The sequence below is a fragment of the Streptomyces sp. 63XJN7_1_ISO-PGPR-S23-121 genome (genome assembly GCF_056173025.1).
Window position 1 is genome coordinate 4,424,805 of the sequence record NZ_CM149653.1, and the last position, 112,432, is coordinate 4,537,236.

The 112,432-nt window shown below is 73.2% G+C and carries 103 protein-coding genes and 3 pseudogenes (2 of these 106 only partly in view); 61 read left to right on the plus strand and 45 right to left on the minus strand.

What is annotated here, in order from left to right; genetic code table 11:
- The 5 genes from AC0VYN_RS19910 to AC0VYN_RS19930 all read left to right on the plus strand — a co-directional run.
- Positions 1-647 carry the end of an alpha-1,4-glucan--maltose-1-phosphate maltosyltransferase gene (locus AC0VYN_RS19910; protein ID WP_475532034.1) on the plus strand. Its footprint begins 1,354 nt before the window's first position, so only the last 647 of its 2,001 coding nucleotides appear in the window; the start codon falls outside the window, past its left edge; the stop codon is at positions 645-647.
- On the plus strand, positions 644-2,362 hold the full coding sequence (gene treS / locus AC0VYN_RS19915; RefSeq protein ID WP_475532035.1) for a maltose alpha-D-glucosyltransferase: 1,719 nt from the start codon (positions 644-646) through the stop codon (positions 2,360-2,362). Before AC0VYN_RS19910 ends, treS begins: the two co-directional genes overlap by 4 nt.
- 28 nt (positions 2,363-2,390) lie before the next feature.
- Entirely contained in the window at positions 2,391-3,752 is a 1,362-nt protein-coding gene (locus AC0VYN_RS19920; RefSeq protein WP_475532036.1) for a maltokinase N-terminal cap-like domain-containing protein, read from the plus strand.
- 3 nt (positions 3,753-3,755) lie between these two features.
- Complete coding sequence (gene glgB, locus AC0VYN_RS19925; protein WP_475532037.1) at positions 3,756-5,978, plus strand: 1,4-alpha-glucan branching enzyme; 2,223 nt, start codon at positions 3,756-3,758, stop codon at positions 5,976-5,978.
- Positions 5,979-6,086: 108 nt separating this feature from the next.
- Entirely contained in the window at positions 6,087-7,178 is a 1,092-nt protein-coding gene (locus AC0VYN_RS19930; protein WP_475532038.1) for a glutamate--cysteine ligase 2, read from the plus strand.
- Between the two features lie 19 nt (positions 7,179-7,197).
- Here AC0VYN_RS19930 and AC0VYN_RS19935 read toward each other — a convergent pair whose 3' ends face one another.
- Positions 7,198-7,431, minus strand: a complete 234-nt coding sequence (locus AC0VYN_RS19935) for a DUF6480 family protein (RefSeq protein WP_475532039.1) — start codon at positions 7,429-7,431, stop codon at positions 7,198-7,200.
- A gap of 149 nt (positions 7,432-7,580) precedes the next feature.
- Here AC0VYN_RS19935 and AC0VYN_RS19940 point away from each other — a divergent pair, with 149 nt between their 5' ends.
- Both AC0VYN_RS19940 and AC0VYN_RS19945 read left to right on the plus strand, forming a co-directional pair.
- Entirely contained in the window at positions 7,581-9,491 is a 1,911-nt protein-coding gene (locus AC0VYN_RS19940) for an AMP-dependent synthetase/ligase (protein ID WP_475532040.1), read from the plus strand.
- 137 nt (positions 9,492-9,628) lie between these two features.
- Positions 9,629-10,063: an ATP-binding protein gene (locus tag AC0VYN_RS19945; RefSeq protein ID WP_475532041.1), complete on the plus strand. Its 435-nt coding sequence runs from the start codon at positions 9,629-9,631 to the stop codon at positions 10,061-10,063.
- Positions 10,064-10,074: 11 nt separating this feature from the next.
- On the opposite strand, the gene AC0VYN_RS19950 is transcribed toward AC0VYN_RS19945, so the two are convergent.
- The 4 genes from AC0VYN_RS19950 to AC0VYN_RS19965 form a co-directional block, all read right to left on the minus strand.
- Positions 10,075-10,527 (minus strand): ATP-binding protein, encoded by a 453-nt coding sequence (locus tag AC0VYN_RS19950; protein WP_475532042.1) that lies wholly within the window; start codon positions 10,525-10,527, stop codon positions 10,075-10,077.
- Positions 10,528-10,593: 66 nt separating this feature from the next.
- Entirely contained in the window at positions 10,594-10,965 is a 372-nt protein-coding gene (locus AC0VYN_RS19955) for a PRC-barrel domain containing protein (RefSeq protein WP_475532043.1), read from the minus strand.
- Between the two features lie 294 nt (positions 10,966-11,259).
- Positions 11,260-12,207 (minus strand): sigma-70 family RNA polymerase sigma factor, encoded by a 948-nt coding sequence (locus AC0VYN_RS19960; RefSeq protein WP_475532044.1) that lies wholly within the window; start codon positions 12,205-12,207, stop codon positions 11,260-11,262.
- A 21-nt stretch (positions 12,208-12,228) separates the two neighbouring features.
- Entirely contained in the window at positions 12,229-13,452 is a 1,224-nt protein-coding gene (locus AC0VYN_RS19965; protein ID WP_475532045.1) for an NAD(P)/FAD-dependent oxidoreductase, read from the minus strand.
- Positions 13,453-14,082: 630 nt separating this feature from the next.
- On the opposite strand from AC0VYN_RS19965, the gene AC0VYN_RS19970 reads away from it, so the two are divergent.
- The 10 genes from AC0VYN_RS19970 (at position 14,083) to AC0VYN_RS20015 (ending at position 29,878) form a co-directional block, all read left to right on the plus strand.
- Entirely contained in the window at positions 14,083-18,078 is a 3,996-nt protein-coding gene (locus AC0VYN_RS19970; RefSeq protein WP_475532046.1) for a HAMP domain-containing protein, read from the plus strand.
- 97 nt (positions 18,079-18,175) lie between these two features.
- Positions 18,176-20,659 (plus strand): SpoIIE family protein phosphatase, encoded by a 2,484-nt coding sequence (locus AC0VYN_RS19975; protein ID WP_475532047.1) that lies wholly within the window; start codon positions 18,176-18,178, stop codon positions 20,657-20,659.
- A gap of 173 nt (positions 20,660-20,832) precedes the next feature.
- On the plus strand, positions 20,833-21,225 hold the full coding sequence (locus AC0VYN_RS19980) for an STAS domain-containing protein (RefSeq protein ID WP_451690009.1): 393 nt from the start codon (positions 20,833-20,835) through the stop codon (positions 21,223-21,225).
- A 154-nt stretch (positions 21,226-21,379) separates the two neighbouring features.
- Positions 21,380-22,276, plus strand: a complete 897-nt coding sequence (locus tag AC0VYN_RS19985) for an STAS domain-containing protein (RefSeq protein ID WP_475532048.1) — start codon at positions 21,380-21,382, stop codon at positions 22,274-22,276.
- Positions 22,273-22,704: an STAS domain-containing protein gene (locus AC0VYN_RS19990; protein ID WP_475532049.1), complete on the plus strand. Its 432-nt coding sequence runs from the start codon at positions 22,273-22,275 to the stop codon at positions 22,702-22,704. The genes AC0VYN_RS19985 and AC0VYN_RS19990 overlap by 4 nt, the downstream gene beginning before the upstream one ends.
- Positions 22,704-23,144, plus strand: a complete 441-nt coding sequence (locus AC0VYN_RS19995) for an anti-sigma regulatory factor (protein ID WP_451690033.1) — start codon at positions 22,704-22,706, stop codon at positions 23,142-23,144. The genes AC0VYN_RS19990 and AC0VYN_RS19995 overlap by 1 nt, the downstream gene beginning before the upstream one ends.
- The gene (locus tag AC0VYN_RS20000) at positions 23,144-24,208 is read left to right on the plus strand and encodes an anti-sigma regulatory factor (protein WP_475532050.1); all 1,065 of its coding nucleotides are present in this window, start codon (positions 23,144-23,146) and stop codon (positions 24,206-24,208) included. The genes AC0VYN_RS19995 and AC0VYN_RS20000 overlap by 1 nt, the downstream gene beginning before the upstream one ends.
- Positions 24,205-25,941, plus strand: a complete 1,737-nt coding sequence (locus tag AC0VYN_RS20005; RefSeq protein WP_475532051.1) for a PP2C family protein-serine/threonine phosphatase — start codon at positions 24,205-24,207, stop codon at positions 25,939-25,941. The genes AC0VYN_RS20000 and AC0VYN_RS20005 overlap by 4 nt, the downstream gene beginning before the upstream one ends.
- A gap of 225 nt (positions 25,942-26,166) precedes the next feature.
- Positions 26,167-27,543, plus strand: a complete 1,377-nt coding sequence (locus AC0VYN_RS20010; RefSeq protein WP_475532052.1) for an NAD(P)/FAD-dependent oxidoreductase — start codon at positions 26,167-26,169, stop codon at positions 27,541-27,543.
- 88 nt (positions 27,544-27,631) lie between these two features.
- The gene (locus AC0VYN_RS20015) at positions 27,632-29,878 is read left to right on the plus strand and encodes an FUSC family protein (protein WP_475532053.1); all 2,247 of its coding nucleotides are present in this window, start codon (positions 27,632-27,634) and stop codon (positions 29,876-29,878) included.
- Between the two features lie 4 nt (positions 29,879-29,882).
- Here AC0VYN_RS20015 and AC0VYN_RS20020 read toward each other — a convergent pair whose 3' ends face one another.
- The 5 genes from AC0VYN_RS20020 to AC0VYN_RS20040 form a co-directional block, all read right to left on the minus strand.
- A complete protein-coding gene (locus tag AC0VYN_RS20020; protein ID WP_385458437.1) occupies positions 29,883-30,317 on the minus strand; it encodes a hypothetical protein in 435 nt (144 codons plus the stop codon).
- A 36-nt stretch (positions 30,318-30,353) separates the two neighbouring features.
- Positions 30,354-31,199 (minus strand): DUF1206 domain-containing protein, encoded by an 846-nt coding sequence (locus AC0VYN_RS20025; RefSeq protein WP_475532054.1) that lies wholly within the window; start codon positions 31,197-31,199, stop codon positions 30,354-30,356.
- A gap of 85 nt (positions 31,200-31,284) precedes the next feature.
- Entirely contained in the window at positions 31,285-32,154 is an 870-nt protein-coding gene (locus AC0VYN_RS20030) for an ANTAR domain-containing protein (protein ID WP_475532055.1), read from the minus strand.
- Positions 32,155-32,337: 183 nt separating this feature from the next.
- Positions 32,338-33,204 (minus strand): SigB/SigF/SigG family RNA polymerase sigma factor, encoded by an 867-nt coding sequence (locus AC0VYN_RS20035; protein WP_385458434.1) that lies wholly within the window; start codon positions 33,202-33,204, stop codon positions 32,338-32,340.
- A 178-nt stretch (positions 33,205-33,382) separates the two neighbouring features.
- Positions 33,383-33,826 (minus strand): ATP-binding protein, encoded by a 444-nt coding sequence (locus tag AC0VYN_RS20040; protein WP_475532056.1) that lies wholly within the window; start codon positions 33,824-33,826, stop codon positions 33,383-33,385.
- 164 nt (positions 33,827-33,990) lie between these two features.
- Between AC0VYN_RS20040 and AC0VYN_RS20045 the strand changes: the two genes are divergently transcribed.
- The 3 genes from AC0VYN_RS20045 (at position 33,991) to AC0VYN_RS20055 (ending at position 36,532) form a co-directional block, all read left to right on the plus strand.
- Positions 33,991-34,212 carry a hypothetical protein gene (locus AC0VYN_RS20045; RefSeq protein ID WP_475532057.1) on the plus strand — a complete coding sequence of 74 codons (222 nt, stop codon included), beginning with the start codon at positions 33,991-33,993 and terminating at the stop codon, positions 34,210-34,212.
- A 67-nt stretch (positions 34,213-34,279) separates the two neighbouring features.
- Positions 34,280-35,755 (plus strand): aminotransferase class I/II-fold pyridoxal phosphate-dependent enzyme, encoded by a 1,476-nt coding sequence (locus AC0VYN_RS20050; RefSeq protein WP_475532058.1) that lies wholly within the window; start codon positions 34,280-34,282, stop codon positions 35,753-35,755.
- 324 nt (positions 35,756-36,079) lie between these two features.
- Complete coding sequence (locus tag AC0VYN_RS20055) at positions 36,080-36,532, plus strand: cyclic nucleotide-binding domain-containing protein (RefSeq protein ID WP_386926702.1); 453 nt, start codon at positions 36,080-36,082, stop codon at positions 36,530-36,532.
- A 7-nt stretch (positions 36,533-36,539) separates the two neighbouring features.
- Here AC0VYN_RS20055 and AC0VYN_RS20060 read toward each other — a convergent pair whose 3' ends face one another.
- Complete coding sequence (locus AC0VYN_RS20060) at positions 36,540-37,832, minus strand: MFS transporter (RefSeq protein WP_475532059.1); 1,293 nt, start codon at positions 37,830-37,832, stop codon at positions 36,540-36,542.
- A gap of 103 nt (positions 37,833-37,935) precedes the next feature.
- Complete coding sequence (locus AC0VYN_RS20065) at positions 37,936-38,550, minus strand: LysE/ArgO family amino acid transporter (RefSeq protein WP_475532060.1); 615 nt, start codon at positions 38,548-38,550, stop codon at positions 37,936-37,938.
- 108 nt (positions 38,551-38,658) lie between these two features.
- Here AC0VYN_RS20065 and AC0VYN_RS20070 point away from each other — a divergent pair, with 108 nt between their 5' ends.
- Together AC0VYN_RS20070 and AC0VYN_RS20075 are read left to right on the plus strand one after the other, a co-directional pair.
- On the plus strand, positions 38,659-39,552 hold the full coding sequence (locus AC0VYN_RS20070) for a LysR family transcriptional regulator ArgP (RefSeq protein WP_475536936.1): 894 nt from the start codon (positions 38,659-38,661) through the stop codon (positions 39,550-39,552).
- Positions 39,553-39,667: 115 nt separating this feature from the next.
- A complete protein-coding gene (locus tag AC0VYN_RS20075; protein WP_475532061.1) occupies positions 39,668-39,919 on the plus strand; it encodes a WhiB family transcriptional regulator in 252 nt (83 codons plus the stop codon).
- A 106-nt stretch (positions 39,920-40,025) separates the two neighbouring features.
- On the opposite strand, the gene AC0VYN_RS20080 is transcribed toward AC0VYN_RS20075, so the two are convergent.
- The 3 genes from AC0VYN_RS20080 to AC0VYN_RS20090 all read right to left on the minus strand — a co-directional run bounded on the left by AC0VYN_RS20080 (position 40,026) and on the right by AC0VYN_RS20090 (position 42,951).
- Positions 40,026-41,699 carry an FAD-binding dehydrogenase gene (locus AC0VYN_RS20080; RefSeq protein ID WP_475532062.1) on the minus strand — a complete coding sequence of 558 codons (1,674 nt, stop codon included), beginning with the start codon at positions 41,697-41,699 and terminating at the stop codon, positions 40,026-40,028.
- 28 nt (positions 41,700-41,727) lie between these two features.
- Positions 41,728-42,372, minus strand: coding sequence for a TetR/AcrR family transcriptional regulator (locus AC0VYN_RS20085; RefSeq protein WP_475532063.1), 645 nt, complete (start codon positions 42,370-42,372; stop codon positions 41,728-41,730).
- A 186-nt stretch (positions 42,373-42,558) separates the two neighbouring features.
- Positions 42,559-42,951: a peptidoglycan-binding domain-containing protein gene (locus AC0VYN_RS20090; RefSeq protein ID WP_475532064.1), complete on the minus strand. Its 393-nt coding sequence runs from the start codon at positions 42,949-42,951 to the stop codon at positions 42,559-42,561.
- Positions 42,952-43,234: 283 nt separating this feature from the next.
- Between AC0VYN_RS20090 and AC0VYN_RS20095 the strand changes: the two genes are divergently transcribed.
- The 3 genes from AC0VYN_RS20095 (at position 43,235) to AC0VYN_RS20105 (ending at position 45,932) form a co-directional block, all read left to right on the plus strand.
- Positions 43,235-43,864 (plus strand): alpha-ketoglutarate-dependent dioxygenase AlkB, encoded by a 630-nt coding sequence (locus tag AC0VYN_RS20095; protein WP_475532065.1) that lies wholly within the window; start codon positions 43,235-43,237, stop codon positions 43,862-43,864.
- Between the two features lie 78 nt (positions 43,865-43,942).
- A complete protein-coding gene (locus AC0VYN_RS20100) occupies positions 43,943-44,689 on the plus strand; it encodes an MBL fold metallo-hydrolase (protein WP_475532066.1) in 747 nt (248 codons plus the stop codon).
- A gap of 10 nt (positions 44,690-44,699) precedes the next feature.
- The gene (locus tag AC0VYN_RS20105) at positions 44,700-45,932 is read left to right on the plus strand and encodes a DUF4032 domain-containing protein (RefSeq protein WP_475532067.1); all 1,233 of its coding nucleotides are present in this window, start codon (positions 44,700-44,702) and stop codon (positions 45,930-45,932) included.
- Between the two features lie 17 nt (positions 45,933-45,949).
- Here AC0VYN_RS20105 and AC0VYN_RS20110 read toward each other — a convergent pair whose 3' ends face one another.
- Positions 45,950-46,822, minus strand: a complete 873-nt coding sequence (locus AC0VYN_RS20110) for a universal stress protein (protein WP_475532068.1) — start codon at positions 46,820-46,822, stop codon at positions 45,950-45,952.
- A gap of 210 nt (positions 46,823-47,032) precedes the next feature.
- On the opposite strand from AC0VYN_RS20110, the gene AC0VYN_RS20115 reads away from it, so the two are divergent.
- From AC0VYN_RS20115 to AC0VYN_RS20155, 9 genes and pseudogenes are all read left to right on the plus strand, one after another.
- Complete coding sequence (locus tag AC0VYN_RS20115) at positions 47,033-48,709, plus strand: NAD(P)/FAD-dependent oxidoreductase (RefSeq protein WP_475532069.1); 1,677 nt, start codon at positions 47,033-47,035, stop codon at positions 48,707-48,709.
- A complete protein-coding gene (locus tag AC0VYN_RS20120; protein WP_475532070.1) occupies positions 48,706-50,163 on the plus strand; it encodes an ATP-binding protein in 1,458 nt (485 codons plus the stop codon). Before AC0VYN_RS20115 ends, AC0VYN_RS20120 begins: the two co-directional genes overlap by 4 nt.
- Positions 50,160-50,513, plus strand: a complete 354-nt coding sequence (locus AC0VYN_RS20125) for a UBP-type zinc finger domain-containing protein (RefSeq protein ID WP_475532071.1) — start codon at positions 50,160-50,162, stop codon at positions 50,511-50,513. Before AC0VYN_RS20120 ends, AC0VYN_RS20125 begins: the two co-directional genes overlap by 4 nt.
- Before the next feature lie 63 nt (positions 50,514-50,576).
- Positions 50,577-53,526: pseudogene (locus AC0VYN_RS20130) on the plus strand (helix-turn-helix transcriptional regulator).
- 91 nt (positions 53,527-53,617) lie between these two features.
- Entirely contained in the window at positions 53,618-54,910 is a 1,293-nt protein-coding gene (locus AC0VYN_RS20135) for a CAP domain-containing protein (RefSeq protein ID WP_475532072.1), read from the plus strand.
- A gap of 132 nt (positions 54,911-55,042) precedes the next feature.
- Positions 55,043-56,002, plus strand: a complete 960-nt coding sequence (locus tag AC0VYN_RS20140; protein WP_475532073.1) for a threonine/serine dehydratase — start codon at positions 55,043-55,045, stop codon at positions 56,000-56,002.
- A 139-nt stretch (positions 56,003-56,141) separates the two neighbouring features.
- Positions 56,142-57,725 carry a serine/threonine-protein kinase gene (locus AC0VYN_RS20145; protein WP_475532074.1) on the plus strand — a complete coding sequence of 528 codons (1,584 nt, stop codon included), beginning with the start codon at positions 56,142-56,144 and terminating at the stop codon, positions 57,723-57,725.
- Positions 57,726-57,792: 67 nt separating this feature from the next.
- Complete coding sequence (locus tag AC0VYN_RS20150; RefSeq protein ID WP_475532075.1) at positions 57,793-58,767, plus strand: LLM class F420-dependent oxidoreductase; 975 nt, start codon at positions 57,793-57,795, stop codon at positions 58,765-58,767.
- 100 nt (positions 58,768-58,867) lie between these two features.
- On the plus strand, positions 58,868-59,293 hold the full coding sequence (locus tag AC0VYN_RS20155; protein WP_385472386.1) for an SsgA family sporulation/cell division regulator: 426 nt from the start codon (positions 58,868-58,870) through the stop codon (positions 59,291-59,293).
- 52 nt (positions 59,294-59,345) lie between these two features.
- Here AC0VYN_RS20155 and AC0VYN_RS20160 read toward each other — a convergent pair whose 3' ends face one another.
- Positions 59,346-59,771: a DUF6328 family protein gene (locus AC0VYN_RS20160; protein ID WP_385472392.1), complete on the minus strand. Its 426-nt coding sequence runs from the start codon at positions 59,769-59,771 to the stop codon at positions 59,346-59,348.
- Between the two features lie 235 nt (positions 59,772-60,006).
- Between AC0VYN_RS20160 and AC0VYN_RS20165 the strand changes: the two genes are divergently transcribed.
- Positions 60,007-60,354, plus strand: a complete 348-nt coding sequence (locus AC0VYN_RS20165) for a hypothetical protein (protein ID WP_385472383.1) — start codon at positions 60,007-60,009, stop codon at positions 60,352-60,354.
- A 51-nt stretch (positions 60,355-60,405) separates the two neighbouring features.
- Here the strand turns inward: AC0VYN_RS20165 and AC0VYN_RS20170 are convergent, their stop codons facing one another.
- On the minus strand, positions 60,406-61,389 hold the full coding sequence (locus AC0VYN_RS20170) for an aldo/keto reductase (RefSeq protein WP_475532076.1): 984 nt from the start codon (positions 61,387-61,389) through the stop codon (positions 60,406-60,408).
- 131 nt (positions 61,390-61,520) lie between these two features.
- On the opposite strand from AC0VYN_RS20170, the gene AC0VYN_RS20175 reads away from it, so the two are divergent.
- Positions 61,521-61,973, plus strand: a complete 453-nt coding sequence (locus tag AC0VYN_RS20175) for an SRPBCC family protein (RefSeq protein ID WP_385472377.1) — start codon at positions 61,521-61,523, stop codon at positions 61,971-61,973.
- 19 nt (positions 61,974-61,992) lie between these two features.
- On the opposite strand, the gene AC0VYN_RS20180 is transcribed toward AC0VYN_RS20175, so the two are convergent.
- From AC0VYN_RS20180 to AC0VYN_RS20190, 3 genes are all read right to left on the minus strand, one after another.
- Positions 61,993-62,694: a ribonuclease H family protein gene (locus AC0VYN_RS20180; protein WP_475532077.1), complete on the minus strand. Its 702-nt coding sequence runs from the start codon at positions 62,692-62,694 to the stop codon at positions 61,993-61,995.
- A 31-nt stretch (positions 62,695-62,725) separates the two neighbouring features.
- On the minus strand, positions 62,726-63,523 hold the full coding sequence (locus AC0VYN_RS20185; RefSeq protein ID WP_475532078.1) for a VOC family protein: 798 nt from the start codon (positions 63,521-63,523) through the stop codon (positions 62,726-62,728).
- A 169-nt stretch (positions 63,524-63,692) separates the two neighbouring features.
- On the minus strand, positions 63,693-64,175 hold the full coding sequence (locus AC0VYN_RS20190; protein WP_475532079.1) for a VOC family protein: 483 nt from the start codon (positions 64,173-64,175) through the stop codon (positions 63,693-63,695).
- 262 nt (positions 64,176-64,437) lie between these two features.
- Here AC0VYN_RS20190 and AC0VYN_RS20195 point away from each other — a divergent pair, with 262 nt between their 5' ends.
- Together AC0VYN_RS20195 and AC0VYN_RS20200 are read left to right on the plus strand one after the other, a co-directional pair.
- A complete protein-coding gene (locus AC0VYN_RS20195; protein ID WP_475532080.1) occupies positions 64,438-65,091 on the plus strand; it encodes an ATP-dependent Clp protease proteolytic subunit in 654 nt (217 codons plus the stop codon).
- Positions 65,091-65,693, plus strand: coding sequence for a ClpP family protease (locus tag AC0VYN_RS20200; RefSeq protein ID WP_475532081.1), 603 nt, complete (start codon positions 65,091-65,093; stop codon positions 65,691-65,693). The genes AC0VYN_RS20195 and AC0VYN_RS20200 overlap by 1 nt, the downstream gene beginning before the upstream one ends.
- A gap of 88 nt (positions 65,694-65,781) precedes the next feature.
- Here AC0VYN_RS20200 and AC0VYN_RS20205 read toward each other — a convergent pair whose 3' ends face one another.
- Positions 65,782-66,174 carry a helix-turn-helix domain-containing protein gene (locus AC0VYN_RS20205; protein WP_475532082.1) on the minus strand — a complete coding sequence of 131 codons (393 nt, stop codon included), beginning with the start codon at positions 66,172-66,174 and terminating at the stop codon, positions 65,782-65,784.
- 277 nt (positions 66,175-66,451) lie between these two features.
- Here AC0VYN_RS20205 and AC0VYN_RS20210 point away from each other — a divergent pair, with 277 nt between their 5' ends.
- Positions 66,452-67,339 carry an RNA polymerase sigma factor SigF gene (locus AC0VYN_RS20210; protein ID WP_451690029.1) on the plus strand — a complete coding sequence of 296 codons (888 nt, stop codon included), beginning with the start codon at positions 66,452-66,454 and terminating at the stop codon, positions 67,337-67,339.
- 90 nt (positions 67,340-67,429) lie between these two features.
- Here AC0VYN_RS20210 and AC0VYN_RS20215 read toward each other — a convergent pair whose 3' ends face one another.
- Entirely contained in the window at positions 67,430-67,885 is a 456-nt protein-coding gene (locus AC0VYN_RS20215; RefSeq protein ID WP_475532083.1) for an ATP-binding protein, read from the minus strand.
- 146 nt (positions 67,886-68,031) lie between these two features.
- On the opposite strand from AC0VYN_RS20215, the gene AC0VYN_RS20220 reads away from it, so the two are divergent.
- The 3 genes from AC0VYN_RS20220 to AC0VYN_RS20230 all read left to right on the plus strand — a co-directional run bounded on the left by AC0VYN_RS20220 (position 68,032) and on the right by AC0VYN_RS20230 (position 70,397).
- Complete coding sequence (locus AC0VYN_RS20220) at positions 68,032-68,616, plus strand: PRC-barrel domain-containing protein (RefSeq protein WP_475532084.1); 585 nt, start codon at positions 68,032-68,034, stop codon at positions 68,614-68,616.
- The gene (locus AC0VYN_RS20225) at positions 68,613-69,029 is read left to right on the plus strand and encodes a PRC-barrel domain-containing protein (protein ID WP_475532085.1); all 417 of its coding nucleotides are present in this window, start codon (positions 68,613-68,615) and stop codon (positions 69,027-69,029) included. The genes AC0VYN_RS20220 and AC0VYN_RS20225 overlap by 4 nt, the downstream gene beginning before the upstream one ends.
- 90 nt (positions 69,030-69,119) lie before the next feature.
- A complete protein-coding gene (locus AC0VYN_RS20230; protein ID WP_475532086.1) occupies positions 69,120-70,397 on the plus strand; it encodes a streptophobe family protein in 1,278 nt (425 codons plus the stop codon).
- Here AC0VYN_RS20230 and AC0VYN_RS20235 read toward each other — a convergent pair.
- Positions 70,394-71,161 (minus strand): HAD family hydrolase, encoded by a 768-nt coding sequence (locus AC0VYN_RS20235; RefSeq protein ID WP_475536937.1) that lies wholly within the window; start codon positions 71,159-71,161, stop codon positions 70,394-70,396. The genes AC0VYN_RS20230 and AC0VYN_RS20235 overlap by 4 nt on opposite strands.
- Before the next feature lie 534 nt (positions 71,162-71,695).
- Here AC0VYN_RS20235 and AC0VYN_RS20240 point away from each other — a divergent pair.
- Positions 71,696-72,337, plus strand: a complete 642-nt coding sequence (locus AC0VYN_RS20240; RefSeq protein ID WP_475532087.1) for a ScbR family autoregulator-binding transcription factor — start codon at positions 71,696-71,698, stop codon at positions 72,335-72,337.
- A 63-nt stretch (positions 72,338-72,400) separates the two neighbouring features.
- On the opposite strand, the gene AC0VYN_RS20245 is transcribed toward AC0VYN_RS20240, so the two are convergent.
- Positions 72,401-72,811, minus strand: a complete 411-nt coding sequence (locus AC0VYN_RS20245; RefSeq protein ID WP_385470836.1) for a hypothetical protein — start codon at positions 72,809-72,811, stop codon at positions 72,401-72,403.
- A 333-nt stretch (positions 72,812-73,144) separates the two neighbouring features.
- Here AC0VYN_RS20245 and AC0VYN_RS20250 point away from each other — a divergent pair, with 333 nt between their 5' ends.
- Positions 73,145-73,525, plus strand: coding sequence for a nuclear transport factor 2 family protein (locus AC0VYN_RS20250; RefSeq protein WP_385470838.1), 381 nt, complete (start codon positions 73,145-73,147; stop codon positions 73,523-73,525).
- 87 nt (positions 73,526-73,612) lie between these two features.
- On the opposite strand, the gene mgrA is transcribed toward AC0VYN_RS20250, so the two are convergent.
- Entirely contained in the window at positions 73,613-74,605 is a 993-nt protein-coding gene (mgrA, locus tag AC0VYN_RS20255) for an L-glyceraldehyde 3-phosphate reductase (protein WP_475532088.1), read from the minus strand.
- Positions 74,606-74,733: 128 nt separating this feature from the next.
- On the opposite strand from mgrA, the gene AC0VYN_RS20260 reads away from it, so the two are divergent.
- Positions 74,734-75,618, plus strand: a complete 885-nt coding sequence (locus AC0VYN_RS20260) for a LysR substrate-binding domain-containing protein (protein WP_475532089.1) — start codon at positions 74,734-74,736, stop codon at positions 75,616-75,618.
- A 25-nt stretch (positions 75,619-75,643) separates the two neighbouring features.
- Positions 75,644-76,159: a mycothiol transferase gene (locus AC0VYN_RS20265; RefSeq protein ID WP_475532090.1), complete on the plus strand. Its 516-nt coding sequence runs from the start codon at positions 75,644-75,646 to the stop codon at positions 76,157-76,159.
- On the opposite strand, the gene AC0VYN_RS20270 is transcribed toward AC0VYN_RS20265, so the two are convergent.
- Positions 76,123-77,220 carry an adenosine deaminase gene (locus AC0VYN_RS20270; protein WP_451689970.1) on the minus strand — a complete coding sequence of 366 codons (1,098 nt, stop codon included), beginning with the start codon at positions 77,218-77,220 and terminating at the stop codon, positions 76,123-76,125. The genes AC0VYN_RS20265 and AC0VYN_RS20270 overlap by 37 nt on opposite strands.
- Positions 77,221-77,265: 45 nt before the next feature.
- Positions 77,266-77,658: a VOC family protein gene (locus tag AC0VYN_RS20275; protein ID WP_475532091.1), complete on the minus strand. Its 393-nt coding sequence runs from the start codon at positions 77,656-77,658 to the stop codon at positions 77,266-77,268.
- A gap of 147 nt (positions 77,659-77,805) precedes the next feature.
- Between AC0VYN_RS20275 and AC0VYN_RS20280 the strand changes: the two genes are divergently transcribed.
- Positions 77,806-78,261 carry a pyridoxamine 5'-phosphate oxidase family protein gene (locus AC0VYN_RS20280; protein ID WP_475532092.1) on the plus strand — a complete coding sequence of 152 codons (456 nt, stop codon included), beginning with the start codon at positions 77,806-77,808 and terminating at the stop codon, positions 78,259-78,261.
- A gap of 6 nt (positions 78,262-78,267) precedes the next feature.
- Here AC0VYN_RS20280 and AC0VYN_RS20285 read toward each other — a convergent pair whose 3' ends face one another.
- The 3 genes from AC0VYN_RS20285 to AC0VYN_RS20295 form a co-directional block, all read right to left on the minus strand.
- Positions 78,268-79,167: an oxidoreductase gene (locus tag AC0VYN_RS20285; RefSeq protein WP_475532093.1), complete on the minus strand. Its 900-nt coding sequence runs from the start codon at positions 79,165-79,167 to the stop codon at positions 78,268-78,270.
- Positions 79,168-79,197: 30 nt separating this feature from the next.
- Entirely contained in the window at positions 79,198-80,088 is an 891-nt protein-coding gene (locus AC0VYN_RS20290; RefSeq protein WP_385470855.1) for a glycoside hydrolase family 19 protein, read from the minus strand.
- Positions 80,089-80,654: 566 nt separating this feature from the next.
- Complete coding sequence (locus AC0VYN_RS20295) at positions 80,655-80,843, minus strand: hypothetical protein (protein ID WP_385470863.1); 189 nt, start codon at positions 80,841-80,843, stop codon at positions 80,655-80,657.
- Positions 80,844-81,035: 192 nt separating this feature from the next.
- Between AC0VYN_RS20295 and AC0VYN_RS20300 the strand changes: the two genes are divergently transcribed.
- Positions 81,036-81,476, plus strand: a complete 441-nt coding sequence (locus AC0VYN_RS20300) for an SPW repeat protein (protein WP_475532094.1) — start codon at positions 81,036-81,038, stop codon at positions 81,474-81,476.
- 175 nt (positions 81,477-81,651) lie between these two features.
- Entirely contained in the window at positions 81,652-82,137 is a 486-nt protein-coding gene (locus AC0VYN_RS20305; RefSeq protein WP_475532095.1) for a nucleoside deaminase, read from the plus strand.
- A gap of 158 nt (positions 82,138-82,295) precedes the next feature.
- Here the strand turns inward: AC0VYN_RS20305 and AC0VYN_RS20310 are convergent, their stop codons facing one another.
- Positions 82,296-82,988 (minus strand): chaplin, encoded by a 693-nt coding sequence (locus AC0VYN_RS20310; protein ID WP_475532096.1) that lies wholly within the window; start codon positions 82,986-82,988, stop codon positions 82,296-82,298.
- A gap of 260 nt (positions 82,989-83,248) precedes the next feature.
- On the opposite strand from AC0VYN_RS20310, the gene AC0VYN_RS20315 reads away from it, so the two are divergent.
- The 4 genes from AC0VYN_RS20315 (at position 83,249) to AC0VYN_RS20330 (ending at position 88,749) form a co-directional block, all read left to right on the plus strand.
- Positions 83,249-84,835: an alpha/beta hydrolase gene (locus AC0VYN_RS20315; protein WP_475532097.1), complete on the plus strand. Its 1,587-nt coding sequence runs from the start codon at positions 83,249-83,251 to the stop codon at positions 84,833-84,835.
- A 90-nt stretch (positions 84,836-84,925) separates the two neighbouring features.
- Positions 84,926-86,020: a baeRF3 domain-containing protein gene (locus AC0VYN_RS20320; protein WP_475532098.1), complete on the plus strand. Its 1,095-nt coding sequence runs from the start codon at positions 84,926-84,928 to the stop codon at positions 86,018-86,020.
- Positions 86,021-86,126: 106 nt separating this feature from the next.
- Positions 86,127-87,146 (plus strand): Gfo/Idh/MocA family protein, encoded by a 1,020-nt coding sequence (locus tag AC0VYN_RS20325; protein ID WP_475532099.1) that lies wholly within the window; start codon positions 86,127-86,129, stop codon positions 87,144-87,146.
- A 271-nt stretch (positions 87,147-87,417) separates the two neighbouring features.
- Positions 87,418-88,749 carry a PP2C family protein-serine/threonine phosphatase gene (locus AC0VYN_RS20330; RefSeq protein ID WP_475532100.1) on the plus strand — a complete coding sequence of 444 codons (1,332 nt, stop codon included), beginning with the start codon at positions 87,418-87,420 and terminating at the stop codon, positions 88,747-88,749.
- 15 nt (positions 88,750-88,764) lie between these two features.
- Here AC0VYN_RS20330 and AC0VYN_RS20335 read toward each other — a convergent pair.
- A pseudogene (locus AC0VYN_RS20335) lies at positions 88,765-90,274 on the minus strand (DNA-binding protein NsdB).
- A gap of 279 nt (positions 90,275-90,553) precedes the next feature.
- Here AC0VYN_RS20335 and AC0VYN_RS20340 point away from each other — a divergent pair.
- Positions 90,554-91,696, plus strand: coding sequence for an aminoglycoside phosphotransferase family protein (locus AC0VYN_RS20340; RefSeq protein ID WP_475532101.1), 1,143 nt, complete (start codon positions 90,554-90,556; stop codon positions 91,694-91,696).
- A gap of 263 nt (positions 91,697-91,959) precedes the next feature.
- Positions 91,960-93,936: an N-acetylmuramoyl-L-alanine amidase gene (locus tag AC0VYN_RS20345; protein ID WP_475532102.1), complete on the plus strand. Its 1,977-nt coding sequence runs from the start codon at positions 91,960-91,962 to the stop codon at positions 93,934-93,936.
- 8 nt (positions 93,937-93,944) lie between these two features.
- On the opposite strand, the gene AC0VYN_RS20350 is transcribed toward AC0VYN_RS20345, so the two are convergent.
- From AC0VYN_RS20350 to AC0VYN_RS20365, 4 genes are all read right to left on the minus strand, one after another.
- Entirely contained in the window at positions 93,945-94,442 is a 498-nt protein-coding gene (locus AC0VYN_RS20350) for a hypothetical protein (protein WP_189233422.1), read from the minus strand.
- Positions 94,443-94,512: 70 nt separating this feature from the next.
- Positions 94,513-95,415: a universal stress protein gene (locus AC0VYN_RS20355; RefSeq protein WP_385470508.1), complete on the minus strand. Its 903-nt coding sequence runs from the start codon at positions 95,413-95,415 to the stop codon at positions 94,513-94,515.
- A 162-nt stretch (positions 95,416-95,577) separates the two neighbouring features.
- A complete protein-coding gene (locus AC0VYN_RS20360) occupies positions 95,578-95,820 on the minus strand; it encodes a DUF397 domain-containing protein (protein WP_475532103.1) in 243 nt (80 codons plus the stop codon).
- A gap of 143 nt (positions 95,821-95,963) precedes the next feature.
- The gene (locus AC0VYN_RS20365; protein ID WP_475532104.1) at positions 95,964-96,803 is read right to left on the minus strand and encodes an alpha/beta fold hydrolase; all 840 of its coding nucleotides are present in this window, start codon (positions 96,801-96,803) and stop codon (positions 95,964-95,966) included.
- Positions 96,804-96,937: 134 nt separating this feature from the next.
- Between AC0VYN_RS20365 and AC0VYN_RS20370 the strand changes: the two genes are divergently transcribed.
- Positions 96,938-97,684: a DsbA family protein gene (locus AC0VYN_RS20370; RefSeq protein WP_475532105.1), complete on the plus strand. Its 747-nt coding sequence runs from the start codon at positions 96,938-96,940 to the stop codon at positions 97,682-97,684.
- Positions 97,685-97,703: 19 nt separating this feature from the next.
- Here the strand turns inward: AC0VYN_RS20370 and AC0VYN_RS20375 are convergent, their stop codons facing one another.
- A complete protein-coding gene (locus tag AC0VYN_RS20375) occupies positions 97,704-99,203 on the minus strand; it encodes an acyl-CoA synthetase (RefSeq protein WP_475532106.1) in 1,500 nt (499 codons plus the stop codon).
- 138 nt (positions 99,204-99,341) lie between these two features.
- Here AC0VYN_RS20375 and AC0VYN_RS20380 point away from each other — a divergent pair, with 138 nt between their 5' ends.
- Both AC0VYN_RS20380 and AC0VYN_RS20385 read left to right on the plus strand, forming a co-directional pair.
- Positions 99,342-101,765: a penicillin acylase family protein gene (locus tag AC0VYN_RS20380; RefSeq protein ID WP_475532107.1), complete on the plus strand. Its 2,424-nt coding sequence runs from the start codon at positions 99,342-99,344 to the stop codon at positions 101,763-101,765.
- A 158-nt stretch (positions 101,766-101,923) separates the two neighbouring features.
- Positions 101,924-103,699, plus strand: coding sequence for a serine hydrolase domain-containing protein (locus AC0VYN_RS20385; protein ID WP_475532108.1), 1,776 nt, complete (start codon positions 101,924-101,926; stop codon positions 103,697-103,699).
- A 207-nt stretch (positions 103,700-103,906) separates the two neighbouring features.
- Here the strand turns inward: AC0VYN_RS20385 and AC0VYN_RS20390 are convergent, their stop codons facing one another.
- From AC0VYN_RS20390 to AC0VYN_RS20400, 3 genes are all read right to left on the minus strand, one after another.
- Positions 103,907-104,098: a DUF2795 domain-containing protein gene (locus AC0VYN_RS20390; RefSeq protein ID WP_475532109.1), complete on the minus strand. Its 192-nt coding sequence runs from the start codon at positions 104,096-104,098 to the stop codon at positions 103,907-103,909.
- Positions 104,099-104,178: 80 nt separating this feature from the next.
- The gene (locus AC0VYN_RS20395; protein WP_475532110.1) at positions 104,179-105,747 is read right to left on the minus strand and encodes a phytoene desaturase family protein; all 1,569 of its coding nucleotides are present in this window, start codon (positions 105,745-105,747) and stop codon (positions 104,179-104,181) included.
- A gap of 134 nt (positions 105,748-105,881) precedes the next feature.
- A complete protein-coding gene (locus tag AC0VYN_RS20400) occupies positions 105,882-106,259 on the minus strand; it encodes a four-helix bundle copper-binding protein (RefSeq protein WP_451689946.1) in 378 nt (125 codons plus the stop codon).
- A 143-nt stretch (positions 106,260-106,402) separates the two neighbouring features.
- Here AC0VYN_RS20400 and AC0VYN_RS20405 point away from each other — a divergent pair, with 143 nt between their 5' ends.
- The 3 genes from AC0VYN_RS20405 to qcrB all read left to right on the plus strand — a co-directional run bounded on the left by AC0VYN_RS20405 (position 106,403) and on the right by qcrB (position 108,997).
- Entirely contained in the window at positions 106,403-106,807 is a 405-nt protein-coding gene (locus AC0VYN_RS20405) for a ChaB family protein (RefSeq protein ID WP_475532111.1), read from the plus strand.
- Positions 106,808-106,844: 37 nt separating this feature from the next.
- A complete protein-coding gene (locus AC0VYN_RS20410) occupies positions 106,845-107,204 on the plus strand; it encodes a DUF6479 family protein (protein WP_385472846.1) in 360 nt (119 codons plus the stop codon).
- 176 nt (positions 107,205-107,380) lie between these two features.
- Positions 107,381-108,997 (plus strand): cytochrome bc1 complex cytochrome b subunit, encoded by a 1,617-nt coding sequence (gene qcrB / locus AC0VYN_RS20415; RefSeq protein WP_475532112.1) that lies wholly within the window; start codon positions 107,381-107,383, stop codon positions 108,995-108,997.
- On the opposite strand, the gene AC0VYN_RS20420 is transcribed toward qcrB, so the two are convergent.
- The 4 genes and pseudogenes from AC0VYN_RS20420 to AC0VYN_RS20435 all read right to left on the minus strand — a co-directional run.
- On the minus strand, positions 108,922-109,383 hold the full coding sequence (locus AC0VYN_RS20420; protein WP_475532113.1) for a cytochrome c oxidase subunit 4: 462 nt from the start codon (positions 109,381-109,383) through the stop codon (positions 108,922-108,924). The two genes, qcrB and AC0VYN_RS20420, sit on opposite strands and share 76 nt — an antisense overlap.
- Positions 109,380-111,056 (minus strand): aa3-type cytochrome oxidase subunit I, encoded by a 1,677-nt coding sequence (gene ctaD, locus AC0VYN_RS20425; protein WP_475532114.1) that lies wholly within the window; start codon positions 111,054-111,056, stop codon positions 109,380-109,382. Before ctaD ends, AC0VYN_RS20420 begins: the two co-directional genes overlap by 4 nt.
- A 158-nt stretch (positions 111,057-111,214) precedes the next feature.
- On the minus strand, positions 111,215-111,796 hold the full coding sequence (locus AC0VYN_RS20430) for a hypothetical protein (RefSeq protein ID WP_475532115.1): 582 nt from the start codon (positions 111,794-111,796) through the stop codon (positions 111,215-111,217).
- Positions 111,793-112,432: pseudogene (locus AC0VYN_RS20435) on the minus strand (sensor histidine kinase); it runs 855 nt beyond the window's last position. Before AC0VYN_RS20435 ends, AC0VYN_RS20430 begins: the two are co-directional and overlap by 4 nt.

Below are 112,432 nucleotides of genomic sequence, written 5' to 3' on the forward strand. Positions count from 1 at the left end.
CGGGGGACGCCGCCTCCTACATGCGGCCCAACTTCTTCGCCAACACCCCCGACATCCTGCACGCCTACCTCCAGCACGGAGGCCGCCCCGCCTTCGAGACCCGCGCCGTCCTCGCCGCCACCCTCTCCCCCGCCTGGGGCATCTACAGCGGCTACGAACTGTGCGAGAACACCCCCCTGCGCGAAGGCAGCGAGGAATACCTCGACAGCGAGAAGTACCAGCTCAAACCCCGCGACTGGGACACCGCCCAGCGCGAGGGCCGCACCATCGCCCCCCTCATCACCCGGCTCAACACCATCCGCCGCGACCATCCCGCGCTGCACCGGCTCAGGAATCTGCGTTTCCACCGCACCGACAACGACGCCCTCATCGCGTACAGCAAGCGCGCGGGGAGCGACGTCGTGCTGGCGGTCGTCAATCTCGACCCCCACCGCCCCCAGGAGGCCACGGTCTCGTTGGACATGCCGCAACTCGGCCTGGACTGGCACGAGTCGGCGCCGTTCCACGACGAACTCACGGGTGAGACCTACCACTGGGGCAGGACGAACTACGTGCGCCTCGAGCCCGGCCGGGCCCCCGCGCACGTCTTCCACGTCCAGCGCTCGTCCGCCGCCGCGCCGCAGAACGAAGGGTCAGCAGCCTCATGAGCGTCAACGAGCCCGTACCGGACACCTTCGAGGACACGCCGGCCAAGCTCCTGGACCCCGACTGGTTCAAGCGCGCCGTCTTCTACGAGGTCCTCGTCCGCTCCTTCCAGGACAGCAACGGCGACGGCGTCGGCGACCTCAAGGGCCTCACCGCCAAACTGGACTACCTGCAGTGGCTCGGCGTGGACTGCCTCTGGCTGCCGCCGTTCTTCAAGTCACCGCTCAAGGACGGCGGTTACGACGTCTCCGACTACACCGCCGTGCTGCCCGAGTTCGGCGACCTGGCCGACTTCGTCGAGTTCGTCGACGCCGCCCACCAGCGCGGCATGCGCGTGATCATCGACTTCGTCATGAACCACACCAGCGACCAGCACCCGTGGTTCCAGGAGTCCCGGAAGAACCCCGAGGGCCCGTACGGCGACTACTACGTCTGGGCCGACGACGACAAGCAGTTCCAGGACGCGCGGATCATCTTCGTGGACACGGAGGCGTCGAACTGGACGTACGACCCGGTCCGCAAGCAGTACTACTGGCACCGCTTCTTCTCCCACCAGCCGGACCTGAACTACGAGAACCCGGCCGTGCAGGAGGAGATGATCTCGGCCCTCAAGTTCTGGCTGGACCTCGGCATCGACGGGTTCCGGCTCGACGCCGTGCCGTACCTGTACGCCGAGGAGGGCACCAACTGCGAGAACCTCCCCGCCAGTCACGAGTTCCTCAAGCGCGTCCGGCGCGAGATCGACGCGCAGTACCCGGACACGGTGCTGCTGGCGGAGGCCAACCAGTGGCCGGAGGACGTCGTCGACTACTTCGGCGACTACGCCTCCGGCGGCGACGAGTGCCACATGGCGTTCCACTTCCCGGTAATGCCGCGGATCTTCATGGCCGTGCGCCGCGAGTCCCGCTACCCGGTCTCCGAGGTCCTGGCCAAGACCCCGGCGATCCCGTCGGGCTGCCAGTGGGGCATCTTCCTGCGCAACCACGACGAGCTGACCCTCGAGATGGTCACCGACGAAGAGCGCGACTACATGTGGGCCGAGTACGCCAAGGACCCGCGGATGCGCGCCAACATCGGCATCCGCCGGCGGCTCGCCACCCTGCTGGACAACGACCGCGACCAGATCGAGCTGTTCACCGCCCTGCTCCTCGCCCTCCCGGGGTCGCCGATCCTCTACTACGGCGACGAGATCGGCATGGGCGACAACATCTGGCTCGGCGACCGTGACGCGGTACGCACGCCCATGCAGTGGACCCCGGACCGCAACGCCGGCTTCTCCACGTGCGATCCGGGCCGGCTGTACCTGCCGGCGATCATGGACCCGGTCTACGGCTACCAGGTGACCAACGTCGAGGCGTCGATGGCCTCGCCCTCGTCGCTGCTGCACTGGACCCGCCGCATGATCGAGATCCGCAAGCAGAACGTGGCGTTCGGCCTGGGCTCGTACACCGAACTGCCCTCGTCCAACCCCGCCGTGCTGGCGTTCCTCCGGGAGTACGAGGACGACCTGGTGCTGTGCGTGAACAACTTCGCGCGGTTCGCCCAGCCCACCGAGCTGGACCTGCGCGAGTTCGCCGGCCGCCATCCGGTCGAGCTGTTCGGCGGGGTCCGCTTCCCCGCCATCGGTGAACTGCCGTACCTGCTGACCCTCGGGGGCCACGGCTTCTACTGGTTCCGGCTCACCCGAGTCGCATCCCGCATCGGCCGCCGCGTGTGAGCGTGGGCCGAGGAAAGGACGCGTCACCATGCCGAAGACCGCACCCCTGCGCCCGAGACCGGCGCATCCCGCCGAGCCGATGGCCTCGCTCGGGGGGCTGCTGCGGGAGTGGCTGCCCAGGCAGCGCTGGTTCGCGGGCAAGGACCGGCCCGTGGCCGAACTCGGCCTGCTGTCCATGACCGAGCTGTTCCCGGGCTGCCTGCATCTGCTGGTCCACACCGGGCACGGCTCGGTGCCCGCGCCCGGCGGCGCGCTCCCGGCCGGCGACTGCTACCAACTGCTGCTCGGTGTGCGCGAGCGGCCGTCGCCGCGCCTGGGACGGGCGCTCATCGGGCAGGTGCCGGGCGGCCCGCTGGCCGGCCGGACGGTGTACGACGCGCTGCACGACCCCCGGACGGCCCAACTGCTCCTGGAGCGGCTGCGCGGTCCCGGCCGGGCGGGGCCGCTGCGTTTCGAGTGCGACCCGTCCCGTCCGGTGCCGGGCGGGCTGGCACCCCGCATCCTGGACGCCGAGCAGTCCAATTCCTCGCTGGTCTACGGCGACGAGTTCATCCTCAAGGTGTTCCGGCGCATCCAGCCGGGGGTCAACCCCGACCTGGAGGTGCCGAGCGCGCTGGCCCGGCAGGGGTGCGGGCGGGTGCCCGCACCGGTGGCGTGGCTGACCACCACCCATCCGTACGAGGCCACGCTCGGTGTGCTGCAGCCGTTCCTCCACGACGCCTCCGACGGCTGGACCCTCGCCCTGGAGGCCCTGTCCTCCGGCAACGACTTCACCACGCAGGCGCACGAGCTGGGACGGGCCATGGCCGACGTGCACCTGGCCCTGGCCTCGGCCTTCCCGGCCGGCGCCCCCGGGGAGAACGGCCGCACGGCGGCGGCGATGACCGAGCGGCTGACCACCGCCGCGCACTGCGTGCCCGCGCTGCGGCCCTTCGTACCCGGCCTGCGGGCGGCCTTCGCCGCGCTGACCACCTGCGACTCGGGGCCGCCCGCCCAGCGCATCCACGGCGACCTGCATCTGGGGCAGGTGCTGCGGGCCGGCCGGGACTGGTTCGTCATCGACTTCGAGGGCGAACCGTCCCGCCCGCTCGCCGAACGGCGCAGCGCCCACTCCCCCGTCCGGGACATCGCGGGCATGCTGCGCTCCTTCGACTACGCCGCCCGGCAGCGCCGCCCGTGGCGTCCCGAGTGGGCGCGCCGCTGCCGGGAGTCCTTCTGCGCGGGTTACGCCGCCCGGGCCGGGTGGGACCCCCGCAAGAAGCACGGCCTGCTGCGCGCCTACGAGACCGACAGGGCCGTGTATGAGGTGCTGTACGAGGCCCGGCACCGCCCCGACTGGCTTCCCGTACCCATGGCGGCGATCGAACGACTCGCCGTGAGAGGAGACTGACCCGTGGCCCTCCGCGACACCTCGCTCCCCGAGCCGTCCGGTCCCGTCCCGCCCGCACCCGGTGGGTGCGAGGCCGCCCCGCCGCTGGACCCGACCGACCGAGGGCGCCTCCTGGCGGGCGCCCACCACGACCCGCACGCCCTGCTCGGCGCCCATCCGGTGCCCGGCGGGATCGCCTTCCGGGCGCTGCGCCCCTTCGCCCGCGAGGTGAGCGCGGTCGTCGACGGCGAGCGCCACCCCCTGGTGTCGGAGGGGGACGGCCTGTTCTCCGGCATCCTGCCGCTCGCGGAGATCCCCGCGTACACCCTCGTCGTGGCGTACGAGGAGGGTGAGCAGGAGACGCACGACCCGTACCGATTCCTGCCCGCCCTCGGCGAGCTGGACCTGCACCTGATCCGTGAGGGCCGGCACGAGCAGCTGTGGCGGGCGCTCGGCGCGGAGCCGATGACCCACGCGGGCGTCGCCGGCACCCGGTTCACGGTGTGGGCGCCGAACGCGCAGGGCGTGCGGGTCGCCGCCGACTTCACCCACTGGGACGGCACGGCCTTCCCGATGCGCTCGCTCGGTTCGTCGGGGGTGTGGGAGCTGTTCCTGCCGGGCGTCGGCGAGGGCACCCGGTACAAGTTCGAGATCCACTCCCGCTACGGGCACCGGTTCCTCAAGGCCGACCCGATGGCGCGCGCGGCCGAGGAGCCGCCGGACACGGCCTCCGTCGTGACGGTGTCCCGGTACGAGTGGAACGACCGGGAGTGGATGCGGACCCGGTCCGCCACCCCGGTGCACGAGGCGCCGTTCTCGGTGTACGAGGTGCACCTGCCCTCGTGGCGTCCGGGGCTGACGTACCGCGAGCTGGCCGACGCGCTGCCCGCGTACGTCAAGGACCTCGGCTTCACCCACGTCGAGCTGATGCCGGTCGCCGAGCACCCCTACGGTCCGTCCTGGGGTTACCAGGTCACCGGCTTCTACGCGCCGACCGCGCGCCTCGGCTCGCCCGACGACTTCCGGTACCTCGTCGACGCCCTGCACGCGGCGGGCATCGGCGTGATCATGGACTGGGTGCCGGCGCACTTCCCCAAGGACGACTGGGCGCTGGCGCGGTTCGACGGGGACCCGCTCTACGAGCCCGGGGACTCCCGGCGCGCCGAGCACCCCGACTGGGGCACGTACACCTTCGACTTCGCCCGTACCGAGGTGCGCAACTTCCTCGTAGCCAACGCCGTGTACTGGTGCGAGGAGTTCCACATCGACGGGCTGCGCGTCGACGCCGTCGCCTCGATGCTGTACCTGGACTACTCGCGCGACTCCGGGCAGTGGGAGCCCAACCGGTACGGCGGCCGGGAGGACCTGGCGGCCATGGCGTTCCTGCAGGAGATGAACGCGACGGTCTACCGGCGCTGCCCCGGCGTGGTGACCATCGCGGAGGAGTCGACCGCGTGGGGCGGGGTGACCGGTCCGACCGACGGCGGCGGGCTCGGCTTCGGGCTGAAGTGGAACATGGGCTGGATGCACGACTCGCTGGAGTACGTCGCGCACGAGCCGGTGCACCGCAAGTACCACCACCACGACATGACCTTCTCGATGGTGTACGCCTACAGCGAGAACTACGTGCTGCCGATCTCCCACGACGAGGTCGTGCACGGCAAGCAGGCGCTGGTGTCGAAGATGCCGGGCGACTGGTGGCAGCGGCGCGCCAACGTCCGCGCCTACCTCGGCTTCATGTGGGCCCATCCCGGCAAGCAACTGCTGTTCATGGGACAGGAGTTCGCGCAGGGCGCCGAGTGGTCGGAGAAGCAGGGCCCCGAGTGGTGGCTGCTCGACGAGGGGTACGCCTCGGCGGGCGACCACCGCGGGATCCAGGACCTGGTGCGCGAGCTCAACACCCGTTACCGCCGGACGCCGGCCCTGTGGCAGCGCGACACCGATCCGGCCGGTTTCCGCTGGGTCGCGGTGGACGCGGCCGAGGACAACGTCTTCGCGTTCCTGCGGTTCGACGGGGACGGCAGCCCCCTGCTGGCGGTGTCGAACTTCTCGCCCGTGGTCCGGCACGAGTACGGGCTCGCCGTCGGCGACGACGTCGCCGTCTGGCGGGAGGTCCTCAACACCGACGCCGAGCGGTTCGGCGGCAGCGGCGTGACCGGCCCCGACCCGGTGAAGGCGGAGGAGGGCACCCTCCGGATCACGCTGCCTCCTCTGGCCACGGTGTGGCTGACGCCCTTCGGTGGCTGAGACACGGCGACACCAGGTGTTCGGTCCCCTTGAGGGGGCAATCGGGGTGACGACGGCCCGGACGCTCCGGCCGTCGTCACCCCGTAGGTCCCGGAAAGGCGGCATCAGGTGCGCACTGTCGGAGTGGAGGAGGAGCTCCTCCTGGTCGACCCCGAGTCCGGCGAGCCGCGGGCACTGTCCGCCGCGGTACTCGCCCGGGCCTCCCGCGACGACGCGGAGCAGGACGTCTTCGAGAAGGAACTGCACGAGCAGATGCTCGAGTTCGCCACCCGCCCGCAGGCGGACATGGAGGACCTGCACGCGGAGATCGTCCGCTGCCGTGAGGAGGCCGGGCGGCACGCCGGAAGGATAGGGTGCGCCGTCGCCGCGCTCGCCACCTCCCCGCTGCCGGTCAGTCCCGCCGTCAGCATGAACCACCGCTACCGGTGGATGGCGGAGCAGTACGGCGTCGTGGTGCAGGAGCAGCTCGTCCTCGGCTGCCATGTGCACGTGTCGGTGGAGTCCGACGAGGAGGGCGTCGCGGTCGTCGACCGGGTGCGGCCCTGGCTGGCGGTGCTCACCGCCCTGAGCGCGAATTCCCCGTACTGGCAGGGCCAGGACTCGGCGTACAGCAGCTACCGCAGCCGGGTCTGGCAGCGCTGGCCGTCGGCCGGGCCGACGGAGCTGTTCGGGTCCGCAGAGAACTACCACCGGCGGGTGGCGGACATGGTGGCCACCGGCACCATCCTCGACGAGGGAATGATCTACTTCGACGTCCGGCTGTCCCGGCGGTACCCGACGGTCGAGTTCCGGGTCATGGACGTCTGCCTGGACGCGAGCACCGCCGTGCTGATCGCCGCGCTGGCCCGCGCCCTGGTCGAGACGGCCGCCCGCGAGTGGCGGGAGGGCGTCGAACCGGCCGGGCACAGCGTGAGCCTGCTGCGCCTGGCGGCCTGGCGGGCCGCCCGGTCCGGACTGACGGAGGAACTGCTGCACCCCGCGACGATGCGGCGCATGCCCGCCGAGACGGTGGTCCGGGCCCTGCTGGACCACGTACGGGAGGCGCTGGCCGCCGCCGGCGATCTGGAGCGGGCCGAGGAACTGGCCGAGGTCCTGCTGCGGCACGGCAACGGCGCCCGCGTGCAGCGCGAGCTGCTGGAGCGCACCGGCAGCCTGCGGGACGTCGTCACCGAGTGCGTGCGACGCACCCAGAAGGCCTGACGGGGCGGGCCGTGACCGTTCAGAAGATCAGCGCGAGGGCGTAGGCGAGGAAGCCGGCCGCCATCAGCACCACGAGGGCGAGGATCAGGATCAGCGGCCCCTTGGCCCAGCCCTTCGGTGGGTTGTGCGCTTCGAACGGGCCCGCCTCGGGCAGGCTGCTCTCCGCCGGCGGGGTCTCGCCGGGCGGTACGCCGCCGCCCGGTTCCAGGCCGGTGGTGCTTTCCGGGTCGGGATCGGGATTCGTGTAGCTCATGCCGTACGGGTCCCCCGATCCGCCGGGATCACCGCGAGGGAACACTTCTGCCGTCCCGGCCCCCCGGTGCGCGCGCCTCGGCTAGATTCGAGCGGCCGATGACGGTGCCCGTCGGCGACGTCACCCTCCGTACATGTCAGGAGCAGCGCATGCGCGACCTCGCTCTCGCTCCCCCCGCCGCCCCGCCGCCCCTGACCGGCGGGCTCGCCGACAGTCTCTTCGAGACGGCGGCCCGCACCCCCGCGCTGCCGATGCTCGCGCGCCGCCCCGTCCCGTCCTCCGCCGTGTGGGAGGAGGTGACGGCCTTGGAGTTCCGCGACGAGGTGGTCGGGCTGGCCAAGGGGCTGATCGCGTGCGGGATCCGGCCGGGCGACCGCGTGGCGATCCTCGCCCGCACCCGCTACGAGTGGACGGTCTTCAGCTACGCCTTGTGGACGGTGGGTTCCGAGATCGTCCCGATCTACCCGACCTCGTCGCGCGACCAGGTCGAGTGGATCCTGCGGGACGCGGGCTGCGTGGCCGTGGTGGTCGAGGACGAGCAAAGCGTGATGACCGTCGGCTCGGTGTGCGCGTCGCTGCCGTCGCTGCGGCACGTCTGGCAACTGGACACGGGAGCGCCGGCCGCGCTGGTGGCGCGGGGCGAGTTCATCCCGGACGCGACGGTGGACTCCATGCGCCGCATCGTGCTGCCGGACTCGACCGCCGTCGTCGCCTACACCTCCGGCACCTCGGGCCGGGCCCTGGGCTGCGCGCTGAGCCACCGCAGCCTGGCCGCCCCGTGCGACACGCTGCTCGCCGGCTGGGGCCACACGGTGGCGCCCGAAGGGGAGCAGGGCGCGGTCCTCGCCTTCCTTCCGTTCTCCCACGTGTACGGGCTGATGATCCAGAGCCTGTGCGTCCGCGGCGGACTGCTCATGGCGCACGAGCCCGCGATGAGCGAGGAGGCGCTGTCGTCGGCGTTGCGTTCCTTCCGTCCGACGTACCTCTACGCCGTCCCCTCGGTCCTGGAGAAGCTCTACAAGACCTTCCTCCGCACGGCCCAGCAGGGGGGTCGCGGAGCGTTGTTCGAGCGCGCCGCCGGCACGGCACGGGACTTCGCCGCGGCGCTGGAACGCCGGCGGCTCGGCAGGGGGCCGGGGCCCGGCTTCGATCTGCGGCTCCAGCACGCGCTGTACGAGCGGACGGTGTACCGCCGGCTGCGGTCGGCACTGGGCGGCCGGGTCCGGCGGGCCACGTCCGGCGGTTCGCCGCTCAGCCGCGACCTGTCCCTCTTCTACGAGGGCATCGGCGTGTACGTGCACGACGGGTACGGCCTGACGGAGACCAGCGGCGGGCTGACGATGCAGCCGCTGGGCCGGGAGAAGTCGGGGACCGTCGGGCAGCCCCTGCCGGGCGTGGAGATCCGGGTGGCCGACGACGGGGAGATCCTGGTCCGCGGACCGTCGCTGTTCCAGGGGTACGTCGGTGACGAGGCGGCCACCCGCCGGGTACTGCGCGGCGGCTGGCTGGCCACCGGGGACCTCGGGCACCTCGACGAGGAGAACTACCTGGCGATCACGGGCCGCAAGAAGGACGTCATCATCACCAGCGGCGGCAAGAGTGTGGCCCCGGCCGCCCTGGAACAGCGGCTGCGGACGCACCCGCTCGTCCACCAGGCGGTGGTCGTCGGTGACAACCGCCCCTGCGTCGGTGCCCTGATCACGCTGGATCCCGAGTTCCTGGCCGACTGGCGAGCGGCCCTGGCGCTGCCGGGCGACGCGTCGGCGCGCGAGGCACGCGAGGAGAACGCGCTGCGGGAGGAGGTCGCCCGGGCCGTCGCCGCGGCCAACAGCGCCGTCTCGCGCTCGGAGTCCATCCGGGTCTTCCGCGTCCTGCCGGAACCGTTCGACGTGAGCAACGGGCTGCTGACTCCGTCGATGAAACTGCGGCGGGACGAGATCGTGCGGACCTACGCCCTGGAGATCGACGCGATGTACGAGGCGCGCTCGCGGCGGCGGCCCAGGGTGCCGGCGCAGGAGCCGGCGGGCTGGGAGGACTCGGACAACGTCTTCTTCGGGTGACGGGGCGGCCACCCGCGGTGCGCTGCGACGTTGTCCGGACCACAGGGCGCGTAGGGTCCGCCGACCCGGGAACTAACAAACGAAGGGAAAGCGAGAGAAGGTACGACGCCCGGCGGACACCGGGCCGGGAAGGCGAAATGGCAGCCGAGTCGCGTTGGGACAGGACACTGGCTTCCGAGGAGATCACGAGCCGCACCGCCAGCTTCACCGGGGAACTGCACAATGTGACCGGTGCGCGCCTTGTCGCGGAGGAGTTCCTCCACGACCTGGCGCGGTCGGCGCCGCCCTCGGCGCCCGAGCACTGGGACGACATTCTGCTGGTCGTCACGGAACTGGCGGCCAACGCGGTGCAGTACGCCCCGGGGCCCTTCGAGCTGCGCATGCGCCGGACCTTCGACGGCGTGCACGTGGTGATGCACGACACCAGCACCACGGAGCCCGCGCCGCGCCCCTTCCATCCGAACAGCGGCGGCGGCGGTATCGGCTGGCATCTGATCCACACCCTGTCCGACCAGGTGAGCGTCGTCACCGGCGGGCGGGGCAAGGACATCCACGTCTTCCTGCCCTGGTGACGCGTCCCGGTTCAGGCGCCGAGGGGACGCAGCGGGACCAGCGCGCTGATCGTCTTGCCGCCCCCGGGGCGCAGCTCGACGGCGATGTCCCGCGCCAGCCGGGCGACGAGCGGCCATCCGTAGCCGCTGCCGTGGTGCCGCGTGGGGAACGCGTGCACCACCCGCGGTATCACCCGGCTGTTGTCGTGGACGGCGATCCACACGCCCTCGCCGGTGGTCCGGGCGTCGAAGCCGGCCAGGCCGCCGCCGTGCCGGATCGCGTTGGTGACCAGCTCCGACACGACGAGCAGCAGATCGACGACGTCCTCGTCGCGCACCCCGCGCCCGCCGCCGTCCCATCGCGCGCGCACCACGGACTCCGCGTACGCCCGCGCCTCGGCCGCGGTGGTCACGTCGGCCCGCGCCGGTGCGCCGCCCAGCGCGGTGGCGGAGCCGGACGTGGTCGTTCCGTCGGTCTGATCCATGTCTGTGGTGTCCCTGGCTCGCTTCGGCCGTGCGGTCGTACTGTGCCGGGTCGGTCGCTTGCCGGGTCAGTCGCCCGTGGTGTCCCGCGGCGGCAACCGGTCATAGTAGCCGCCCACGGCCGCCAGGTACTCCGGGTCCATGGTCTCGCTGTCGGTCCGGAACCGGGGCGCGGCCTTGATCTCCGCCCTGGTGCACCCCACGGTGACCGTGCGGGCCTCGACGTCGATGCCCCGCACCATGCCGACGGGGACGAGCACACTGCGTCCGAAGACCCAGACGCCGGTGTCGACGACCAAGTGCCGCATGCCGGCGGGGTCGGCCTGCCGGTCGACGTGTCCGACGGTGCCGTCGCTCGCGAGCACGGTGCAGCCCGTGAGGTCCTGTCCCTCCGTGTGACCGCTTCCCACCGCGTACGACCAGATGTCTTCCGTCGGCACGCTTCCCTTCCCTTCCGCATGGATCGGCGATTGACGGGCCCGGCGGATGCCCCGGGCGGGCGGGCCGGCCGGACCGGCTCCACAGCAGCTGATACCCGGCCCGGGCCGCCGCATTCGGGGCATGCGGCCGGACGGCGTCGTGCCCGGCCCCGGAGTCCCGGCCCGGACACGACGAGCCGCTGGGCGACGTCGCGCCCGGCGTTTCCTGGTCGCGCAGGTGGGGGGGGCCGTCAACGGCATCGGCTCGTGGGTGACGGGCAGGCGCGCGCCGCACGTGCCGTGGTCGGCGCCGGCTCACCAGCGGGTGATCAGCGGCGCGTCCGGCTCGTGTTCTCGCCAGGCTTCGGCGACGCGTGCGAGACGGGCAGGGACGGCGATGCCGCGGACGGTGGCGATCCTGCCGCCGGCGATGTCGAACGTGACCGCGCCGACGACGTGGTCGCCGAGCACGAAGAGGATGGCGGGGGCGCCGTTGACGACCGCGTAGTGGGCGGCGGGCGTGCCGCCGACGAGCCGCCGCTTCGCCGGAGTGGGTTTGAAGCCGGCCCGTGCGACAGCGGCGACGCGCTGCGGGGTGTCGTACCGCAGCAGCTTGCCGGCCGGGCCTGCGCCGTTGGAGTCGGAGATCGCGGTCGCGTCGTCGGCGAGCAGCGCGACCAGGTGTTCGGTGCGTCCCGATGAGGCGGCGGCGAGGAACTCCTCGACGATCCTGCGGGCGGATGCCGGATCGACCTCTCCCCCGCCTCCGCGGCGTGCGGTGGTGATGCGCCGCCGGGCCCGGTGGAGGTGCTGCTGGCTTGCCGCCTCGGTGATGTCGAGGATCCCGGCGATCTCGGCATGGCTGTCGGAGAACGCCTCGCGCAGGATGTAGACGGCCCGCTCGACGGGTGACAGGCGCTCCATGAGGGTCAGCACGGCCAGGGAGACCGATTCGCGCTGCTCGAACGTGTCGGCCGGGCCGAGCATCGGATCGCCGTCGAGGAGAGGTTCGGGCAGCCAGGCACCGACCGCGCGTTCGCGGCGGGCCTGCGCCGAGCGGAGCCGGTCGAGGCACAGGTTGGTGAGGACCTTGGTCAGCCACGCTTCCGGCACCGTGATTCGCTGCCGGTCGGCGGCCTGCCAGCGCAGGAACGTGTCCTGTACGGCGTCCTCGGCGTCGGTGGCGGAACCGAGGAGCCGGTACGCCAGCGAGGCCAGCCGGTTGCGGTTGGCCTCGAAGCGGTCGGTGGCGGCGCTGTCCACGCGGAGCACCCTATGAGACGGCTACGCGGCCGCCTCGTCGGCGCGCGCGGCAGTCGGCTCGGCGGCTGCGTCCGGCGCGGGGACCAGGCGATGCCTGCGCCTGGGCAGGCCGAAGGTCGGGTGCGCGTTGGCCCACAGCGACATCCTGAGGATGCCCGCCTTGATCCGCGCGGCCTTCCGTCCGCCCATGTACCTCGGCTTCGCCTGCCCCTGCTCGTCGGCCATCTGCAGGATGCCGTCCCGTCGCCCGAGGCTGATGTGGTTTCCCGGGTAGTCCAGCTTGGTGTTCGCGATCGTGCGGCCGGTCAGGCGTCCCACGATCGCGGCCACGGCCCGCATCCCGGTGTAGCCGGCCGAAGCGCAGGACATCGGCAGCGGTCGGCCGTTGTCGCCTATGGCGTAGGCGCTGTCGCCGACGGCGTAGACGTTCGGGTGGGAGACCGACCTCATGGTGCGGTCGACGACGATCCGACCGTTCTCGGTGACCTCCAGCCCGCCGGCGGCGGCGATGGGGCCGACCGCGAACCCGGCCGCCCACACAACGGCGTCGGACGCCAGGGGGGTGCCGTCGGCGCACAGCACCCGGGTCGCTTCGACGGCGTCGACGACGGTGTGCTCCAGGACGGTGACGCCCAGCCGGTCGCAGGCCCGGCGCAGGTGACCGCGGGCGCCTGCGGACAGCCGGGCGCCCAGCTCGCCGCGGGCGACCAGCGTCACCGACACGCCGGGGCGGGACTCGGCGATCTCGGTAGCGGTCTCGATACCGGTCAGCCCGTCGCCGACGACCACCACCTTCCTGCTTCCGCCCCGCCCGCCCAGGCTGTCGAGACGCTCGCGCAGGCGCAGCGCCGAGGGGCGGGAGGCGATGTCGAAGGCGTGCTCGGACGCACCGGGGACGCCGTGGTCGTCGCCGCGACTGCCGAGCGCGTACACGAGCGTGTCGTAACCGAGCTCGCCCTTGCCGTATGCGGCCTCGGCCAGGGCGACGACCCGGCGCTCGGGGTCGATCGCGGTGACACGGGCCACGTGCAGCCGTGTCCCCGTGCCCGCGAACACGTCGGCGAGCGGTGGAGCCTCGATCGCCTGCCCGGCCGCGAGCTGGTGCAGCCGCAGCCGCTGGACGAAGTCCGGCACGGCGTTGACCACGGTGATCTCCGCGTCCGCCGGGGACAGGCGGCGGGCCAGGGTCCCGGCCGCGTAGCACCCGGCGTAGCCGGCGCCGAGGACGACGATGCGGTGCTTCATGCGATGCTCCCGTCGGTTCACTTGCCTTCCGGTGACTTGAGCGGGACGGAACGCCGATTCCTGACAGGAACTGGATGTGATGTGGGCCACAGTGCGGCGGGGGTGTCGCCCAACGGTGTCCGCGAACGCCGGGGCGGTACGGATGCGGACCGCGCTGAACGGGTGGCGGTCACCGGCCCGGTGACCGCGGCCGGCAGGTTGCCGACGGTATGAGGTGCCGGCGCACGTGCCCGCGGCGCGGCCTCGCTCCCGCCGTGCTCGCGGCTGGCCCCGGGAGCACGGTGCCGTCCACGGGCGCGCCGGACAGCCGGTCGAGGCCCGCGGGCGTGCGCGTTTTCAGTTGCACGGTGAACGCCCCGAACGCACAGGTCGTGGGCAGGGGATGCGCCCGGCCTCGCCCTGTCGTCGACGGCGGCCTCGCGCCTGTCCTTCGGGGGCCCGACCGCGGGGTTCGGTAGGGGCCCCGCTTTGTCGCCCGGCCCGCACCTGGGTTAGCCTTCTACGTATTTTTCTCATCTCGCAGATCCGTGAACTGCGGAAATGCACAATGAACCGGACCGCCGGGCGTGTCCGGAGGTGTTCCGAGTCCTCGGGTGCCGAGGGCTCCTGGGGAGCGGAACGAGGGTGCTCATGACCAGCGACAGCGCCGGAACCGTGGACACGGTCCCGGGCGATCAGGAGTTGAGGCGTCTCCTGGCCGGCCTGACCGCCGTGCGGGACGGCGACTTCGGCACGCGTCTGCCGGACGAGGCGGACGGCCTGCTGGGTGACATCGCCAAGGTCTTCAACGGCATGGTGGACCAGCTGTCCGTGTTCACCTCCGAGGTCACCCGGGTGGCCCGCGAGGTCGGCACCGAGGGCACCCTCGGCGGACAGGCCAGGGTGCCGGGGGTCTCGGGCACCTGGGCCGATCTGACGGACTCGGTCAACGCCATGGCCGGCAACCTGACCACCCAGGTGCGCGACATCGCGCAGGTGGCCACGGCCGTGGCCAAGGGCGACCTGTCGCAGAAGATCGACGTCGACGCGCGCGGCGAGATCCTCGAGCTCAAGAACACCATCAACACGATGGTCGACCAGCTCTCCGCCTTCGCCGACGAGGTCACCCGCGTCGCCCGCGAGGTCGGCACCGACGGGCGGCTCGGGGGCCAGGCGGACGTCCAGGGCGTCAGGGGGACGTGGCGCGACCTCACCGACTCGGTGAACTTCATGGCCGGCAACCTGACCAACCAGGTCCGCAACGTCGCCCAGGTGGCGACCGCGGTGGCCAAGGGTGACCTGTCGCAGAAGATCACCGTGGACGCGCGCGGCGAGATCCTCGAGCTCAAGAACACCATCAACACGATGGTCGACCAGCTCTCCGCCTTCGCCGACGAGGTCACCCGCGTCGCCCGCGAGGTCGGCACGGCCGGCAACCTGGGCGGGCAGGCGCAGGTGCGCGGCGTGTCCGGCACTTGGAAGGACCTCACCGACAACGTCAACGTGATGGCGTCCAACCTGACGGGGCAGGTCCGCTCCATCGCCCAGGTCGCCACCGCCGTGGCCCGCGGTGACCTGTCGCAGCGGATCACCGTCAAGGCCGAGGGCGAGATCGCCGCCCTGGCCGAGGTCATCAACACGATGGTCGACACGCTGTCGGCCTTCGCCGACGAGGTCACCCGCGTGGCCCGTGAGGTCGGCACCGAGGGCCGGCTCGGCGGGCAGGCCCACGTGCCGAACGTCGCCGGCACCTGGAAGGACCTCACCGACAACGTCAACTCGATGGCCAACAACCTCACCGGCCAGGTGCGCAACATCGCGCTGGTGACGACGGCGGTGGCCCTGGGCGACCTGTCGAAGAAGATCGACGTCGACGCGCGCGGCGAGATCCTCGAGCTCAAGACCACGATCAACACGATGGTCGACCAGCTCTCCGCGTTCGCGGACGAGGTCACCCGCGTGGCCCGCGAGGTCGGCACCGAGGGCCGGCTCGGCGGACAGGCCGAGGTGGAGGGCGTCTCGGGCACCTGGAAGCGGCTCACGGAGAACGTGAACGAGCTGGCGGGCAACCTCACCCGTCAGGTCCGCGCGATCGCCGGGGTGACGAGTGCCGTCGCCGAGGGCGACCTGACCCGCTCGATCAACGTGGAGGCGTCCGGCGAGGTCGCCGAGCTCAAGGACAACATCAACGCGATGGTGCAGTCCCTGCGCGAGACCACCCGGGCCAACCAGGAGCAGGACTGGCTCAAGACCAACCTCGCCCGCATCTCCGGTCTGATGCAGGGTCACCGGGACCTGCCCGTCGTCGCCGAACTGATCATGGACGAGCTGGTGCCGCTCGTGTCGGCGCAGTACGGCGCCTTCTACCTGGCCGAGGACGGCGAGGACGGGCCCGAGCTGCGGCTCGTCGGCTCCTACGGCTACCCCGACGACATGTACCGGCCCACCAGGATCGCCTTCGGCCGCACGCTGGTCGGCCAGACCGCGCGCAGCCGCCGCACGATCGTGGTGGACGAGCTGCCGCCCGGCTACGTGACCATCTCCTCGGGACTCGGCCAGGTGGTGCCCACCGCCCTGGTGCTGGTGCCGATCGTCGTCGAGGGCCAGGTCCTCGGTGTGATGGAGCTGGCGTCGGTCACCCCGTTCACGCCGATCCACCGGGACTTCCTGGAACAGCTGATGGAGACCATCGGCGTCAACGTCAACACGATCGTCGCCAACGCCCGCACCGACGAGCTGCTCGCCGAGTCGCAGCGCCTGACGGCCGAGCTGCAGGCCCGGTCCACCGAGCTGCAGGTGCAGCAGGAGGAGCTCCAGCGCTCCAACGCCGAGCTGGAGGACAAGGCGTCCCTGCTGGTCACCCAGAACCGGGACATCGAGGCGAAGAACCTGCAGATCGAGCAGGCCCGGCAGGAGCTGGAGGCCCGCGCCCAGCAGCTGTCGCTGGCCTCGAAGTACAAGTCGGAGTTCCTGGCGAACATGAGCCACGAGCTGCGCACCCCGCTCAACAGTCTGCTGATCCTCGCTCAGCTGCTCGCGCAGAACCCGTCGCGCAACCTCACGCCGAAGCAGGTTGAGTACGCCGGGATCATCCACTCGGCGGGCTCGGACCTGCTCCAGCTGATCAACGACATCCTGGACCTGTCTAAGGTCGAGGCCGGGAAGATGGACGTCTCCCCGGAGCGGGTGACGCTGCGGCAGCTCATCGAGTACGTCGAGGCGACCTTCCGGCCGATGACGACGCAGAAGGGCCTGGAGTTCACGGTGACGACGGCCGCCGGCGCGCCTGCGGACCTGCTGACCGACGACTCACGGCTGCGTCAGGTGCTGCGCAACCTGCTGTCCAACGCGGTGAAGTTCACCGAGCGGGGCCGGGTGGAGCTGGCCATCGAGCCGGCGCCGGACGACGAGGTGCCGCAGGGCGTAATCCGCGGCGGTGCCGTGGTGGCGTTCCGGGTGAAGGACACGGGCATCGGCATCCCGGAGCAGAACCTGGAGTCGATCTTCGGGGCGTTCCAGCAGGCCGACGGCACGACGAGCCGCAAGTACGGGGGCACCGGCCTCGGCCTGTCCATCACCCGGGAGATCGCCCAGCTGCTGGGCGGCGCGGTGTCGGTGGACAGCACGCCCGACCGGGGCAGCACGTTCACGCTGTTCCTGCCGGTGGCGCGGCCCGACTTCGAGGAGCTGCTGGGCCGGGGCGCCGAACAGGCGCCGGCCGAGTCGCCCTCGGACGTGCTCGCGCGTCCGGCCGCGGTCCCCGAACTGACCACCGGGCACCGGCAGCGTCCGCGGCGCCTGCTCGTGGTGGAGGAGCGGCCGCGCGGTCTGCTGACCCTGGTCGCGGAGAGCGTGGTCGCGGACCTGTCGCACGGGCGGGACGACGCGGGGGGCAGGCCGCCGCTCGACGTCATCACCGCCGTGGGCGCACAGGAGGCGGCCGGCGCGCTGGCGGCCGACCCGTGCCACTGCGTGGTCCTGGAGCTGGGCATGCCGGACTCCGAGGCGTCCCGCTTCCTGGAGGCGCTGCGCGGCGACTCGGCGCTGGCGAGCGTGCCGGTGCTCGTGCACAGCGGGCACCGCGCGGACGCGGCGCTGGAGCAGAGCCTGCGCTCCGGTCCCGCGGGCGGGGCGCTGGAGTTCCTGTCCAGCCTCGACGAGCTGCGGGAGCGCATCGCGCTGCATCTGGCAGCCGAGGAGCCCGGCGACGTGCTGTCCCTGGTCCGCGCCGAGGAGCCGCAGCGCCTAACGCCGCTGCCGGTGGACGACGCGCCCTCGGGCCGCACCGTCCTGGTCGTGGACGACGACGCCCGCAACCTCTTCGCGCTCAGCGGGATCCTGGAGCTGCACGGCCTCCGGGTCCTGCACGCGGAGAACGGGCGCCGGGGCATCGAGACCCTGATGGCCCACCCGGAGGTCGCCCTGGTCCTGATGGACGTGATGATGCCGGAGATGGACGGCTACACGGCGACCGCCGAGATCCGCCGCATGCCCCAGTACGCGGAACTGCCGATCATCGCGGTGACGGCGAAGGCCATGCCGGGCGACCGGGAGAAGAGCATCGCCTCGGGCGCCAGCGACTACGTCACCAAGCCCGTCGACACGCAGGACCTCATCGCCTGCGTCCGCCGTTGGCTGCCCGCATGAGCGCGCCGGTCCCCGTCCCGTACACCGGTGGGCCGGGCGGCGTGCGACGCGTCCCGTCGCGCCCCGTGGCGGCCTCCAGCCGAGGAGTGACCCGACCGTGAGCATCTCCGAGCAGCCGCCCGAGCCCGGCGCCGAGCCGCGCGGTACGTCCGCGGCTCGGACCCCGGGATCCGAACCGTCGCGGTCCGGCGCGGCCGACGGCCCCGGCGACCTGCGCCGCATGTCCCCGCTGTCGCCCGTGGGCAGGCTCGCGGCCACCGTGGACCGGCTCAGCCGCGAGGTGCGGGCCGCCCAGGCGGAGGCCGAGGGCCGGGCCCTGATCGAGCTGGCCAAGGGCGTGCTGGTGGCCCGGCTCGGCTGCGGTCCGGCGCAGGCCGCCCGGCAGCTCGCCGAGCTCGCCGAGCAGTCCCAGGTGACGCCGCTGGAGTTCGCGGTCGACGTCATCAACCAGGCCGCCCGGGACCGGATGTCGGAGGTCACGGACGCGTTCCTGGCCGCCACCGCCGCGGCCGAGGCCGAGAAGGCCGAGCAGGCCGACCAGCAGTCCGCCGATTCCGCGGCCGTGCGGCTGCGGGCGGCCGAGAGCGGCGCGCTGGCCGCGGACGACACCCAGGCCGTCGCCGACGCCCTGCTGGAGCAGGCGCTGCGCCCGCTCGGCGCGGTGGCCGTGGCCATCTGGGCGGCCGGCTCCGACGGGTCGCTCACGCTGGCCGGCTGCGCGGGCTTCTCGGCCGCGGAGGCCACCCGCTGGCGCTACGTGCCGCCGGCCGTGGCGACGGTGGCGCGGCGCGGCCTGACCGAGCGAGCGGGCCAGTGGATCACCTCGCTGGCGGAGACCGGGCTGCCCAGCGTGGGCCGGCACCAGTACCCGGACGGCGGCCGGGCCGCCGTGCCCGCCGGTACGGGGGGACGCATCCACGGCGTGCTGGAGATCGCCTGGCCGCAGCCGCTGCCCGCGCAGCCGCCCCAGGTGGTGCGCCAGGTGGAGGCCCTGGCGGAGCTGTGCGCGCACACGCTGGAGACGTACACGCCGCCGAACGGCGCCGGGCCGGAGCCGCGGGTGCTGCCGGACGCGGCGGAGCTGATGGACCTGGCGGACGGGCTGCACGACCCCGCCCTGGTCCTGGTGCCGCACCTGGACGCCGCCGGGCACCTGGCGGACTTCCGCATCCAGCACGTGAACAACCGTTTCCTGGACCCCGCCGGACGGCCGCGGGCCGTCGTGGGCGGCGCCCTGCTGCTGGAGGCCTATCCGATGGCCGCCGGGGACAGCGAGCTGTTCCGGAGCGTGGAGCGGGTGTACGCCACCGGCGAGTCGTTCCGGGCCCGGAGGATGAACCTGACCGCGCTGGTCGACCAGGTGCCGCTGTCGGCGATCGCGGACATCAGCATCAGCCGGCACGGCAACGCCGTCCTGCTCATCTGGCGCATCGAGGACGAGACGGCCCGGCTGGCCAGCCTCCTCCAGCACGCCCAGCGCCTCGGACGCATCGGCGGTTTCGAGGAGAACCTGCTGACCGGTGAGATCACCTGGAACGGACAGCTCTTCGACCTGTACGGGCGTCCGCAGACGAGTACGCCGGTGCCGCTGGAGGAGCTGGCCGCCCACGCCCACCCGGACGACGCCGTCCCCATCGGCCGCTTCCTGCGCACGCTGCTGCACCACCGCAGGCCGGCGTCGGCGGCGTTCCGGCTGCAACGGCCGGACGGCGTGACCCGGCACGTGCGGGTGGTGGCCGAACCCGTCCTGGACACCGACGACCGCCTCCTCGTCGTGCGCGGCGCGTACCAGGACATCTCGGCCCAGCACTGGACGGAGGTGGCGCTGGCCGCGACCCGCGACCAGCTCGCGCACACCGAGCAGCAGGCCGTCGAACGCGCCCGGCTGACCCTTCAGCTGCAGCACGCCATCATGCCGCCCGCCCATACGCCGCTCAAGGTGCCGGGCCTCCAGGTGGCCGTCCGATACCGCCCGGCGGAGACGGAGCAGCTGGTCGGCGGCGACTGGTACGACGCGGTGATGCTGCCGAACCGCATGGTGCTGCTGTGCGTGGGGGACGTGGCCGGGCACGGCATAGAGGCCGCGACGAGCATGGTCGTGCTGCGCAACGCGCTGCGCGGACTGGCCGTGACGGGCGCGGGGCCGGGGCAGCTGCTGTCGTGGCTGAACATCGTGGCGCACCATCTGACGGGCGGGGTCACGGCGACCGCGGTGTGCGGCCTGTACGACCCGGCCCGGCGCACGCTGCGCTGGGCCCGCGCGGGGCATCTGCCGCCGGTGCTGGTGAGGGGGCCGGAGGCGCAGCCCCTGCCGCTGGTGCGGGGCATGCTGCTGGGCGCGGTGGCGGAGGCCGTGTACGAGGAGGACGAGGTGCAACTGGCCGCCGAGGACACGCTGCTGATGTACACCGACGGCCTGATCGAGCGCCGTGACCGCTCGGTGGAGGAGTCGCTGACGCACCTGCTGAGCAGTGCCCGTCTCAGCCCCAGGTCCCTGGACCAGCACCTGGACCGTCTGCTCACCTACAGCAGGTCGGACACGGACGACGACACATGTCTCGTGGGCATCCGGGTGGGGTGATGTGTGCTCCTGGGATTCGGGGGTAGACGCCGAGCGCGGTGAGCGGTGTTCACGGACGAGGGGCATGGCGCACGGTGGGATTTCGCTCACCGGACGTGCCCCTCGTCCGCGGACTGCGCAGTCGCTCACGGGGGTGGCCCAGCCCCTGGCCGTCAGGATCGTTGGAGGTACACGTGCCCATTGCCCAGAACCCGCTGTCCGTCGAGGTGACGCTGCCCCGGGAGGACGTCGCGCTGCTCAAGGTGGAGGGCTACCTGGACGTCGACACGGCGACCGAGTTCCAGCACCACCTGGCCAACCAGCTGCACCACGGCCGCCGGCACTTCCTGCTGGACCTGTCGGACGTCCCGTTCATGGACTCCTCCGGGATGAACATCATCCTCCGGGTCTACCAGGAGGCACGCGACCTGCCGGGCAGCGTGCACATCATCTCGCCCGCGCCGGCGGTGCTGCGCATCCTCGACCTGACCGGTGTGAGCATCACCGTGCCGGTCTCCGACAGCGTCGAGGAGGCCCTCGCCCGCGTCGACCGGCAGCCGGGCGGTCCGGAGGTCCCGGACGCCTGAGCCGGCACGCCCCGCCGCTCATCCGGGCCGCTCGTGCGGGAGCAGGTGTCGTACGAGGTCGACGGGTGGATAAAGTTGTCGCCCGGCAGAGTCACGTCGCCGTCACGTCGCCCGAGGGGTCGGTACGGCGCAGCGCGGATGAGGAGTGGAGCAGGTGCCGGAGCAGGCGGAGGGAACGGCCGGGTCGGCGACGCAGGAGGTCAGGGAGTTCCTGCGGCGTCACCGTGAGCAGATCGCCCAGCGGTGGGCCGACGAGCCCCTGTTCCGGGCGGTGTTCACCGTTTCGCGGGACGAGGCGGTCGAGGCGGGGAAGTCCGTTGTGGACGCGCTGGCCCAAGTCGCGGACGCCTCCCGGGTGGAGGACCCGGACGCCGCGGGATTCACCACGGTGCGCGAGCAGTTGGCGAGGATGGGGGCGGCCCGTTCCCGCGCCGGCCTGAGCACCGCACAGGTGTCGAGCGAGCTGGCCGCCCTGCGCCCGCCGGTCGAGAAGCTGCTGATCTCCGACCTTCCGGACGCCCCGGCCGAACACGTCCGGGACTGTGTCACCACGCTGAGTGTGCTGATGGGCACCCTGCGGGTGGTGGTCATGCAGACGGCGCTGAGCGAGGGGCAGGCGCTGATCGACCGGCAGCGGCTGCAGCTGCTGGAGGTGGCCACGCCCGTCATCAAGCTGTGGGACGGCATCGTGGCCGTGCCGCTGATCGGCACGCTGGACAGCGCCCGCAGCCAGGTGGTGATGGAGACCCTGCTGGAATCCATCGTCGAGCAGCAGGCGCGCTACGCGATCCTGGACATCACCGGGGTGCCGACGGTCGACTCGCTGGTGGCCCAGCACCTGATGAAGACGGTCGCCGCGGCCCGCCTGATGGGTGCCGAGTGCATCGTCTCCGGCATCCGGCCCGCGATCGCGCAGACGATGGTCCACCTCGGCCTGGACCTGGGCACGGTGGTGACCCGGGCGAGCCTCGCCGACGCGCTGGGCTACGTGCTGCACCAGCTCGGCGTCGGCATCGTGAACCCCGTCACGAACGGTCCGGTCGCGCGGTGAACGAGGCTTTCCCCGGGCCCCAAGCGGGTCCTGTGACGAGTCATGTACCGGTCCTGCGGCTCGGTGACGTCCTGCTGGTCACCCTCCAGGGGGACCTGCACGACAGTACGGCGCAGCGGCTCCAGGACGACCTCGCCGAGACGATCGTGCGCACCGGGGCCACCGGTGTGATCATCGACATCTCCGGTGTGGAGATCGTCGACTCCTTCCTGGGCCGGGTGCTGGCCGAGATCGCCGGGCAGACCGATCTGCTGGCCGCGCGCACCGTCGTGGTCGGCATGCGGCCGGCGGTCGCCATCACCCTGGTGGAACTGGGCCTGCTCCTGCCGCGGGTGCACACCGCGCTCAGCACCGAGGTGGCGATGGCTCTCCTCGCGGAGCAGGCCCCGTCGGCCCGCTACGGCGGACTGCGCCAGGAGAGTCCGTGATGCACACTGCCGCGGGCGCTCAGGCCCGCCTGCCGATCCAGTCGGACATGGATCTGGTGTGGGTGCGACAGCACGTGCGGCAGGCCGCCGCCCAGCTCGGTTTCGGGCTGGTGGACCAGACCAAGCTGGTCACCGCGGCCAGCGAACTGGCCCGCAACACGCTCGTGTACGGCGGCGGCGGAACAATGGACACGGAGACCCTCACCCAGGGCGGCACGCGGGGCCTCCGGCTCACCTTCAGCGACGAAGGTCCCGGTATCGCCGACGTGGAGCAGGCCCTCAGCGACGGTTTCACCTCCGGCGACGGACTCGGCATGGGGCTGGGCGGTGCCCGGCGCCTGGTGCACGAGTTCGCCATCGACAGCGCGCCGGGCACCGGGACCACCGTGCGGGTGACGTCCTGGGTGGGCCGTCCGCCGCGCCCCCGAGAGGAGTCCTGATGCCTCGCGTGTGGGACGTACCCGTGCACGACTCGACCCGGGTGCGCGACGCCCGGGTGGCCGCCGAGCACGCGGCGGCCATGGCCCGGCTGGACGAGCAGTGCACCGCCTCCGCGGCGCTGGTGGCGACCGAGCTGGCCACCAACCTGCTCAAGCACGCCGGAGGCGGTCAGGTCCTCATCGACGTGGTGGCCCCGCCCGTCCTCACGGCCGACCGGGACGAGGCCAGGGCCGTGCAGATCACGACGGTCGACCACGGTCCGGGCATCGCCGACGTGCCCACCGCGCTGAGCGACGGCTTCACCACCACGGCGTCGCTCGGCGCGGGCCTGGGCACCTGTGCGCGCCTCGCCGACGACTTCGAGGTCCACAGCGTCCCGGGCCGGGGCACCGTGGCGCTCGCCCGGATCGGCGGCGTGCCCCGGGCCCGTGCCGTCGGGAAGGACCCGGTGGCGGGTGTACGGGCCGGTGGCGTGAACGTGCCGTTCGCGGGCGCCGACTACTCGGGCGACGCCTGGGCCTGGGTGCGCACCGAGGACCGCGTGACGCTCATGCTGGCCGACGGGCTGGGGCACGGCCCCGAGGCGGCCCGGGCCTCGTCGACCGCGGTCGAGGCGCTGCGCGGCGCCGCCCACCTGGTGCCCTCCGAGGCGCTGAAGCGCCTGGACGCGGCCCTGGCCGGCACCCGCGGCGCGGCCGTCGCCCTCGCCCAGGTCGACACGCGGGCCGGGCGGCTCAGGTTCGCCGGCATCGGCAACATCGGCGCCCGGCTCTGCGCGGGCGGCACCTGGCGGGCCCTGGTGTCCCAGCCCGGCATCGTCGGCACCCACCGGCCGACGAGGGTGCGCGACGAGGAGCGGGAGTGGGCGGACGACCGGGTGCTGATCCTGCACAGCGACGGCCTGCCGAGCCGCTGGACGCCCTCGCCCGACGCCTGTGCCCCGGACGTCGACCCGGCCGTGACGGCTGCCGTGACGATCCGTGACGCCAGCAGTTCCGCCCGCCCCGTGCGGGACGACACCGCCGTCGCCGTCCTGACCTCGACCCCGCCGGACCGCCCATGACCCGTACCTGGCAGATCACCGGCGTCACCGACGCCGCCCGGGCCCGGATCGCCACCGCCCGGCTGGCCGCGGCCTGCGGTGTGGCGCCGCTGGAGCGCACGCGGCTGGCGGCCTCGCTGAGCACGCGGCTGCGGCAGTGCCTGACCAAGGGCGGCACCTGGCGGCTGACCCTGGAGGCGGCCACGGCGCCCGCTGGGACGCCGGACGCCGGGCAGAGCGTGCTGATCGCGGTCGTGACGCCGGCGCGTGAGGCCGCGGCCGACGGGGAGCCGCCGTGGCGGATGACGGTGCCCCGTCCCGAGGCGCTCCCGGCCGCCGGCGAGGGCACCGTGGCGGACGACCCCGCCGCGCTGGCGGAGGCCCTGCTGGGCGCCGACGAGGACACGGCGCTGGTGCTGGACCGGCTCGGCGAGCAGGAGGCCCTCGTCGCCTTCCACCGGGAGGAGCTCCAGCAGACGAACCAGGGCGTCGTGGCGCTGCACGCCGAACTGGACGCCGCCGGACGGGCCCAGCGGGAGGCGTTCGCCGCCGAGCGCAAGGCCCGCACCGAGGCGGAGAACGCCCGTCGCAGACTGACGTTCCTGGCGGACGCGAGCGCGGTGCTCAACGCCTCGCTCGACCACCACGAGATCGTGCGCCGCCTGCCGGACCTGCTCGTGCCCGAGTACGCCTCCGGCGTCGACGTCTGGATCTTCGACCAGGAGGGCGACCGGAACCGGCCACCGGTGCACGCCGCCGCGGCCGTGGCCGCGGCCCGCACCGGACGGCCGCAGTACGCCGGCGCGCGGCCGGGAGGCCTGCCGGGCGTCGACGACCAGCCGCCGTCGGCGCTGGACCCGGACCGCCCCCTGCTGTGCATCCCGCTGCCGACCCGGGGGTCGGCCCTCGGTGTGCTGACGCTCACCCAGCCCGGGGAGCAGTGGGACCCCGACGACGCCGTGATGCTGATCGAGCTCACCCGGCGGGCCGCCATCGCGATCGACCACGCCCAGCGCTACCAGCACAACCGCGACATCGCCGAGACCCTGCAGCGGGCCCTGCTGACCGAGCTTCCGGCGCCGCCCGGCCTGGGCCTGGCCGCGCGCTACCTGCCGGCCACGCACGGACTGAACATCGGCGGTGACTGGTACGACGCGTTCCGCCAGCCCGACGGCGGGGTGATCGTCGTGGTCGGCGACGTGACCGGGCACGGTCTGCGGGCGGCCGTGATGATGAGCCAGCTGCGGACGGCGCTGCGGGCCTACGCGGTCGACGGCGGCAGCCCGGGCCGGCTGCTGACCCGGCTGCACACGTTCCTGCACCACCTCCAGCCGGACCTGTTCGCCACCGCCGTCATCGCGCGCTTCCACCCCGACGACCCGACGATGACGTGGGCGGCGGCCGGTCATCCGCCTCCGGTGCTGCGTACCCCGGACGGCCGAGTGCGCGCGCTGGACGCCAAACCGGGAGCGATGCTCGGCATCCCGCTGGAGCAGGAGATCGCCGACCACACGGAGCTGCTCGCGCCGGGTTCGACGCTGGCGCTGTACACGGACGGCCTGGTGGAGCGGCGGGCCCGGGGCATAGACCCGGGCATCGAGCGACTGGCCGAGGCCCTGGGGACCTTCTCCCCCGAGCAGCTGGACACGGACCTGGAGGGTTCGGCGGACGGCATCCTGCGGCCGCTGCTCAGCGACTCCGAGCGCGACGACGACGTGTGCCTGCTGCTGTGCCACCTCGACGGCTCCGGCTGACCGGCGCCGTCACCACTCCCCCGCGCACCCGTTGCCGGCCGTTCACGTCCGCCCGGTGCGGTCAGGTCCGGGCCGGGGCATGGTGGTGCACAGGGTGTTTCGCCTGCCTGGCGCTCCCGGCTCGCCGAACCGCCGCCGACGCGATGGGATCGACGAGGTGCGAAGCAGCGATCCAGGGGCAGGCGAATGGCGTTCGCGGCTGACCGCCCGGAGCCGCAGAAAGGGATGAACACCGTGACACGACCCAGGATCCTGGTGGTCGGCGCAGGTTTCGCCGGCGTGGAGTGCGTCCGCCGTCTCGAGCGCAGGCTGTCCCCCCACGAGGCCGACGTCACCCTGGTGACGCCCTTCGCCTATCAGCTCTATCTGCCGCTGCTGCCCCAGGTCGCCTCGGGCGTGCTGACGCCGCAGTCGATCGCGCTGTCCCTGCGCCGCAGCAGCAGGTACCGCACCCGGATCATCCCGGGCGGGGCCATCGGCGTGGACCTCAAGGCGAAGGTCTGCGTGGTGCGGACCATCACCGGCGAGATCGTCAACGAACCCTACGACTACATCGTGCTGGCCCCCGGCAGCATCACCCGTACCTTCGACATCCCGGGGCTCACGGACCACGCGTTCGGCATGAAGACGCTCGCGGAGGCCGCCTACATCCGCGACCACGTCATCTCGCAGCTCGATCTCGCCGACGCCAGCCATGATCCGGCCGAGCGCACCTCCCGTCTGCAGTTCGTGGTGGTCGGCGGCGGATACGCGGGCACCGAGACCGCGGCCTGCCTCCAGCGGCTCACGCACGCGGCCGTCAAGCGCTACCCGCGCCTGGACCCGGCCCTGATCAAGTGGCACCTGATCGACATCGCGCCGAAGCTGATGCCCGAGCTGGGCGAGAAGCTCGGGCGGAGCGCGCAGGAGGTGCTGACGCGGCGCGGCATCGAGGTCTCGCTGGGCGTGTCCATCGAGAAGGCCGGGCCGGAGGAGGTCACCTTCACCGACGGCCGGGTGGTGCCCACCCGCACGCTGATCTGGACCGCCGGCGTGGTCGCGAGCCCGCTGATCGCCACGCTCGGCGCGGAGACCGTCCGGGGACGTCTCGCCGTCACCGCCGAGATGTGCCTGCCCAACCACGACGGGGTGTTCGCGCTCGGCGACTCCGCGGCCGTGCCCGACCTCGCCAAGGGCCAGGAGGGCGCCGTCTGCCCGCCCACCGCCCAGCACGCCATGCGGCAGGGCCGGCACGTCGCCGAGAACCTCATCGCCTCCCTGCGCAACCAGCCGATGCGGCCGTACGTCCACAAGGACCTCGGCCTGGTCGTCGACCTCGGCGGCACCGACGCGGTGTCCAAGCCCCTCGGCATCGAACTGCACGGCGTGCCCGCCCAGGCGGTGGCCCGGGGGTACCACTGGTCGGCGCTGCGCACGGGTGTGGCCAAGGCCCGGGTGGCGACCAACTGGCTGCTGAACGCGGTCGCCGGCGACGACTTCGTGCGCACCGGTTTCCAGGCCCGCAAGCCCGCGAAGCTCAAGGACTTCGAGTACACCGACGCCTATCTGTCGCCGGAGCAGGTGCGCAAGCAGGTCGAGGGAGCGGGCCGGGCGGAGCTGTGACCCGCTGCCCGTGGCCCGCTCCCGGCATGGCATGCTGAGAAGTGGATCTAGGTGTGAAGCGGTGTGAAACGGGAGAGTGTACGGCGGCGTGAAGTCAGCGGGACGCTCGGTGCGGGCACGGCTGCGGGACGGCGTCGCCGCGTCCGATCCCGGACTGCTGCGGCTGACGGCCGGGCTGCGGACGGTGGGAGCCATCGCTCTGACGCTGGCCGTGCTGGCGCTGTCCGGTGTGGACGTCAAGCATCTGGTGGCGGGCGCCATGTCGGCGATGGTCGCCACCTTCGCCATCCGCGAGAAGCAGCCCGGTGCGCAGGCCGTCACCCTGGCGCTGGGCCTGCCGGTGGCGCTGGCGTCCGTGTCGGTGAGCGCGCTGCTCACCCCACGGGTCGTCGTCGGTGACGTCTTCTTCGTCGTCCTGATCTTCTGCGCCGTGTACGGCCGCCGGTTCGGCGACCGCGGTACCGCCCTGGGCCTGATCGGTTTCCAGGTCTACTTCGTGTCCCTGTTCGTGGGCGCCAAGGTGTCGAGCCTGCCGGGCCTGTGGGCCGCGATGGCCGTGGCGTTCGCGTGCAGTGCCCTGGTGCGTTTCGCGATCGTGCCGGCGACGCCCGCGCGCGTTCTGGGGCGGTTGCGCCAGGCCTTCCGGGCCCGGCTGGCACAGCTGATCTCGGCGCAGATCGAACTGCTGGACGCCGGGCCCGACGAGATCGACAAGACGCTCGAGCACCTGCGGGACGGCACCGCGCGTCTGCATGAGACGGCCCTGATGATCCAGTCCCGGCTGGAGGAGGGCACCCCCGACGCGTCCACGGCGCGTCTGGTGCAGCGCCGCATCGCGGACGCCGAGATCGCCGCCGAGCGTCTCGGCCTGCTGCTGCTGGGCGCGCGCAGCGCCGAGCGGGCGGACACCCTCACCCTGCATCTGCCGGGCGCGCCGGCCCCGGCGGTGGGGAGCACGCCCGCGCCCGGCGAGGCGACGCCGGTCGTACGCCGTGACCTGATGGCGCTGCGCGCGCTGGTGCTGCGGCCCCCCGCCGAGGCCCGCGGCACGGCGCTGGCCCACCTGCGCAACCGGCTGCTCGGCTACCGCGACGAGGAGAACCTGCCGGAGGCGACGCCCGCCGTGCAGGACGTCTTCCGGGGCATCGGGGAGACCGCCCGCGCGGTCATGGGCCTCAGGATCGCCCTGGACGGGCCGCAGGACGAGTCGGACGACAGCCCCGCCACGACCCGCTCACGCGAGGAGCTGGACGCCGAGGACGCCGCCATCGACGCCGGCGAGGAGGCGGTGCCGGAGGAGGAGCCGAGGGGGTTGCGCAGGCCCACCACCCGCGCGGCCGTCCAGGTCGCCGTGGGGTCGTCGCTGGCCATCGTCGGCGGGGAGTTCCTCTCCTCCCAGCGCTGGTACTGGGCCGTGCTCACCTGCTGGATCGTCTTCCTGAACACCGCCTCCACCGGCGAGATCCTGGTCAAGGGCTACCGCCGGCTGCTGGGGACCATGCTGGGGGTGGTGGCCGGCATCGTGCTGGCCGGGGTCGTCGGGAACCACACCTGGACCGCGTTCGGGCTGGTGCTGCTGCTCGTCTTCGCGATGTTCTACACCGCGCCGCTGTCCTACACGCTGATGTCGTTCTTCGTGACCGCGATGCTCGGGCTGCTGTACACCCTGCTGCACACGTACAGCATGTCGGTGCTGCTGCTGCGGGTGGAGGAGACGGCGCTCGGCGCGGCCTGCGGGATCATCGCGGCGGCGCTGGTACTGCCGATCCGCACGGACCGGCGTACGAACGAGCTGCTCGGCACGGTGCTGGAACGGCTGGTCGACGTCACCGAGGGCGCCGTCGACCAGCTCAGCGGCGGGCCGGCCGCGGATCTGCTGGACACGGCGCGCGACCTGGACCAGGCGCTGGGCGATCTGCGCGGCGCCGTCCAGCCGCTCACCCACCCGATCACGCCGCTGCGGGCCCGCCGGAACACGGCCCAGTACGTGCTGGCGCTGCTGGAGACGTGCGCCTACCACGCGCGGTCCCTGGCGGCGACGGCCGAGCTGCTGCCGACCCATCCGTCGATCGCGGCCGACCCGCGGCTGCGCGGGGCGGTACGGCGCACGGTGCGCAACATCGAGGCGATCGCCGCCCGGGTCGAGGACGAACACGCCGGCACCGAGGTGGAGACCGGACCCAGCATCGCGTCGCTGCTGGAGTTCGACGCCGCCGGGGCGCCCCGGTACGGCCGTATCACCGGGCGCGTGCTGCGGCACCTGGAGCGGCTGGACGAGGCCGTGGTCGGCCTCGCCCGGCCGTTGGGCGTGCCCGTCGCGACGCCGAAGCGGTGACGGGTCAGAAGTCGCTCGGCATGCCGCTCACCTCGGCGATGCCGCGCAGCTCCTCGTTCTGCCGGTGGCGTTCCTTGAGGTAGTCGGCGATCTCGCCGAGCCGTTCGGGGTCGGAGGCGGTGGCCGCGTCCGTGACGACGCGGACGGGGCCGGTCTCGTCGGTGCTGATCTCGACGACCTCGTTGTCGAGCCGGCCGGTGACGGCGGTGGCGATGACCAGGGCGGCCTCGTCCCGGATCTCCTGGGGCAGCGCCTCGGCGTTGTCGCCGTCCAGGGAGAAGTCGATGGTGGGCATCTGGTGCTCGTCGATCGCCTGGAGGACCGGTTCCACCACGCTGAGCAGCAGCTGGTAGTCGTCGGTCTCCATGCGGAAGCGCAGCAGGTCCAGGTAGACGTCCACGGGACGTCCGTCCGGCGGAGGAATCTCGTGTTCGTTCATTCGCCCCGTGTTCCCCGTGCCGCGCGGCTCAGACCCTCACACCCTGCGCCAGCGGGCCAGGGCGAACGAGAACACGCCGAACAGCACCAGACCCGCGGCGACGAGGACCAGCAGCCACGGTCCGAGCGGGGTGCCGGCGAAGGAGCGCAGGGTGTCGTCCATGCCCTTGGCCTTGTCGGGTTCGTAGTCGACCGCGGCCTGCACGGCGAAGGCACCCGCCGCCGCGAAGACGATTCCCCGGGCCGTCCCGCCGCCGACGCCGGTGACGTCGATCAGCCGCCGTACCCGCCGGCTAAGCTCACCCAGCTTCAGCTTCTTGTGGTAGCTGCGGCGCACGGCCTGGACGGCGATCACCACCCCGGCGACGACGATCGCGGCCCCGGCCACGCCCACGGCCCACCGTCCGGCGGGCATCTCCAGCACCTTGGCCGTGACGTCCCGGGACTGCCGGTCACCGGCTCCGCCGCCGCTGCCGCGGGAACCGGCCGCGAAGGCGAGCACGGAGTAGGCGACGAACGAGTAGAAGACGCAGCGGGCGGCGGCCGGCAGGCGCTTCTTCGCGGTGTGGCCGTCCTTGCCGGTCACACCGAAGAGCGCCTCGGACAGCCGCCACAGCGCCATGCCGACGAGTCCGGCGCCCAGCGCCCACAGCAGGACGGCGCCGAACGGCTTGTCCGACAGTTCGGCCAGGGCACCGCCGCGGTCCGCCTGGCGCTGCCCGTCGCCGAAGGCGATCCGCAGGGCCAGCAGTCCGACCAGCAGGTAGATGACTCCGCGGGCGGTCAGTCCCGCCCGGGCGGCCCCCTCGGCGGCCCCCTCGGCGGCCGATCCGTTGGCCGCCTGTCGGGCCCTGCCGCGGCCGGTGCGTGTCAGAACACTCATACGAGCCTCCCCTCCGGGACTCCGCTTGCCCCGCCTTCTCCCCCGCACACCGGGGACTTCGCGCGGCCGGTGACGGGACGCCCGCTCAGCTCCGGCGCAGCCGGCTGCCCCGCGCGGCCCGGCCGAGGACGTGGAGGTGCTCCAGGGCGTCCAGGACCACCGTGCGGTCGTGCCAGGCGACCCAGCGGCCCGCCTCGCGGCCCAGTACGTCCAGTGCCCCGCGCTGGGCCGGGGTGAGCTCTCGCAGGGTGTGGCCGAGGTGGGCGGAGACCATGCCGACGCACCCTCCCGAGCCGGTGGTGAGCGGCACGCTGTGGCAGGAGCGGCTGCCCGCCGCGAGGATGGCCCGCCGGGCGGGTTCGGTGAAGACGGGGTCCGACTCCACGTCGTGCACGGTGACCTGGGTGACGTCCCGGGCGGCCCGGGCGCAGGAGGTGCCCTCGGGGCCGACGTGCCCGAAGAAGTCGACGAAGTCCGCGGTGAGGCCGGTGTGCTTCTCGATGCTCAGTCCGCCCCTGGCACGGTCGGCCAGCTGGACGTTGCCCATGTCGGTGCCGACCACGGCGAGCGTCTGGCTCAGTACGGCCCCGAGGACGCCGCCGCGGTTGCCGGCCCCCTCGTGGTGGGCGTCGGTGAAGGACAGCGGGGGCTGCGGCAGGCGGACGCGGCGCGGGAACCACATGTCGTCCGGCCGGTCCGGCCCCGGCGTGGTCACGAGGGCCTCGGCCAGGGTGCGTACCTTGATGTTGTAGCGCTGGGAGGCGCGCTGCATCAGCGCGAACGCCGTCTCCGCGTCGGGCAGCGCGTACCGCTCCCGCAGCATGCCCTGTGTCTGGGAGATCAGCGGGTGGACCCGGGCCCTGGCCCTCAGGTCCCGGATCTGTGCCCGCAGCCGCTCCAGTTCCTCCCCGGGGTCCCCCCGTTCGGTCGCCACCCCGTGATCGGCCGCCGTCATGCGTCCCTCCGCGCTCGTGCATTGGACAAGCGTCTGCCCCGTATGCCGTCGCTCGGCATACGGGGCATCCATCCCGCCTTCCCCGGCTGTCGCACCGCACTCCTCGGCGGCCGCGGGCGGCGGCACGACAGGGCGGGGCGGGGTGTCGATCCGTTCCCCGGGTGCGTCCCGCCGGAGCCGTCCTCACATGGTCGTGCGCCGATGGACCGTGCGCTGTCCCAGCGCCTCGTCCCGCACGCGGGCGCAGCTGCGGCTGATCAGCCGGGAGACGTGCATCTGCGAGATGCCCAGGCGGTCGGCTATCCGGCTCTGGGTCATGTCCTCGAAGAAGCGCATGTAGAGGATGGCCCGCTCCCGCTCGGGCAGCCTGCGCAGGCCCTCCTTGGCGGACTCGCGGTCGATCACGGTGTCGTACGAGGCGTCGGCCGCGCCCAGGGTGTCCGCGAGGCTGTAGCCGTCGTCGCCGGCCGACAGCTCGGCGTCCAGCGACAGGGTGCTGAAGCTCTCCAGCGCCTCCATACCGGCGCTGACCTCGTCCTCCGTGAGCCCCGTGTGGGCGGCCAGAGCCGCGACCGACGGTTCGGGGCTGCCCGGGCTCTGGGTGAGCTCGCGCCGGGCCACCCGCACCTTGTTCCGCAGTTCCTGGACCCGGCGGGGCACGCGCAGCGCCCACATCCGGTCGCGGAAGTGCCGCTTGACCTCGCCGGTGATGGTGGGCACGGCGTAGCTCTCGAAGGCGCCGCGCTCCGGGTCGAAGCGGTCGATGGCCTTCACCAGCCCCAGCGCCGCGACCTGGCGCAGGTCCTCGATGGACTCGCCGCGGTCCCGGAAGCGGCCGGCGATCCGGTGGGCCATGGGCAGCCAGGCCGTGACGAGTTCGTCGCGGACGGCGTCCCGTTCGGGCCCGTCCTCCAGGACCGACAGCCGGGCGAAGAGCGCGGCGGTGTCCGGCGCGTCGTCGTGCCGACGGCGGTTGGCGGCGGCCGGACCGGCGGAGTCGTGCGCGGGCTCGGGGTTACCGGGACGGATGGTGGGCGTTTCAATGAGCATGCGGATTCGCTCCTGAACGGTGGTCTCAGGGGAACATTCCGCGGAAGCGGCACGGTCCGGGTCTCACCCGGAGGGGCCGGAGCAGTCATACCACTCCCGCTGCTGCGCCTCCGGTCCGAAGCACGAACTTGCGACTGCCCCCGCCCCGGTGGAACAAACTCCGCTTTTCGAAATGTACTCAGGACAGCGGAACGACGACGCTGATGCACTTGCCTCCGGACGGAAGATCTGCCACGCGCACGTCGCGCGCCAGCCGGCAGACGATGGGCCAGCCGCGTCCGCCGACGCGCCGTCGGCCCTGCGGGTCGGTCGGTGCCACGGCGACCGGCAGGTCGGCGCTGCGGTCGCTGACCGACAGGAGGACGCCGGGACCGACCACGTCGACCTGGAAGTCGGTGATGCCGCCTCCGTGCAGGATCGCGTTGGTGGTCAGTTCCGAGGCGACGAGCACGGCGTCCGACAGGGCTCCCGCGTCGCACGGCAGGTGGCGGGTCCGGCAGCGTTCGGTGACCGCGCGCTCCACGGCGCTTCGTGCCTCGGCGGGTCTGCACGGCGGTGCCGGCCGGTGCCCGTCGGTGCCGGACCGCGCGAGGGTGAAGGGGGTGGTGTGCCTGTCATGCATCCGTCGGCTCCCTGTCGTCGAGATGGGCGGACGGCCGGACCCCACCCGGTACGCCCGCCGCGGGCCTCGTACTTTCCGGCTGACCTCTGACCGCACCCCCAAACCTTCGGCCCTCCTTACGGCCCAACGGCCATCCGGGCGGCGTGCGGGGGTACGCGGAGTGCATGACGGATGTTGTGGACTCGGACGAACTGCTGCGCCGCATGCACCGCGCGAGGGCCTGCGCGAAGGAACAGGAACGGACGTGGCGGGCGCGAAGGGAAGAGCTGCGGTCGACCGACCCGGAGGGCTCGCGCGAGGCAGCCGTCCGGACGATGGCGTACGAGGCGGTCCTGCGGGTGCTCGACGAGGTGCTGACCCCGGGCCGGCACGAGGAGTCCGGCTGACGGACCGGGCGCAGGGCCGGGCCGCCGGTCGGATTGACGAGGGCGCGGGGCGGGAAACCGGGTCGGCATGACAGCCGACCACACCCGCGCACCCGTCCTGGAAGCCCTCTCCGACTACCGCCGCGAGGGACGGTTGTCGTTCACGCCACCCGGGCACAAGCAGGCGCGCGGCGCCGATCCGGAGGTGCGTGAGGTGCTGGGCGACGCCGTCTTCCACGGCGACGTCCTGGCGACCGGCGGCCTCGACGACCGGCTGACCCGGGGCCGCGTGCTGCAGCGTGCCCAGGAGCTGATGGCCGACGCGGTGCACGCCGACCACACCTTCTTCTCGACCTGTGGGAGCAGCCTGTCGGTGAAGGCGGCGATGCTCGCCGTGGCGGGCCCGCACGAGAAGCTGCTGATCGGCCGGGACGCCCACAAGTCCGTCGTGGCGGGTCTGATCCTGTCCGGCATCGAGCCGGTCTGGGTGGATCCCCGCTGGGACGCCGAGCGGCATCTCGCCCACCCCCCGTCCGCCGAGGACTTCGAGCGGGCGTTCGCCGCGCATCCCGACGCCAAGGGGGCGCTGATCACCAGCCCGACGCCGTACGGAGCGAGTGCCGATCTGCGGGCCGTCGCCGAGGTGTGCCACCGCCGTTCGGCGCCGCTGATCGTCGACGAGGCGTGGGGGGCGCACCTGCCCTTCCACCCCGACCTGCCGTCGTGGGCGATGGACGCCGGTGCCGACATCTGCGTGACCAGCATCCACAAGATGGGCAGCGGCCTGGAGCAGGGCTCCGTGTTCCACCTGCGCGGCGACCTGGTCCCGCCGGAGCTCCTCGGCATGCGGGCGGACCTGCTGGGCACGACCAGCCCGTCCGCGCTGATCTTCGCCGGGCTGGACGGCTGGCGCCGTCAGATGGCGCTGCGCGGGAAGGAGATCATGGGCGGTGCCCTGGACCTGGTGGCCGAGGTCCGGGCGGCCGTCGAGGAGATCGACGGGATGCACGTGAACGGCCGGGACGACTTCTGCGGCCCGGGGCTGGCCCACGGCTTCGATCCGCTGCCCGTCGTCATCGACCTCGACGAGCTCGGCGTGTCCGGCTACCAGGCGGCGGACTGGCTCCGCGAGCACCGCGGCGTCGTCGCACACCTCACCGACCACCGCCGGATCGGCACGCAGATCTCCCACGGCGACGACCGGGAGACGGCCGGCGAGCTGCTCACCGCGCTCAAGGACCTCGCCCGGGCGGCGCCGGACCTGGACGCCGCGCCGCGGGTCGAGGTGCCGTCGCCGACGGAGCTGCGGATGCCGCAGACGATGCTGCCGCGGGACGCGTTCTTCGGGCCGGCCGAGGCCGTGCCGCTCGAGCGGGCCGCCGGGCGGATCGCCGCGGAGATGATCACGCCGTATCCGCCCGGCATCCCTGCGGTGCTGCCGGGCGAGCGGCTGACCGAGCCCGTACTGCGGTACCTGCGCAGCGGCCTGGAGGCGGGGATGTTCCTCCCGGACCCGAGCGACCCGTCGCTGGAGACGGTCAGGGTCCTCGCGGAGGAAGGATGACCTCGTCACGACGGGTGACGGGGCAGTGAAACAGGTCACGTGACCCGGTTACAGGTTCCCGGAACGCGCAGAGATGGTTTAGCGTTCATCCATACGTGGCGACGGAGTCGACGGACATGTCCTCCGTGTGTCACCGCTTACGGCCCTGGCTGGCTTCCCCCGTCCAGCCAGGGCTTTTTCATGTCCCGGCACCGCGTCCCCCGGACCGGCACGGAATTCGTACAGGATTCGCCGGCCGCCGAGGTGCTCAGAGCGGCGACAGCGGCTGAAAATGGTGCAGAGGGATAGCACCGGAACCGAATCGCCGGCGAGGAGCCCCAGGTCATGACCAAAGCGATCAAACTGCTCACCGCCCTCCCCCCGCCCCAGCGCGCCCGTCTCATGGAGCTCGCCCGCGAGGTCTCCTTCCCGGAGGACGTCCGCATCTTCGAGGCGGGAGACCGGGCCGACCGCTTCTGGGTCATCCGGTCCGGCGCGGTCTCCCTGATCCAGCAGGTGACGCCCCTGCAACGGGTCACGGTCGCCAGCCTGGGCGTGGGCGACCTGCTCGGCTGGTCCTGGCTGTTCCCGCCGTACGAGTGGGACTTCGGCGCCGAGGCCTTCAGCCCGGTACGCGCCTACGAGTTCGAGGCAGCGTCGGTGCTCGCACTGTGCGAGAGGGACCCGCAGCTCGGGATCGTGCTGGTGCGGACGGTGGCCGAGATCCTCGCGCACCGGCTGGAGGCCACCCGGGTCCGCCTCGTGGAGCACGCCGCGATGCGGGGGCGCGTGCTGTGACACGGCGTCAGACGCGGTAGCGGCGCAGCGCGGGTACGGCGGCGGCGAGGGCCGGCATCACCACGACGACCAGCAGCCCGCCGCCCGCGACGGCCTCCCGCGCACCGAAGGCGGAACCCGCGCCGCCGTGCAGGACGTCGGCGAGGCGGGGGCCGCCGGCGACGACCACCGTGAAGACGCCCTGCATGCGCCCGCGCATCTCGTCGGTCGCGGCGGACAGCAGGATGGACCCGCGGAACACCATGGAGACCATGTCGGCGACTCCGGCGACGGCGAGGAAGGCCACCGCGAGCCACAGGCTGCCGCTCAGGCCGAAGCCGGTGATGGCCGCCCCCCAGACGACGACCGCGCCGATCACCATCCAGCCGTGCCGGCGCGCCCGGGAGAAGGTGCCGGAGAACAGCCCGCCCGCCACCGCGCCGATGGGGACGGCCGCGAACAGCAGGCCGAGGGCGAGCCCTTCGCCCCAGGGGGCGTACGTCTCGGCGGCGAGCTGCGGGAACAGGGCCCGGGGCATGCCGAGGACCATCGCGACGATGTCGGCCAGGAAGGAGAGCAGCAGCACCTTGTGCCCGGCGATGTAGCGGAAGCCGGCCACGATCTCGCGGACGCCCGCGCGCCGGACCGCCGTGGCCGCGAGCGGCGGCAGGGCGGGCAGCCGGTGGACCGCCCACACCGTGACGCACAGGGCCAGTGCGTCGATGAGATACAGCTCGGGCAGGCCGACGACGGGGATGAGGGCGCCGGCGAGCAGCGGCCCGGCCACCTGGCCGGTCTGCATGACGGTCGAACCGAGCGCGTTGGCCGCGGCGAGCTCGCCCTCGGGCACCAGGCGGGCGATGGAGGCGTTCCGGGCCGGGGCGTTGAGGCCCCAGAAGGCCTGTTGCAGCGCGAGCAGGAGCATGAGGACGGCCACCGACTCCAGGCCGGTGACGGCCTGCACCCAGAACAGCAGCAAGGTGACGGCGATGCCGGTGTTGGTGATCAGCAGCAGCTTGCGGCGGTCGACGGCGTCGGCGACCGCGCCGCCCCACAGCGCGAACACGATCAGCGGCACGAGGCCGGCCAGGCCGGCGGCGCCGACCCAGGCGGAGGACCCGGTGATGTCGTAGATCTGCTTGGGCACGGCGACGGCGGTGAGCTGGCTGCCGACGGCGGTGACGACGGTCGAGGACCACAGCCTGCGATAGGCGGGACGGCGCAGGGGACGGGTGTCCATGGCCCAGCGGCGCCGGCCACGCCGCCCGTCCCCGGCCGGGGCCTCGTCCGGGGATTCGGTACTGCTCTCGCTCGTGTCCACGCGCTTCCTACATGCTTGATACATCTTTCGATTGCGGGCCTCACTGTCGCAGCTCCGTTCGGGCGCGTTCGAACCGCGTGGCCGGTCCCGGCGCCGGCCTCGGTCACGCGCCGGCGAGGAGGGTGAGACCGAGCACGATCATGGTGGCGGCGACCAGGCCGTCCAGGACGCGCCAGGCCACGGGCCGGGCCAGGAAGCGGCCGAGGTAGCGGGCGCCGAAGCCGAGCGCGGCGAACCAGCAGAGGCTGGCGAGGGCGGCTCCCAGGCCGAAGGTCCAGCGCAGCGGTCCGCGGTCGGCGGCGACGGAGCCCAGCAGGAACACGGTGTCGAGGTAGACGTGCGGGTTGAGCCAGGTCAGCGCGAGGCAGGTGAGCACCGCGCGCCGTCGCGTGCCGGCCGCGTCGCCCTCCGCCCGCAGCGCACCGGCCGGGCCGAACACGCGCCGGGCGGCCAGGGCGCCGTAGCAGAGCAGAAAGGCGCCCCCGATCCGGGCGACCGCGGTCAGCGCCTCCGGCCAGGCCACCACCACCGCGCCGACTCCGCCGACGCCGAGGGCGATGAGGACGGCGTCGGACAGCGCGCAGATGCCGACCACGGCGAGGACCGCGTCGCGGCGGATCCCCTGGCGCAGGACGAAGGCGTTCTGGGCACCGATGGCGACGATGAGCGAGAGGCCGGTGCCGAAGCCGGCGGCCGCGGCGGTGAGTGCGTTGGGCATGCCCCCGACGCTAAGCGTGACGATCACCGGACGTACAGCTGAAGATTCTTACGTAACATCAGCGGAGCTTAGGAAAGGGGCGGAACGGTGACTACCGGGGCGACGACGGTGCCGGCGGACCTGCCACTGGACCAGGTGCGCACCCTGCTGACCGTGGTGGACGAGGGCACGTTCGACGCGGCGGCCGCCGCGCTGCACATCACCCCGTCCGCGGTCAGCCAGCGGGTGAAGGCGCTGGAGCAGCGCACCGGGCGTGTGCTGCTGCTGCGCACCAAGCCGGTGCGGCCCACGGAGTCCGGAGCGGTGCTGGTGCGGCTGGCCCGGCAGATGGCCAGGATGGAGCGGGACGCCTGCGCGGAGCTGGGGCTGACCGGTGCCGGGGAGCCGACCCGGGTCTCGGTGGCCGTCAACGCCGACTCGCTCGCGACCTGGTTCCTCGGCGCCCTCACGCTTATTCCGCCGGAGTCCCGGCTCTGCTTCGAGCTGCGCCGCGAGGACGAGGCCCACACGGCGGCCCTGCTGCGCGAGGGGGTGGTGATGGCCGCGGTGACCTCCTCCCCCGATCCGGTGCCGGGCTGCACCGTCCGGTTCCTGGGCCGGATGCGCTACCGGCCCTGCGCCGCCCCGGACTTCGCCGCCCGGCAGCTGGACGGGCCGCTGGGGGACGCGCTCGCCACGGCTCCCGTGGTGGTGTTCGACCGGCGGGACGACTTCCAGGACGCCTTCGTGCGACGGCTCGGGCGTGACGGTGCCGGGCCGGCGCGGCACTACGTGCCGACCTCGGAGGGTTTCGTGCAGGCGGTCGCCGCCGGGCTCGGCTGGGGCATGGTGCCGCAGCCCCAGGCGGAGCCCCTGCTGCGCAGCGGCCGGCTCGTCGACTTCGCACCGGAGTCGGCCGTCGACGTCCCGCTGTACTGGCAGCAGTGGAAGCTCGACTCCCCCGCTCTGGCGGCGGTGGCCGACGCGGTGGTGACGGCGGCGGCCGAGGCGCTGCGCGACTGAGTGCACGGCGAGACCGGCGCGATACCGCCGGTTTCACTCCGCGGTCGACAGGTCACCCGAAGCGGAGTAAGGCATTCACGAGGGCACGACACGATTCGAACGCAGGTGACTACTGATGGACAACTGGCGCGAGCACGCCGTGTGCCGCACGGAGGACCCCGACCTGTTCTTCCCGATCGGCACCACCGGCCCGGCCCTGATGCAGACCGAGCAGGCGAAGGCGGTCTGCAGGCGCTGCCCCGTCCAGGAGCAGTGTCTGCAGTGGGCGCTCGACACGGGACAGTCCCTCGGTGTCTGGGGCGGGACCAGCGAGACGGAGCGCCGTGCGCTCAAGCGCCGCGCGGCGGCACGCCGGCGCTCGGGGTGAGCGCGGGCCCTCGACGGCCGGTACATCGCGGCGCACCCCGGGACGCGGGAGGCACCTCCGCCTCCCGGGGTCCCCGCACCGTGCCTTCCCGGGGCGGCCGCTGGGTTCAGGCGGTCTGCCGTGCCGCGGCCCGGCCCGCCGCCCGTCCGGAGAACAGGCAGCCGCCGAGGAAGGTGCCCTCCAGCGCGTTGTAGCCGTGCACCCCGCCGCCGCCGAAGCCGGCCACCTCGCCGGCCGCGTACAGTCCCTCGACCGGTGTGCCGTCGGCGCCCAGGGCACGTGAGTCCAGGTCGGTCTGGATGCCGCCGAGGGTCTTGCGCGTCAGGACGTGCAGCTTGACGCCGATCAGTGGGCCCGCCTCCGGGTCGAGGATGCGGTGCGGGGCCGCGACCCGGCCGAGGCGGTCGCCGATGTAGCGGCGGGCGTTGCGGATGCCCTGGACCTGGGCGTCCTTGGCGTACGGGTGGGCCATCTGGAGGTCACGGGCCTCGATCTGACGCCGGATCGGGGCGGCTTCCAGGAGGGGCTTGTCGGTGAGCGCGTTCATCCGGTCGACGAGCTGCTCCAGGTCCGGCGCGGTCACGAAGTCGGCGCCCTGGCGCAGGAAGGCGTCCACCGGGCCCGGAGCACCCTTGCCGAGGACGCGCTCGCGCAGGAATCCCGCACGGTCCTTGGCGGTGATGTCCGGGTTCTGCTCGGAGCCCGAGAGGGCGAACTCCTTCTCGACGATCTTCCGGGTGAGGATGAACCACGAGTGGTCGTGGCCCGCCAGGTCGTCGGCGGTGCGCAGGTGCCGCAGCGTGCCGAGGGTGTCGTAGCCGGGCAGGTACGGCGCGGGCAGGCGGCGCCCGAGGGCGTCGAACCACATCGACGACGGCCCGGGCAGGATGCGGATGCCGTGGCCGGGCCAGATCGGGTCCCAGTTGCGCAGGCCCTCGGTGTAGTGCCACATCCGGTCGCGGTTGACCAGGCGGACCCCCGCCTCGGCGCTGATGTCCAGCATCCGCCCGTCGACGTAGGCGGGGACGCCGGTGACCATCTCGGCGGGCGGCGTGCCGAGGCGTGCGGGCCAGTGGCGGCGCACGATGTCGTGGTTGGCGCCGATGCCGCCGGAGGTGACGACCACGGCCTGGGCGGTCAGTTCGAACTCGCCGGTCGCGTCGCGGCTGGAGGCGACCCCCCGGGGCGAGGAGTCCTCGGCGAGGACCGTGCCGCGCACGCCGCGCGCGGTGCCGGCCTCGACGACCAGGTGGTCGACGCGGTGACGGTGGTGGAAGGTCAGCAGGCCGTCTCGCGCGGCCTGCTGCGCGTACCGCACGAACGGCTCGACGACTCCGGTGCCGGTGCCCCAGGCGATGTGGAAGCGGGGCACCGAGTTGCCGTGCCCGCCGGCCGTGAGGTCACCGCGCTCGGCCCAGCCGACGGTGGGCAGGAAGGAGATGCCGTGCCCGGCCAGCCAGGACCGCTTCTCCCCCGCCGCCCACTCGACGTACGCCCGTGCCCAGCGCACGGCCCAGGAGTCCTCGTCCTCGGTCCGGTCGAAGCCGGCGCTGCCCTGCCAGTCGCTCCAGGCCAGGTCGAAGGAGTCCTTGACGCCGAGGCGCCGCTGCTCCGGGGAGTCGACGAGGAAGAGGCCGCCGAAGGACCAGAAGGCCTGTCCGCCGAGGTTGGCCGCGTTCTCCTGGTCGACCAGCGCGACCCGGCGGCCCCGGCTGGTCAGCTCGTGCGCCGCGACCAGGCCCGCGAGGCCCGCTCCGACCACGATGACGTCGGCGTCCATGGCGCCCGTCCCTTCCTCGTCCGTCTTCTCAGTGGGTGTTGCCGGTGGTGCCGGGGGCGGTGCTCCCGACGACGAGCAGCGCGGTGAGCAGCCGGCCCAGCCAGCCCCGCGCGTGCTCGGCGTCCCGGTCGAGCAGCAGTTGCGTGGTGACGCCGTCGTAGGCGGCGACCACGGCGTGCGCGGCGGCCTCCGCGTCGCCGAACACGGCGGGCAGCGGGGTGTGCGCGTGCGCCCGGGCGAGGCGGTCGGCGATCGCCCGGCGCAGGCGCGCCCGGTGCTCCAGCAGCGTCCGCGCCACGTCCGGGTCGCGGGCGGCGTGCACCAGGAAGTCCGTCTTGACCAGGAGCCAGTCCCGGTCCAGCAGCAGCACCTCGGTGACCCGGCGCACGGCGGCCGGTACGTCGAGGTCCGGCCCGTCGAGGGCGAGGGCGCCGGACACCTGGTCCGCGATCAGCTCGGCCCGTTCGCGGTAGAGGGCGAAGAACAGTTCGTCGAGGCTGTCGAAGTTCGAGTAGAAGGCGCCCCGGCTGTAGCCGGCGGCCTCGCAGACCTCCTCGATCGAGACCCGGCCGAACCCCTTGGCGGCGAACACGGCGAACGCCGCGTCCAGCAGGTTCGCGCGGGTCCGCGCGCGCCGCCTGGTCACGCGCCCGGCCGCCTGCCCCACCGGCATGCCCGCACCGCCTCTCCGTCGTTCGATACGCGAATGTATCGAATACACCGGTGCATCGAAAGGGTCCGGGCGCACCGGCGTTCGCATCGCGCCGACGTACGGGCGGAGAACGGCGGCCGGGGAGGATGCGGCCGCGCGGCACGGCCTCGCGGGCCGTGCCGCGCAGCCGCGCGCCGAGGGCGTCCGTTACGGGGGGATGTACGTGCGCAGGGCGTCCCAGGTCTTCGGGCCGACGATGCCGTCGACCCCGCCCGGCACACCGAACTCCTTCTGGAACTGCCGGACGGCGCTCCTGGTGTAGGTGCCGAAGTCGCCGTCGACGCCGTTCGGGCCGAGGTAGTAGTCCCAGTCCCGCAGCAGGCACTGGGCTTCACGCACGGTGTTGCCCTTCGATCCGTAGGAGATGGTCGGCGGCGTCCTGCGGTTGTCGTACCCGCAGTACTCGACGGACGCGGTGGCCGTGACGGCGGCCGGCCGCTCGGTGGCCACGGCCTGCGCCGCGGCGGCCGGGCCGGCCAGCACGGAGAGCAGCGCGGCCGTCATCACGACGCGACGCGGGCCCGGGCTGTTTCCGAACATGCGAGTCATGCGATCCCCCTGGTGAACGGGTGTCGGAACGCCCGGTGGTCGACCGGGCTCACCGGCGGGTGCGTCGGACGCCGCACCGCCCCGGCGACCACAGAACCTAGCCCCGGGCCGCTCCGCGGGCGTCACACCAGCGCGGTAGCCGGCGGTAAACCCTGGCGGTAAGCGGTCACGCCGGCCCGGCCGCGGCGACCGGGGCACCGGGCACCCGGGCGCGACCCGCCCCGGGACGCCTCCCGCATAGAACGTATTTTCGAATACGCGGTACCCTGGTCCCATGACCAGGCACCTCCAGGGATCCCTCTTCGACCAGACGGACGAGGTCCGGCTCGGTTCCCTCGCGGGGGTGCGCCGCACCCTGCTGGGCTCCGGCGCGTGGATCGACGTGCTCCCCGGGTGGCTGAGCGGGGCCGACGCACTGTTCGAGCGGCTGGCCGCCGACGTGCCGTGGCGCGCGGAGCGGCGCGCCATGTACGACCAAGTGGTCGACGTGCCCCGGCTGCTCGCGTTCTACGGCGCGGACGAGCCGCTGCCGCACCCGCTGCTGGACGAGGCCCGTGACGCCCTGTCCGTCCACTACGCCGAGGAGCTGGGCGAGCCGTTCACGACCGCCGGGCTGTGCCAGTACCGGGACGGCCGGGACAGCGTCGCCTGGCACGGCGACCGGATCGGCCGGGGCGCGCGCCGGGACACGATGGTCGCCATCCTCTCCGTGGGCGCGCCTCGCGACCTGCTGCTGCGCCCGGCGGGCGGGGGCGGCGAGACCGTGCGACGCCCGCTGGGCCACGGCGACCTGATCGTGATGGGCGGCTCCTGCCAGCGCACCTGGGAGCACTGCGTCCCCAAGAGCACCCGCGCCGTGGGCCCGCGCATCAGTGTCCAGTTCCGTCCGCACGGGGTGCGCTGAGCGTCGCACGGCCCGTGGGGCCTCCCCGTCTGCTTGGCTGTCCCCGTCGGCCGGCCACCTGGGAATGCGGGGACACTGATGCGCGCGGACGTGCGGCACGTCGCGGACGGCACCTACCTGGTGCACGGGAGCAACACCAACTGGGTCGTCCTCACCGAGGGCGACGCGCTGACCCTGATCGACACCGGCTACCCCGGCGACCGGCGGCTCCTGCTCGACTCCCTCACGGCGATCGGGCGTTCACCCGAGGCGGTCACGGCCGTCCTCGTCACCCACGCCCACAACGACCACCTGGGCTCGGCCGAGTACCTGCGCGCCGCCCACGGCATCCCCGTCCTCCTCCACGAGGCCGAGGTGCCGCACGCCCGGCGGGACTTCCTCCACCAGGTGTCCGTCGGCGAGGTGCTGCGCAACAGCTGGCGGCCGGGCGTGCTGCCCTGGATGGTGCACGTGCTCCGTTCCGGCGGCACGCAGCGGCACCCGGTGACCGCCCCCGCCCCCTTCCCCTCGGACGGCCCGCTCGACCTGCCCGGCCGGCCCGTGCCGGTGCACACCCCCGGGCACACCGACGGGCACTGCGCCTACCACCTGCCGGACGCCGGGGTGGTGATCTCCGGCGACGCCCTGGTCAGCGGGCACCCCACCTCGCGGGTGAAGGGGCCCCAGCTGCTGCCCGGCATGTTCCACCACGAGCGGGACCGCACGGTGGCCTCGCTCGACGTCCTCGCGCGGCTCGACGGCGACGTGCTGCTCCCCGGACACGGTCCCGTCCACCGGGGCCCGGTGAAGGACGCCGCGCGACTGGCCCGGGAACGGACGTTCTAGAGTCGGGCCCATGTCCCTGCAGATCAGTGCCACCAATCCGGAGCACCCGGCGCTCCTGCTCGAACTTCCGTGGCAGCTGCCCCTGGAGGAGTGGCCCGAGGAGTACCTCGTGCCGCTCCCGCGCGGCATCTCCCGCCACGTCGTCCGCTACGCCAGGGCCGGCGACGAGGTGATCGCCGTCAAGGAGCTCGCCGAGCGGCCCGCGCTGCGCGAGTACGAGCTGCTGCGCGACCTGGACCGGCTCGGCATCCCCGCGGTGGACGCGCTGGGCGTGGTCACCGGCCGCACCGACGAGGCCGGCGAAGCGCTCGAACCGGTGCTGATCACCCGGCATCTCGGCGGGTCCATGCCGTACCGGTCGATGTTCGAGACGACGCTGCGCCCGGCCACCATGCACCGGCTGATGGACGCCCTCGCCGTCCTGCTGGTCCGGCTGCACCTGGCCGGGTTCGCCTGGGGCGACTGCTCGCTGTCCAACACGCTCTTCCGGCGCGACGCGGGCGCCTACGCCGCCTACCTGGTGGACGCCGAGACCGGCGAGCTGCACCCGCGGCTGAGCGATGGGCAGCGCGACTACGACCTCGACCTGGCCCGGGTGAACATCAGCGGCGAGCTGCTCGACCTGGAGGCGTCCGGCGCGCTGCACCCGTCCGTCGACCCGGTGGACTTCGGCAGGGAGATCTGCGCGCGCTACGGCCGCCTGTGGGAGGAGCTGACCCGCACCTCCGTCTACCCGGCGGGCAAGCACCACTACATCGAGCGCCGGATCCGGCGGCTCAACGACCTCGGCTTCGACGTGGCCGAGATGCAGATCGAGCACGCCTCCAACGGCGACACCGTCACCTTCGTGCCCAAGGTCGTCGACGCCGGCCACCACCAGCGCCAACTGCTGCGCCTGACGGGCCTGGACGCCGAGGAGAACCAGGCCCGCCGGCTGCTCAACGACCTGGAGAGCTGGATGGCCACCCAGGACGACTACGCCCCGGGCGATCCCCTGGGCGCCCGCCCGGAGGTGCTCGCCCACCGCTGGGTGCGGGAGGTGTTCCGGCCGACCGTGCGGGCGGTGCCGGTGGAGCTGCGGGGCGCCATGGACCCGGCCGAGATCTACCACGAGCTGCTGGAGCACCGCTGGTACCTGTCCGAGCGGGCCCAGCACGACATCGGCCTGGACACCGCCGTCCGGGACTACCTCACGAACATCCTGCCGAAGGCCCGGGAGACGCTCCAGCCCACCTCGGACTGAGGCGCCCCGGGCACGGCTCAGGCGTGCGGGACCACCGCCACCGGGCAGGCCGCGTGGTGCAGTACGCCGTGCGCCACCGAACCGATCCGCGCCCCGACGGCCGTGCGCCGGGCGCGGCGGCCGACGACCGTCAGCTGGGCGTGCGCGGCCGCCTCCAGCAGCACCTGCCCGGCGCTGCCCATCTCGACGTGCTCGACCACCCGGACGTCGGGGAAGCGCTCGCGCCACGGCCCGAGCGCCTCACCGAGGGCCTTCTTCTCGTACTGCTCCAGACCGCCGGCCTCGTCGGCGAGCCGCATCGACCCCGGGCTGTAGGTGAACACCGTCGGCAGGGTCCAGGCCCGCACGGCACGCAGGGTGGCGCCGCGCGCGGCGGCCGCCTCGAAGGCGAACCCCATCACGTCGGCGCTGTCCTCCGGATCTCCCTGCTGGCCCACGACGACCTCACGGCCCGCGGCCTCCGCCGCCGCCTCGTCCCCGGCCCGCACCAGGACGACGGGCCGGGGCGCCTCGGCGATCACCTGCTGACCGACCGAGCCGAGCAGGAAGCCGACCACCGCTCCGTGGCCGCGTGAGCCCAGCACCAGCGTCCGGGCGTCGGCCGCGGCGGCGAGCAGCACGGCGACGGCGTCGTCGGCCTCGGTGACATCCGTGGACACGGCGAGGCCGGGGTGCCGCTCGGTGACGGTGCGGACCGACTCGGCGACCGCGTCCCGGACCCATCGCTCCTGGGCCTCGCGGTCCCCGGCGCCCGCCGACTCCGGCTCGGCCCGCCAGGCGTGCACGACGTGCAGCGCGGTCTCCCGGCGGACCGCCTCCCGGGCGGCCCAGGCCAGTGCGGCCAGGCTCTCCTCGGTTCCGTCCACCCCTGCCGTGATCGGGCGCGTCATACGGGCCCCTCCCTGTGTCGCGGTCACGTCCATGGCGCCCAGTCTTCCCTACCGTGCGCACCCGATGTCCCAGTGGGAGCGGGTACCGGGCGGGCACGGCGGCCCTCGCCGGCCCGAGCGGTGCGGGGCGAACGACCATACGATGGTCACAGGCCGGTGCGGTGACGGGGACGCCGTGCCGTGAATCCGGCCGTTCGACGTGGGGGACGTATGGCACAGGCCGACGGGGCGACGCGGACCGTCATCATGACCGTGGACGACGATCCGGGGGTCTCCCGTTCCGTCGCCCGTGACCTGCGACGGCGCTACGGCGCCTCGTACCGGATCGTGCGCGCGGAGTCCGGCGAGTCGGCGCTGGAGGCGCTGCGCGAACTCAAGCTCCGCGGTGACCTGGTGGCCGTGATCCTCGCCGACTACCGGATGCCGCGGATGAACGGCATCGAGTTCCTCGAGCAGGCCTGCGACGTGTACCCGGGAGCCCGGCGGGTGCTGCTGACCGCGTACGCCGACACCAACGCGGCCATCGACGCGATCAACGTCGTCGACCTGGACCACTACCTGCTCAAGCCGTGGGATCCCCCGGAGGAGAAGCTCTACCCGGTGCTGGACGACCTGCTGGTGGCGTGGCGCGCCGGCGACCACCGGCCGGTGCCGAGCACCAAGGTCGTCGGACACCGCTGGTCGGCGCGCTCCTCGGAGGTCCGGGAGTTCCTGGCCCGCAACCAGGTGCCCTACCGCTGGTACTCCTCCGACGAGCCCGAGGGGCGGCGGCTGCTGTCGGCGGCCGGGCAGGACGGACAGCGGCTGCCGGTGGTGATCACGCCGGACGGGACGCCGCTCGTGGAGCCGGAGGCGGCGGACCTCGCCGCCCGGGTGGGGCTGGCGACGACACCGGCGGCCGAGTTCTACGACCTGGTGGTGGTCGGCGGCGGGCCGGCCGGGCTCGGGGCCGCGGTGTACGGGGCGTCCGAGGGGCTGCGGACGGTGCTGGTGGAGCGGTCGGCGACCGGTGGGCAGGCCGGGCAGAGCTCCCGGATCGAGAACTACCTCGGCTTCCCGGACGGCGTGTCCGGCGGGCAGCTCACCGAGCGGGCCCGGCGGCAGGCGGCGAAGTTCGGCGCCGAGATCCTCACCGCGCGGGAGGTGACGGGACTCGAGGCCAACGGGGCGGCGCGGATCGTGCGGTTCTCGGACGGTTCGGCGATCGCCGCGCACAGCGTGATCCTGGCGACCGGCGTCTCCTACCGCCAGCTCCCGGCCCCCGGCACGGAGGAACTGACCGGCTGCGGGGTGTTCTACGGGTCGGCACTGACCGAGGCCGCGGCCTGCCAGGACCACGACGTGTACATCGTGGGCGGCGCCAACTCGGCCGGGCAGGCGGCGATGTACCTGTCCCGGGGGGCCAAGTCGGTGACGCTGCTGGTGCGCGGCGGCTCCCTGGCGGCGTCGATGTCGCACTACCTGATCCAGCAGATCGAGGAGACGCCCAACATCCACGTGCGCTGCGGCACGGTGGTCGAGAACGCGCACGGCGACGGGCACCTGGAGCGGCTGACGCTGCGCGACGCGGAGAGCGGGAGCACCGAACTCGTCGACGCCCAGTGGCTGTTCGTGTTCATCGGCGCGGCTCCGCTGACCGACTGGCTGGACGGCACGGTGCTGCGGGACGCGCGCGGGTTCATCCTCGCCGGACCCGACCTGACGCCCGACGGGCGGCCGCCGGCGGACTGGGAGCTGGACCGGCCGCCGTACCACCTGGAGACCAGCGTCCCGGGCGTGTTCGTGGCGGGCGACGCCCGCGCGGAGTCCGCGAAGCGGGTCGCGTCCGCCGTCGGAGAGGGAGCCATGGCCGTGATGCTGGTGCACCGTTACCTGGAGCAGTCGTGAGCGGGCGGCCGGTGCCGTGCAGCCCCGCGGAGATCGGGCGGCTGTTCCTCTTCGAGAAGCTCTCCCCCGACCAGTTGGGCCGGCTGTGCGCCGAGGGCCGGGTGGAGCTGTTCGAACCCGGCCCGGTCTACACCGAGGGCGAGCCCGCGACCTGCTTCTACGTGATGCTGGAGGGTACGGTCGTGCTCTCCCGACGGGTCGGCGCGGACGACGTGGAGACCAACCGCACCTCGCAGCGCGGGGTCTACGCGGGCGCGATGCAGGCCTACGTCGGCGACCGGGTGCCGCAGGTCTACAACAACTCCATGCGGGTCACCGAGCCGACCCGGTTCTTCGTGCTGCCGGCGGACACCTTCGCGGCCGTCATGCGGGAGTGGTTCCCCATGGCGGTGCATCTGCTGGAGGGGCTGTTCTTCGGCTCCAAGAACACCCAGCGGACCATCGGCCAGCGGGAGCGACTGCTGGCGCTGGGTTCGCTGTCCGCCGGTCTCACGCACGAGCTCAACAACCCGGCGGCCGCGGCCGTACGCGCGACGTCGACGCTGCGGGAGCGGGTGGCGAAGATGCGGCACAAGCTCGCCGTGATCGCCGAGGGCCCGTTCTCCCGGGACGCGCTGGCCGGTCTCGTCGAGATACAGGAACGCACGGCCGAGCGGGTCGCGAAGGCGCCCTCGCTGAGCCCGCTGGAGGCCGCCGACCGGGAGGACGCCCTCTGCGACTGGCTGGAGGACCACGGCATCGAGCAGGGCTGGCAGCTCGCGCCGACCTTCGTGCAGGCCGGGCTGGACACCGAGTGGCTGGACCAGGTCGCGGCGGCCGTGGACACGGAGATCCTGCCGGCCGCGGTCGGCTGGCTCAACTACACCGTCGAGACCGAGCTGCTGATGAACGAGATCGCGGACTCCACCGCCCGCGTCTCCCATCTCGTGGACGCGGCCAAGCAGTACGCGCAGCTCGACCGGGCGCCCTACCGGAACGTCGACGTCCATGAACTCCTGGACAGCACGCTGCTGATGCTGTCGGGTAAGATCGGCCCCCGGATCGGGGTCGTCAAGGAGTACGACCGCACGGTGCCGCGCATCCCGGCGTATCCGGCGGAACTGAACCAGGTGTGGACCAACCTGATCGACAACGCGGTCGCCGCCGTGAACGACACGGGCGGTGACGGCTCGCTCACCGTGCGGACCGCGCTCCACCACGACCGGCTGCTGGTGGAGTTCCGCGACACCGGCACCGGCATCGACCCGGAGATCCGGGAGCGGATCTTCGACCCCTTCTTCACCACCAAACCGGTGGGCGAGGGCACCGGGCTCGGCCTGGACATCTCCTGGCGGATCGTGGTCGACAAGCACCACGGGACCCTCCGGGTCGACTCCGTGCCGGGCGACACCCGTTTCCAGGTGCTCCTTCCGCTCACCGCGGCATCATCCGACCCGACCGAGGAGCCCGCATGACCAGTGACACCGGAATCGACCCCGCCGTCCCGCCGAGCGGCACCGGCTGCGTCGAGTGCGACGCGTCGGGCGGCTGGTGGTTCCACCTGCGGCGCTGCGCGGCCTGCGGCCACGTCGGCTGCTGCGACAGCTCGCCCGGACAGCACGCGACCGGCCACTACCGGGACACCGGGCATCCCGTGGTGCAGAGTTACGAGCCCGGCGAGGACTGGTTCTGGGACTACGCGACCGAGGAAATACGGGCCTCGGGGCCGGCACTCGCATCACCGGGGAGCCACCCCGCCGACCAGCCGGCGCCCGGCCCGGCGGAGCGGGTCCCGGCGGACTGGGCCGCCACGCTGCGCCGCTGACCGCGCGCGGGCCCGCGGCCCGCGACGGCGGGGCCGGGCCCGTCGTCCGGGACGCGTGTCAGGATGGGCGGCGTGCCGCAGACCTCACTCACCAGCCCGCTCGTCGGCCGCGAGGACGAACTCGCGCGTCTCACCGGTGCGCTGGAGCGCGCCCGTGCCGGTGAGGCCCGCGCGGTGCTCGTCGCCGGCGACGCCGGGGTGGGCAAGACCCGCACGCTGGACGAGGTCGCCGGGCGGGCCGCCGCGGCCGGGACGACCGTGCTCACCGGGCACTGCGTCGACCTGGGGGACGTCGGTCTGCCGTATCTGCCGTTCACCGAGATCCTCGGGGTACTGGCCGCCGACGAGCGGTTCGCCTCCGTGCTGGCCGCGCATCCGGCAGCGGAGCGCCTGCTCGGGGGCGGCCCGGAGGACGACGGTGGCGCCCCACGTTCCCGGCTGCTGCTCTTCGAGGGCGTGGCCGCCCTGCTGACCGCCCTGGCGGACGCCGCGCCGCTGCTGCTGGTCCTGGAGGACCTGCACTGGGCCGACCAGTCCTCCCGGGACCTGCTGCGGTTCCTGCTCAGCCGGGGGGTGCTGCAGCGCCACCGGATCGCGGTGCTGGCCTCGTACCGGGCGGACGACCTGCACCGCCGCCACCCGTTGCGCCCGCTGCTCGCCGAGTTGGTGCGGTTGCCCGCCGTGGAGCGGCTGGAGCTGCGTCCCCTGCCGGACGCCGACGTGGCCCGGCTGGTGCGCGCCCTGCGCGACCGGCCGCTGCCGGACACCACCGTGCACCGGATCGTCGAACGCGCCGAGGGCAACGCCTTCTACGCCGAGGAACTGGTCGCGGCCACGGACACCCCCGCCGGGGGTGTGCCCAGCGGTCTGGCCGACGTCCTGCTGATCCGGTTCGAGCAGCTGTCCGAGACCGCCCAGCAGGTGCTGCGCACCGCCGCCGTCGCCGGGCGCCGCGTGGGGCACGGCCTGCTGCGGGACGCCGTGGGGCTGCCCGAGGAGGAGCTGGAGTCGGCGCTGCGCGAGGCCGTGGAGCGGCAGTTGCTCGTCTCCGGCGACGGGAACGCGTACTCCTTCCGGCACGCCCTCGCCCGGGAGGCCGTCTACGCCGATCTCCTCCCGGGTGAACGGGCCCGGCTGCACGGCGCGTTCGCCCGGCTGCTCGCGGGGCCGGACCGCCGCTCCGACAGCGCCGCCGAGCGCGCCCACCACTACCGCGAGAGCCACGACCTGTCCGAGGCCCTCGCCGCCTCGCTGGAGGCAGCCGACCACGCCCAGCGCGTCGGCGCGCCCGCCGAGGAGCTGCGGCACCTGGAGGCGGCCCTCGACCTGTGGACGGCGGTCGACGCCACGCGACGCCCCACCGGCGCCGACGCGGTGACGCTGACCCTGCGGGCCTCGGCCGCCGCCGCGCACGCCGGGGAGCTGCACCGCGCGGTCTCCCTGACCCGGTCCGCGCTGGCGGGCCTCGGCCAGGACGCCGACCTGGAGCTGGCCGCCCGCGTCCGCTACACCCTCGCCGGGAACCTGCTGAGCGTCGACAACCTGTCGGCCGCGTACACCCACAGCACCGAGGCCCTCGAACTGATCCCCGCCGAGCCCCCCTCGTCGACGTGGGTGTGGGCCGCGGCCACGCACGTGACGGCGGCCCGCCAGGTCGGGGAGAACGAGACCGCGCTGCGGGTCGCCCACCGGGCCCTGCGGGTCGCGGAGGAGCTGGGGGTCACCGACGCCCGCGCCGATCTGCTGATCTCCCTGACGACTCTGGAGGGCGGCAACCGCTCCACCCCGGCGGGCCGGGAACGGCTGCTGGAGGCACGCGAGCTGGCGCGGCGGGCGGGCAACGCGCCCGTGGAGCTGCGCGCGCTGTTCAATCTCGCCATCGGCAGCTTCGAATCCGGCGACCTGGAGGAGTGCCTGCCCTGGGCGTCGGAGGGACTGGAGCGGGCCCGCCGCTCCGGGCTGCTGTCCTCGCCCTATCCGCGGGAGATGCGGTATCTGCGGCTGCTCGTGCAGTACACGCTGGGCCACTGGGACGAGGTGCTGCGCGAGTCCGCCGAGCAGGCCGGGGTGCGGCCGGCCGTGGGCGGTCACGCCCTCGGCCCCGGGCTGTACGTGGCGCTGGCGCGGGGCGACTTCGGGGCGGCCGAGCGGGCCCGGAGCCTGCTGGAGGGGCCGTTCGACTGGATGGCGCGAATGGTCGGGGGGCTCGTACTGACCGACGCGGCGGCGCTGCGCGGGAACGCGGAGGAGGCCGTGCGGTGGAGCCGGTCCACCGTGGAGGCGCTCACCGAGGGGGGCACGCGGCCCGCCGTGACCGTCCGGCTCGTCACCCTCGCGCTGTCCGCGGTGGCCGACACCGTGGCGGAGCTGCGCCGGGCCGGGGACGCGGCGGGGGCGGCCCGCTGGACGGACACGGCGGCCGAACTGCTGGCCGAGGCCCGCTGGTCCGCCGAGCACGGTTTCGACGACCTCCCCCAGGGCCCGGAGGGCCAGGCGTGGCTGGCCCGGGCGGAGGCGGAGTGGGCGCGGACCTCGGCCGACGCGCCGGACCCGGCGTCCTGGGAGCGGGCGGTGGCCGCCTTCGCGTTCGGCGATCCCTACGAACGGGCGCGGTGCCGGCTGCGGCTGGCCGAGGCCCTGCTGGCGGCCGGGCCGCCGCGAGGAGGCGGCCGCCGAGGCCGACGCCGTACTCCGGGAGGCCGACCGGCTCGGCGCCACGCTGCTGCGCGAGCGGCTCGACGCCCTGGCCCGCCGCGGCCGGCTCACGGATCCGGCGCGGCCCGCCGGGACGGGTGCCGCCGTGCTGACGGCGCGCGAGCAGGACGTGCTGCGGCTCCTCGCCGTGGGGCGCAGCAACCGGCAGATCGGCGAGGAGCTGTTCATCAGCGCCAAGACGGCGAGCGTCCACGTCTCCAACATCCTCGCCAAACTGGGTGCTTCGAGCCGGACGGAGGCCGTCGCGGTCGCCTACCGGCAGGGGCTGGTCGCGCCGGAGGCGACCGCCTCGGGCTGATGCCGTCCGGGCGTGCCGGGAACCCCGTCCGGCCGGGGGACGTTGTCCGGGCACCCCACCCCATGGCGAACCACGACACAGGGCGGACAGGATGAGCGAGTTGGTCCCGGGTGGCAACATCCCCCTGCCGGACGGCCCCGTGAGCGTGCGGGTGCCGGGCGGGTTCGACGTGTCCGCGCTCGTCACGGACGACGGCGGAAAGGTGGGCGGTGACGGCGACTTCGTCTTCTACGACCAGCCCGACGCTCCCGGCGCCCGGCTGCGGGACGACACGCTGACCGTGGATCCGCGGCGGCTGCGCGCCGGGGCCACCCGGGTGACGGTGGCCGTCAGCCCCGCCGTCCCCGGCACGCCGCTGAGCGGCCCGCCCGCCCCCACCCTGGAGGTGGCCGACGCGGCCGGCCGGACCCTCGCCCGGTTCACCCCGCCCGTCCCGCGCCGGGAGACCGTGCTGCTCCTGGCGGAGCTCTACCGGCGGGGCGACCGCTGGAAGCTGCGCGCCCTCGGCCAGGGGTACGCGGACGGACTCGCCGGCCTGGCGCGGGACTTCGGGGTGGAGGTCGTGGACGACGCCCAGGGCTCCGGCCCGGCGGCGCCGGAGCCCGCCGCCTCCGACGGCTTTCTCGGGCTGGTCAACTCCGCCCGTGCGGCGGCCGGAGCGCCGCCCGTCTCGGCCGACGCGCGCCTGGCCTCGGCGGCCCGCTCGCACGCCGGTGCCATGGCGGCGGCCGGTGCCCTGAGCGTGGAGACCCGGGACGGCGTCTCGGTCCATCAGCGCGTCGTCCTGGCCGGATACGCGTATCTCACCGTCGGCGAGCACCTGGTCTCGGGCCCGCGCACGCCGGCGGAGTTCGTCGGGCACTGTCTGCGCACCGAGCGGGCCCGCCGCACCCTGCACGACGCCGCCTTCACGCACGCAGGCTGGGGGTACGTCACCGGCGGCCCCGCGGGCGACACGTACTGGACGGCCCTGTGGGCCGTGCCGCTGACACCGGACGGTCTCGGCCGCGCGACGGGCGAGGTCGTCGAGCTCACCAACCGGGAGCGGGCCCGGGCCGGGCTGCCCGGGCTGGCCGCCGACCCGCGGCTCACCGCGGCCGCGCAGGCGCACAGCGCGGACATGGTGGCCCGGGACTTCTACTCGCACACCGATCCGGACGGCGGAAGGCCCTGGGACCGGGCCGCCGCCGCGGGCGCCACGCGGCGCACGGTCGGCGAGAACATAGCCTGCGGCCAGCGCTCCCCCGCCGACGTGGTGGAGGGCTGGATGAACAGCCCCGGGCACCGTGCCAACATCCTCAGGGCCGACTTCACGCACATCGGGGTCGGCCTGGCCGGCGGCGGCCGGGCGGGCATGTACTGGACCCAGCTCTTCGGCGGCTGACGGGCCCTCCCGGGGCAAGTCCGAGCCACGGGCCTCACCGGCCGCGCCGGGGAGCCCTGTTGACCTGGGAAGCGACACGCGAAAGGCTGCGGGACGGCGTGGATCACCACCCGCGCCGGAAGGATGGGTGCCTTGATCGGGATCACGGAGATCGAAGCCGCGGCCGCACGGATCGCCGGCCATGTCGTACGCACCCCGACGGTGCCGAGCCCGGGGCTGACCGCGCTGCTCGGGACCCCGGTCACCGCCAAGCTGGAGCTGCTCCAGCGCACCGGGTCGTTCAAGGCGCGCGGCGCGACGGCGAAGCTGCTGTCGCTGACCGAGGCGGAGCGGGCGGCGGGTGTCGTGGCGGTCAGCGGCGGCAACCACGGCATCGCCGTGGCGGTGATGGCCGCGGCGCTCGACGTGAAGGCCACGGTGGTGATGCCGCGTACGGCACCCGCGCGTTCGCTGGAGACGGCCGAGGAGGCGGGCGCGCTGGTACGGCTCACCGACGGCATGGACAGTGCCTTCGCGCTGGTGACGCGGCTGCGGGAGGAGGGGCTGACCCTGGTCCACCCGTTCGACGACCCCGTGGTGATCGCGGGGCAGGGCACCGTGGGGCTGGAGTTCGCGGAGGACGCCGGGGAGCTCACCGACGTGGTCGTGAGCGTCGGCGGCGGCGGGCTGATCGCGGGCGTGGCGGCGGCGATGCGGGCCCGTCGCCCGGACGTGCGGGTCTGGGGCGTGGAGACGGAGGGCGCCGAGGCCATGTCCCGGGCGCGTGCCGCGGGCGGCCCGCTGCCCGTGCCGCTGTCGTCGGTCGTCACCACGCTCAGCGCCCCGTCCGTCTCGCGGCTGACGTACGACCATGTGTCCGCGCTGGTCACCGACGTGCTCGTGGTGCCCGACCGGGAGGCGATCCGGGGGTCGCTGGAGCTCGCCGAGCACGGGAAGGTGTGGACCGAGCCCGCCGCGGGCTGTCTGCTGCCCGCGGCCCGGCAGGTGGTGGAGCGGGTGGGCGACGGCGCCCGGATCGGGCTGGTGGTGTGCGGGGGCAACGCCACGGCCGCCGACATGGCGGCCTGGGCGGACCGTTTCGGGCTGCGCTGACGCTGCGCCGCGCGGCGACCCGCGCGGATCGCCGCGGGAAGGTCCGGGTGGTCGTTTCGCGCGTCCGTTGAACGCTCCCCGGCCCGCTCACCGTACCCCTGGGCGAGCGGACAGCCGGCGGCGCGAACGAGGGGTGGCCATGGGCAGGGCGCACGTCTCCACACACGACCTGGTAGCCGGACGGTACCGCCTCGTCGAGGTCGTCCACCGGGAGACGAACCGTGTCTGCTGGTCCGGGGAGGAGGCCGGGTCGGGCCGCCCGTTCCTGGTGACACAGGTCGGCCTCCCGGAGGACCCCGCGGCCGAGAGCGCCCGGCGGGTGACCGGCCGGGTCGTGCGGACCTGCGAGACCGTGCGGCTGCTCCGCCCGGACCGGGTGGCCGCGGTGGTCGAGGCCGTCGTGGAGCACGGCGCCCTGTGGACGGTCACCGAGTGGGTCGGTGGCACGCCTCTGAGCGAACTCGTGGCAGGGGCGGGCGCGTTCGGTCACGTGCGGGCGGCACGCATCGGGCTGGAGCTGCTGGACGTGCTGGAGGCGGCGCACGACCAGGGCGTCACGCACGGCGAGCTCAGCCCCGGGCAGGTGTTCGTGAGCGAGGAGGGCTCCGTCGTCGTCACCGGCTTCGGGCTGGCCGGCGCCACGCTCGCCCCGCGGCTCACCGCTCCCTCGTACGCGTCCCCCGAGCAGGCCCGCGACGAGCGGATCGGGCCCGCGGCCGACCTGTGGTCGCTGGGCGCGATCCTCTACACGATGGTCGAGGGCCGTCCGGCGTTCCGTGACCGGGGCCGGGCCGAGGCCACGCTGAAGGGCGTGGACCGGCTGCCGCTGCGGGCCCCGGTGCGAGCCGGGCCGCTCACCCCGGTGGTCCAGGGCCTGCTGCGCCGGAACTCCCGGGAGCGGCCGGGCCGCCCGGCGGTGCGTGAGGCCCTCGCCCGGGTGGCGGCGGACGGCCCCGGGGCCGCGCCGTCCCCGGTCCCGCGGCCCCGGCCGCGTGACGCGCGCGCCGCCGCGCGCCGGGCCGGCCGCGGCACGATCCGGCGGACGACGGCCGCCGGGGCCGTGCTGGCCCTGGCCGCCGTATTGGGCGCCGTCCTCGCCGTCACCCACGCGCTGCCCGGTCCGGGCGGCGACACGGGCTCGCGACCGCGTCCCCCGGCGCCCGCCGCACCGCCCGCGGGCGGCACCGCGCCCTCCTCCCCCGCTCCCCGGCCGACCGCGTCACCGTCACCCTCGCCGTCACCGTCCGGAGCCGCCGTCCCCGCGGGGTTCCGCCGTTACGAGGCGCCGGAGGGATTCTCCGTGGCCCTTCCCGAGGGCTGGGGGCGTCTGACCACCTCGCGGGTGCCGGACGGGGCGTACCGGGTCGTCTTCGGCGCGTCCGGCGACCCGCGGACGCTGGCGGTCACCTACAGCGAGCGGGCCGGGGCGGATCCGGTGGCGGTCTGGCGCGACGAGGTCGAGCCCGGTCTGGAGCGGTCGGGCGGGTACCGGAGGGTCGGCGGCATCCGCGCGACGGCGTACCGGGGGCGCGAGGCGGCCGACATGGAGTGGCTCGCCGAGGACGACGGCGTCCGGGTGCGCACCTTCGGGCGCGGTTTCCTGCTGGGCGGCGGGCGCAGCTTCTCGCTGCGCTGGACCGCACCGGCCGCCGCCTGGGACGACGCAGCGAACGAGCGGGCGCTCGCCGCCTTCCTCGGGACGTTCCGGGAGGGCGCCGGCTGACCGCCGCCGCACCGGCTCGTGGCGAGCGTCCCCGTTTTCGCCCGGCACGGACGGGGACTCGCCTCCTATGGTGCAAATCGGATACACGATGATGACCGAGCAGGCCGGCCCCCGTGAGCTCGTCGACCACGTGGTGCGGGCCGAGCAGGTGGGCTTCGACTTCTCGGTGACCTCGGACCACTACTTCCCGTGGCTGCGTTCGCAGGGGCACGCGCCGTACGCGTGGAGCGTGCTGGGCGCCGCGGCCCAGGCGACCTCCCGCATTCCGCTGATGACGTACGTGACGTGTCCGACGTTCCGGTACCACCCGGCGGTCGTGGCGCAGAAGGCGGCGACGATGCAGCTGCTGGCCGAGGGACGGTTCCGGCTGGGGCTCGGCTCGGGCGAGAACCTCAACGAGCACGTGGTGGGCGGCGGCTGGCCGTCCGTCGACGTGCGCCACGAGATGTTCGAGGAGGCCCTGGAGATCATCAAGGCGCTCTTCGAGGGCGGTCACGTGAACCATCGCGGTACGCACTTCGACGTCGAGTCGGCCCGGCTGTGGGACCTGCCGGACAGCCCGCCGCCCATCGGGATCGCCGTCTCCGGCGAGCGCTCCTGCCGGCTGGCGGGCGAGCACGCCGATCTCGTGATCGCCACGGAGCCCAAGTCCGACCTGCTGGAGGCGTTCGACCGGCACGGCGGCCGGGGCAAGCCGCGCGTCGGCCAGCTGCCGGTCTGCTACGACCCGGACCGGGACGCGGCGATCGAGCGCGCCCACTCGCAGTTCCGCTGGTTCGGCAGCGGCTGGAAGGTCAACTCCGAGCTTCCGCACCCCGATTCGTTCGACGCGGCGACCCAGTTCGTCACGCCCGGGGACGTCGCCGAGTCCATCCCCTGCGGTGACGACCCCGACGCCTTCGTCGAGGCCGTGCGCCCCTACGCGGAGGCCGGGTTCACCGAGGTCGCCCTGGTGCAGATCGGCGGCGAGTCCCAGGGGGCGTTCCTGGACTGGTCCGAGAAGACCCTGCTGCCGGCCCTGCGCGACGCCTTCGGGTCCTGACGGGCGGGGGCCGGCGAGGAAGTCACCCGGTTGCCGGAGCATCTAGCGCGGGATCGGGGTACTAGAGGGCCCTACGTCTGTTCTCCCGGAGGCCCCTGCCGTGAACTCCCTCGTGCACAAGACCCTGGTCGTGCAGCTCCAGACGGGCGACGCCGACCGTTTCCCGGTCCTCGCCCACCTGAGCTACGACCCGGCGGACCCGTTCGCCCTCACCGTGGTGTTCAGCCATGACGGTCGCGTGCTGGCCCGCTGGACGCTGGACCGGGAGATGGTGGCCGACGGACTCGCCCGCCCGGTCGGTGTGGGCGACGTCCGGATGCGCCCCGAGTCGCGGGGCATGTGGGAGGAGCTGCGCATGGAGTTCCTCGGCGACCACCGGCCCGACGGGGAGCGTCATCGCGCCGTGGTCTTCGTGTGGGCTGCGGCGGTGGCCGCGTTCCTGCGCGAGACCCACGGGGTGGTCCGGCCGGGCGAGGAAGAGGTGCACGTCGACGACTTCCTCGCGGAGCTGATGGCCGACGGCTGAGCGGACACCGGCGCACCGCCGCGGCGCGGCTCCCCCGGGAGGGGCCGCGCCGTCAGCGTGACGTGTGGCGGTGCCGGGTCCACAGGGGTATGCCGAACCAGCACAGCAGGTACCACAGCACCACGCCGGTGACCAGGTAGGGCACGAAGCCGTCATGGGTGGCGACGCGCAGGATCAGCAGGAGCGACGAGGTCGTGGTGGCGAGCAGCAGCACCAGGCCGAGCAGGGTCAGCCGTGAGGCCCACTGCACCGCCTGGGGTTTCACGCGCCGCCCCGAGACGAGGCGGTGCAGGGACACCGGCCCGATCAGGGCGCCGGTCGTCACGGCCCCGAGGACGACCGTCACCAGGTAGAGCGTGCGGTCGGCGTCCGACAGGTCGTCGTACTTGGGGGTGAACACGACGGTGAGCAGGAAGCCGAAGAGGATCTGCACGCCCATCTGCGCGACGCGGACCTCCTGGATCAGCTCCGTCCACATCCGGTCCGCGCGCTCCTCCTCGCTCTCGTCGCGCCCCCTGCGCCGTCCCGAGTGCCCCGTCGTGTCCGCGTCCGTGTGCGCCACAGTTCCTCCCGTTGCCGACGCCTGGTCCCCCTTCCCTCTTCCCGGGTTCCCCACGGTCAGACGACGTGTCGCCGGCGCGTCCGGTTTGGGCGGTCCGGGGGCGGTTACACGGGCGGGACCCACGCACCCAGGCCTAGGAGGATGGCGCAGCATGTCCGACACTCAGCTCACCGTGACGCTCAGCGGGGGCGGCATCGACGACGCGCGGGCGGTCGTCCGCGCCTTGGAGGGCGCCTTCGGGGCACCCGACGAGCTGCCCGCCGACGAGCGGGCGACGATCCGCACGGCGACGTTCAGCTCCCCGCCGTCCCCGGAGGCGGACCCGGCCCCACGGGAGGCGGGGGCCGGGCTGTCGGAGCCGGTGACGGTCACCGTGCAGGGCACGCCGCAGGCCGTGGAGGCCGCGAGCAGGACGCTGACCGGCGCCTTCTCGACGCGCGACGAGGGTGCCGTCTCCGGCGACCAGGAGCGGGAACGGCAGCTGCTCCTGGTGCCGTGAGCGGGGCCGTAAGAGGTACCGCGCGTGGCGCCGTGAGGCGGCCGGAGCGGACTACCAGCGGCCTTCGACCTGCTGCTTGATCCGGCGGTCGTAGAGGTCGCGGACCGCCGTGAGCGTCTCCTCGCTCAGCTCCGGCAGCCGGGCGGCGTCCGTGTTGGCGCGGGCCTGCTCGGGCGAGCGAGCGCCGGGGATCACGGTGGTCACGCCGGGCTGCTGGACGATCCAGCGCAGCGCCAGCTGGGCGGGCGTATACCCCTCGGGGGCGAGGGCGGCGAACTCCGCGGCGGCCTCCACGCCGGTGGCGAAGTCGACGCCGGAGAAGGTCTCGCCCTGGTCGAACGCCTCGCCGTGGCGGTTGAAGCTGCGGTGGTCGTTCGCGGCGAAGACCGTGTCCTTGGTGTACTTGCCGGTCAGCAGGCCGGAGGCGAGCGGCACCCGGGCGATGATGCCGACGCCCGCCTCCCTGGCGGCCGGCAGGACCTCGCGCAGGGGCTTCATGCGGAACGGGTTGAGGATGATCTGCACGCTCGCCACGTTGGGCCGGGCGATGGCGGTCAGTGCCTCCTGGCAGGTCTCGACGCTGACGCCGTACGCGGCGATCCGCTCCTCCTCGACGAGGGTGTCCAGGGCGTCGAACACCTCGTCGGAGGAGTAGACCGGGGTCGGCGGGCAGTGCAGCTGCACCAGGTCGACGACGTCGACGCCGAGGTTGCGGCGGGAACGGTCGTTCCAGTCCCGGAAGTTGTCGAGGACGTAGTTCTGCGGGATCTGCTCGACGCGCCGGCCCATCTTCGTGGCGACCAGCACGTGCAGGTCCGGCCTGCTGCGCAGGAAGGTCGCGATGGTCTCCTCGCTGCGGCCGTCGCCGTAGACGTCGGCGGTGTCGAAGAAGGTCACGCCCGATTCGGCCGCGGCCTCCAGTACCCCGAGGGCTTCCTTGTCGTCGACGTCCCCCCAGTCGGCACCCAGTTGCCAGGTGCCGAGGCCGATCACCGACGCGTGCTGGTCCGACCTGTCGAAAGTGCGCTCGTCCATGCCGTCAGTCTGTCATCCGCGAAGTCGCGCGACCGCGCCGGGACGCCCCGCGCGACGAGGGGGGTGATTCACCCGGAAACCGTCGGGTACCCGCGCGGCTCCGTCCCACGAACCATAGGAGGAGAGACAGCGTGTCGCAGGTCGAGGAGTCCATCGAGGTCCGCGTCCCGGTCCGTACCGCCTACAACCAGTGGACCCAGTTCGAGTCGTTCCCCGAGTTCATGAACGGGGTGCAGCGCATCGAGCAGCGCGGTGACACCCTCACCCACTGGGTGACGAGCGTGGACGGCGTCCACCGTGAGTTCGACGCGGAGATCACCGAGCAGGTCCCGGACGAGCGGGTCGCGTGGACCACGGTGTCCGGCGAGGCCAAGCAGGCGGGTTCGGTCACCTTCCACCGCCTGGGTGACGACCGCACCAAGGTGATGCTCCGGATGGAGTTCCAGCCGGAGGGCGTCACCGAGAAGGTCGGTGACAAGCTCGGGGTCGTGCAGCGGCAGACCAAGGGCGACCTGGAGCGGTTCAAGCGGTTCATCGAGGAGCGCGGTCGCGAGACCGGGGGCTGGCGCGGCACCGTCGCGTGAACCGCGCGCCCGGCCGGGGCTATCCGGCCGCCGCCGTGCGGCACTCCGGATGGCCCCAACCCTGGTCGTTCTTGGCGATCGACTCCCCGGCCGCGTAGGAACGGCCGCACGCGCAGCGCCCGGGGAACTTCGCCTTGATGGTGCGCGCGGAGGCGCCCCCGCTCCTGCGGCCCGCCGCGGGCGCGCGGCGCGGCGCCTTCCGCGCCGCCGGGACGTCCGGCGAGGGCGGCGGCTCGGGTGAACCGAGGCCGCTGCCCGCGCGCTCCTGGGCGGTGGCCGCCTGGCTGGCGGCGCGGTCGGCGAAGTCGTTGAGCCGGTCGCCGTCGACCTGGTGGGCGGGTACGTAGCGGAACTCGACCGAGCGGCCGTCGAGCAGCTCGTCGATGCGCACGACCAGCTCCTGGTTGGCGACCGGCTTGCCGGCCGCCGTCTTCCAGCCGTTGCGCTTCCAGCCGGGCAGCCAGGTGGTGACGGCCTTCATGGCGTACTGGGAGTCCATCCGGACCTCCAGCGGCACGTCCGGGTCGGTCGACGCCAGCAGACGCTCCAGCGCGGTGAGTTCGGCGACGTTGTTGGTGGCCTTGCCCAGCGGCCCCGCCTCCCAGCGGGCCGGAACCTCCGAGGCGTCGGCCACCACCCAGGCCCAGCCGGCCGGACCCGGGTTTCCCTTCGAAGCCCCGTCGCACGCGGCCACCACACGTTCACGCATGGCCCCGATCATGCCATGGGCCGGCCGGGTGCCCGGACGGCCCTCAGGAGACGGGCGTGAGCTTGGGCATCTCCCCCTCGGTCTTCGTGACGTCGATCACCGAGAAGCTCGCGCCCTGCGGGTCGCTGAGCGCGGCGAAGCGGCCGAACGGAGTGTCCATGGGTCCGAAGCGCAGGACTCCGCCGAGCTTGGTGGCCCGGGCCACGGCGTCGTCGCAGTCGGTGACCGTGAAGTAGACGTTGATGTACGGCGCCACCTCGGGCGGGAAGTCCTCGGTCATCCGCATCCGGCCGAGGACGGGGCGGTCGTCCAGGTCGTACAGGCGGAAGTCCACGTGCTCGTCCTCCATCTGCTTCTCCGTGTAGGAGAAGACCGCGGGGAAGAACGCGTCCGACTTGCCGGGCTCGCGGGTGAAGACCTCGGCCCAGCAGTACGCGCCGGGTTCGGCCATCGCCTCGAAGCCCTCGTGGGTGCCGCCCTGCCAGACGCCGAACACGACGCCGCCCGGGTCGCGGGCCAGGCACATGGTGCCGAAGTCGCCGACCCGCATCGGCTCCATCAGCAGCTCGCCGCCCGCCTCGCGGATGCGGCCGGCGGTCGCGGCGGCGTCCGGGGATGCGAAGTAGAGGCACCACTGGGAGTGGTCCTGCTGGCCGGGCGGCGGCGGGACCACCGCGGCGACCGCCTTGCCGTTCGCGTAGCACTGGGTGTAGTTGCCGTACTCCGACGACGACTCGCCGAAGGTCCAGCCGAGGACGTCGCCGTAGAAGCGCTTGGCCCCCTCGACGTCGCTGAACATCGCGTCGGCCCAACAAGGGGCTCCCTCGGGTTGCACGGCCATGACTGCCGCCTCCGCGTCGCTGGGTGTTCCTGATGGCTGTGGTGGTGCGGACGGTGTGGACGGTCCGTTTTTTCACGCTAGTCACCCCGGCCCGGCCGCGCGCGCCGAGCGTCGCCGCCGTGTGGGCGGGCCGGGAGGGCACCGTCGTGCCGGGCACGGCGGCGTGGCCTCACTGCCCCGCGTAGGCCTTCTCCAGCTCGGCGATGTCGAGCTTGCCCATCGACATCATCGCCTTGAAGGCACGCGCGGCCCTGGCCGGATCCTCGTCGCGGAACATCTCCTCGATCCGGGCGGGCACGACCTGCCACGACACCCCGAACCGGTCCTTGAGCCAGCCGCAGGGTCCCGTCTCGCCGCCGCCCTCGACGAGCTTGGCCCAGTAGTGGTCGACCTCCTCCTGGCTCTCGCACATGACCTGGAAGGAGACGGCCTCGTTGAAGGTGAACTGGGGCCCGCCGTTGAGGGCGACGAACCTCTGGCCGTTGGCCGTGAAGTCGACGGTCAGGACGGAGCCGGCGGTGCCGGGCGCGCCCTCGGGGTAGTGGGTGACGGCGCCGATGCTCGAGTTCTTGAAGACCGAGACGTAGAACTCGGCGGCCTCCTCAGCCCGGCCGTCGAACCAGAGACACGTGGTGAATCCGTCGGTGGTCATGAGTACCTCCCAGGTGCGGACGTGGAACGCGGTCACCACTGTCGACCGGTGCGGACAACGGAACTCATCGGTCGCGGCGGCGGACGTTCCGGATGTTCCGGATCTTTTCCATGGTCGGGGACCGGGCGGCCGGGCGCTCTGCCGGCGGCGAATCTGCCGCGGGCAGAGAAGTGCCCGCCTGGGCGGGACGCGGCCCGAGAGTGGGGGGACCGCGGCGTACCGGCCGCGGACGACTCCCCCGACGACTCGACGAGGAGCGCCGATGTCCTTGCTCACCACCGGCCCGGCGGCCGGGCTTCCCCGGGCCGAGGAGGGCGACACCCCTCCCACCCGCTTCGACGACCATCTGGCCGCGCAATTGCTCGGGCAGCGCATCGTGCTGCTGGGCACGCAGGTCGACGAGGTCTCCGCCAACCGGGTCTGCGCCCAGTTGCTGATCCTCTCGGCGGAGGACCCTCGCACCGACATCAGCCTGTACATCAACAGCCCCGGCGGCTCCGTGCACGCGGGGCTCGCCATCTACGACACGATGCGGCTGATCCCGAACGACGTCTCGACGCTCGCCATGGGCTTCGCCGCCAGCATGGGGCAGTTCCTGCTCAGCGTCGGCGCGGCGGGCAAGCGCTACGCCCTGCCGAACGCGCGGGTCATGATGCACCAGCCGTCGGCGGGCATCGGCGGCACGACCGCCGACGTCGAGATCCAGGCGGACAACCTGGAGTTCACCAAGCGGACCATCGAGCGGATCACCGCCGAGCACACCGGCCAGAGCCCGGAGACGATCTCCCGGGACGGAGACCGCGACCGCTGGTTCACGGCGGAGGAGGCCAGGGAGTACGGCATGGTCGACCGGGTCGTGGAGTCCCTCGCGGACGTCCGGCCGTCCGCCTCGCGGCGCAGGGTGGGGTTGCAGTGATGGGGAGCTACACGATTCCGAGCGTCGTCGAGCGCACCCCGCAGGGCGAGCGGTCCTACGACGTGTTCAGCCGGCTGCTGTCGGAGCGGATCATCTTCCTGGGCACCGAGATCGACGACGGCGTGGCCAACGTCGTCATCGCGCAGCTCCTGCATCTGGAGTCGTCGGCCCCGGAGAGCGAGATCGCCGTCTACATCAACTCCCCCGGCGGCTCGTTCACGTCGCTGATGGCGATCTACGACACGATGACCTTCGTCCAGGCGCCGATCTCGACGTTCTGCGTGGGGCAGGCGGCCTCCACCGCGGCCGTGCTGCTGGCCGGCGGGGACCCGGGGCGCCGGTTCGTGCTGGAGCACGCGCGGGTGCTGCTCGGGCAGCCGGCCAGCGGCGGACGGCAGGGCACGGTCTCCGATCTGGCGCTGCAGGCCAAGGAGATGGTGCGGATCCGCTCCCAGGTCGAGGAGGTGCTGGCCCGGCACACGGGGCACGACCCGGCGACGCTGCGCGCGGACATGGACCGCGACAAGGTGTTCACCGCCGAGGAGGCCGTGGCCTACGGGCTGGCCGACGAGGTGCTCGGCCGGCGCCTCGTGAGGGGGTGAGCGGTGCGGGTGTGAGACTCCGGCCCGGTGTCCCGCGGCGACCGTGACGGCCACCGCGGGACACCGGGCCGGACAGCGGGAACGCCCGTCAGGCGGCCAGGCACATGCCGTCGTGGCGGGCGGCGGAGGCGCCGCGGCCGCGGCCGCCGCCGGTGTGCCGGGCGGTGACGCGGACCAGCTCGCCCTGGGCGCGCGCCAGCAGGTCTCCCAGGCCCAGGCCCAGGGCGCCCGCGGCGGCGGCGAGGACCTCCGACGACGCCTCCTTGCGGCCGCGCTCCACCTCCGACAGGTACGGCATCGAGATACGCGCGGTCTCCGCGACGTCCTTCAGCGTGCGTTCCTGCGCCAGGCGTTCGCGCCGCAGGACGTCGCCGACCAGATCGCGCCACAGGGGCTCTCTGACGGCGGGACGGTCCTCCGGGCGCGCGGCGGGAGGACGGAGGGGAATGACGCGGGCTTCGTCCGGCGAGTGGCTGGTCACGTGTACAGCCTAGGAGTCCGGCGGCCGGGGGGAAGGGGGCGGCATTCCGCCGACAGGGGAATCGGCCGAGGGCGAACCGCCGCGTGACACCGCGTCATGGTGCCGCCCGCGGCTCACCGGCATAGCCTGGAGGGACCTGCACCGCCCCGCGACGACGCCGCGGTCACCGCATTCACGCCACCCGCGAAACCGGGTGGCATGGACGCGCGCGACCCGGGTACCCGCCAACGGCAAGGACCTGGGGAGACGCCCAACCGTGACTTTCGTGGGAGAGGTAATGGAGACCGCCGTGATCCGGCCGGAAGCGCAGGTCGTCGGGAGGACAACCGAGAGCGGGACGGACTACGGGGCGCTGCCGGGCGTCGTGGACCCGCGCACCGTGGCGCCGCGTGACGCCCGACAGCTGTCACGTCAGTTCTTCCAGCGCCTGACGGAGCTCGAAGAGGGCACGCACGAGTACCAGTACGCGCGCAACACGCTCATCGAGATGAACATGTCGCTCGTGCGGTTCGCCGCCGGCCGCTTCCGCGGCCGTGGCGACGACATGGAGGACATCGTCCAGACCGGCATGATCGGCCTGATCAAGGCCATCGACCGGTTCGAGCTGTCGCGCGAGGTCGAGTTCACCTCGTTCGCGCTGCCGTACATCGTCGGCGAGATCAAGCGCTTCTTCCGCGACACCACCTGGGCGGTGCACGTGCCGCGGCGGCTCCAGGAGCTGCGCGTGGAGCTCGCCAAGGCGCGCGAGGAGCTGTCCAGCCGGCTGGACCGCGAGCCCACCGTCGCCGAGCTCGCCACGCTGATGAACATCAGCGAGCGCGAGGTGGTCGAGGGGCAGATCGCGTCCAACGGCTACAACTCCTCCTCGCTGGACGCCGCGCTGACCGGGGACGGCCCCGAGGGCGGCGAGTCGGTGCTGGCCGACTTCATCGGTGTGGAGGAGGACGGGCTGCGGCTCGTCGAGGACTTCCACTCGCTCGCCCCGCTGATGGCCGAGCTCAGTGAGCGCGACCGGCAGATCATCCACATGCGGTTCGTGGAGGAGGCCACCCAGGCGGAGATCGGCGAACAGCTCGGCTGCTCCCAGATGCACGTCTCCCGGCTGATCAAGCGGATCATCACCCGCCTGCGCGAGGGCATGCTGGGCGAGCTGGGCTGCGCCTGACACGGACGACGAACAGGACCCCGGGGTGCGTCACGGCCCCGGGGTGCTTCTTTGTGCGGTTTTCCACGTGGCGGCGAGAGAGCGGACCGGTCACTCGTCGGTGACGCGCAGCACCGCGCTCACCCGCTTGCCGACCGGCACCCGCTCGACGACGACCGTCTCGGCGAGGGCGTGGACGATCTCGAGTCCGTGCCGGCCGACCCGCTCCGGGTCGCGGGGGAAGCGCCGGGGCACGGCCCCGCTGCTGTCGTAGACGGTCACCGTCACGGCGGCGTCCGTGCCCTCCAGCTCCAGGATGTACGGCCCCTGGCTGTGCCGGTCGGCGTTGGTGACCAGCTCGCTCACCACCAGGAGGACCGCGCCGTCGGCGCGCCGCCCGATCGTGGCGCACCACTCGGTCCTGAGCTGGTCGAGGAAGAGCGAGGCCAGGTGCCGCGCCTGCGCGATGCATCCGGGCTCGCCGGAATAGTGGGCCGCCAGCCTCAGTGGCTCCACGGGAACGTCGAAGCCGGTCGGTATCACTGCCCCGTCCAGGTATTCGGTCATGCGTTTCTCTCTCGGAAGCCGGACTGGCCGGACGCTGCTGCACGAGTCCTCGTACCCCCGCTCCGGCATTGCAGTCCACCTCTTCCCGCAGTGCGGGAATCGTCACAGCCGGCCGGGGAACCCGGAGGGTACGGGAAAGGTGTGCGATGAACGAATTGATGGGCGCGCGCAGTCTCACCACCCGGCCGGTGGTCATCCTGGGCGGGGACGTGATCGCCCACGTCAAGGACACCGTCTTCGACGCCGGCGCCGGGCGGATCACCGGTTTCACGCTGAGCGGCCGGGACCTGTGGTCCGGCCCGATGAAGGAGGGACTTCCGTGGTCGGCGGTGCACTCGCTCGGCCACGACGCGGTGATGGTCCGCGACCGGCGGGGGCTGGTGAGCACCGCGCTGCTGACGTTGCACCAGGAGACGCTGCGGGCACGGCTGCTCGGTGCGAGCGTGCTGACCGACGCCGGCTCCGAGATCGGTACCGTCCTCGACGTCGTGGTGGAGGGCGGCACCGGGGGGCGGGTCGCCGGGTTCCGGCTGGCGGCGAGCAGGCGGTTCGCGCCGGGCCCGACCCGTCACCGGCGCAGGGTGTACGTGGCACGGGGCGGGACGCTGACGGTCGCCGGCCGGTCGCTCGTCCTTCCCGTGGACGCCGTACGGCACGTGGCCGACGACCTGTCGGGCTTCTCGGCCCTGGTCGACGGCGTGCCCGGCAGCCGGAGGGGCTCTCCGTCGTGATGCTGTTCACGGAGGTGCGGGGGCTGCCCGTGCTCACCGGGGACGGGGAGGGGAGACTGGGGGCCGTGACGTCCCTGACGGTCGACGCCGCCGCCGGCGTGGTCAGCCACGTACGGTTCCGGGCCGGCCGTCTGCGCGGGGAGTCCGTGCTGGCCTGGGAGGCGGTGCGGTCCCTCGGCCCCGGGGCCCTGCGGGTCGGTCCGGCGACCGAGCCGGACGCGGCGCCGCCCGGTCACGATCTGCTGGGCCACCGGGTCCTGACCGAGGCGGGGGTCGAGCGGGGCACGGTGCTGGACGTGGCGTTCGATCCGCGGACCGGCCGCGTCCTCGCGCTGTTCACGACGCGGGGCGAGGTGTCGCCCGGCCGCATGATGGGCCTGGGCGACCACGCGCTCGTCGTCCGGGAGGACTGAGCCCGGGCGGACGGTGCGACCGGGGCACGCCCCGACGCGGACGGCCCCGCCGGGAGGGCGCGGCGGGCGGGGCCTGCTTAGCGTGGCTGCGTGAGCGCGCGAACCCTCTCCGGTCCGGCAGTGGCCCGTCACGGCTGGGCGCAGGCCTTCGCCACGGTACTGGCCGGGCTGCTCGCCATGGGAGCCGTGGCCGCGTTCGGGCTGTGGGCGGCCGGTGCCACGGACCTGCCCGACAACGCCTTCCCCCGGGTCGTCACGGCGACCGTCGTCGCCGCCGTGGGCGGTTCGGTGGAGCTGTCCGGGGACGCCGGGGGCCTCGCCGGCACCGACGCGGGACTGACGGTGATGCCGCTGTCCGTCACGCTGGCCGGGGCGCTGGTGATCGCGGCGGGATTCCTGCGGCCGCTGCGTCACCGTGCGGTCGCCGGCGCCGGGGAACTGGCCGGCTGGGCCGGCCGCATCGCCCTCCTGTGGCTACTCGCCCTCGTCGGACTGGCCTTCGCCTCGCGGCAGACCTTCGAGGTGCCGCTCGGGGAAGGGGTGCTCGACGACCTCGGGGACCTGTTCGGCATCACCCCGCGGATCGGCTTCACCACGGACGTGCCGCTGACCGCGCTGTTCGGCCTGCTGTGGCTGGCGGGTGTGCTGGTGCTCGCCCTGCTGGTGGCGCGCGGGGCGCCGCTGCCGGGACGGCTGCTGCGTTTCCGGGCGTCGGTGCGGCCGGTGGCGTACGCGATGGTGGCGCTGCTGCTGGCGTACGTCGCGGTCGGTGCCGTCGTCGGTCTGGTCGTCGCCGGGACGCGGGGGCATCCGGCGGACACCTTCGCCGTGCTGCTGCTCGGTCTGCCGAACCTGGCGTGGCCGGCGCTCACCATCGGTCTCGGCGCCACCTGGAACGGCCGGGTGGAGGGGCCGTTCGGGCTGCCGATGCCGCACGTGCTCGACGAGGTGCTGCGCACGCCGGACGTCTCCACGGTGAATCTGGGCACGCTCACCGAGCGGGACGGACGGATGTGGTGGCTCCTCGTGGCGGCCGTGGTGCTGGTCCTGGCGGCCGGGTGTCTGGCGGCGGCCCGGTCCCCGGCCGGTGTGCCGGCGTGGCGGCTCGCCGTGCACATGGCGGTGGCGCTGGCGCTCACGGTGCTCATGATCTGCGCGGTGGGCCGGGTCTCCGCGTACTACGGCCTGTCCGTGCTCGGCATCGGTGACCTGGGCGGAGGACTGTCCGGGCGGTTGTTCCTGCGCCCGCGGCCGTGGGGCGCGGTCGGCCTCGCCCTGCTGTGGGGTCTGGTCGCGGGGTTCCTCGGCGCGCTGATCGTGCGCGGGGTGCGTACCGGGGGCGTCGCGGACGGGCGGCCGTCCGCCTAGTGCCCGGGCTCCCGCCCGGCCGGATCGTCTCCGGGGCCGGCCATCCGTGTGCGCGCCCAGCCGAGCACCTCTTCCGAGTCCAGCCCCGTGACCCAGGCGTCGGCCTGCCGGCTCCCCTCGCCGGGCGGCCGCGGTCCCACGCCGAGGACCCGCAGCCCCGCGCGTCGTGCGGACTCGACGCCCGTGAGGGAGTCCTCGACGGCGAGAGCCGCCTGCGGGGGGACTCCGCACAGGCGGGCGGCCGTGGCGTAGACGTCGGGCCAGGGCTTGGGCCGCACCACGTGCTCCTGCCCGAGGCCGTCCGCCGGCCCCGCCGCGCCGGACGTTCCCGGCGTCACCGTGGGGACGACGACGTGCCGGAAGTACGTGCGCAGTCCGGCCCGGGAGAGGCTCTCCTCCACGGCCACCAGCGGGCAGTTGCTGGCCACCGCCAGCGGGAGGCGCCGCGAGCACAGCCGCACGAACTCGGGGGCGCCGGGCATCGTCAGCGGGTCCTGCGCGACGAGGAACATGAAGTGTTCGAGCAGCGCGTCCGCGAACTCCTCGGCCAGGTCCGGCTTGTTCGTCTCCTGGGCCATGAGCCGTCCGCAGTCGGCGTAGTGCACGCCCTTCGCCCGCTCGGCGAAGCCGGGGGGAGGCAGCAGACCGAACTCGCGGAAGGTCCGGATGCGGGCGTCCTGCCAGTGGCATTCGGTGTCCATCAGGGTTCCGTCGCAGTCGAAGACGACGGCTTCGGGCGACCAGTTGGACGGAAAACGCGACATCCCGGTCACGGCGACCTCCTGGGGTGGGCGGCCACGCGCGTCACGGGCCGCCGGGTGAGTGGTTGCGGCCTCCCGCGACGGGCCACCGGGACCGTCTAGCGTTCCCTCGTCGGTTCCACCGACGAGGGAACGATCAGCATTTCGGGACATCAGCCGCAAAAGGAAAACATTACGACGGCTACGTTATTTCGGCCCGGAAAGGCAGCGCAATCACTACTTCGAGTGCTCGACCCCAGGGCGTCCGGGGTGTATACGGGCATCGGGCGCGATACGCGCCCAGCCATTGCTGACGAACCATCATTGCCGCCTCAGCGCAGCGGAGTTGAGACCGGCCGCAGGGAGGCAACCGCCCGTCGACGGGCCGCGACTGCCTTGATCGGTGGAGCGCGCGAGCAGCACCCAAAAGGCCAGTCGCCACTCGCGCGCGTTCATCTTCGAAAGAAAAATGCAATAACCGCGCGCAGTTGACGCCCGATTGCTCCAGGCGTACGCGGGCGCACTACATTTTCCGTCGTTCATCAACGACGAGCCGAGGTGCGCGAGATCTTGCAAGAACGGGCCAGAGCAACCCGCAGATCGCTCCTGGAGGCGGCCGCCTGCCTCTTCGCCCAGCAGGGATACGCGGGCACCAGCGTCAACGACATAAGCGCCCGGTCCGGGCGGACCAGCGGCTCCGTGTACTTCCACTACGCCAGCAAGGAGGGCATCGCCCTCGCCGTCGTCCGGGACGGCTTCGCCACCTGGCCCGGCCTCGCCGCGCGGTACGGCGACCTGTCCGTGCCACCGCTCGAACGCCTCGTCGCCCTGAGCTACGAGATCGCCCGGGCCCTCTCCGAGGACCCCCTGACCCGCGCGGGTGCCCGGCTGTGGGCGGAGCGCGACACCATCAACGTGCGCCTGCCCGACCCCTTCGCCCTCTGGACGACCGCCGCCACACGTCTGCTCTGCCAGGCCCGGAACAGTGGTCAGCTCGCCGCGCACATCCGCCCGGCCCCCACCGCCCGCACCCTGGTCCGCGCCTTCTTCGGCTTCTGCGCCCTCACCGAGGCACTGGAGGGACCGGGCGCCCTCACCGGCCGCCTCTGCGACTGGTGGCACGTGACCCTGCCGTCGCTCCAACCGGCCCCCGAGCACGACGGCCCCGGGCGGGCCGGCCTCCGGGCGAGCGGTACGTGAGCGACGCCGCTCGGATCCAGCCGTCCGCACCACGTCCGGGCCGACAGCGGCGGCCGCACGGACTCAGGCGACGGGGACGACCAGCGGCGGGGCGGCCCGCTGCATGCGCAGCGCGTCGACGGACTCGGCCAGCAGCTCGTACTCGGTGGTGTCGTCGCTGGTGGCGATGCGCACCAGGCGCCCCGCGGCCAGCTCGTCGGCGACCAGTTCCTGCTGGACGACGTCCGCGCACCAGTGGCGCAGGACGCGCGGCACGTCGGGAGCGTCGTCGGCGACCGGGGTCAGGGCGCCGCGGGGTAAGTGAGGGGAGTCGGGCTGCGGATCGAGGCGCTCGGCCATCCAGGACGCGCGGTCGCGCAGCCACCACAGGGCGAGGGCGAGGGTGGGAGCCCGATAGGTCCCCAGAGGGACGCCGACACGCCGGCCGTCGCAGACCCCGTAGGCGGTGACATGGCACAGGAACTCGTCGTGCACTGCTCCCCTCCCCCGTCGCCCGGCTCGCCTGCCGGTCGGGCATGACGTCCGGGCGGCTCGTGTGCGGTGCGTGAGGGCACTGTCGCGTGGTGTGAGTCGCCCTAAGGGTGAGTATGTTCACTGCTGAACCACTGTCACCATGAATTTCCGGCCAGTCTCCTGGCATATTCACGGCACTGGCTGGCCGAAACGTGACACCGGGCGGAGCCACCGTCATGACCCCCGAGGTAATCGACGGCTCCTGCCGGGTGCGGGCAAGGTTGCGCTACCGGGTCGCCGAGACCGGACCCGGTCCCTGACCAGTACGTACCACCTCGATGGAGGCTGATCGACATGTCCGCACCCACCCACCGTCACGAGGATGCCGTCGCCCGCTACTTCGAGGCCTGGAACGCCGGGGCGGAGGCGCGGGACAAGGCGGTCGCCGCGGCCTGGACCGCGGACGGCGGCTACACCGACCCGCTCGCCGACGTCCGCGGCCACGAGCAGATCGCCGCGGTGATCACGGCGGCGCACGAGCAGTTCCCGGGGTTCGTCTTCCGGCTGTCCGGTGCCGTCGACGGGCACCACGACACGGCCCGCTTCTCCTGGGAGCTGGTGAACGAGGCCGACGGCTCGGCGCCCGTGGCCGGGTCCGACGTGATCACCCTGGACGAGGAGGGCAGGATCCGGGCCGTGTACGGCTTCCTGGACCGGGTGCCCGCGGGGGCGTGACGCCGGACCGCCGGCGGGGAGGAACGCGCCACGGTCACGGTCCGGCCGGCGGAACGGCCCGGAACGTGACCGTGGCGCAGGGCCGCCCTAGCGGGTGACGACGGCGTCGATCCGGGACAGCTCACCGGCGTCGAAGCCGAGGTTGCCGATGGCCGAGACGCTGTCCTCGAGCTGCCGCGGGCTGCTCGCGCCGACGAGGGCCGAGGTCACCCGCCCCTCGCGCAGGACCCAGGCCAGGGCCATCTGGGCCAGGGACTGGCCGCGGGACTTGGCGATCTCGTCCAGGGCCCGCAGCTTGGCGACCAGTTCCCCGGTGACCGCGTCGGAGTTCAGGAACGGGCTGTCGCTCGCGGCGCGCGAGTCCTCGGGGATGCCGTCGAGGTAGCGGCCGGTGAGCAGGCCCTGCTCCAGCGGGGAGTACGCGATGGAGCCGACCTTCAGCTCGTCCAGGGTGTCCAGCAGACCGCTGCTCTCCGGGCGCCGGTCGAGCATCGAGTAGCGCGGCTGGTGGATCAGCAGCGGGGTGCCCAGGTCGGCGAGGATGCGGGCGGCCTCGCGGGTCTGCTCCGGCGAGTAGTTGGAGACGCCGACGTAGAGCGCCTTGCCCTGCTGGACCGCCGTGTGCAGCGCGCCCATCGTCTCCTCCAGGGGAGTCTCCGGGTCGGGGCGGTGCGAGTAGAAGATGTCGACGTGGTCCAGGCCCATGCGGGTCAGGCTCTGGTCGAGGGAGGACAGCAGGTACTTGCGCGAGCCCCACTCGCCGTACGGGCCGGGCCACATCAGATAGCCGGCCTTGGTGGAGATGACCAGCTCGTCGCGGTACGGCGCGAAGTCGGCCTTCAGGGCCTCGCCGAGCGCGGACTCGGCGGAGCCGGGCGGCGGGCCGTAGTTGTTGGCGAGGTCGAAGTGGGTGACACCGAGGTCGAAGGCGCGGCGCAGGATGGCGCGCTGGGTCTCGACGGGGCGGTCGGGGCCGAAGTTGTGCCACAGGCCGAGCGAGAGCGCGGGGAGCTTCAGGCCGCTGCGTCCGGTGCGCCGGTAGGGCATCTCCGCGTAGCGGTCGGGGTGTGCGGTGTACAACGCGACTCCATAGGGGTTGGCCCCCGAGGTACGGGGCTTGGGCGGAACCGCGCCCCACTCTTCCGTGACCTGCGGGCAGTGGTCCAACAGAAGAATCCGATGGTATTCAGCGGCTAGGCTTCTCAATCATGGAACTGCGCCATCTCCAGCACTTCGTGGCGGTCGCCGAGGACCAGCACTTCACCCGCGCGGCCGAACGGCTGCTGGTGTCCCAGTCCGGCCTGTCGGCGTCGATCCGGGCGCTGGAGCGGGAGCTGCGGGCACCGCTGTTCGTGCGCACGACCCGCAGGGTGACGCTGACGGAGGCGGGGCGGGCGCTGCTGGACGAGGCACAGCGCATCCTGGCACAGGTGCGGTCGGCCCACGAGGCGGTCGCCGCGGTGCAGGGCGTGCTGCGCGGCACGCTGTCGCTGGGCACCGAGCAGTGCATCGCCGGGGTGCCGGTGGCGGGGCTGCTGGCCGCGTTCCGGCGCCGGCATCCGGACGTGGAGATCCGGCTGCGGCAGGCGGGCTCGGGCGAGCTGGCGGAGGAGGTCGCGGCCGGGCGGCTCGACCTGGCCTTCGCCTACCGCACGCAGGCGGACACGGAACAGCTGCGGTCCGTCTCGCTGGCCGGCGAGCCGATGACCGTCCTGTGCCATCCCGGCCACCGCCTCGCGGGGAACGGTGCGGCGCTGGCCCCGCGCGATCTCGCCGACGAGGTCTTCGTCGACTTCCACCCGGACTGGGGCCCGCGCCGCGTCACCGACACGGCCTTCGCCGCGGCGGGCGTACGGCGGACCGTCGCGCTGGAGGTGAACGACGTGCACGGGCTGCTCGACCTGCTCGACGAGAACCTCGGCATCGCGGTGGTGCCGCGCCACTTCCGGCACAAGCGGGCCTCCCTCACCTCGCTGCCGTTCGCGGACTCCGACGACACGGCATACGAGACGATCGCCCTGCTGCCGCCCGCGCAGGCCACCAGTCCCGCGGCCCGGGCACTGATGGGGCTGCTGGAAACGGGGAGCGCGTGAGGGCGGACTGAGCGATGGTGGACCCATGCTTGCGAAGGACATCCTCATCGAGGGCTACGGCCGCATCCAGGAAGAAGTCCACGCCGCCGTCGAGGGCCTGGACCCCGACGGCCTGAACGCCCGTCCCGCCCCCGACGCAAACTCCGTCGCCTGGCTGGTCTGGCACCTCACCCGGGTGCAGGACGACCACATCGCGGACGCCTTCGGGCTCGACCAGGTGTGGCTGACCCAGGACTGGGAGAAGCGCTTCGGGCTGAATCTGCCCCGCCACGACACCGGGTACGGACACAGCTCCGCGCAGGTCGCCGAGGTGCGGGTCGACTCGGCGAGCCTGCTGACCGGCTACCACGACGCCGTGCACGAACAGACGCTCGGCGCCCTGCGTTCCCTGTCCGCCAAGGACCTGGAGCGGGTCGTGGACGACAACTGGGATCCGCCGGTCACGCTGGGCGTGCGGCTGGTCAGCGTCCTGTCCGACGACCTCCAGCACGCCGGACAGGCCGCCTACGCGCGCGGGCTCGTCCGGAGCACGGCCTCGTAACCCGGCAGGACGACGTCCTCGATCAGGGCCCTGCGCTCGTCGAAGGGGATGAAGGCGCTCTTGAGGGCGTTCACGGTGACCGTACGCAGGTCCTCGGCCGTCCAGCCCGCGTGCTCGACGAGGAGGGACATCTCGCGGGTCATCGTCGTGCCCGAGACCAGGCGGTTGTCGGTGTTGAGGGTGACGCGGAAGCCGAGGTCCTTGAGCGCCGTGATCGGGTGCTCGGCGATGGAGGTGGCGGCGCCGGTCTGGAGGTTGGAGGTCGGGCACATCTCCAGCGCGACGCGGCGGTCGCGGACCCAGGCGGCGAGGCGCCCGAGCTTGCCGGCCGCGAGGTCGGGGATGTCGTCGGTGATGCGGACGCCGTGACCGATGCGCTGGGCGCCGCACACCTGGAGGGCCTGGTGGATGCTGGGCAGCCCGTGGGCCTCACCGGCGTGGATGGTGAACGGCACGTTCTCGCGGCGCAGGTGCTCGAAGGCGTCGAGGTGGTCGGCGGGCGGGAAGCCGTCCTCGGCGCCGGCGATGTCGAAGCCGACGACGCCCGCGTCCCGGAACGCGACCGCGAGGTCGGCGGTCGCCCGGGTGCGGTCGAACATCCGCATGCCGCACAGCAGGGTCCCGACACGGACCGGCGTGCCCGCCGCCGCGGCCTTCGCCATGCCGGCGGCCAGGCCCTCCTGGACGGTCTCCACGACCTCGGCGAGGCTCAGGCCGCCGTTCGTCATGAGCTCGGGGGCGTAGCGGACCTCGCCGTAGACGACGCCGTCGGCGGCGAGGTCGAGGACGTACTCCTCGGCGGTGCGCAGCAGGCCCTCGCGGTTCTGCATCACGGCGAGGGTGTGCTCGAAGGTGGCGATGTAGCGCACCAGGTCACCGGAGTTGGCGGCCTCGTAGTACCAGGCGGCCAGCTCGTCGGGGTCGGTGGTGGGCAGGGTGTGGCCGACGGTGGCGGCCAGTTCCACCACGGTCGCCGGGCGCAGGCCGCCGTCGAGGTGGTCGTGCAGCACCGCCTTCGGCAGGCGGCGGACGGTGTCGTTGTCTATGCGCGTAGATGACATGTGCGGCGATTCCTCGGCGGGTCGGTGCGGGGAGTGCGGGTCGGGTCAGACGGCGGGCTGGAGCAGGTCCCAGCGGTTGCCGTACAGGTCCTGGAAGACGGCGACCGAGCCGTAGGGCTCGTGCCGGGGATCCTCCAGGAAGGTCACGCCGGCGGCGGCCATCCGGGCGTGGTCGCGGGCGAAGTCGTCGGTGTACAGGAAGAAGCCGACGCGCCCGCCCGTCTGGTCGCCGATCCGGGCGCGCTGGACCTCGCCCTTGGCGCGGGCCAGCAGCAGAGCGGTGCCCTGCGCGGGGGCGCCGGGTTCGACGACCACCCAGCGGGAGCCGTCGGGCCGGGGGGTGTCCTCGGCGAGGCGGAACCCGAGGGCCCCGGTGTAGAAGCGGATCGCCTCGTCGTAGTCGTCGACGACGAGGGTGACCAGGGCGATACGCGACATCGGGACCTTCCGGGACAGGCGATTGACGGGAGAGGTTATACGTAAAACTCACCGGGCGCCAGTCTCCGGTCCTACGTCTCGGGCCCGAGGCCGAGCACCGTCCCGGGCCCGAGGTGCGGGCCCGGCCCGCACCCTACGGTCGTGACCATGAGGAGCACCGCACCGCCGCGTGAACCCGGCCGCCGAAGGCACGACGTACTCGACCGCCTGGAGCGGGAGTCGGACATCTGGGTCGCCACGGCGGACGCCGGGGGTCTGCCGTGCGCGGTCCCGTTGTGGTTCGTGTGGCACCGGGAGTCGGTCTGGCTGTGCACCCGGCTCACCAACCCGACCGGCCGCAACCTGCGGGACGGCGGCCGGGCCCGACTGGCGTTCGGGGACACCCGGGACGTCGTGCTGATCGACGGCGAGGTGGAGACCTTCGCTCTGCCGGAGGCACCTTCGGCGGCCGAGGCGTTCACCGCGAAGACCGGCTGGGACCCGCGCGGGGACGGTGCGCCGTACGCATGGTTCCGGGTGCGTCCGCTCGTGGTGCAGGCGTGGCACGGGACGCGCGAGCTGAGGGGACGGCACCTCATGCGGGACGGTGTCTGGACCGTGTAGGGCGCGTCAGCCCGTCCGTGCGCCGTCGAGCCGCGCGAGTTCGTCGTCGTCGAGCCGCAGGGCGCCCGCCGCCACGTTCTCGGCGAGGTGGCCGGGGTCGCCGGTGCCGGGGATGGCGAGCACGTTCGGCCCCTGGTGCAGGGTCCAGGCGATCCTGACCTGAGCGGGGCTCGCCCCGTGGGCCCGGGCGACGGCGCGGACCTCGTCCTCGTGGGCGGTGCCGGCGCCCCTGGGGCCCGCCTCGCCGGCGATGGCGTAGAACGGCACGAAGGCGATGCCCTGGTGCCGGCACAGGGTGAGGAGTTCGTCGGTGGCGGGGACGTGGAAGCCGAGGCCGTAGCGGTTCTGGACGCAGACCACGGGCGCGATGGCCTGGGCCTCGGCGAGGTGGCGGGGCTCGACGTCGGAGAGGCCGAGGTGGCGGATCAGGCCGGCCTCACGCAGCTCGGCGAGGGCGCCGAAGTGTTCGGCGATCGAGTCCTGCCGCATGCGGCGCAGGTTGACGACGTCGAGGTGGTCGCGGCCGAGCTGGCGCAGGTTCTCCTCGACGTGGGCGCGCAGGTCCTCGGGGCGGGCGGAGGTGCCCCACTCCCCCGACCAGTCGCGGTACGGGCCGACCTTGGTGACGATCACGAGGTCGTCGGGGTACGGCGCCAGCGCGCTGTTGATCAGTTCGTTGGCGGAGCGCAGGGACGAGAAGTAGAAGGCGGCGGTGTCGATGTGGTTGACGCCGAGTTCGACCGCCCGGCGCAGGACGGCGAGGGACCGCGCGCGGTCGCTCGGCGTGCCGAGGTGGAAGGCGGCGCTGCCCGTCAGCCGCATCGCGCCGAAGCCGACGCGGTTGACGGGCAGGTCGCCGAGGTGCCAGGTGCCCGCGGTCTCCGCGGTGATCGTTTCCGAGGTCATCGGCGGAGTCTCGCACACGCCCGGCGGGGCTCAGCAGTACAGGTTGCCGCCCGGGGAGACACCGAGTATCTGGCTGAACCGCTGGTAGGTGGAGACCCGGCTCTGGACCTGCGCGGGGTTCTTCCCGTCGCACTCCAGGGAGCCGTTGATGGAGCGGATGGTCTGGCCGAATCCGGCCCCGTTGACCATGGCGTTGTGCGGGGTCATGGTGCCCGGTCCGGACTGGGTGTTCCAGTACCACAGGCCGGTCTTCCAGGCGACGGCCGCGTCGTTCTGCACCAGCCAGGGGTTGCCCAGCAGGTCGATGCCGAGCGCGTCGCCCGCGGCCTTGTAGTTGAAGTTCCAGCTGAGCTGGATCGGTCCGCGCCCGTAGTAGGCGGCCTGGCCGGCCGGGCAGCCGTAGGGCTGGTTCCAGTCGCAGTAGTGGGGGTAGTTGGCGGTGTTCTGCTCGACGACGTGCACCAGGCCGCCGGTCTCGTGGCTGACGTTGGCGAGGAAGGCGGCGGCCTCCTGCTTCTTCGTCGTGTCACTTCCGGTGTTGGCGAAGCCCGGGTAGGCGGCGAGCGCGGCGGTGAGGCCGCTGTAGGTGTAGAAGGAACTCCGCCCCGGGAACATCTGGTTGAACTGGGCCTCGCTGACCACGAAGTTGCCGACCGGCGTCTGCGAGCCGCCGTCGCAGCCGTACGGCTCCCAGTACCAGGTGCTGATGACCGGGTCGTAGCCCGGGTTGGCGTGCTCGGCGATGTAGGCCTTGCCGTCGGTGTAGCGGACGATGTCGCCGGCGTTGTAGGACTTGCCCGCCGTCCAGTTCGGGTAGCTCGAACACGCGGCGGCGGACGCCTCGGTGGCCGGCAGGAAGGCGGGCACGGCACCCGCGAGGGCGAGTGCGGTCACGAGGGCGGAGATACGGCGTCTCGGCACGGGTCTGCCTCCTTTGCGGAGCACGGCCGCTCCCCGCGACAAGGGCAGGGGGGAGCCGGTCCCTGTCCGCGCGTGCCGGTGGGACCGGCCGGGCGTGGGGGCGGCCGTGGTGGGGGGTGTGGAGGCATACTCAACCGCTTTGGTCTGTACCAGTCAAGGGTGTAGACCAGTTCAACCCGGCCGAGTTCCGGCCGGGTTGAGTGGGACGCCGGCGGCGGAGTCGCGCCGGCGTCATGCGGAGGTCACGCCTTGTCGAGGGTGACCTCGGCGGTCTGCTGCCCGGTGTTCACGCTCGCCGGGTGGTCGCGGTGAGTTCGGCGGGCGGCTCGGGCATCGGGCGTGGAGTCCACCGCGTGCGGGCACGGTGACGCCGTTGCGGTACTGCTCGAAGGTGGCGCCGATCTCGCGTACACAGCCGTACGGTCCGAAAGCGATGCGCGAGACGGTGAAGGAACCGGCGCCGGCGTTGCACCAGTGAGCGTCCTCGCCGAACTCCGGCTCGGGATCCTACGGCTGGGCGTGGGGCCAGCGCGGGGCCCCGGTTACAGGTGGTGCCACCGGCTCGGTCATCGGGCGCCGGCCGGCACCCTGTCCTCGTCGCGGGCCGGGACCACCACCAGGAAGGCGTCCGTCTCCAGGTCCATCACCACGGTGGCGGGCTCACCCTCGGCGCGGCGTCGCGCCGCGTACTCCTCCGCCGGCCACGACCCGCGCGGAGACCCCGCCGGGAACCGCTCCAACACCTTCGCGTCCATAACCGCCGCCACCTCCAGCGTCCCGGATCGGTCGATCACTTGCGTATCCCTGCGGATGCCCCGGATCCGGGGAGACATGTACCGGGCACCTATCTCTACACATAAGGGAGAAATAAGAGCAGAATGGGGCATGTACGGAGCTGACGCACCGCGTCCGACGCGGTCGGCCCGGCAAGTCGAAGGAGACGACTCATGGCCCACGTCTCGCACCATAGAAGTGACATCAGCAGCCACCCCGACGCACCGGAGATGCAGGCGCGCTACGACCGCATGCTGGGCGGTCGCGACGTGGCACTCGTGGACGGACCGGTGTTCCTGCTCGGTCTGTACTGTGCCGTGTCCCCGTGGATAGTCCACTTCACCACCAGCCAGCCCGCGCTCGTCGCCCACAATCTGATCATCGGAGTCGCGATCGGCCTGCTCGCCCTCGGGTTCACCCGGGCCCCCGAGCGCATGTACGGCCTCAGCGGGGCCATGTGCGCCATGGGCGTGTGGATGATCATCTCCCCATGGATCGTCGGCACGAATCCGGACGCCGGCGTCATCTGGAACAACGTCGTCATCGGGGCTCTGACGCTGGCCCTGGGCACGGTCTGCCTCGCTACCGCGGCCAGGAGTGCCCACAAGCGGTAGCTCCGCGAGGCCCGACACGGAAGGAGGGCCGCACGGTCCCGAGCGGTGCGCCGGACACGGCGCGCCGCTCTCGTCCGTCCGCACCGGTTCGCGAGCCACCCGCCGTGCCGGGCCGGCCGTCGCCCGGGACGTAGGGTGCCCCTCGGTGATCACATCTCGAGGAGGGCCGTGGGCCATGGTCGTGAACGACGTCGAACTGCGACACCTGCGCCGCTGCGTGCAACTGGCCGCCGAGGCCCTGGAGGCCGGGGACGAGCCGTTCGGATCGGTTCTGGTGGGCGCGGACGGAACGGTGCTGGCCGAGGACCACAACCGGGTGGCGTCCGGCGACCGCACCCGGCACCCCGAGTTCGAGCTGGCACGCTGGTCGGCCGCCCACCTCACTCCCGGGGAGCGGGCCGCGGCGACGGTGTACACGTCCGGCGAGCACTGCCCGATGTGTGCCGCCGCGCATGCCTGGGTGGGCCTCGGGCGCATCGTGTACGTCGCCTCGTCGGAGCAGCTCGGCGCCTGGCTCGACGAGTTGGGTGTGCCCGCCCCGCCGGTCCGGCCGCTGCCGATCGGCGACATCGCACCCGGCGTGCCGGTCGAGGGGCCGGTGCCCGGACTGGCGGAGGAGGTGCGGGCGCTGCACCGCCGGTTCCACGGGGGACGGTCCTGACGTCGCACGAAACCCCCGGCGCGACCGGGCGCCGGGGGTGTCACGGGCGGGGAGGACGGGTGGGCAGTGCCCGAGGGCCCGTCCCTCCTGTCACCCCGGCGGGGCGGGCACCGAGGCGCACCCCGCCGGCGCGTGACCGGGTCGGACGTCCACCCCGGTCAGCCCGTGGCTCCCGGACGGAAACGCCGGTAGAGCACCGCTCCGCCCAGGACTAGCGCCGCGCCGCCGGCGAGGGCGGGCAGCGTCGTGTCCGCGCCCGTGTGGGCGAGGGCCTCCACGGACCGCGGCGGGGCCGTGTGCGGGGACGGCTTGGGCTGCACGCGCTCCTCGGGGGGTGTCGAGGGCGCCGGCTTCACCGGCTGCCGCGGTTCCTCGGGACGGTCGCCGGAGGTGTTCACCGACTCGTTGCCGACGGCCGGATTGCCGATGCCGACCACGTTCACGCTGTTGCCGCTGACGTTCACCGGGGCGTGGACCGGCAGCTGTACGCCGTTGCCCGAGAGCACGCCCGGCGAGCCCTGGGTCACGCTCTCCGCGGTCGCGCCGCCGCCCGAGGTGCCGGACGGGGTGTCCGTCTTCACGTGCGCCGTCCCGCCGGTGCCGGTGTTGGCGCAGCGGTTGCCCACGGCCGGGTTGAGGAGCCCGATCACGTTCACCGTGTTCCCGCACACGTTCACCGGGACGTCCACGGGGACCTGGACGGTGTTGCCGGAGACGACTCCGGGCGAACCGGCCGCTGAGCCGACCGCGGCCGCACCGTCGGACGCGAACGCCGCGTACGCCGGCATCGTCACGGCCAGCGCGCCGGAGGCGGCGACAGCGAACACACCGTTTCGGGTAACCCTTCGCATGAGGTTCCCTGCCTTCCAGACAATGTCGCGGGCGCTCGCCCGCACCGGTTAAAACGCGGGCGCACCATCCGAGTTATGGCTTATCGGCCTTTCACTCCATCGAGTGGGCGGTTTGTCGAACAAGCGGCACGGTGTCCGTACGCCCGCACAGGACCGCGCCGCCCGGCGAAAACGCCCGGAGGCGCGGGACGCGAGGCCCGTTTATGGTGATCGAGGGCGCCGACGACCGGTCCGCGACGGGGCATCCCCGGGAGGCATCGATGCTGGTCAAGCTGTCGACTCGGCCGACGGTCCGGCATTGCGCGGTCACCGGGGCGCTCGGCCTGGCCCTGCTGGGCGCGGGGCTGCCGGCCGCGACCGCGGAGGGCACCGCACCCGGCCTGTCCCGGTTCTACGACCAGAGGATCAGATGGTCGGCGTGCGAGGGCATGGAGATGCCGAAGGACCTCCAGTGCGGGAAGGTCACCGTCCCTCTCGACTACGGCCGCCCGCGGGGCGAAACCCTCGACCTGGCCCTCGCCCGGTACCGGGCGACGGGCGACTCCCGGGGTTCGGTGCTGCTGAACTTCGGCGGACCCGGCGGCTCCGGCGTCAGCGAACTCGCCGTCGGCGGCAAGGACTTCATGCACCTCACCAACGGCTACGACGTGGTGACGTTCGACCCCCGCGGCGTCGGGCGGTCCTCGCCGGTCACCTGCGGCCCCGCCACCGGGCGGATCATCGAGGCGACCGACGGGGACGAGGAGATCGACGACCCGCGCGCCGTGCTGCGAAAGCTGCGCGACGCGGCCGCCGAGTGCGCGAAGCACTCGGGTCCCGTGCTGCCCCGCATGGGCACGGTGAACGCCGCCCGGGACATGGACGTGATGCGCGCGGCGCTCGGCGACGACCGGCTCAACTACCTCGGCTTCTCCTACGGCACCCGGCTGGGCGCGGTCTACGCCGCGCAGTTCCCCCACAAGGTGGGCCGGGTGGTCCTGGACGGTGTGGACACGCTCACGGAGCCGCTGGCCGAGCAGGGGCTGGCCGGCGCCCGGGGCCAGCAGACCGCGCTGGACAACTTCCTGGACTGGTGCGTCGAGGACATCGCCTGCCCGTTCGGCCAGGACGCCCGGGACGCCCGGCGCCAGGTGGTCCGGCTCGTCGGCTCGCTCGACGCGGATCCGGTGCCGTCGGCCTTCGGCGAGGACTTCTCCGGGCAGGACCTGGTGGGCGCCGTCGGGCAGGCGCTCTACAGCCGGGAGCTGTGGCCCTCGCTGGAACGCGCCCTCGCCCAGTTGCTGGAGGACGGCGACACCCGCGGTATGGAGGGCTTCCTGTCCGGCGGGGTCACCTTCCCCGTCCGCGGGGAGGGCCGCGAGGCCGGCGGCGGCCTCACCGACGAGGAGGACGTCCCCATGGACAACCTCCCGGCCGCCCTGATGGCGGTCAACTGCGCGGACGATCCGGACCGCCCCTCCGCCGAGCAGGTCGCCCGGTCGCTGGGACGGCTGCGCGAGCGGTACGAGGACGCCTCGCCGGTCTTCGGCCGGTACCGGCTCACCCAGGTGCTGATGTGCTACGGACGCCCGAAGGGGACCGACTACATACGCGACGACGTGAAGAACGTGGACACCGCGAAGATGCTGCTGGTCGGCACGCGCGGCGACCCGGCGACGCCGTACCGCTGGACCGTGGAGACGGCCGAGCGGCTCGGCCCGTCCGCGGTGGTGCTCGACAACAAGGGCGAGGGGCACACCGGTTACGCGTCCTCCGGCTGCGTGCACCGCAAGGTCGACGACTTCCTGCTCTACGGTTCCCTGCCGCCCGACGGCAGTTCCTGCGGCGCCGAGAACGAGGAGGACTGAACCGGCGGGCACGGGGCACGGCCGGGGCCGTCCCGACCCAGGAAAATTGCTCCGAATGCCCGATACGCCCAACGGCTCTATGGTGCTGACATGGAGCACGATCTGAGTCCCGCAGCCCTTGCCGAGCTACGCCGGCCCCGCCCCTATCCGGCGGTGTCCGTGCTGACGCCGACGCACCGCCGCGAACCGGACAACGCCCAGGACCCGGTCCGCCTGCGCAATGTGGTCGCCGAGGCCAAGAAGCAGCTCGAGGACGATCCGGCGGTCACCCGGGAGCGGCGCCTCGAGGTCGCCCGGGAGCTGGACCGGGCCCTCGCCGAGGTCGATCTCACGTACGCCGAGGACGGTCTGGCGATCTTCGCCGCCCCCGGTGAGCACCAGGTCTGGACGCTGGCCCGTTCCGTGCCCGAGCGCGTGGTGCTCTCGGACACCTTCCTGACCCGCAACCTCGTCGCCGCGCAGACCGCCGAGCGGCCGTTCTGGGTGCTCTCGGTCGCCGCGGACCGCGTCACGCTGTGGAACGGCGGCGGCGACCGGGTCGTCGAGGAACGCACCGGCGGCTTCCCCATGGACCGGCCCCTGGAGAACTTCGACCCCGAGCGGCAGGAACGGACCGGGGGCCCACCGAGCGCTTTCCGCGACGAGCGGACCCATCATTTCCTGCGCGAGGCCGACACCGCGATGGGCAGGGTGCTGCGCGCACACCCCCGGCCGCTGTACATCACCGGCCCGGAGGCCGCGCTGTCCCTGTTCGAGGAGATCGGCTCGGTCGCGGCACACGCCGTTTCCGTGCCGCACGGGGGCCTCGCCCACGGCAGCGCCGAGGCCGTGCGGCAGGCGGTGCGGCCGGTGCTGGACGACGAGGCACGCGGCTTCGTCGAGGCCGTGGCCAGGGAGCTGGAGGCGGCCCGGGGGCGCAAGGACTTCGCGGCGGGCGTGGACGAGCTGTGGGAGAGCGCGCACACCGGACGTGTCCGGCTGCTCGCCGTCGAGGAGAACTTCCGGGTGACGATGCGGGACGACGGCGAACACCTGATGCCCGCGGAGAGCGGCGACCTCGACGCCCGCGAGGACATCGTGGACGAGATCGTCGAGCAGTGCCTGGAGACCGGCGCCGACGTCCGGTTCGTGCCGGACGGCGCACTGGGCGACGCGGACGGCATCGCCGGAGTGCTGCGGTACTGACACCCGCCGTCGCCCCCCTCGGGCCTTGACGACCATGAAACCCTGTCCGCCGTACACGCATCCGTCCCCCACGGGTGCGGGCGGACAGGGAAGGAGCGGGCGGAGCGTGAGCGGACTTCTGGGCGTGGCGGTCCTGGGCGCGGGACACATGGGCGCCGATCACATACGGCGCCTCGACAGGCTGGTGAGCGGCGCCAGGGTGGCCGCCGTCGCGGACCCCGACGCCGAGCGGGCGCGGGAGGCCGTGGCCGGGATCGACGGGGTGGTCGTGCACACGGAGGCCGAGGCCGCGCTGGACGCGCCCGGCGTGGAGGCCGTCCTGATCGCCTCGCCCGGCGAGGCGCACGAGGAGGCGCTGCTGGCCGCCTTCGCCCGCGGGCTGCCGGTGCTGTGCGAGAAGCCGATGGTGCCCGACTCCGCGGGCGCGCTGCGCGTGGTGGAGGCGGAGGCGAGGCTCGGCCGCAGACTGGCGCAGATCGGTTTCATGCGGCGCTACGACCCCGAGTACCGGCGGCTGAAGTCCCTGCTGGACGACGGCCGGCTGGGCCGCCCGCTGATGCTGCACTGCGTGCACCGCAATGTGTCGTCCCCGCCGCACTTCACCTCCGCGATGCTGGTCAACAGCTCCGTCTCGCACGAGATCGACGCGGCCCGCTGGCTGCTGGGGCAGGAGCTGACCGCGGTGACCGTGCTCAGGCCCCGGCCGTCCTCGGGCGCGCCCGAGGGGCTGCTCGACCCGCAGTTCGTGCTCTTCGAGACCGAGCGGGGCGCGCTGGTCGACGTGGAGGTCTTCGTCAACTGCGGTTTCGGCTACGAGGTCCGCTGCGAGGCCGTCTGCGAGGCGGGCAGTGCCCGGATCGGGGAGGCGCACACCATGGTGGTGACGGCGGCGGGCGGCGCCCGGGAGGAGGTGCCGCAGGACTACCTCGTGCGGTTCGCGGATGCCTACGACCGCGAGGTGCAGGAGTGGGTCGACGCCACCCGGCAGGGGCGGGTCACGGGTGCGAGCGCCTGGGACGGATACGCCGCCTCCGTGGTCGCCGAAGCCGGCGTCCGGGCGCTGGAGACGGGGGTGCGGGTCCCGATCGAACCGGCGCCGCGTCCGGCACTGCACACCCCGTCCTAGAACGCGCGTCCGACGAACACCTGGGCGACGACGCCCCGGGTGCCGGCGAACCCCAAGTCGCGCAGGAACACTACGACTTGGACGGCCGCGGAGGTACGTCATCCGTGCGCGGAAGTCGCTCCGGGAAGACGCTGGCATATGCCGGAAGCACCACCGTATCGTGTGTCGCCGAATCCCTTACGGGGCGTCGCGGGCTGTGCAACAGTCGTAACAGTCCTTCCGCCACCCCCGGATCCGCCTAGGTCGTACCGTCTGCACATCGGAGTGCGTCATGTCGTCCCATCTCTCCGCGGACCGCCCGGCCGCCCAGCCACCGGGGCACGGCTCGGTCGAGGCACTGATCTCGCAGGCGCGGCGGCTCCGGGGCGACGTGGACGCGGTACGGCGGGACGCCCGGCACGACGCGGCGGATCCGCGGGGCCGCTGGCAGCGCGCCCTGTACGACCTGGCACTGCACCAGCTCAGCGATCTCGACGAGCACCTGGCGCAGTTACGGGACGGGCCTGCTCCCGCGCCGCCCCCCGGTTCGCTGCTCAGCCGGGTCGGCAGCGCCGAATGGAACCTGCTGACCGACGAGGCCGACTGGTCCGGCGAACTCTTCCGGATCCTCGGTCTCGACCCGGCCACCACCCCCCTCAGCCTCGACGAACTGCCCTCCCTGGTGCTCGCCGAGGACCGGTCGAAGCTGACCGCGATGGTCACGGGCTGTCTCGTCGACGCCCGCCCCATCGACGGGGAGTTCCGCGTGGTGCGCCCCGACGGCACCGTACGGACGGTGCACATGATGGGCGAGCCCGTGCTCGACGCCGACGGCAGTACCGCCTCGATGTGGGCGGTACTGCGGGACGTCAGCGAACTGCGCCGCAGCCAGCGGGTGGTGAGCGAGACCCGTGACTCGCTCCACCGCCACCCGCGGGACGCGGACAGCGAGCAGCGGGCCGCGGTAGAGCCGCGGGAGGCCGTGCCACCGCCCTGGCACGCCCTCCTGCGGTTCCCGGAGCGGGGGCGGCCCGGCCTCGACCTGGCCGCCGGGTACCTGCCGGCCCCCGCCGGCGCACCCCGGTGCGGTGGCTGGTACGACGCCTGCCCGCTCCCCGGCGACGAGACGCTGCTCAGCGTCGGTGGCCTCGCCGGCCCGGACAGCTCCGTCCCCCCGGCACCGGCGCTGGTGATCAGCGCCCTGCGCGGTCTGGCGGCCGGAGGGGCCCGCCCCTCGGAACTGCCGGACCGGCTCGCCCGGTTGCTGGAGTCCACCGCCCTGCCGGCCGTGCACGGCGGCGTGTACTGCGGTTACCGGCCCCGCACCCGCACCCTGACATGGGCGCACGCCGGAGCCCCCGCCCCGCTGCTGTTCCGCGACGGGACGGGGCACGAGCTGGACGCACGGGCCACGGCGACGCTCGAGGCCGGTGACCTGCTGCTCCTGCAGACCGGCCGGCTCCTGCCGGCAGCCGTGCGTCACCTCCTCGCCCTGGCCCCCCGTCTGAGCGGTGCGGGCTCGGCACAGGAAGGCGTACGGCTCGTGGCGGAGGCGCTCGGCGGACCCGACGCGTCCGGCCGCCGGGACGACATCTGCGTACTGGCCGCCCGGGTGACACCGTAGGGAACATGTCGACCGCTACGCCGGAGCGGTGTTCCCGCCCCTTCCCCGGGACCTGGACGACTTCCCCTTGGGCAGGGCCAGTTCGATCTCCTCCCGCAGTTCCCGGATCTTCGGGAAGCCGGCGTACTCGGCGGTGAGCCGGTACATCTGGCGCAGCCGGTCCCAGGTGCGGCGCGAGGAGTTGGACCCCATCGACACCAGCGCCAGGCGCGCGTACCCGGCCGCCTGCTCCGGGTCGTCGGCGATGAAGCAGGCGGACGCCATGGAGAGATGGTCGAAGATCTTCGACCGCTCCTGCGCCTCGACCCGCAGTGCCAGCGCCTTGTCCGCGTAGTGCTGGGCGTGCGCGGCGGCATCCGGCTCGAACTCCGCGAGCGTGCGGTAGGCCAGGGCCTGCATGCCGTACAGATCCGCCTCGTTGAACAGCTGCATCCAGCTCGGCGGCGGCACGTCGCTCTTGTCGGAGACGAACAGGTCCTCCGCCCGGCCGAGGGTCCGGCGCATCGCCTGCCCCTTGCCCATGGACGCCTGCGCCCAGGCCTCGATGGTGTGGAACATCGCCATGGTGCGGGGCAGTACCTGCTCGCCGGAGCCGGACTGGGCGAGTTTCATCAGGTCCAGCGCGTCGTCGGGCCGGCCCAGGTGCACCATCTGGCGGGCCGCCCGGGACAGTGCCTCGCCGGCCCGGGGCCGGTCGCCGCCCTCTCTCGCGGCATGGGCGGCGATCACGAAGTACTTCTGGGCCGTGGGCTCCAGGCCGACGTCGTGCGACATCCAGCCCGCGAGGACGGCGAGGTTGGCCGCCACGCCCCACAGGCGCCGTTGCAGATGGGGCGGATGGTGGTAGGCGAGGATGCCGCCCACCTCGTTGAGCTGGCCCACCACGGCCTTGCGCTGGAGCCCGCCGCCACGGGCGGCGTCCCAGGCGCGGAACACCTCGACCGAGCGCTCCAGTTCCTCGATCTCCTGCGACCCGATGGGGGCGGCCTCGTAACGGTCGTACCCGGCCGGGTCGGCGTGCAGGGGATCGGTGAAGTGGGGTGCGTCGGCAGCCAGGGCAGGGTCGGTGTGCAGCCAGTCGTGCATGGCGCCGCTGAGTGCGGATCCCGCGGCGAGCGCGGCGCCCGCGCCCACCAAGCCGCGTCGGTTGAGCATGAGGTCCATTCCCGTGAATTCGGTGAGGACCGCCGCAGTCCGCTCGGGCGCCCACGGCACTCCGTCGGGATGTTCCTCGATCCCGCCGTCCTGCCGTTTCCCCGCACGCCCGTGCCGGACCAGACCGAGGTCCTCGATGGTCACGACACGGCCGAGACGCTCGGTGAACAGAACCGCCAGCACCCGCGGCACCGGATCGCGCGGGATCTCTCCCATGTCGATCCACCGCCGCACCCGCGAGGTGTCGGTCGCCAGCTGGGGGTGGCCCATGGCCGCCGCCTGCCGGTTGACCAGCCTCGCGAGCTTCGCCCTTGGACCAGCCGGCCAGGCCGAACAGGTCCGACAGACGGGTGTTGGGTTCTCCGCTCACGTCAAGCCCCCAGGTTCTCGGCTGAGTTGACAGTAGCCCCGTGCGGGTTGCCGGGCGACTATTCGCCACCGTTCGCCAGGGTGCGCCAGATGGTGTGCCACGGGCGGCCGGGTGTCAGGTAGGAATGCGCCACCTCGACCCGGTCGCCGCGGGGTTACTCCCCAGGGTGGCCCCCGGCGGCCGGGCGGGTAGCGCGAAGGCTTTTCGGAGGGGCGCCCGTTCCGGCGGGCACCGCCTCCAGGCAGGCACAGCAGGCACACGAAGGGATCTGTCTCGCCCATGTACGCAGCATCGTCCTCCGTGTCCGCCCCGCAGCGATCGCTCCACCCCCGCCAGACGGCGGGCGGCGGCCCCTACCTCGCCCCCGCGCGTCCGGCGGCCCCGGTGCTCGGGGCGGGCAGGGTGCGGCGCGGCGCGGGAGCCGGCACCCAGCCGCTCAGCGGAAGAATCGACCTGTCCGGCGCCCAGGGCGCCCAGCTGCGCACGGCGATCGCCTCCGTGCACCGCATCTGCCCGGAGTTCGCGCCGGTGCAGGTGCTGCGCCGCAGCGGGCGGTCCGTCCTCCTGGTCGGCACGACCGGGCGCAGCACGGCGGTCGCCAAGTGTTTACTGGACCTCTCCCCCGTCTGGGCGGAGCGGATCCAGCACGAGATAGCGGCATACCGCTCGTTCGTCCGGCACCGCCCGCCGGTGCGGGTGCCGAGGCTGATCGCGGCGGACCCGGACAACGGCACGCTGGTGATCGAGCGGATGCCGGGACGGCCCGCGGCACTGCAGCGGCATCCGCTGGAGGCACCACCGCGGGCGGACATCAGGGCGGTGCTCGGCGCGATCTGCCGGCTGAACGCCTGGCGGCCGCCGGCCGGGACCTTCGACGCCCCCCTGGACTACGCGGCACGGATCTCCCGGTACCACGACCTCGGACTGCTCACCGACCGGGACCTGGGCGACCTGCAGAAGCTGCTGCGCGGCATCGCCCACGCGGCCGGCCGCCAGGGCATGGGCCAGTTCTGCCACGGGGACGCGCTGCTGTCCAACATCCTGATCTCACCGGCCGGTCCGGTGCTGGTGGACTGGGAGCATGCGGGCTGGTACCTGCCGGGCTACGACCTGGCGACCCTGTGGGCGGTCCTCGGCGACGCCCCGGTGGCCCGCCGTCAGATCAGTCAGATCGCCCAGGCGCAGGGGCCCGCGACGCGCGACGCGTTCCTGGTGAACCTGATGCTCGTGCTGACCCGGGAGATCCGTACGTACGAGACGGCCGTCCAGCGGTCGATGCACGACGCACCTCCGGCGTCCCCGACGGCGGCTCCCGCGACCGCCGTGACCGTCGGGGAGGAGCAGCGGCTGCTGCTGCGGCGGCTGCACGACGACTGCCAGCTGGCCCGGCGGGCCGTGCGCGCGGCGGTCGGCACACGCTGACGGAGAAGGTGATCCGCGGTGCGGCCCTGCCGGGGCGCACCGCGGATTTCGTGTGTCCGGGCCCCTCGCCGAGGGCCATTGGTGTACGCCACTGACGCCGCGCAGGCCCGTGCACCGCCGCCACGAAACTCGCCGAAGCCACGTTGACGTGGGAAATCGTCGCAGCGTCGGCATGATTGACGGATCGTCGGACCGCCGGGTACGACTGACCCCACGCCCGGCCCCGCACGTCCCGTCCCGCCCGACCGTCACAGGAGGCCGCTTTGCGAGGATCCGCCACCGCTCCCGAGCCCACCCCCGGCGGCAGACGCGTCCGCACGACGGCAGGTGCCCTGGCCGCCGCGGCGCTGCTGCTGCCGCTGCTCGGGGCGGCCCCGTCCGCGGCCGGTCCTGCCGCGCCGCCCGCCCCGGACCGTCTCCAGCGGGCGTTCGCCGCCGCCGCGACCGAGTACCACGTGCCGCAGTCCGTCCTGCTCGGTGTCTCCTACCTCCAGTCCCGATGGGACGCGCACGGCGGCGCCCCGAGCGTGACCGGCGGCTACGGGCCCATGCACCTCACCGACGCCCGCACCGCCGTGGCCGGGGCCTCGCACCACGCCGGGGGCGGCGAGGACCCGCGCGGCGACGATGCCCGCGCGCCGCTGCGGCCGCGGGAGGCGGGCGTTCCGGCGGCCACCGAGCTGCCGGCCCGGCTGACCACCCTGCCGAGGGCGGCCGAGCTGACCGGGCTGAGCCCGGACGCGCTGCGCACCGACCCGGCCGCGAACGTGTCGGGCGGTGCCGCGCTGCTGGCCGCCGCCCAGCGTGAGCTGGGCGAGCCGCTCAGCGACGATCCCGCGGACTGGTACGGGGCGGTGGCCCGCTTCTCGGGCGCCGACGACTCCGCGACGGCCGCGGCGTACGCCGACGACGTGTACGGGGTGATCCGCGCCGGTGAGCGGCGGACCACGGACACCGGTCAGCAGGTCGCGCTGCCCGCCCGCCCCGGCCTGGCACCCGACACCGCGCAGCTCGCGCACACCGGCCTGCGCGCCGCCTCCGCCGCCGGCACCGAGTGCCCGGCGTCGGTGTCCTGCGAGTGGATCCCGGCGCCGTACGAGGAGTTCGGGGACGGCGACTACGGCAACCACGACCTGGGGAACCGTCCCGCCTCCCAGCGCATCCGGTACATCGTCGTGCACGACACGGAGGGGGCCTGGAACGGGGTCCTGAACCTGGTCCAGGACCCGACCTACGTGTCCTGGAACTACACGCTGCGCTCGACGGACGGGCACATCGCGCAGCACGTGAAGGCCAAGGACGTGGCCTGGCACGCGGGCAACTGGTACGTGAACGCCAATTCGATCGGCCTGGAGCACGAGGGCTTCCTCGCGGACCCGGACGCCTGGTACACGGAGGCGATGTACCGGTCGTCGGCGCGGCTGGTGAAGTACCTGGCCGGGAAGTACGACATCCCGCTGGACCGGCAGCACATCCTGGGCCACGACAACGTACCCGGCCCGACCACCTCGACCGTCCCCGGGATGCACACCGACCCAGGCCCGTACTGGGACTGGCGGCACTACTTCCAGCTGCTGGGCCGCCCGGTCGAGCCGACCGCCGGCAAGAAGGCGCGGCTGGTGACGATCCGGCCCGACTACGAGGCGAACCGCCCGGAGTACACCGGCTGCGAGACCGCGGGCGTGCCGTGCGCGGCGCACGGTTCGAGCGAGGTGCGGCTGTACTCCGACCACGACCTGAACGCGCCCCTGATCAAGGACGTGGGTCTCGGCACCACCCCGACGCCCGGGGTGAACGACCTGTCCTCGCGGGTCTCCACCGGCCAGCAGTTCGCGGTGGCCGACCGGTGGGGCGACTGGACCGCCATCTGGTACCTGGGCCAGAAGGCCTGGTTCCCCAATCCGAGGAAGCACCCGGCGGCGGTGCCGGCCTCGGGCCGGCTGATCACCCCGCGCGCCGGCCTGGAGAGCGTCCCGGTGTACGGGCGCGCGTACCCGGAGAAGGCCGCCTATCCCGCGGACGTTCCCGTCCAGGCCGTCTCGCCGCTGCGGTACACGCTGCCGAAGGGTCAGGCGTACGTGGTGGGTGACAGGGTGCCGGGCGAGTACTACTACGCCGTCACCTTCGACGAGGCGTCCCACCAGGTGGTGGCCGGCCAGGACCTGTACTACGAGATCCAGTACGGCCACCGGGTCGCGTACGTGCGTGCGGCGGACGTCACGCTCACGACCGCGCGGTAGCGGCCGGGTCAGCCCTGCTGGAACAGCTCCGCCGGGAGCGGCTTCAGCAGGGCGTACAGGTCGTCGGTGATGGGGCGGTCCCAGGCGGCGATGGTCACCAGGACGTTGTCGCTGCGGTCGAACTGCACGCAGGAGATCCGGCTCTCGGAGAGCTTGAGGCGGCGCACGATCAGCAGGTTGTCGCCCTGCATGACCGGCACGTCCTCGGTGCCGACGACGGTGATCTCCTCGTCGTTCTCCAGGGCCAGCAGCAGCTGGGCCACCTCGAAGGGGATCTCGCCCTCGGGGACCTCGCGGGCCGGGGAGCCCTCCGGCAGATTGCCGATGATCATCGCGGGTCCGCGCCCGCCGAACAGGTCGTAGCGCAGGAAGACGCCCTGGCAGCTGCCGTCGGGCGCGGGGAGGAGTCCGGCGCCCAGGTTCCCGGGCCAGTCGCCGGGGTCCATGGCCAGTACGTCGAAGTCGGGCCCGGCGGGCGTGGCGCTGCGGCGGCGGAGGAACGACATGCCGCCATGGTACGTGGCCGGACTCCTGAACGGAGGGCGGGCGGGCGTCCGGGCCGCGGGTCAGCCTGGGTCACTCCGCCGGCGGGGCGGGCGGCACGACCGCGACGGGGGACGCGGCGTGCAGCAGGACGGCGTGGGTGACCGAGCCCATCATGCGGGCGGGGGCGAGCAGGCGCCGGCGGTGGCGGCCGACGACGACCAGTTCGGCGTCCCGGGAGGCGGCGACGAGGTGCCCTGCCGCGTCCCCGGCCACGGCGTACGTCTCGGCCCGGACGTCGGGGTGGCGTCCGCGGCCGGGTGCGAGGAGGCCGTCGGCCAGGACGCGGGTCTCGCTCTCGACGGAGACCTCGTCGATCACCAGGGGCATCATCTGGCCCGCGGCGGCCCAGGTCTGCACCGGCCACGGGTAGGCGGCCACGACCTGGAGTCGGGCGCCGCGCCGCGCGGCCTCGGCGAAGGCGAAGGACAGCACCGCGTCGTCGGGGCTGTCCACGTGCAGGCCGACGACCACCCGCGGGCCGGGCCCGGACGGCGGCTCGCCGTGCACCTCGCGGCCGGGGCGGGGCACGACGACGACGGGGCACTCGGCGTCGCGGGCGGCGGCCAGGCCGTTGGAGCCGAGCAGCAGGCTGGCGAATCCGCCCCGGCCGCGGGAGCCGAGCACCAGGAGCTGGGCATCGGCGCCCAGCCCCGGCAGCAGCGCGCCCGGTACGCCCTCCATGCCGAGGTACTCCGTCTCCGGCACGTCGGGCAGGTCGCGCAGGCGGGCGCGGGCCTCCTCGATCACCGAGTCCTCGCCGGTTTCGGGCGGGCCGGTGACCAGTACGTCGCCCTGTGCCCAGGCGGCGTACTGCCGCACGTGCACCACGCGCAGGGGCGCCCCGCGCCCGCGGGCGGCGTCGACGGCCCAGTCCAGTGCGCGCAGACTGTCCTGCGAACCGTCGACCGCCGCGATGACCGGCAGGGTGGTCATGGGTTCCTCACCTCCGGAGGGCGACCTTCCCCCTCGTGGCGCCAGCCTCGCTCAGGCGTCGGCCCCGAGAGGGCGCTCATGGTCGCGTGTCCGGAAAATCGGGTGGAACACCCCCGGATCGGCCGGACGGTCCCCGGCCTCGGCGCGCCGCGCGCCGGGGGTTCACGTGAGGTCGAACTCCCCCTCCCGCGCCCCTGACACGAACGCGCCCCACTCCGCGGGGGTGAAGATCAGGGAGGGGCTCTCCGGGCTGCCGCTGTTGCGCATGGCGATGAACCCCTCGACGAAGGCGATCTGGACATCCCCCAGTCCTCGGCTGCTGGACTGCCACTGCGCCTTACTGAGGTCCAGGTCCGGCTTGTCCCAGCCCCTGAGCGGGCGCTGGTGGGTGGTGCTCTCGGCCACGTCCGTGCTCCTCCCGGTTTCGTCGTCCGCGGGTCAGCCTAGCGATCGGGCCGTACCCCCGACAGGCCGTGCGGGAAGTGCCCCCCGGAAGATCGGCGTCAGGGTCCCCGGGCGTCCCGCCGGGCTCCCCGGCCTCCCCCGCCTCAGCCGTGGCCGAGGAAGGCGGCGACCCGGCGGACGAACCACCGCGGGTCGTCGAGCCACGGGTAGTGCGCGGCGCCCGGCTGGACCGCGGTCTCGGCGTGCGGGAAGACCGCGGCGCAGCGGCGGGCGAGTTCCGGTCGGGGGCCGCCGTCGAGTTCGCCGGCGAGGACGAGCACCCGGGCGGCGCAGCGGGCGAGGGCCGCACGGGTGGCGGGCGGGTCGAAGGCGTCCGGGGACAGATGGACGTCGGCGGCCTCCTCGTTGGTCTCCTCGTCGCCTCGGAGGGCGTGGTCGCGGGTGGCGTCGTCCCAGCGGCCGTAGAAGAAGGGGAGGAAGGCGGGGTCGAAGTCGCCGGACCCCGCCAGCCAGGTCCGGAAGGGCCCGTAGGCCTCCTCGAACCAGGGTTCGTCCTTGCGCAGCAGTGCCGCCTCGAGGCGGTCCTCGGCCGTGGCCGGCATGCCCAGTGCCCACGGTGTCGCGGTGACCAGGACGAGTCGCCGGACGCGTGCGGGGTGGCGGGCGGCGTACAGCAGGGCGAGGCTGCCGCCCGCCGAGTGCGCGAGGACGTCCATGTGCTCCAGGCCGAGGTCGACACGGAGGGCCTCGACGTCGTCCACGAGCCGGTCGCAGCGGTACGTCGCCGGGTCCGCGGGCGCGGCTGAGTCGCCGGTGCCGCGCAGGTCGAGGAGGATCAGCCGCCGGTGCGCCGTGAGGCCGCCGAGGTCGCCGAGGTAGGCGGAGGCGCGCATGGGCCCGCCCGGCAGGACGACCAGCGGGTCGCCGTCGCCCCGGGCGTGGTAGGCGAGTTCGGTTCCGTCGGGCGCGCTGAGGGTCGGCATGGGGCCGATCATGACCGGGGCGGCACCTCGCCGCAACGGAGTTGCCGCGGCTCCGTGACGGGGAGGTGAACGACGGTGCGTACGACCGGCGGATGATCTATGGTCTGCCTGTTTCTCCGGGGAGGGGATGACGCATGGTGCGTGGGGGGCGGTGGGTCGTGCTGTGCGCGGCCGCGGTGCTGGTGCTGTCGGGGTGCGGCCGGACCGGGGCGGAGGCACGGCCCGACTTCGCGGCGGCTCAGGAGTTGCCGGAGCGGCTCGCCGAGGACGGTGTCACCATCCTGGTGGGTGATCCGGACGCGACGACCCGGGTGCGGCTGTACGAGGACCCTCGCTGCCCGGTGTGCGAGGAGTTCGAGACCACCGGGGGCGCCCCTGAGCTGCGGGAGGCGATGCTCGCGCGCCAGGTCGGGACCGAGTACACGCTGGCGTCCTTCCTGGACGACCGGGTCGGCGGCACCGGGTCGAAGAAGGCGGTCAACGCCCTGCGGGCGGCGCTGGAGGAAGGGAGGTTCGTGGAGTACCACGAGGTGCTCTACGCCAACCAGCCGGAGGAGAGCGTCGACGGCTACACCGACGCCTTCCTGCTGGAGCTGGCCGGCCGGGTGGAGGGGCTGCGCGGCCCCGCGTTCGACGCGGCCGTGCGGACGATGAAGTACCGCTCCTTCGTGACCGCCTCGCAGAAGGCGTACGAGCGGGCCGGCGGTGCGGCGGAACCCGGGGGCCCGGGTACACCCACCGCTGTCATCGACGGCAAGCGGATCCCGCTCGAGTACAGCGGCGTGCTGTACGACGGGGACACCTTCGCGCGGCTGCTGCTGGAGATCCACCGGGATCCGGAGCAGTGGAGGCGGACCGTTCTGGAGTCGCGGGTCCCGTGACCGGGCGGCCGTGACGGTGTCAGGCGCCGGAGAGCCGGTCCCGCAGTTCCCTCTTGAGGATCTTCCCGCTGGCGTTGCGCGGCAGTGCGTCCACGAACAGGACGCGCTTGGGGGCCTTGAAGGCGGGCAGCTTCTCACGGGCGTGGGCGATCAGTTCGTCCTCGGTGACCTCGCCGCGCCGGACGACGACCGCCGTGACGGCCTCGATCCAGCGTGGGTCGGGCAGGCCGACGACGGCGGCCTCGGCGACGCCCTCGTGGGTGTAGAGGGCGTCCTCGACCTGGCGGGAGGCGACCAGGACGCCGCCGGAGTTGATGACGTCCTTCACCCGGTCGACGATCGTGTAGTAGCCGTCGGTGTCCCGGACCGCGAGGTCGCCGGAGTGGAACCAGCCGTCGCGGAAGGCCGCCTCGGTCTCCTCGGGCTTGTCCCAGTAGCCCTCGCACAACTGCGGGGAGCGGTAGACGATCTCGCCGGCGGTGCCGTCGGGCACGTCCTTGCCGTCCTCGTCGACCACGCGCGCGTCGACGAACAGCACGGGCCGGCCGCAGGAGTCCATGCGGCCCTCGTGCTCGTCGGGGCCGAGGACGGTGGCGAGGGGGCCGATCTCGCTCTGGCCGAAGCAGTTGTAGAAGGCGAGGTGCGGGAGGCGTTCGCGCAGCCGCTCCAGGACGGGTACGGGCATGATCGACGCGCCGTAGTAGGCCTTGCGCAGGCCGTCGAGGTCGCGGGTGGCGAAGTCGGCGCGGTTCGCGAGGGCGATCCAGACCGTGGGCGGCGCGAACAGGCTGTCCACGCGGCCGGCTTCGATCAGGTCGAACAGGCGGTCGCCGTCCGGTGCGTCCAGGAGGACGCTGGTCGCGCCGACGGCGAGGTAGGGCAGCAGGAAGACGTGCGTCTGCGCCGAGTGGTAGAGGGGCAGCGCGTGCGCGGGGCGGTCGCCGGCGCGGAGGTCCAGGGCGGTGATGGCGCTGAGGTACTCGTGCACCAGGGCCCGGTGGGTCATCATCGCGCCCTTGGGCAGGGCGGTGGTGCCCGAGGTGTAGAGGAGCTGCACCAGGTCCTCGCCGCCCGGTTCGGGTCCGTCGTACACGGGGGCCGTCGCCAGCCGGTCGAGCAGGCTGTCGCCGTCGTCGCGCAGGGCGAGGGTGCGCACGCCGTCGGGGAGGCGGCCGGCGAGGTCCGGGTCGGTGAGGACGAGGGCGGCGCCGGACTGGCGGACGAGGTAGGCGAGGTCGTCGCCGGTGAGGTTCTGGTTGACCGGGACGTGGACCAGGCCCGCGCGGGCACAGGCGAGGAAGGCGATCAGGTAGGCGTCCGAGTTGTGCCCGTAGGCGCCGACCCGGTCGCCGGGCGCGAGTCCCTGGTCCCGCAGGACGCCCGCCGCGCGGGAGACCGCGGTGTCGAGCTCCTCGTAGGTCCAGGAGCGGTCGCGGTACTCCACCGCGACGCGTGCGGGGGTGCGCCGGGCGCTGCGGCGCAGCACCCCGTCGACCGTGCTGCGGTGTCCGGGCGTCATGCCATGATCCTCGGCCGGTACGGGGGGCGGGTCAAGACGTGTGCGCGCGACCCTGAGCCCGTCCTGTCATGCCACTGACACGCGCACATACCCACTGGTACGCTCAGCCGCTCCTTCCCAAAGACGTCGGGAGGCACCATGCGCATCCGCCCGGGACGACTCGTCGTCACGGCCGTGGCCCTGCTCACCGCGGCGGCCACCCTGCCCGCGGCCGCCGCGGACGGCCGCTCCGGCGGCCGGCCCGAGCGGCCGTCCCACGGCGGACTGTCCGCCACCATCCGGTACACCGAGTACGGCATTCCGCACATCGTCGCGAAGGACTACGCGAACCTCGGCTTCGGCACCGGCTGGGCGCAGGCCGCCGACCAGGTCTGCACCCTGGCCGACGGCTTCGTGACCGTGCGCGGCGAACGCTCCCGCCACTTCGGGCCGGACGCCGCGCCCGACCTCTCCCTGTCCTCGGCCACCACGAACCTCTCCAGCGACCTGTACTTCTCCGGCGTACGCCGGGCGGGCACCGTGGAGAAGCTGCTCGCCGAGCCGGCGCCCCGGGGCCCGAGCCGGGACGCCGAGGAGCTGATGCGGGGCTTCGCCGCGGGCTACAACGCCTGGCTGGCACAGAACCGGATCACCGACCCGGCGTGCCGCGGCGCCGCCTGGGTACGGCCGGTGACCGCGCTGGACGTGGCCGCGCGCGGCTTCGCCCTCTCCGTGCTCGGCGGACAGGGCCGGGCGGTGGACGGCATCACGGCCGCGCGGCCCCCCGTCCCGGCGGCCGGGGCGGGCACCGCGCAGGCGCCCGATGCCGCGGCGACCGCCCGCGCCGCCCGCGAGCTCTTCGCCGCCGGCGACGCCGACATGGGCTCCAACGCGGTCGCCTTCGGGGGCAGCACCACCGCGAACGGCCGCGGGCTGCTGCTCGGCAATCCGCACTACCCCTGGCAGGGCGGGCGCCGCTTCTGGCAGTCCCAGCAGACGATCCCCGGACGGCTGAACGTCACGGGCGGCTCGCTGCTCGGCTCGGCGACCGTGTCCATCGGCCACAACGCGCACGTCGCCTGGAGCCACACCGTCGCCACGGGCGTCACTCTCAACCTGCACCAGCTGAAGCTGGATCCGGCCGACCCGACGGTCTATCTGGTCGACGGCAGGCGCGAGCGGATGACGCAGCGGTCCGTCACCGTCGCCGTGCGGAACGGGGCGCCGGTGACGCGGACGCAGTGGTGGACCAGGTACGGACCGGTGGTGACCTCGCTCGGCGCCTCGCTGCCCCTGCCGTGGACGGCGGCGAGCGCGTACGCGCTGAATGATCCGAACGCCGCCAACCTGCGCGGCTCCGACACCGCCCTCGGCTTCGGCCGGGCCCGCGGCACGGACGACGTCCTGGCCTCGCTGCGCCGCACCCAGGGGCTGCCGTGGGTCAACACGGTCGCCGCCGACTCGCGCGGCCACACTCTGTTCACCCAGTCCCAGGTGCTCCCCCGCATCACCGACGAGCTGGCCGGACGCTGCTCCACGCCGCTCGGCAGGGTGACCTACCCGTCCTCGGGGCTGGCGGTGCTGGACGGCTCGCGCGGGGAGTGCGCGCCGGGACGCGACCGGGACGCGGTCCAGCCTGGCATCTTCGGTCCGGCCGCCATGCCCACGCTGAAGGACGCGCCCTACGCGGAGAACTCCAACGACAGCGCCTGGCTGGCCAACGCGGACCGGCCGCTGACCGGTTACGAGCGGATCTTCGGCACCGTCGGCACCCAGCGGTCGATGCGCACACGCGGCGCGGTCGAGGACGTGGCGGCGATGGCGGACCGGGGCGGTCTGACCGTACGCGACCTGCAAGGGCAGCAGTTCGCCGACCGCGCGCCGGCCGGCGACCTGACCGCGGCCGACGCCGCGCGGGCCTGTGCCGCACTGCCCGGATCCACCGCGACGGGCAGCGACGGCCGGACCGTGGACGTGCGCGAGGCGTGTGACGTGCTCGCCGGCTGGGACCGCACCATGGACACCGGCAGCCGGGGCGCGCTGCTCTTCGACCGGTTCTGGCGTGGGCTCACCAGGAACGTGCCGACGGGAGAACTGTGGCAGGTGCCGTTCTCGCCGGCCGACCCCGTCCGCACCCCCAACACGCTGAACACCGGCGCGAAGGGTTTCGCCACCGCCCTCGCGGACGCGGCCGGCGAGCTGCGCGCCGCGGGCGTCCCGCTCGACGCGCCGCTCGGGGAGCACCAGTACGTCGTCCGCGGCGGCGCGCGCATCCCGGTCGGCGGCGGCACGGAGTCGCTGGGCGTCTGGAACAAGGTCGAGCCCGTCTGGGACCCGGCGCACGGCGACTACACCGACGTGACCACCGGCTCCAGCTACATCCAGGCCGTCGGCTGGAACGGCGGCCCGTGCCCGGTGGCCCGTACGCTGCTGACCTACTCCCAGTCCTCCGACCCGGCCTCGCCCCACCACGCGGACCAGACACGGCTGTTCTCCGCTAGGAAGTGGGTGACGTCCCGCTTCTGCGAGCGGGACGTCCTGGCGTCGCCCGCTCTGCGGATCGTCCGGGTGCGCGAACGCTGAGCGGTACCGCTCCGCGGCCCGTCCGGCAGGCACCGGGCGGGCCGCGGGCCGCGGGTCCCGCTCGCCCCATTGACACGGCCCGCCGCTGACAGGAAAGTTTCACTCCGCACGGTGATCCGGGAAAGATACTTTCAGCTTCGGCGGCGGGAGGCTCTTCGATGGCCGGTCAGGGCACGAGCGGATTCACACGGCGTCGACTGGGCGCCGGCGTACTGGCACTGGGCGGGGCGCTGGCGATCGCCCCGTTCGCGGCCGGGCCCGCCGAGGCCGTGGCGGACCGGGCTCCGCGCCCCACCCTCCGGCGCGGCTCGGCGGAACGCGCCGGGCTGCTCCGCGGCCATCTGCGGCAACTGGTCACCGACGCCGAGGCGTTCCTCGGCCCCTCCCCGAAGCACCCGTGGTACGCGGGCGCCGTGCTGCTCGCCGGGCGCGGCGGCACGGTGGCCCTGCACGAGCCGATCGGCAGGGCGGTGCGCTACCGGGCGTACGACGAGAAGACCGACACCGGCGTCGAGTTCCCGGCCGGGCAGCAGATCCCGATGGCCGAGGACACGGTGTTCGACCTCGCGTCGATCTCCAAGCTGTTCACCTCGCTCCTCGCCGTGCAGCAGATGGAGCGGGGGGCGCTGGAACTGGAGGCGCCGGTCGCCTCGTACCTGCCGGACTTCGGGCGGGCGGGCAAGCAGGAGGTGACCGTCCGCCAGCTCCTCACCCACACCTCCGGGTTCCGGGCCTGGATCCCGCTGTACAGCGCGCCGACGCACGAGGAGAAGGTCCGGCTGATCCTCGACGAGGCGCCGGTGAGCCCGCCCGGCACCGCGTACCTCTACTCGGACCTGAACATGATCTCCCTCCAGCTGGTGCTGGAGCGGATCACGGGGCGCGCCCTGGACGTCCTGCTGCGCGAGGAGATCACCGCCCCGCTGGGCCTGCACCGCACCCGCTACAACCCGCCCGCCTCCTGGCGGCCGAAGATCGCGGCCACGGAGGACGCCCGCCGGCCCTGGTCCGGCCTCGACCGCGGGCTGGTCTGGGGAGAGGTGCACGACGAGAACGCCTTCAGCCTGGGCGGGGTCGCCGGCCACGCGGGGGTGTTCTCCTGTGCCTGGGACCTGGCGGTGCTCGGCCGGGCGCTGCTCAACGGCGGCTCCTACGGGCGGGCGCGCATTCTGCGACCGGAGTCGGTGGAGCTGATGTTCACCGACTTCAACACGGCCTTCCCCGGCGACGAGCACGGTCTCGGCTTCGAGCTCTACCAGCACTGGTACATGGGCGCCATGGCCACCCCGCGCACCGCCGGGCACACCGGCTTCACCGGCACCTCGCTGGTGCTCGACCCGACGACCGACTCGTTCCTGGTCGTCCTGGGCAACTCCGTGCACCCGGTGCGCAACTGGCGCTCCGGGTCGGCCCCCCGGGTCGCGGCCGGCACGAACCTCGCCCGTGCCGTGCCCGTCCGCCCGGCACACGGGCGCACCGCCTGGTTCTCGGGGACGGCGAACTCCGCCTCGGCGACGCTCGCCCTGCCCGCGCTGGACACGTCCGCCGGGGGCGCGCGGCTGCGCTGCTCGCTGTGGTGGGACACCGAGCCCGGTGCGGACGGGCTCGCCCTGGAGGCCACCACGGACGGCGGCACCACCTGGCAGCCGGTCCCCTTCACCACCTCACGCCGCGGTGAGGACCCGCGGGCCCACGGGACGGGCTCGGTCGGGGGCTGGTCGGGGCGTGTGTGGCACCGCCTGACGGCGGACCTCCCGGCCGCCCGCGGGCTCGTCCTGCGCTGGCGGTACACGACCGACCGGCTGTACGTGGGCCGCGGGGCGTACGTCGACGGGCTGCGCGCGGAGGCGGCCGGCGGCGTCCTGTTCGACGACGCGCGCCCGGCGGACGCGGCCCGGATCGAAGCGGTGGGGTGGACGCCGTCGGCCGACTAGGGGGTGTCGTTTGGATCAGGCCGGCTCCAGGCAACGGTGCCTTGCAGACCGACCCGAGCGGGGTCTGGTGCGGCAGATGCAAGGCGGAGGAGGGCGCCAGGGCGGAGCCCTGGCAACCGACGACAACGCCGCAGATGCGCGTGCCAGACCCCGCGACCACGGCAAGATCCAAACGCCACCCCCTAGGGGCGGCCCGGGACGGACGCGTCACCCGTTGAACATGGCCTTCTGCACCTCGTTCGGCCCGTCGAAGCTGTTCTCCTTCAGGCCGTCGAGGCGGCTCACGACCTTGTCGTCCGCGTTGTTCCTGCGGGCGCAGTCGACGAGCGCCTTCTTGTCCGCCGGGTAGTCCATGCCGCTGAGGGCCTTCTGCAGGTCGATGGGGTTGAGGTCCGCCATGACAGACTCCTTGTCACCTGATCGTCGGTACGGAATGTCCGTTATGTCGCGGTACCCAGCCCAGCCCGGCGCATGCGCGGTCACCCTCCGGTCCGCTCCAGCACGGCCATCGCGGCGTTGTGTCCCGGCACCCCGCTGACCCCTCCCCCGCGCACCGCCCCCGCCCCGCACAGCAGGACGTTCGCCTGCGCCGTCTCCACACCCCAGCGGCCGGTGCCCTCGGCCGCGTGGGGCCAGGACAGGTCGCGGTGGAAGATGTGGCCGCCGGGCAGCCGGAGGTCGCGCTCCAGGTCCAGCGGCGACCTGGCCTCGATGCAGGGCCGCCCGTCGGCGTCGGTCGCCAGGCAGTCCGCGAGGGGCTCGGCCAGGTGGGCGTCGAGCTGGGCGAGGGTCGACTTCAGCAGTTCCTCGCGTACGGCGTCGTTGTCCCGGGCGAAGAGCCGGGCGGGAGTGTGCAGCCCGAACAGGGTCAGGGTGTGCAGGCCCTGCTCGGCGAGGCCGGGGGCGAGGATCGTGGGGTCGGTCAGCGAGTGGCAGTAGATCTCGGAGGGCGGGGCGGCGGGCAGGTCGCCGGCCGCGGCCCGGGCGTACGCGGTGGCCAGCTGCTCGTAGCCCTCCGCGATGTGGAAGGTTCCCGCGAAGGCCTCGCGCGGGTCCACCGCGGGGTCGCGCAGCGCCGGCAGACGCTTGAGCAGCATGTTCACCTTGAGCTGGGCACCTTCGGCGGGCGGGGGCGCGGCCCGGCCGGTCAGCGCCGCCAGCTCCCGCGGGGAGGCGTTGACCAGGACGTGGCGCGCGGCGGCCACCTCCTCGCCGCCGGCCGACCGGTAGGTGACCTCGGCCTCCCTCCCGTCCGAGTCGACGCGCACCGCCTCGTGCCCGGTGGCGAGCACCGCCCCCGCGGCGCGCGCCGTGTCGGCCAGCGCGTCGGTGAGGGCGCCCATGCCGCCGACCGGCACGTCCCAGGCGCCGGTGCCGCCGCCGATCACGTGGTAGAGGAAGCAGCGGTTCTGGCTCAGGGCGGGGTCGTGGGCGTCGGCGAAGGTGCCGATCAGCGCGTCGGTGAGGGCCACGCCCCGCACCAGGTCGTCGTCGAAGTGCTCTTCGATGACGACGCCGATGGGCTCCTCGAACAGGGCCCGCCAGGCGTCCTCGTCGTCGATCCGCCGGCGCAGCTCGTCCCGGGTGGGCAGCGGCTCGGTGAGGGTCGGGAAGACGCGCCGGGCCACGTCACCGGTCATGCCGTAGAACCGCTGCCAGGCCGCGTACTCCCGCTCCGAGCCGGTGAGCGCGGCGAAGGACTCCCGGGTGCGCCGCTCGCCCCCGCCGACCAGCAGTCCGGTGGGCCGCCCGTCCCTTTGCACCGGCGTGTACGAGGAGACGGTGCGGCCGCGCACCCGGAAGTCGAGGCCGAGGTCCCGCACGATCTTCCGCGGCAGCAGGCTGACCAGGTACGAGTACCGGGACAGCCGCGCGTCGACCCCGGCGAACGGCCGCGTGGACACGGCCGCGCCCCCGGTGTGCGCGAGGCGCTCCAGCACCAGCACGGAGCGCCCGGCGCGGGCCAGGTAGGCGGCGGCGACCAGTCCGTTGTGGCCGCCGCCGACGATGACGGCGTCGTAGGTGCGCGGTGTGCGGGGTGGGGTCATGGCTCTTGGTAGCACGAGGTGATCCCGGGCGGCCAGGGGTGGAAGGCCGGTGGCGGGACCCGTCGAGGCGCGCCGTGCCCGGCCGTGACGACGCACGGCCGGGCGCCGTTCACCTGCGCGGCGCCGGTTCCGTCTCAGCGCAGCGTGGCGAGGAACTCTCCGCAGGCCCGGGCGCAGGCGCGGCACGCCTCGGCGCTGTCCTCGGCGCCCGGCTGCCCGTCGAAGGCGTGCGCGCTCTCCAGGCACACCTGCATGCACCACTCCAGCTGGACGCGGATCGCCGCCTCGTCCACCTGGTTCTGCTCGGACAGCACCCGGCACGTCGCGTCGCACACCTCCGCGCACATGATGCCCTTGCGCCGTACGAGTTCCTGGTACTCGCCCCCGTCCGGGTCCACCAGACTCGCCCGCAGCGCGCAGGCCCGAGCGCACTCGGTACACGCCTGTGCACACGCAAAGCGGTCCTCGAGGAAGCGGAACAGTTCCTGCTGGGAAGTCGTCGTCGATGTCACACCGCGCGGGTTGCCGCCGCGGTCGGCGCCAAACCCGCCGAGGCCCGTGTTCCCAAGGGATCCGGCCCGTTTCCGCCGGTGCGTCGCCGGGCACCCGGCGACGCACCGCAGGCGAGACCCGACGATGCGTGGAGGTGCATGACATGCCGGGACGACAGGAACTGCCGTCGACCCTGGAGCGGTCCCCCGAGGGCGCCCGGCGCACGTGGATCGAGGCCCACGACTCGGCCGTGGAGGAGTACGGCGAGGGTGAACGCGCCCACCGGGTGGCGTACGGGGCGCTCAAGCACACGTACGAGAAGGTCGGCGACCACTGGGAGCGCAAGGAGGGCGGCCGCAAGGGCCCCTCGGACCCGCAGTCGGGACGGCCCCGGCAGCAGGGCGGGCGCAGCGGCGAGGGCGTGGACGAGAAGGCGTCGAAGGAGCACCTCTACGGCGTCGCCAAGCGGCTGGACGTGGCGGGGCGGTCGCGGATGTCCAAGGCGGAACTGCTCGCCGCGATCCGGAAGGCCAACCGTTCGCGGACGCGAGCGGCCCGGTCGGACTGAGCTGGTTCGTCCGGTCGGCCGGGGGTACACGCGGTCCATGACTAGCACAAGCATGGACATGGCCGCCGGCTCCGGTGCCGCCGGCGTATGGCTGGTGGTGGCGGCCGTCGTGGTGGTGGCGGTACTGATCGGCGCCTTCGTCTTCGGAAGCCGCATGAAGCGCAAGGAGCCGCCGCCGCCCCTTCCCGAGGAGCAGCCCCGCATGCCGGACGGCGGACCGGTCCGGGAGGTCCGGGAGAACCGGGAGCCCGAGGAGATGCCCCGAACCGACGACCGGACGCTGCCGCACGAGCTCCGGCACCAGGGCAGCCGCACCGCGTCCGGCCAGGACCGGCCGCGCTGGGGCGAGGGCACCAGCGGTTCGTTCGGCGGTGGCGGCCCGGGCGGCGGACGCTGACCGTCAGCCGTTCCGCTTCCGGGCGGACACGGCTCCTGACGGCCCGTGCACGGTCGGCGAGACCGTGCACGGGCCGTCGGCGTGTTCCCCGCACGGCACACCAAAGCGCGGCTGTTCGTAACGGTGGCGCGACGCACGGTTAGTTTCCGGCGCGGGCACCGGGGAATCCATGCGCCGTGCTGTTGAAGAGGAGAAGGGCCCGCGTCGGCGCGCGGGCCCGCATCGCGGCCGAACGCACCGCCGACTGGGCCGACGGACGCCTGCCCGTGTCCGAGGGCGGAGGCCTGCTGCGCAAGGCCTTCCCCGAGCACTGGTCGTTCCTGCTGGGTGAGATCGCCCTCTACAGCTTCGTCGTCCTGCTGCTGACCGGCGTCTGGCTGACCCTGTTCTTCCATCCGTCGATGACGGAGGTCGTGTACGACGGCTCCTACGAGCCGCTGGCCGGGGTGCGCATGTCGGAGGCGTACCGCTCGACCCTGGACATCGGTTTCGACGTCCGCGGCGGACTGCTGATCCGGCAGCTTCACCACTGGGCGGCCCTGGTCTTCCTGTCGGCCATCGGAGTGCATCTGCTGCGGGTGTTCCTCACGGGCGCGTTCCGCCGCCCGCGTGAGGTCAACTGGCTGATCGGCGTCACGCTGTTCGTGCTCGCGCTCGCCGAGGGCTTCGCCGGCTACTCCCTCCCCGACGACCTGCTGTCCGGGACGGGACTGCGCATCGCGCAGGGCATCATGCTCTCCGTCCCCGTGGTGGGGACGTACGTCAGCATGTTCGTGTTCGGCGGCGAGTATCCCGGCCACGACTTCATCCCGCGTCTGTACTCGGTGCACATCCTGCTGGTCCCGGGACTGCTGCTGGCGCTCGTCACCCTCCACCTCGTCCTGGTCTTCTACCTCAAGCACACCCAGTGGGCGGGCCGGGGCCGCACGGAGCGCAACGCCGTCGGCAAGCCGATGTTCCCGCAGTTCGCGGCGAGTTCGACCGGCCTGTTCCTCATGGTGTCCGGGGTCCTGACGGTGCTCGCGGCGGTGGCGCAGGTCAACCCCATCTGGGCGTACGGCCCCTACCGCACCGACGTCGTCTCGACGGGCTCGCAGCCGGACTGGTACGTCGGCTTCCTGGAGGGCTCGCTGCGCCTGATGCCGCCCTTCGAGACCACGGTGGCCGGTCACACCGTGATGTGGAACGTCCTGGTCCCGGCCGTGCTGCTGCCGACCCTGTTCTTCGCCGTGCTGTACGCGTACCCGTTCGCCGAACGGTGGGTGACGGGCGACCGCCGGGAGCACCATCTGTGCGACCGGCCCCGGGACAGGCCGGTGCGGACCGGTCTCGGGGTCGCCGGGGTCGTCTTCTACACGGTGCTGCTCACCGCGGGCGGCAACGACATCATCGCCTACACGTTCGACCTGTCCCTGAACGTGCTGACGTGGGTGTTCCGGGTCTGCCTGGTGGTGCTGCCACCGGCCGCCTTCATGGTGACCAAGCGGGTCTGCCTGGCGATGCGGGAGTCGGAGCGCGTCCTGCTGGCCGAGGGCGAGGAGACGGGCGAGCTGCGGCAGACCCTCGCGGGCGGTTACACCGAGAGCCACGCGCCGCTCGACGCCGAGAAACGGTACGTGCTGCGGTCGGGCGAGGAGCCCGAGCCGCTCGCGCGGACCGCGCCCGACGCCGAGGCGCCGCACGTCGGGCGGCTGCGCGCGACGCTCAGCGAGTGGTACTACGGCGACCGGGTGGACGTCGAGGAGCCGGAACGGGAACCCTCCCCCTCGGGCCCGGGCGACGCGGAGCGCTGAACGCCCCGGCCCGCGTACTGGAACACCAGCCCGCAGACGGCGAGGGCGAGCAGGCCGAAGCCGATCAGGGCGAGCCACAGGCCGTAGACGATGCCGAGCGCGAGGACGACGGCGCCCAGCGCGATCGTGACCGGCCAGGGGCTGTGCGGCGGGAAGAAGTCCAGCGGGCCCGCGGAGTCGGCGACCTCGGCGTCGTCGATGTCCTGGGCGCGCGGTCCGCGCTTGTGGTGCTGCACGCGGAAGAAGAAGGCGACGAGCGAGGCCATCAGGAACGCGACGGTCAGCGCGGCGGTGCCGGCGGGCTCGGACGACCACCAGCCGTAGAGGACGGCGGTGGCGGCGAAGAAGACGGCCACACCGGTGAACAGACGGGCTTCGGTCCTCAACTCACGTGCCTCTGGTCGTGTCGGGTGATCGCGGGGTGGTGCAGGTCGAACGCCGGGGACTCGGAGCGCACCCGGGGCAGCGCCGTGAAGTTGTGGCGCGGGGGCGGGCAGGACGTGGCCCATTCGAGGGAACGGCCGTAGCCCCAGGGGTCGTCGTGCTCCACCCGGGCGCCGTACTGACGGGTGCGCCAGACGTTGTAGAGGAACGGCAGCGTGGACAGGCCCAGCAGGAAGGCGCCGACGGAGCTGACGGTGTTGAGCAGGGTGAAGCCGTCCGCGGCCAGGTAGTCGGCGTAGCGGCGCGGCATGCCCCGCTCACCGAGCCAGTGCTGGACGAGGAACGTGGTCTGGAAGCCGACGAAGAGCGTCCAGAAGTGGATCTTCCCCAGGCGTTCGTCGAGGAGTTTGCCGGTGAACTTGGGCCACCAGAAGTAGAAGCCGGCGAACATCGCGAAGACGACCGTGCCGAACAGCACGTAGTGCAGGTGGGCGACGATGAAGTACGAGTCCGTCAGCTGGAAGTCCAGCGGCGGCGAGGCGATGAGGACGCCGCTCATGCCGCCGAGCAGGAACGTCGCCAGGAAGCCGGCCGACCACAGCATGGGTGTCTCGAAGGACAGCGAGCCGCGGATCATCGTGCCGATCCAGTTGAAGAACTTCACGCCCGTGGGCACCGCGATGAGGAACGACATCACCGAGAAGAACGGCAGGAGCACGGCCCCGGTGGCGAACATGTGGTGGGCCCACACCACCGCCGAGAGCATCGTGATGGCGATGGTGGCGCCGATCAGGGTGACGTAGCCGAAGATCGGCTTCCGGCTGAACACCGGGATGATCTCGGAGACGATGCCGAAGAACGGCAGCGCGACGATGTACACCTCGGGATGCCCGAAGAACCAGAACAGGTGCTGCCACAGCAACGCCCCGCCGTTCGCGGGGTCGAAGATGTGCGCGCCGAACTTCCGGTCGGCCTCCAGCGCGAACAGGGCTGCCGTGAGCACGGGGAAGGCGGGCAGCACCAGGATCGACGTGAACAGCACGTTCCAGGTGAAGATCGGCATCCGGAACATGGTCATGCCGGGGGCGCGCAGACACACGATGGTGGTGATGAAGTTCACCGCGCTGAGCGTGGTCGACACGCCGCTCACCACGAGGCCCATGGTCCACAGGTCACCGCCGGACCCCGGGCTGAACGTGGCGCTGTTCAGCGGTGCGTAGGCGAACCATCCGAAGGAGGCCGCCCCTCCCGGGGTGAGGAACCCGGACACCACCATCAGGCCCCCGAACAGGTACATCCAGTAGGACAGCGCATTGAGCCGGGGGAACGCCATGTCCGGCGCACCGATCTGCAGCGGCATGACGGCGTTGGTGAAGCCGGCGAACAGCGGGGTCGCGAACAGCAGCATCATGACGGTGCCGTGCACGGTGAAGAGCTGGTTGTACTGCTCGGCGGAGAACAGCTGCAGGCCCGGGCGGGCGAGTTCGGTGCGCATCAGCATGGCCAGCACGCCGCCGAGGAGGAAGAAGCCGAACGCCGTGGTCATGTACAGGTTGCCGATCACCTTGTGATCGGTCGTCCTCACCCACCGCGCCAGCGCCCGCCCGAGGGTGCGGTCGGTCCGCTGCCGCGTCGGCGTCCGGCGCGGCGGTTCGGTCGTCTCGTCCACCGCCATGCGGCGGAGGGTACCCAGGCGGCCGGGCGACGGATGCCCGGCCACGCCGCACCGCCGTCGGTCGTCGCGCCGATCGTCCTCCCGGGACGGGTCGGGTGGGCCACCTGGCGGGTACCCCGGCGTCCACGACGGCCTCGGCTCCCGGCCGGCCGGCGTGCTCAGCCCACGGGCTCGGCGACGGTGGGGACGGCGGTCTCCAGGCCCGGGCAGTCGTCGCTGGAGCGGCCGGCCAGCCGGCCGCCGGGCTGCTCCACGGTCACCTGCGCACTGCCCAGCTCGGGGTCCTGGTGCAGCCGGGCCCCGGCGACCGTGCAGGCCAGCTGGTCGACGGCGGTGTCGCTCAGCCCGGCGGCGGCCGGCGGGAGTTCGACGGTGACCGTGGCCCCGTCGGTCCGGATGGTGGGGGCGGTGGCGGTGGGCGGCAGGTCGGTCGTGAGCCCCTTCCTCCGTTCCTCCGCGTCCGGTCCCTCGAACAGCATCAGTACCGTGCTGCCGAGCTCCGCCCCGCCGGGCAGGGTGCGGGTGACGGGGACCAGGGCACCGTCGGAGACGAAGTACAGCGGCACCACGGCGGCCGGCACGGCCCGGGTCTCCCTCGGTTCCGGGGTGGCGCCCGGCGGTTCGAGGATGCCGGTGGCGGGCTCGCCCGCCTCGACCACGCCGGTCGCGGGGATGTCGCAGGCGGAGAGGGCGAGGGCCGCCGTCAGCAGGGCCGGCAGCGCGCGCCGGACGTTCGTCACCGGTCCTCCTTCGTCGGGGTCCCCGTTCCGTCCGCCGCGCCGTCCTGGCGCAGGGGGAGGACGACCGTGAAGACGGCGCCGCCGTCCGGATGGTTGGCCGCCCGCACGGTGCCGCCGTGGAGGCGGACGTTCTCCGTGGTGATGGCCAGCCCGAGCCCGCTGCCCTCGCTCCGGACCCGGGCGGTGTCCGACTTGTAGAAACGGTCGAAGACGTGCGGCAGGACGCTGTCGGGGATGCCGTCCCCGCTGTCGCGGACCTCGACGACCGCCTGCCGGCCCGTCCCGGGATCGTTCTCCTCGCGGAGGTCGAGGCGCACCGGGGGACGCCCGTGGCGGAGGGCGTTCGCGACGAGGTTGGCGACGACGACGTCGAGGCGGCGCGGGTCGACCCGCCCGCGCAGCGCGCCGGGTTCCGGCAGGCCGGTCTCCACCGTGCGGGTCCAGCCGCGGGCGGCGAGGGTGCGCCGTACGGACTCGGCGAGGTCGATGTCGTCCAGGTGGAGGGCGGCCGCGCCCGCGTCGAACCGGGAGATCTCCATCAGGTCGTTCACCAGGCCGGCGAGCTTGGTCGTCTCCTCGCTGATGAGGCGCACGGCCGTCGCGGTGTCCTCGTCCAGGGCGGCCGCGTCCTCGTCC

Excerpts from the sequence above, each read along its gene's own strand:
- treS (WP_475532035.1), top strand. The coding sequence starts at position 644 with ATGAGCGTCAACGAGCCCGTACCGGACACCTTCGAGGACACGCCGGCC.
- AC0VYN_RS19920 (WP_475532036.1), top strand. The coding sequence starts at position 2,391 with ATGCCGAAGACCGCACCCCTGCGCCCGAGACCGGCGCATCCCGCCGAG.
- AC0VYN_RS19935 (WP_475532039.1), bottom strand. The coding sequence starts at position 7,431 with ATGAGCTACACGAATCCCGATCCCGACCCGGAAAGCACCACCGGCCTG.
- AC0VYN_RS19940 (WP_475532040.1), top strand. The coding sequence starts at position 7,581 with ATGCGCGACCTCGCTCTCGCTCCCCCCGCCGCCCCGCCGCCCCTGACC.
- AC0VYN_RS19945 (WP_475532041.1), top strand. The coding sequence starts at position 9,629 with ATGGCAGCCGAGTCGCGTTGGGACAGGACACTGGCTTCCGAGGAGATC.
- AC0VYN_RS19950 (WP_475532042.1), bottom strand. The coding sequence starts at position 10,527 with ATGGATCAGACCGACGGAACGACCACGTCCGGCTCCGCCACCGCGCTG.
- AC0VYN_RS19965 (WP_475532045.1), bottom strand. The coding sequence starts at position 13,452 with ATGAAGCACCGCATCGTCGTCCTCGGCGCCGGCTACGCCGGGTGCTAC.
- AC0VYN_RS19970 (WP_475532046.1), top strand. The coding sequence starts at position 14,083 with ATGACCAGCGACAGCGCCGGAACCGTGGACACGGTCCCGGGCGATCAG.
- AC0VYN_RS19995 (WP_451690033.1), top strand. The coding sequence starts at position 22,704 with ATGCACACTGCCGCGGGCGCTCAGGCCCGCCTGCCGATCCAGTCGGAC.
- AC0VYN_RS20000 (WP_475532050.1), top strand. The coding sequence starts at position 23,144 with ATGCCTCGCGTGTGGGACGTACCCGTGCACGACTCGACCCGGGTGCGC.
- AC0VYN_RS20005 (WP_475532051.1), top strand. The coding sequence starts at position 24,205 with ATGACCCGTACCTGGCAGATCACCGGCGTCACCGACGCCGCCCGGGCC.
- AC0VYN_RS20010 (WP_475532052.1), top strand. The coding sequence starts at position 26,167 with ATGAACACCGTGACACGACCCAGGATCCTGGTGGTCGGCGCAGGTTTC.
- AC0VYN_RS20020 (WP_385458437.1), bottom strand. The coding sequence starts at position 30,317 with ATGAACGAACACGAGATTCCTCCGCCGGACGGACGTCCCGTGGACGTC.
- AC0VYN_RS20025 (WP_475532054.1), bottom strand. The coding sequence starts at position 31,199 with ATGAGTGTTCTGACACGCACCGGCCGCGGCAGGGCCCGACAGGCGGCC.
- AC0VYN_RS20030 (WP_475532055.1), bottom strand. The coding sequence starts at position 32,154 with ATGACGGCGGCCGATCACGGGGTGGCGACCGAACGGGGGGACCCCGGG.
- AC0VYN_RS20035 (WP_385458434.1), bottom strand. The coding sequence starts at position 33,204 with ATGCTCATTGAAACGCCCACCATCCGTCCCGGTAACCCCGAGCCCGCG.
- AC0VYN_RS20040 (WP_475532056.1), bottom strand. The coding sequence starts at position 33,826 with ATGCATGACAGGCACACCACCCCCTTCACCCTCGCGCGGTCCGGCACC.
- AC0VYN_RS20045 (WP_475532057.1), top strand. The coding sequence starts at position 33,991 with ATGACGGATGTTGTGGACTCGGACGAACTGCTGCGCCGCATGCACCGC.
- AC0VYN_RS20050 (WP_475532058.1), top strand. The coding sequence starts at position 34,280 with ATGACAGCCGACCACACCCGCGCACCCGTCCTGGAAGCCCTCTCCGAC.
- AC0VYN_RS20055 (WP_386926702.1), top strand. The coding sequence starts at position 36,080 with ATGACCAAAGCGATCAAACTGCTCACCGCCCTCCCCCCGCCCCAGCGC.
- AC0VYN_RS20065 (WP_475532060.1), bottom strand. The coding sequence starts at position 38,550 with ATGCCCAACGCACTCACCGCCGCGGCCGCCGGCTTCGGCACCGGCCTC.
- AC0VYN_RS20075 (WP_475532061.1), top strand. The coding sequence starts at position 39,668 with ATGGACAACTGGCGCGAGCACGCCGTGTGCCGCACGGAGGACCCCGAC.
- AC0VYN_RS20080 (WP_475532062.1), bottom strand. The coding sequence starts at position 41,699 with ATGGACGCCGACGTCATCGTGGTCGGAGCGGGCCTCGCGGGCCTGGTC.
- AC0VYN_RS20085 (WP_475532063.1), bottom strand. The coding sequence starts at position 42,372 with ATGCCGGTGGGGCAGGCGGCCGGGCGCGTGACCAGGCGGCGCGCGCGG.
- AC0VYN_RS20090 (WP_475532064.1), bottom strand. The coding sequence starts at position 42,951 with ATGTTCGGAAACAGCCCGGGCCCGCGTCGCGTCGTGATGACGGCCGCG.
- AC0VYN_RS20095 (WP_475532065.1), top strand. The coding sequence starts at position 43,235 with ATGACCAGGCACCTCCAGGGATCCCTCTTCGACCAGACGGACGAGGTC.
- AC0VYN_RS20100 (WP_475532066.1), top strand. The coding sequence starts at position 43,943 with ATGCGCGCGGACGTGCGGCACGTCGCGGACGGCACCTACCTGGTGCAC.
- AC0VYN_RS20105 (WP_475532067.1), top strand. The coding sequence starts at position 44,700 with ATGTCCCTGCAGATCAGTGCCACCAATCCGGAGCACCCGGCGCTCCTG.
- AC0VYN_RS20110 (WP_475532068.1), bottom strand. The coding sequence starts at position 46,822 with ATGACGCGCCCGATCACGGCAGGGGTGGACGGAACCGAGGAGAGCCTG.
- AC0VYN_RS20115 (WP_475532069.1), top strand. The coding sequence starts at position 47,033 with ATGGCACAGGCCGACGGGGCGACGCGGACCGTCATCATGACCGTGGAC.
- AC0VYN_RS20125 (WP_475532071.1), top strand. The coding sequence starts at position 50,160 with ATGACCAGTGACACCGGAATCGACCCCGCCGTCCCGCCGAGCGGCACC.
- AC0VYN_RS20135 (WP_475532072.1), top strand. The coding sequence starts at position 53,618 with ATGAGCGAGTTGGTCCCGGGTGGCAACATCCCCCTGCCGGACGGCCCC.
- AC0VYN_RS20145 (WP_475532074.1), top strand. The coding sequence starts at position 56,142 with ATGGGCAGGGCGCACGTCTCCACACACGACCTGGTAGCCGGACGGTAC.
- AC0VYN_RS20150 (WP_475532075.1), top strand. The coding sequence starts at position 57,793 with ATGGTGCAAATCGGATACACGATGATGACCGAGCAGGCCGGCCCCCGT.
- AC0VYN_RS20160 (WP_385472392.1), bottom strand. The coding sequence starts at position 59,771 with ATGTGGACGGAGCTGATCCAGGAGGTCCGCGTCGCGCAGATGGGCGTG.
- AC0VYN_RS20165 (WP_385472383.1), top strand. The coding sequence starts at position 60,007 with ATGTCCGACACTCAGCTCACCGTGACGCTCAGCGGGGGCGGCATCGAC.
- AC0VYN_RS20170 (WP_475532076.1), bottom strand. The coding sequence starts at position 61,389 with ATGGACGAGCGCACTTTCGACAGGTCGGACCAGCACGCGTCGGTGATC.
- AC0VYN_RS20180 (WP_475532077.1), bottom strand. The coding sequence starts at position 62,694 with ATGATCGGGGCCATGCGTGAACGTGTGGTGGCCGCGTGCGACGGGGCT.
- AC0VYN_RS20185 (WP_475532078.1), bottom strand. The coding sequence starts at position 63,523 with ATGGCCGTGCAACCCGAGGGAGCCCCTTGTTGGGCCGACGCGATGTTC.
- AC0VYN_RS20190 (WP_475532079.1), bottom strand. The coding sequence starts at position 64,175 with ATGACCACCGACGGATTCACCACGTGTCTCTGGTTCGACGGCCGGGCT.
- AC0VYN_RS20195 (WP_475532080.1), top strand. The coding sequence starts at position 64,438 with ATGTCCTTGCTCACCACCGGCCCGGCGGCCGGGCTTCCCCGGGCCGAG.
- AC0VYN_RS20200 (WP_475532081.1), top strand. The coding sequence starts at position 65,091 with ATGGGGAGCTACACGATTCCGAGCGTCGTCGAGCGCACCCCGCAGGGC.
- AC0VYN_RS20210 (WP_451690029.1), top strand. The coding sequence starts at position 66,452 with ATGGAGACCGCCGTGATCCGGCCGGAAGCGCAGGTCGTCGGGAGGACA.
- AC0VYN_RS20215 (WP_475532083.1), bottom strand. The coding sequence starts at position 67,885 with ATGACCGAATACCTGGACGGGGCAGTGATACCGACCGGCTTCGACGTT.
- AC0VYN_RS20220 (WP_475532084.1), top strand. The coding sequence starts at position 68,032 with ATGAACGAATTGATGGGCGCGCGCAGTCTCACCACCCGGCCGGTGGTC.
- AC0VYN_RS20235 (WP_475536937.1), bottom strand. The coding sequence starts at position 71,161 with ATGTCGCGTTTTCCGTCCAACTGGTCGCCCGAAGCCGTCGTCTTCGAC.
- AC0VYN_RS20250 (WP_385470838.1), top strand. The coding sequence starts at position 73,145 with ATGTCCGCACCCACCCACCGTCACGAGGATGCCGTCGCCCGCTACTTC.
- AC0VYN_RS20260 (WP_475532089.1), top strand. The coding sequence starts at position 74,734 with ATGGAACTGCGCCATCTCCAGCACTTCGTGGCGGTCGCCGAGGACCAG.
- AC0VYN_RS20265 (WP_475532090.1), top strand. The coding sequence starts at position 75,644 with ATGCTTGCGAAGGACATCCTCATCGAGGGCTACGGCCGCATCCAGGAA.
- AC0VYN_RS20270 (WP_451689970.1), bottom strand. The coding sequence starts at position 77,220 with ATGTCATCTACGCGCATAGACAACGACACCGTCCGCCGCCTGCCGAAG.
- AC0VYN_RS20275 (WP_475532091.1), bottom strand. The coding sequence starts at position 77,658 with ATGTCGCGTATCGCCCTGGTCACCCTCGTCGTCGACGACTACGACGAG.
- AC0VYN_RS20280 (WP_475532092.1), top strand. The coding sequence starts at position 77,806 with ATGAGGAGCACCGCACCGCCGCGTGAACCCGGCCGCCGAAGGCACGAC.
- AC0VYN_RS20285 (WP_475532093.1), bottom strand. The coding sequence starts at position 79,167 with ATGACCTCGGAAACGATCACCGCGGAGACCGCGGGCACCTGGCACCTC.
- AC0VYN_RS20295 (WP_385470863.1), bottom strand. The coding sequence starts at position 80,843 with ATGGACGCGAAGGTGTTGGAGCGGTTCCCGGCGGGGTCTCCGCGCGGG.
- AC0VYN_RS20300 (WP_475532094.1), top strand. The coding sequence starts at position 81,036 with ATGGCCCACGTCTCGCACCATAGAAGTGACATCAGCAGCCACCCCGAC.
- AC0VYN_RS20305 (WP_475532095.1), top strand. The coding sequence starts at position 81,652 with ATGGTCGTGAACGACGTCGAACTGCGACACCTGCGCCGCTGCGTGCAA.
- AC0VYN_RS20310 (WP_475532096.1), bottom strand. The coding sequence starts at position 82,988 with ATGCGAAGGGTTACCCGAAACGGTGTGTTCGCTGTCGCCGCCTCCGGC.
- AC0VYN_RS20315 (WP_475532097.1), top strand. The coding sequence starts at position 83,249 with ATGCTGGTCAAGCTGTCGACTCGGCCGACGGTCCGGCATTGCGCGGTC.
- AC0VYN_RS20320 (WP_475532098.1), top strand. The coding sequence starts at position 84,926 with ATGGAGCACGATCTGAGTCCCGCAGCCCTTGCCGAGCTACGCCGGCCC.
- AC0VYN_RS20330 (WP_475532100.1), top strand. The coding sequence starts at position 87,418 with ATGTCGTCCCATCTCTCCGCGGACCGCCCGGCCGCCCAGCCACCGGGG.
- AC0VYN_RS20340 (WP_475532101.1), top strand. The coding sequence starts at position 90,554 with ATGTACGCAGCATCGTCCTCCGTGTCCGCCCCGCAGCGATCGCTCCAC.
- AC0VYN_RS20350 (WP_189233422.1), bottom strand. The coding sequence starts at position 94,442 with ATGTCGTTCCTCCGCCGCCGCAGCGCCACGCCCGCCGGGCCCGACTTC.
- AC0VYN_RS20355 (WP_385470508.1), bottom strand. The coding sequence starts at position 95,415 with ATGACCACCCTGCCGGTCATCGCGGCGGTCGACGGTTCGCAGGACAGT.
- AC0VYN_RS20365 (WP_475532104.1), bottom strand. The coding sequence starts at position 96,803 with ATGCCGACCCTCAGCGCGCCCGACGGAACCGAACTCGCCTACCACGCC.
- AC0VYN_RS20370 (WP_475532105.1), top strand. The coding sequence starts at position 96,938 with ATGGTGCGTGGGGGGCGGTGGGTCGTGCTGTGCGCGGCCGCGGTGCTG.
- AC0VYN_RS20375 (WP_475532106.1), bottom strand. The coding sequence starts at position 99,203 with ATGACGCCCGGACACCGCAGCACGGTCGACGGGGTGCTGCGCCGCAGC.
- AC0VYN_RS20380 (WP_475532107.1), top strand. The coding sequence starts at position 99,342 with ATGCGCATCCGCCCGGGACGACTCGTCGTCACGGCCGTGGCCCTGCTC.
- AC0VYN_RS20385 (WP_475532108.1), top strand. The coding sequence starts at position 101,924 with ATGGCCGGTCAGGGCACGAGCGGATTCACACGGCGTCGACTGGGCGCC.
- AC0VYN_RS20390 (WP_475532109.1), bottom strand. The coding sequence starts at position 104,098 with ATGGCGGACCTCAACCCCATCGACCTGCAGAAGGCCCTCAGCGGCATG.
- AC0VYN_RS20395 (WP_475532110.1), bottom strand. The coding sequence starts at position 105,747 with ATGACCCCACCCCGCACACCGCGCACCTACGACGCCGTCATCGTCGGC.
- AC0VYN_RS20405 (WP_475532111.1), top strand. The coding sequence starts at position 106,403 with ATGCCGGGACGACAGGAACTGCCGTCGACCCTGGAGCGGTCCCCCGAG.
- AC0VYN_RS20410 (WP_385472846.1), top strand. The coding sequence starts at position 106,845 with ATGACTAGCACAAGCATGGACATGGCCGCCGGCTCCGGTGCCGCCGGC.
- ctaD (WP_475532114.1), bottom strand. The coding sequence starts at position 111,056 with ATGGCGGTGGACGAGACGACCGAACCGCCGCGCCGGACGCCGACGCGG.